Annotated in this window: 86 protein-coding genes, 2 tRNA genes, 4 rRNA genes and 1 pseudogene (2 of these 93 cut by a window edge); 48 read left to right on the top strand and 45 right to left on the bottom strand. The window is 61.4% G+C overall.

What is annotated here, in order from left to right:
• The 3 genes in view from KHO53_RS11255 to KHO53_RS11245 are tightly spaced (at most 42 nt apart) and all read right to left on the bottom strand, a layout consistent with a single transcriptional unit that may run on beyond the window.
• Positions 1-1,013, bottom strand: partial view of an HlyD family type I secretion periplasmic adaptor subunit gene (locus KHO53_RS11255; protein WP_174242313.1) — the 5' portion only. The gene continues 343 nt to the left of window position 1, outside the view; 1,013 of the gene's 1,356 nt are visible here — the first part of the coding sequence; its start codon is at positions 1,011-1,013; its stop codon lies off the left edge, out of view.
• A 7-nt stretch (positions 1,014-1,020) separates the two neighbouring features.
• Positions 1,021-3,177: a type I secretion system permease/ATPase gene (locus KHO53_RS11250; protein ID WP_010222063.1), complete on the bottom strand. Its 2,157-nt coding sequence runs from the start codon at positions 3,175-3,177 to the stop codon at positions 1,021-1,023.
• A 42-nt stretch (positions 3,178-3,219) separates the two neighbouring features.
• Complete coding sequence (locus tag KHO53_RS11245) at positions 3,220-4,557, bottom strand: TolC family outer membrane protein (protein ID WP_010222062.1); 1,338 nt, start codon at positions 4,555-4,557, stop codon at positions 3,220-3,222.
• A gap of 345 nt (positions 4,558-4,902) precedes the next feature.
• On the opposite strand from KHO53_RS11245, the gene KHO53_RS11240 reads away from it, so the two are divergent.
• Together KHO53_RS11240 and KHO53_RS11235 are read left to right on the top strand one after the other, a co-directional pair.
• Positions 4,903-19,638, top strand: a complete 14,736-nt coding sequence (locus tag KHO53_RS11240; RefSeq protein ID WP_213570300.1) for a retention module-containing protein — start codon at positions 4,903-4,905, stop codon at positions 19,636-19,638.
• Positions 19,639-19,795: 157 nt separating this feature from the next.
• Positions 19,796-20,140, top strand: coding sequence for a hypothetical protein (locus KHO53_RS11235; RefSeq protein WP_010220450.1), 345 nt, complete (start codon positions 19,796-19,798; stop codon positions 20,138-20,140).
• A 37-nt stretch (positions 20,141-20,177) separates the two neighbouring features.
• Here the strand turns inward: KHO53_RS11235 and lapD are convergent, their stop codons facing one another.
• Together lapD and lapG are read right to left on the bottom strand one after the other, a co-directional pair.
• Complete coding sequence (gene lapD, locus KHO53_RS11230) at positions 20,178-22,124, bottom strand: cyclic di-GMP receptor LapD (RefSeq protein ID WP_010220449.1); 1,947 nt, start codon at positions 22,122-22,124, stop codon at positions 20,178-20,180.
• Between the two features lie 10 nt (positions 22,125-22,134).
• On the bottom strand, positions 22,135-22,827 hold the full coding sequence (gene lapG, locus KHO53_RS11225; RefSeq protein ID WP_010220448.1) for a cysteine protease LapG: 693 nt from the start codon (positions 22,825-22,827) through the stop codon (positions 22,135-22,137).
• A gap of 303 nt (positions 22,828-23,130) precedes the next feature.
• Between lapG and KHO53_RS11220 the strand changes: the two genes are divergently transcribed.
• From KHO53_RS11220 to KHO53_RS11175, 10 genes are all read left to right on the top strand, one after another.
• Entirely contained in the window at positions 23,131-23,823 is a 693-nt protein-coding gene (locus tag KHO53_RS11220; RefSeq protein WP_010220447.1) for a GntR family transcriptional regulator, read from the top strand.
• Between the two features lie 77 nt (positions 23,824-23,900).
• Entirely contained in the window at positions 23,901-24,491 is a 591-nt protein-coding gene (locus KHO53_RS11215; protein ID WP_100783463.1) for a thioesterase domain-containing protein, read from the top strand.
• Positions 24,492-25,103: 612 nt separating this feature from the next.
• Positions 25,104-25,880: a DUF3050 domain-containing protein gene (locus KHO53_RS11210; protein WP_213570299.1), complete on the top strand. Its 777-nt coding sequence runs from the start codon at positions 25,104-25,106 to the stop codon at positions 25,878-25,880.
• Positions 25,877-26,818, top strand: coding sequence for a diiron oxygenase (locus KHO53_RS11205; RefSeq protein ID WP_010220442.1), 942 nt, complete (start codon positions 25,877-25,879; stop codon positions 26,816-26,818). The genes KHO53_RS11210 and KHO53_RS11205 overlap by 4 nt, the downstream gene beginning before the upstream one ends.
• 2 nt (positions 26,819-26,820) lie before the next feature.
• A complete protein-coding gene (locus KHO53_RS11200) occupies positions 26,821-30,267 on the top strand; it encodes a non-ribosomal peptide synthetase (protein WP_213570298.1) in 3,447 nt (1,148 codons plus the stop codon).
• Between the two features lie 30 nt (positions 30,268-30,297).
• The gene (locus KHO53_RS11195) at positions 30,298-30,765 is read left to right on the top strand and encodes an SRPBCC family protein (RefSeq protein WP_213570297.1); all 468 of its coding nucleotides are present in this window, start codon (positions 30,298-30,300) and stop codon (positions 30,763-30,765) included.
• A 126-nt stretch (positions 30,766-30,891) separates the two neighbouring features.
• On the top strand, positions 30,892-31,395 hold the full coding sequence (locus KHO53_RS11190) for a sigma-70 family RNA polymerase sigma factor (RefSeq protein ID WP_026001151.1): 504 nt from the start codon (positions 30,892-30,894) through the stop codon (positions 31,393-31,395).
• Between the two features lie 6 nt (positions 31,396-31,401).
• A complete protein-coding gene (locus KHO53_RS11185) occupies positions 31,402-32,367 on the top strand; it encodes a FecR domain-containing protein (protein ID WP_213570296.1) in 966 nt (321 codons plus the stop codon).
• Positions 32,368-32,455: 88 nt separating this feature from the next.
• Entirely contained in the window at positions 32,456-34,972 is a 2,517-nt protein-coding gene (locus tag KHO53_RS11180) for a TonB-dependent siderophore receptor (protein WP_445081633.1), read from the top strand.
• Positions 34,973-35,057: 85 nt separating this feature from the next.
• Positions 35,058-36,236, top strand: coding sequence for a PepSY-associated TM helix domain-containing protein (locus KHO53_RS11175; RefSeq protein WP_213570295.1), 1,179 nt, complete (start codon positions 35,058-35,060; stop codon positions 36,234-36,236).
• 123 nt (positions 36,237-36,359) lie between these two features.
• Here KHO53_RS11175 and rrf (KHO53_RS11170) read toward each other — a convergent pair.
• The 8 genes from rrf (KHO53_RS11170) to KHO53_RS11135 all read right to left on the bottom strand — a co-directional run bounded on the left by rrf (KHO53_RS11170) (position 36,360) and on the right by KHO53_RS11135 (position 44,755).
• Positions 36,360-36,475, bottom strand: a 5S ribosomal RNA gene (gene rrf / locus KHO53_RS11170).
• A gap of 110 nt (positions 36,476-36,585) precedes the next feature.
• Positions 36,586-36,701, bottom strand: a 5S ribosomal RNA gene (gene rrf / locus KHO53_RS11165).
• Positions 36,702-36,840: 139 nt separating this feature from the next.
• A 23S ribosomal RNA gene (locus tag KHO53_RS11160) occupies positions 36,841-39,730 on the bottom strand.
• Between the two features lie 214 nt (positions 39,731-39,944).
• Positions 39,945-40,020: transfer RNA gene (locus KHO53_RS11155), tRNA-Ala, on the bottom strand.
• A gap of 10 nt (positions 40,021-40,030) precedes the next feature.
• Positions 40,031-40,107: transfer RNA gene (locus KHO53_RS11150), tRNA-Ile, on the bottom strand.
• Positions 40,108-40,192: 85 nt separating this feature from the next.
• Positions 40,193-41,729, bottom strand: a 16S ribosomal RNA gene (locus KHO53_RS11145).
• The 16S, 23S and 5S rRNA genes sit together here with 2 tRNA genes alongside, the layout of an rRNA operon.
• A 610-nt stretch (positions 41,730-42,339) precedes the next feature.
• Positions 42,340-43,560, bottom strand: coding sequence for a CaiB/BaiF CoA transferase family protein (locus KHO53_RS11140; RefSeq protein ID WP_213570294.1), 1,221 nt, complete (start codon positions 43,558-43,560; stop codon positions 42,340-42,342).
• Between the two features lie 13 nt (positions 43,561-43,573).
• The gene (locus KHO53_RS11135; protein ID WP_010222582.1) at positions 43,574-44,755 is read right to left on the bottom strand and encodes an acyl-CoA dehydrogenase; all 1,182 of its coding nucleotides are present in this window, start codon (positions 44,753-44,755) and stop codon (positions 43,574-43,576) included.
• Between the two features lie 160 nt (positions 44,756-44,915).
• On the opposite strand from KHO53_RS11135, the gene KHO53_RS11130 reads away from it, so the two are divergent.
• From KHO53_RS11130 to KHO53_RS11085, 10 genes are all read left to right on the top strand, one after another.
• The gene (locus tag KHO53_RS11130; protein WP_010222583.1) at positions 44,916-45,842 is read left to right on the top strand and encodes a LysR family transcriptional regulator; all 927 of its coding nucleotides are present in this window, start codon (positions 44,916-44,918) and stop codon (positions 45,840-45,842) included.
• 406 nt (positions 45,843-46,248) lie between these two features.
• The gene (locus KHO53_RS11125) at positions 46,249-47,370 is read left to right on the top strand and encodes a Re/Si-specific NAD(P)(+) transhydrogenase subunit alpha (RefSeq protein ID WP_010222584.1); all 1,122 of its coding nucleotides are present in this window, start codon (positions 46,249-46,251) and stop codon (positions 47,368-47,370) included.
• Positions 47,371-47,381: 11 nt separating this feature from the next.
• Positions 47,382-47,714, top strand: coding sequence for an NAD(P) transhydrogenase subunit alpha part 2 (locus KHO53_RS11120; RefSeq protein ID WP_010222585.1), 333 nt, complete (start codon positions 47,382-47,384; stop codon positions 47,712-47,714).
• Positions 47,715-47,716: 2 nt separating this feature from the next.
• Positions 47,717-49,153 (top strand): NAD(P)(+) transhydrogenase (Re/Si-specific) subunit beta, encoded by a 1,437-nt coding sequence (locus KHO53_RS11115; protein WP_010222587.1) that lies wholly within the window; start codon positions 47,717-47,719, stop codon positions 49,151-49,153.
• Between the two features lie 178 nt (positions 49,154-49,331).
• Positions 49,332-50,825: a succinyl-CoA:acetate CoA-transferase ScpC gene (gene scpC, locus KHO53_RS11110; protein WP_010222588.1), complete on the top strand. Its 1,494-nt coding sequence runs from the start codon at positions 49,332-49,334 to the stop codon at positions 50,823-50,825.
• A 318-nt stretch (positions 50,826-51,143) separates the two neighbouring features.
• A complete protein-coding gene (locus tag KHO53_RS11105; protein ID WP_010222590.1) occupies positions 51,144-51,359 on the top strand; it encodes a DUF1127 domain-containing protein in 216 nt (71 codons plus the stop codon).
• 296 nt (positions 51,360-51,655) lie between these two features.
• Positions 51,656-51,973, top strand: coding sequence for a DUF2388 domain-containing protein (locus tag KHO53_RS11100; RefSeq protein WP_010222591.1), 318 nt, complete (start codon positions 51,656-51,658; stop codon positions 51,971-51,973).
• A 117-nt stretch (positions 51,974-52,090) separates the two neighbouring features.
• Complete coding sequence (locus KHO53_RS11095; protein WP_213570293.1) at positions 52,091-52,384, top strand: DUF2388 domain-containing protein; 294 nt, start codon at positions 52,091-52,093, stop codon at positions 52,382-52,384.
• A 27-nt stretch (positions 52,385-52,411) separates the two neighbouring features.
• The gene (locus KHO53_RS11090; protein WP_010222593.1) at positions 52,412-52,732 is read left to right on the top strand and encodes a DUF2388 domain-containing protein; all 321 of its coding nucleotides are present in this window, start codon (positions 52,412-52,414) and stop codon (positions 52,730-52,732) included.
• A complete protein-coding gene (locus tag KHO53_RS11085; protein WP_213570292.1) occupies positions 52,729-54,687 on the top strand; it encodes a DUF7844 domain-containing protein in 1,959 nt (652 codons plus the stop codon). The genes KHO53_RS11090 and KHO53_RS11085 overlap by 4 nt, the downstream gene beginning before the upstream one ends.
• Here the strand turns inward: KHO53_RS11085 and KHO53_RS11080 are convergent, their stop codons facing one another.
• Entirely contained in the window at positions 54,688-55,089 is a 402-nt protein-coding gene (locus tag KHO53_RS11080; RefSeq protein ID WP_010222595.1) for a GFA family protein, read from the bottom strand.
• Positions 55,090-55,392: 303 nt separating this feature from the next.
• Between KHO53_RS11080 and KHO53_RS11075 the strand changes: the two genes are divergently transcribed.
• The 9 genes from KHO53_RS11075 (at position 55,393) to KHO53_RS11035 (ending at position 65,505) form a co-directional block, all read left to right on the top strand.
• Positions 55,393-56,700: a CitMHS family transporter gene (locus tag KHO53_RS11075; RefSeq protein ID WP_010222596.1), complete on the top strand. Its 1,308-nt coding sequence runs from the start codon at positions 55,393-55,395 to the stop codon at positions 56,698-56,700.
• Positions 56,701-56,775: 75 nt separating this feature from the next.
• Positions 56,776-57,543 carry a TerC family protein gene (locus tag KHO53_RS11070; RefSeq protein WP_010222597.1) on the top strand — a complete coding sequence of 256 codons (768 nt, stop codon included), beginning with the start codon at positions 56,776-56,778 and terminating at the stop codon, positions 57,541-57,543.
• 215 nt (positions 57,544-57,758) lie between these two features.
• Positions 57,759-59,417: a Na/Pi cotransporter family protein gene (locus tag KHO53_RS11065; protein WP_010222598.1), complete on the top strand. Its 1,659-nt coding sequence runs from the start codon at positions 57,759-57,761 to the stop codon at positions 59,415-59,417.
• 37 nt (positions 59,418-59,454) lie between these two features.
• Positions 59,455-60,828 carry a M16 family metallopeptidase gene (locus KHO53_RS11060; protein ID WP_213570291.1) on the top strand — a complete coding sequence of 458 codons (1,374 nt, stop codon included), beginning with the start codon at positions 59,455-59,457 and terminating at the stop codon, positions 60,826-60,828.
• A 113-nt stretch (positions 60,829-60,941) separates the two neighbouring features.
• The gene (locus KHO53_RS11055; RefSeq protein WP_010222601.1) at positions 60,942-61,961 is read left to right on the top strand and encodes a DUF5924 family protein; all 1,020 of its coding nucleotides are present in this window, start codon (positions 60,942-60,944) and stop codon (positions 61,959-61,961) included.
• A 38-nt stretch (positions 61,962-61,999) separates the two neighbouring features.
• Complete coding sequence (locus tag KHO53_RS11050; RefSeq protein WP_026001286.1) at positions 62,000-63,145, top strand: ABC transporter permease; 1,146 nt, start codon at positions 62,000-62,002, stop codon at positions 63,143-63,145.
• A gap of 29 nt (positions 63,146-63,174) precedes the next feature.
• Positions 63,175-63,945, top strand: a complete 771-nt coding sequence (locus KHO53_RS11045; protein ID WP_374045291.1) for an ABC transporter ATP-binding protein — start codon at positions 63,175-63,177, stop codon at positions 63,943-63,945.
• Between the two features lies 1 nt (position 63,946).
• Positions 63,947-64,885 (top strand): MlaD family protein, encoded by a 939-nt coding sequence (locus KHO53_RS11040; protein ID WP_036995318.1) that lies wholly within the window; start codon positions 63,947-63,949, stop codon positions 64,883-64,885.
• On the top strand, positions 64,882-65,505 hold the full coding sequence (locus KHO53_RS11035; protein ID WP_010222606.1) for an ABC-type transport auxiliary lipoprotein family protein: 624 nt from the start codon (positions 64,882-64,884) through the stop codon (positions 65,503-65,505). The genes KHO53_RS11040 and KHO53_RS11035 overlap by 4 nt, the downstream gene beginning before the upstream one ends.
• On the opposite strand, the gene KHO53_RS11030 is transcribed toward KHO53_RS11035, so the two are convergent.
• From KHO53_RS11030 to KHO53_RS11015, 5 genes and pseudogenes are all read right to left on the bottom strand, one after another.
• Positions 65,487-66,716, bottom strand: coding sequence for a spore maturation protein (locus KHO53_RS11030; protein ID WP_036995316.1), 1,230 nt, complete (start codon positions 66,714-66,716; stop codon positions 65,487-65,489). The two genes, KHO53_RS11035 and KHO53_RS11030, sit on opposite strands and share 19 nt — an antisense overlap.
• A gap of 191 nt (positions 66,717-66,907) precedes the next feature.
• Positions 66,908-68,239, bottom strand: coding sequence for a glutamate/aspartate:proton symporter GltP (gltP, locus tag KHO53_RS11025; protein ID WP_036995315.1), 1,332 nt, complete (start codon positions 68,237-68,239; stop codon positions 66,908-66,910).
• Between the two features lie 746 nt (positions 68,240-68,985).
• Positions 68,986-69,108, bottom strand: a pseudogene (locus KHO53_RS25950) (inhibitor of vertebrate lysozyme family protein); the annotation flags it as partial.
• A 130-nt stretch (positions 69,109-69,238) separates the two neighbouring features.
• Positions 69,239-69,403 carry a DUF1328 domain-containing protein gene (locus KHO53_RS11020; RefSeq protein WP_010222609.1) on the bottom strand — a complete coding sequence of 55 codons (165 nt, stop codon included), beginning with the start codon at positions 69,401-69,403 and terminating at the stop codon, positions 69,239-69,241.
• 45 nt (positions 69,404-69,448) lie between these two features.
• Positions 69,449-69,733 (bottom strand): hypothetical protein, encoded by a 285-nt coding sequence (locus tag KHO53_RS11015; RefSeq protein WP_159387950.1) that lies wholly within the window; start codon positions 69,731-69,733, stop codon positions 69,449-69,451.
• A 441-nt stretch (positions 69,734-70,174) separates the two neighbouring features.
• Here KHO53_RS11015 and algB point away from each other — a divergent pair, with 441 nt between their 5' ends.
• Together algB and KHO53_RS11005 are read left to right on the top strand one after the other, a co-directional pair.
• A complete protein-coding gene (algB, locus tag KHO53_RS11010; RefSeq protein ID WP_036995312.1) occupies positions 70,175-71,521 on the top strand; it encodes a sigma-54-dependent response regulator transcription factor AlgB in 1,347 nt (448 codons plus the stop codon).
• An 8-nt stretch (positions 71,522-71,529) separates the two neighbouring features.
• Positions 71,530-73,305, top strand: coding sequence for a KinB sensor domain-containing domain (locus KHO53_RS11005; protein ID WP_085989517.1), 1,776 nt, complete (start codon positions 71,530-71,532; stop codon positions 73,303-73,305).
• Positions 73,306-73,317: 12 nt separating this feature from the next.
• Here the strand turns inward: KHO53_RS11005 and KHO53_RS11000 are convergent, their stop codons facing one another.
• The 7 genes from KHO53_RS11000 to KHO53_RS10970 form a co-directional block, all read right to left on the bottom strand.
• On the bottom strand, positions 73,318-74,937 hold the full coding sequence (locus tag KHO53_RS11000) for an EAL domain-containing protein (protein WP_010222613.1): 1,620 nt from the start codon (positions 74,935-74,937) through the stop codon (positions 73,318-73,320).
• A 75-nt stretch (positions 74,938-75,012) separates the two neighbouring features.
• The gene (locus KHO53_RS10995) at positions 75,013-75,789 is read right to left on the bottom strand and encodes an N-acetylmuramoyl-L-alanine amidase (protein WP_036995311.1); all 777 of its coding nucleotides are present in this window, start codon (positions 75,787-75,789) and stop codon (positions 75,013-75,015) included.
• 62 nt (positions 75,790-75,851) lie between these two features.
• On the bottom strand, positions 75,852-77,891 hold the full coding sequence (locus KHO53_RS10990) for a GGDEF domain-containing protein (RefSeq protein WP_213570290.1): 2,040 nt from the start codon (positions 77,889-77,891) through the stop codon (positions 75,852-75,854).
• A gap of 27 nt (positions 77,892-77,918) precedes the next feature.
• Positions 77,919-78,773, bottom strand: a complete 855-nt coding sequence (locus KHO53_RS10985; protein ID WP_010222616.1) for an endonuclease/exonuclease/phosphatase family protein — start codon at positions 78,771-78,773, stop codon at positions 77,919-77,921.
• Between the two features lie 12 nt (positions 78,774-78,785).
• Positions 78,786-79,415, bottom strand: a complete 630-nt coding sequence (gene dsbA, locus KHO53_RS10980) for a thiol:disulfide interchange protein DsbA (protein WP_010222617.1) — start codon at positions 79,413-79,415, stop codon at positions 78,786-78,788.
• A gap of 167 nt (positions 79,416-79,582) precedes the next feature.
• Positions 79,583-80,200 carry a c-type cytochrome gene (locus tag KHO53_RS10975; protein ID WP_010222618.1) on the bottom strand — a complete coding sequence of 206 codons (618 nt, stop codon included), beginning with the start codon at positions 80,198-80,200 and terminating at the stop codon, positions 79,583-79,585.
• A 33-nt stretch (positions 80,201-80,233) separates the two neighbouring features.
• The gene (locus tag KHO53_RS10970; RefSeq protein WP_010222619.1) at positions 80,234-80,536 is read right to left on the bottom strand and encodes a c-type cytochrome; all 303 of its coding nucleotides are present in this window, start codon (positions 80,534-80,536) and stop codon (positions 80,234-80,236) included.
• A gap of 193 nt (positions 80,537-80,729) precedes the next feature.
• On the opposite strand from KHO53_RS10970, the gene yihA reads away from it, so the two are divergent.
• Complete coding sequence (gene yihA / locus KHO53_RS10965) at positions 80,730-81,362, top strand: ribosome biogenesis GTP-binding protein YihA/YsxC (RefSeq protein WP_010222620.1); 633 nt, start codon at positions 80,730-80,732, stop codon at positions 81,360-81,362.
• Positions 81,363-81,663: 301 nt separating this feature from the next.
• Here the strand turns inward: yihA and polA are convergent, their stop codons facing one another.
• Entirely contained in the window at positions 81,664-84,426 is a 2,763-nt protein-coding gene (polA, locus tag KHO53_RS10960; protein WP_213570289.1) for a DNA polymerase I, read from the bottom strand.
• Between the two features lie 74 nt (positions 84,427-84,500).
• Between polA and KHO53_RS10955 the strand changes: the two genes are divergently transcribed.
• Complete coding sequence (locus KHO53_RS10955; RefSeq protein ID WP_010222622.1) at positions 84,501-84,788, top strand: DUF2782 domain-containing protein; 288 nt, start codon at positions 84,501-84,503, stop codon at positions 84,786-84,788.
• A 64-nt stretch (positions 84,789-84,852) separates the two neighbouring features.
• Positions 84,853-85,803: a homoserine kinase gene (locus tag KHO53_RS10950; protein WP_159387946.1), complete on the top strand. Its 951-nt coding sequence runs from the start codon at positions 84,853-84,855 to the stop codon at positions 85,801-85,803.
• Positions 85,804-85,866: 63 nt separating this feature from the next.
• Here the strand turns inward: KHO53_RS10950 and KHO53_RS10945 are convergent, their stop codons facing one another.
• Positions 85,867-86,784 (bottom strand): zinc ABC transporter substrate-binding protein, encoded by a 918-nt coding sequence (locus KHO53_RS10945; RefSeq protein WP_036995332.1) that lies wholly within the window; start codon positions 86,782-86,784, stop codon positions 85,867-85,869.
• Between the two features lie 66 nt (positions 86,785-86,850).
• Between KHO53_RS10945 and zur the strand changes: the two genes are divergently transcribed.
• The 4 genes from zur (at position 86,851) to KHO53_RS10925 (ending at position 89,734) form a co-directional block, all read left to right on the top strand.
• The gene (zur, locus tag KHO53_RS10940; RefSeq protein ID WP_010222627.1) at positions 86,851-87,333 is read left to right on the top strand and encodes a zinc uptake transcriptional repressor Zur; all 483 of its coding nucleotides are present in this window, start codon (positions 86,851-86,853) and stop codon (positions 87,331-87,333) included.
• Positions 87,333-88,112 (top strand): zinc ABC transporter ATP-binding protein ZnuC, encoded by a 780-nt coding sequence (gene znuC, locus KHO53_RS10935; protein ID WP_010222628.1) that lies wholly within the window; start codon positions 87,333-87,335, stop codon positions 88,110-88,112. Before zur ends, znuC begins: the two co-directional genes overlap by 1 nt.
• The gene (gene znuB, locus KHO53_RS10930; protein ID WP_010222629.1) at positions 88,105-88,887 is read left to right on the top strand and encodes a zinc ABC transporter permease subunit ZnuB; all 783 of its coding nucleotides are present in this window, start codon (positions 88,105-88,107) and stop codon (positions 88,885-88,887) included. Before znuC ends, znuB begins: the two co-directional genes overlap by 8 nt.
• Positions 88,888-89,020: 133 nt before the next feature.
• Complete coding sequence (locus KHO53_RS10925; protein WP_213570288.1) at positions 89,021-89,734, top strand: PA5502 family lipoprotein; 714 nt, start codon at positions 89,021-89,023, stop codon at positions 89,732-89,734.
• A gap of 36 nt (positions 89,735-89,770) precedes the next feature.
• Here the strand turns inward: KHO53_RS10925 and katE are convergent, their stop codons facing one another.
• A complete protein-coding gene (katE, locus tag KHO53_RS10920; protein WP_213570287.1) occupies positions 89,771-91,909 on the bottom strand; it encodes a catalase HPII in 2,139 nt (712 codons plus the stop codon).
• Positions 91,910-92,140: 231 nt separating this feature from the next.
• On the opposite strand from katE, the gene KHO53_RS10915 reads away from it, so the two are divergent.
• From KHO53_RS10915 to KHO53_RS10905, 3 genes are all read left to right on the top strand, one after another.
• Positions 92,141-93,148 (top strand): methionine ABC transporter ATP-binding protein, encoded by a 1,008-nt coding sequence (locus KHO53_RS10915; RefSeq protein ID WP_213570286.1) that lies wholly within the window; start codon positions 92,141-92,143, stop codon positions 93,146-93,148.
• Entirely contained in the window at positions 93,148-93,819 is a 672-nt protein-coding gene (locus KHO53_RS10910; RefSeq protein ID WP_010222633.1) for a methionine ABC transporter permease, read from the top strand. The genes KHO53_RS10915 and KHO53_RS10910 overlap by 1 nt, the downstream gene beginning before the upstream one ends.
• 62 nt (positions 93,820-93,881) lie before the next feature.
• Positions 93,882-94,652, top strand: a complete 771-nt coding sequence (locus KHO53_RS10905) for a MetQ/NlpA family ABC transporter substrate-binding protein (RefSeq protein ID WP_010222634.1) — start codon at positions 93,882-93,884, stop codon at positions 94,650-94,652.
• A gap of 76 nt (positions 94,653-94,728) precedes the next feature.
• On the opposite strand, the gene KHO53_RS10900 is transcribed toward KHO53_RS10905, so the two are convergent.
• From KHO53_RS10900 to KHO53_RS10880, 5 genes are read right to left on the bottom strand one after another with little or no spacing between them, the layout of a single operon-like run.
• Positions 94,729-95,361 (bottom strand): SCO family protein, encoded by a 633-nt coding sequence (locus KHO53_RS10900; protein WP_010222636.1) that lies wholly within the window; start codon positions 95,359-95,361, stop codon positions 94,729-94,731.
• Entirely contained in the window at positions 95,358-96,257 is a 900-nt protein-coding gene (gene cyoE / locus KHO53_RS10895; protein ID WP_010222637.1) for a heme o synthase, read from the bottom strand. The genes KHO53_RS10900 and cyoE overlap by 4 nt, the downstream gene beginning before the upstream one ends.
• A complete protein-coding gene (locus tag KHO53_RS10890; protein ID WP_213570285.1) occupies positions 96,242-97,324 on the bottom strand; it encodes a COX15/CtaA family protein in 1,083 nt (360 codons plus the stop codon). Before KHO53_RS10890 ends, cyoE begins: the two co-directional genes overlap by 16 nt.
• A gap of 9 nt (positions 97,325-97,333) precedes the next feature.
• The gene (locus KHO53_RS10885; protein ID WP_026001287.1) at positions 97,334-97,927 is read right to left on the bottom strand and encodes a PA_0111/PP_0108 family redox-active disulfide protein; all 594 of its coding nucleotides are present in this window, start codon (positions 97,925-97,927) and stop codon (positions 97,334-97,336) included.
• Positions 97,893-98,633 (bottom strand): SURF1 family protein, encoded by a 741-nt coding sequence (locus KHO53_RS10880; RefSeq protein ID WP_213570284.1) that lies wholly within the window; start codon positions 98,631-98,633, stop codon positions 97,893-97,895. The genes KHO53_RS10885 and KHO53_RS10880 overlap by 35 nt, the downstream gene beginning before the upstream one ends.
• A 63-nt stretch (positions 98,634-98,696) precedes the next feature.
• Here KHO53_RS10880 and KHO53_RS10875 point away from each other — a divergent pair, with 63 nt between their 5' ends.
• Complete coding sequence (locus KHO53_RS10875) at positions 98,697-98,900, top strand: twin transmembrane helix small protein (RefSeq protein ID WP_010222642.1); 204 nt, start codon at positions 98,697-98,699, stop codon at positions 98,898-98,900.
• Positions 98,901-98,906: 6 nt separating this feature from the next.
• On the opposite strand, the gene KHO53_RS10870 is transcribed toward KHO53_RS10875, so the two are convergent.
• From KHO53_RS10870 to coxB, 4 genes are read right to left on the bottom strand one after another with little or no spacing between them, the layout of a single operon-like run.
• Positions 98,907-99,794 carry a cytochrome c oxidase subunit 3 gene (locus KHO53_RS10870; RefSeq protein ID WP_010222644.1) on the bottom strand — a complete coding sequence of 296 codons (888 nt, stop codon included), beginning with the start codon at positions 99,792-99,794 and terminating at the stop codon, positions 98,907-98,909.
• A gap of 13 nt (positions 99,795-99,807) precedes the next feature.
• The gene (locus KHO53_RS10865; protein WP_010222645.1) at positions 99,808-100,377 is read right to left on the bottom strand and encodes a cytochrome c oxidase assembly protein; all 570 of its coding nucleotides are present in this window, start codon (positions 100,375-100,377) and stop codon (positions 99,808-99,810) included.
• Positions 100,378-100,402: 25 nt separating this feature from the next.
• Positions 100,403-101,992, bottom strand: coding sequence for a cytochrome c oxidase subunit I (ctaD, locus tag KHO53_RS10860; RefSeq protein ID WP_010222647.1), 1,590 nt, complete (start codon positions 101,990-101,992; stop codon positions 100,403-100,405).
• Positions 101,993-102,044: 52 nt separating this feature from the next.
• Positions 102,045-103,172 (bottom strand): cytochrome c oxidase subunit II, encoded by a 1,128-nt coding sequence (gene coxB, locus KHO53_RS10855; protein WP_213570283.1) that lies wholly within the window; start codon positions 103,170-103,172, stop codon positions 102,045-102,047.
• A 368-nt stretch (positions 103,173-103,540) separates the two neighbouring features.
• On the opposite strand from coxB, the gene KHO53_RS10850 reads away from it, so the two are divergent.
• Positions 103,541-104,188 (top strand): hypothetical protein, encoded by a 648-nt coding sequence (locus KHO53_RS10850; protein ID WP_010222650.1) that lies wholly within the window; start codon positions 103,541-103,543, stop codon positions 104,186-104,188.
• Positions 104,189-104,299: 111 nt separating this feature from the next.
• Here the strand turns inward: KHO53_RS10850 and KHO53_RS10845 are convergent, their stop codons facing one another.
• The 6 genes from KHO53_RS10845 to prlC all read right to left on the bottom strand — a co-directional run bounded on the left by KHO53_RS10845 (position 104,300) and on the right by prlC (position 112,564).
• The gene (locus tag KHO53_RS10845; RefSeq protein WP_213570282.1) at positions 104,300-105,865 is read right to left on the bottom strand and encodes a SulP family inorganic anion transporter; all 1,566 of its coding nucleotides are present in this window, start codon (positions 105,863-105,865) and stop codon (positions 104,300-104,302) included.
• A 155-nt stretch (positions 105,866-106,020) separates the two neighbouring features.
• Positions 106,021-106,740, bottom strand: a complete 720-nt coding sequence (locus KHO53_RS10840; protein WP_010222653.1) for a carbonic anhydrase — start codon at positions 106,738-106,740, stop codon at positions 106,021-106,023.
• Between the two features lie 246 nt (positions 106,741-106,986).
• A complete protein-coding gene (locus KHO53_RS10835) occupies positions 106,987-108,045 on the bottom strand; it encodes a PA0069 family radical SAM protein (RefSeq protein WP_010222654.1) in 1,059 nt (352 codons plus the stop codon).
• Positions 108,046-108,114: 69 nt separating this feature from the next.
• Positions 108,115-110,142, bottom strand: coding sequence for a M3 family metallopeptidase (locus tag KHO53_RS10830; RefSeq protein WP_010222655.1), 2,028 nt, complete (start codon positions 110,140-110,142; stop codon positions 108,115-108,117).
• 95 nt (positions 110,143-110,237) lie between these two features.
• Positions 110,238-110,516 carry a YheV family putative zinc ribbon protein gene (locus KHO53_RS10825; RefSeq protein ID WP_010222656.1) on the bottom strand — a complete coding sequence of 93 codons (279 nt, stop codon included), beginning with the start codon at positions 110,514-110,516 and terminating at the stop codon, positions 110,238-110,240.
• Entirely contained in the window at positions 110,513-112,564 is a 2,052-nt protein-coding gene (gene prlC / locus KHO53_RS10820; RefSeq protein ID WP_213570281.1) for an oligopeptidase A, read from the bottom strand. The genes KHO53_RS10825 and prlC overlap by 4 nt, the downstream gene beginning before the upstream one ends.
• Before the next feature lie 91 nt (positions 112,565-112,655).
• Here prlC and KHO53_RS10815 point away from each other — a divergent pair, with 91 nt between their 5' ends.
• Both KHO53_RS10815 and KHO53_RS10810 read left to right on the top strand, forming a co-directional pair.
• Positions 112,656-113,204, top strand: a complete 549-nt coding sequence (locus KHO53_RS10815; RefSeq protein WP_010222659.1) for a gamma carbonic anhydrase family protein — start codon at positions 112,656-112,658, stop codon at positions 113,202-113,204.
• A gap of 29 nt (positions 113,205-113,233) precedes the next feature.
• Positions 113,234-113,884 (top strand): HAD family hydrolase, encoded by a 651-nt coding sequence (locus KHO53_RS10810; protein WP_213570280.1) that lies wholly within the window; start codon positions 113,234-113,236, stop codon positions 113,882-113,884.
• On the opposite strand, the gene KHO53_RS10805 is transcribed toward KHO53_RS10810, so the two are convergent.
• Positions 113,872-115,008, bottom strand: coding sequence for an aminopeptidase (locus KHO53_RS10805; protein ID WP_232531905.1), 1,137 nt, complete (start codon positions 115,006-115,008; stop codon positions 113,872-113,874). The genes KHO53_RS10810 and KHO53_RS10805 overlap by 13 nt on opposite strands.
• Before the next feature lie 85 nt (positions 115,009-115,093).
• Between KHO53_RS10805 and KHO53_RS10800 the strand changes: the two genes are divergently transcribed.
• Positions 115,094-115,343: the 5' portion of a PA0061/PA0062 family lipoprotein gene (locus tag KHO53_RS10800; protein WP_010222662.1), read on the top strand. The gene runs 164 nt beyond the window's last position; the window shows 250 of its 414 coding nt (coding positions 1-250); its start codon is at positions 115,094-115,096; its stop codon lies off the right edge, out of view.

The raw sequence follows: 115,343 nt of genomic DNA, 5'->3' as shown, positions 1-115,343 counted from the left end.
GTGTCATCCAGCGGGACGATCTCGACCAGGTCGCTGCCCGGCTGGATCACCCCACCCACGGTGTTGACCAGCAGCTGCTTGACGATACCGCGCACCGGCGAGGTCACCAGGGTACGGTTGACCCGGTCGTCCAGGGCCTTGCCGGTGGCCTGGGCCTTGCTCAGGTCGGTGCGCGCCTCGTTGAGTTGGGTCAGGGCTTCGCTGCGAAACTTGCCGCGGGTCTCGTCGATCTTGCGCTCGACTTCCTTGATCGCCGATTCGGCGCGCGGAATCGCCAGCGAGGTGGCGTCCAGCTGGCCACGGTTCTCCACTTCGGCACGCTTGAGGCGCAGCACTTCCACCTGGGAGATCGCGCCCTGGGCCACCAGCGGCTCGGACATGCTGATCTCCTGGCGCAACAGCTGCAGGCTGTTGCGGTACTGGCCCTGCTTGGAGCTGAACTCGCGCAGTTCCTGCTGACGCTGCACCAGTTGCTCCTGCAGGCCGCCGATCTCGTCCTGCAACTGCTGGCGGCGGCTCTGGTAAAGGGATTCTTCGTTGGCGGCCTGGCTCGGCGCGGCCTTGCGGATTTCGGCGTCGATCTTCAGCGGCCGGTCTTCGACCTCGGCGCTCAGGCGTTCGACGCGCAGGGCCATGGCCAGGCGGTCCGCCTCGGTCTCACCGACGTTGGAAACAAAGCGGGTGTCGTCCAGGCGCAGCAACGGGTCGCCCACTTCGACGATCTCGCCTTCTTTGGCGTAGATCTGCGCGACAATGCCGCCTTCCAGGTTCTGGATTTTCTGCAGTTTGGACGACGGGATCGCCTTGCCTTCGCCACGGGTCACTTCGTCGATAATGGCGAAGTTGGCCCAGAGGCCCATGAACAGGAAGAAGCCAAGCACCCCCCAGATGGTCAGGCGCACGATGCGCGGGGCATCTTCGATCAGTGCCTTGTTGACCTCCGGCAACGGTTGCCCGCTGAGCGACTCGGAACCCTTGAAGTACTTGCGCAGGCTGTCCTTGATCTGGCCCATATCCAACTTAAGCAACACTGATCTGCCCCTTCTTCAGCGCATCCATGACGGCGGCTTTCGGGCCATCCGCGACTATCTGCCCGCGATCGACAACGATCAGGCGGTCGACCAGTGACAACAGCGAGGCCCGGTGAGTCACCAGGACCACGGTCTTGTTCTCGATGACCGCTTGCAGGCGTTGCTTGAGGCGTTCTTCACCGGTGTTGTCCATGGCGCTGGTCGGCTCGTCGAGCAGCAGGATCTGCGGGTTGAGCAGCAAGGCGCGGCCAAGGGCGACGTTCTGCCGCTGGCCACCGGACAGGTTCTGGCCACGCTCGCCGACCTGCAGCTCATAACCTTGCGGGTGCAGCCGGGCGAACTCATGCACCCCGGACAACTCGGCAGCCTGCAGGACCATTTCGTCCTCCACGTAGCGGGCACCGCTGACCAGGTTGTCACGCAGGGTACCGGCCAGCAGCTGGATATCCTGGGGCACGTAGCCGATGTTGTGGCGCAGTTCGCTGACGTCGATCTGGCGGATGTCCACGCCATCGACCAGCAAGGAGCCGGCATCGGCTTCGTAGAGACCGACGATCAACTTGGCCAGCGAGCTCTTGCCCGAGCCGCTGCGGCCGATGATGCCGATTTTCTCGCCGGGGCGGATCGCCACATTGACGCCCTTGAGCGCCAGGTTCTGCTGGTTCGGGTAGGTGAAATCGACGCCACGGAACTCGATGGCGCCCTGCAGCACCTGACGGCTCAGCGGGCGTTCTTCGAAGTTGCGCTCTTGCGGCAGCTCCATCATCTGGTCGGTGGAGACCATGGTGACCTTGGCTTGCTGGTAACGGGTCAGCAGGCCGGAAAGCTGGCCCAGCGGGCCGAGGGCGCGGCCACTGAGCATGTAGCAGGCGATCAGGCCGCCCATGCTCAGGTTGCCAGCCATGATCTGGTAGACGCCGGCGCAGATCAGCGCCACGCCTGCCAGTTGCTGGATCAGCAGGGTGATGTTCATTGCCAGGCCAGAGAGCACCTTGACCCGCAGCTCGAGGCGGCTGAGGGTGCCGATGGTCTGCTCCCACATGTACTGGCGTTCGCTTTCGGCGTTGTTGACCTTGACCGCATCGAGCCCGGCGAGGGTCTCGATCAGGCTCGACTGGCGCTCGGAGGCCAGCGCCATGGTCCGTTCAAGGGTCGCCACCAGCGGTTTCTGCAGGGCATAACCGATGCCCAGGGCCAGCGGGAAGGCGATGATTGGAATCCACACCAGGTGCCCGCCAATGATGGCGATCACCAGCAGGATCAACAGGGTGAACGGCAGGTCGATCAGGCTGGTCAGGGTCAACGAGGCGAGGAAGTCGCGCAGGCCCTGGAATTCATGGATGTTCTGGGCAAAGCTGCCGACCCTTGCCGGCCGGTATTTCATGGCCATGCCAACGATGCGCTCGAACAGCGTGGCGGAGATGATCAGGTCGGTCTTCTTCCCGGCCAGGTCCAGGCACAAGCTGCGCAGGCCCTTGAGGATCAGGTCGAAGATGTAGGCGCCGGAGATACCCAGGGCCAGGACCCAAAGGGTCGAGGTGGCCTGGTTGGGCACCACGCGGTCGTAGACGTTCATCACGAACAGCGGCGCGGCCAGGGCGATCAGGTTGATTACCAGGCTTGCGGCGATGGCGTCGATGTACAGCCAGCGGCTGCGCTTGAGGGTGTCACGGAACCAGGAGCGCGCCCGCGGGATCAGGTTGCCGTGATTGACGTCGAACTTGTGCTGCGGCTGGGCGAAGAACACCCGACCACTGTAGTCGCTCTGCAGGGCTTCGCGGCTGACATGCACCTCGCCGCCGTCGCTCTCGCTGAGCAACAGGCGCGCGGTGTCGTCGTTCTCCCACCCCAGCAACACCGTGCTGCGACCGTCCTTGAGCAGGAGCATGGCCGGCATGGCAATGCTCGGGATCTGCTCCAGCTTGCGTTGCAGCAAGCGGCCCTGCAGGCCGGCACGGGCTGCCGCACGTGGCAGCAGCTCCGGGCTCAGGCGCTGGGCCGGCAACGGCAGGCCGGTGGTCAGCATGGCCCGGCTGGCGGGCTTCTGGTGCAGCACGCAGAGAGACAGCAGGCTGTCCAGCAGCGGGTCGTCGTGCTGACTGCGGGGATCATGGCTGAGCTGGACTCGACTGACTTCTGATTCCACGCGGGCTCTCTTAACGGTTGCGGTTGGCTATGACAGTGAACCTCAGTTCATGCCTGGCAGGTTCACTTTCGGTTTAAGGTCGTTCTGCACCACGGTGGCCATCGGTGCGACAACACCCTGGCTCTTGAGCAGCTGACCAATGGTCGCTTTGATTCGGTACTGAGTAAACAGCTGGATGTTCTTCACTTCGGTCAGCCGACGCTGCGCGGTGAAGAGTTCGTTCTCGCTGTCGAGCAAGTCTAGCAAGGTACGTTCGCCCAGGCTGAACTGCTTCTGGTAGGCGGTGCGCACACTGTTGCTGTGATCGACGTATTGCTGGGCGATCGGCAACTGCGCATTGGCGTTATCCATAGCATTCCATGCCAGGCCTAGCTCCTCATTGAGCTGGCGCAAGGCATTGTTACGAATGTCCAGCGCCTGGTTGGTCAGGTACGACTTGGATTCCAGGTCGGCCTTGTTACTGCCGCCGGCGTACAAGTTGAAACTCATGCGCAGCATAGCCTGCCATTCGTTGTTGTGGCCGTTCATGCCATCCAGATCGTTATCGGCCGTCCGTCCGAGTTCTGCATCAAAACGCGGATAGAAAGTAGACTTTGCCGCTTCGTATTGTTTCTCCGCTGCTGCGATATCGGACTCCGCCGAGCGCAGGATCGGGCTGCTCTCGACCATCTGCTGACGGGCTTCGTCGAGGTTGGCTGGCAACAGGTCGACAAACGGCGCAGGGCTGCTTAACTCGTCCGGCAGTTGACCGACCACGCTCAGGTAGTTGGTCTTGGCATCGGCGAGGTTGGTCTGCTCGGTGATCAGGTTGTTGCGCGCCTGGGCCAGACGCGCTTCGGCCTGGTCAAGGTCAGCCAGGCGGCCGACGCCACGGGCGGTGCGCAGCTTGATCTGGTCGTAGATGCGTTCGTGGCTGCGCAGGTTGTCTTCTGCCAGGCGGACCATCTCGCGACGGGTCAGGACATCCAGGTAGACCTGGGCAACGGTCAGCGCGGTGCGCTCGGACGCCCCCAGCAGCGAGTAGGCACGGGAGTTGACGGTGGCTTGCTGGCGGCCGACTTCGCTCGAGGTGGCAAAACCGTCGAAGACCATCTGCCGCAGACGCACACTCGACTCACCGCGGTTGAGGGTTTCCCAGCGGTTGCCGGTGCTCGGGCTGTCGGTGCCTTCACGGCCATAACCGGCCAGCACATCGACACGCGGCAGGTAACCGCCCTTGGCGGCGCGCAGTTGGTAGTCGGCAGCAATTCGGCTGTTAACCCCGGCCTGAATTTCCGGGTGCACCTCGAGGGCTTTCTGCATGGCCTCTGGCAGGCTCTGTGCTTGAACGAAACTGGTGGCGAGGACGAAAGGAAGAGCAGTAAACAGTGACGCGCGCATTTAACTTTTTCCCAGGGACGTCTTGTCCCAAATCACAGCAGAAATCGTTGCTGCATTAGAAAATGGCAACCGGATTGACCTTATGTCGGAAACTTCCGAAGGAGTACTTGGTTCGTACGGTGGAAGAGTGGCAGCCGCTCAAATATCAATGTGACATTACAGAGCTGATTGTTTAGGATGGCAGCAGGAAGGTCAATACTTTGGCATAAACTTAATAGCCAACAGATATCGACAATTAATTGACGTCAAAAGCGTCGAACTCACTATTGAAACATTCCATCAGAAGCGGCAATTCAGCGCCTGCTGGCATGGAAGCCAAATTGAACGGGTAGTCCGGAGAGTCCAATGAGCAGTGTTGTTGCCATCGTCAAAAGCATTGTTGGCCAAGTAATCGCCGTATCCCCAGAAGGGATTCAACGTGTACTCATCGAAGGTGACCGCCTGTTCGCTGGCGAGCAGGTACTCACCGGCCTGGCCGGTGCCGTCACCCTGGAATTGGCCGATGGCCGCAGCCTGGACCTGGGCCGTGATACTCAGTGGAGTGCCGACACCCCGGACAGCAGCACTGACCTGGCGGCTGCCACCGCTCAGGCAGCGCCTTCGGTCGAAGAGCTGCAACAGGCCATCGCCGCCGGTGCTGACCCGACTACCGAACTTGAAGCCACCGCAGCCGGCCCGACTGCCGCAGGTAGCGGCGGCGCGGCCGGTGGTGGCCACAGCTTCGTCATGCTCGATGCCACCGCAGGCTCGGTCGACCCGACCATTGGCTTCCCGACCGGCCCTATCGGCTTTGCCACCGGCGCCGCCACCCAGGAGCTGGGCGGCCTGGACGATGCCAACAACCCGGCAACCACCACGCCTACCCGCGAGTCCGGCCTGACCCTGAGCGCCACGCCGTCGATCACCGAGGCCGGTGGCGTGATCATCTACACCGCCACCCTGGGCCAGCCACCGCTGACCGACCTGACCGTGACCCTGTCCAATGGCCAGGTCATCGTCATCAACGCCGGGCAGACCACCGGCAGCGTCAGCGTGACCATCCCGCCGAACGATACCGTGTACCTGGACAGCAGTGAGATCTCCACGACCATCACCGGCACCACCGGCGGCGCGGGCCTGATCGTCACCCCGGACACCACCCCGGCGGTGACCCAGATCACCGACACCATCGACACCACCACAGTCACCCTGACCGCCAACCCGAGTGTCACCGAAGGCGGCGTGATCACCTACACCGCTACCCTGACCAATCCGGCGCAGACGCCGGTGACCGTCACCCTGTCCAACGGCAGCACTATCACCATCGGCGCCGGCCAGAGCACCGGTACCGTTGACGTGCAGACGCCAGCGAACGACGTCTACAACAACGGCAGCAGCGTCAGCACCACCATCGCTGGCGCCACGGGCGGCAACTTCGAGAACCTGGTACCGAACCCGAACCCGGCGGTCACCACCATTACCGACTCGATCGATGACACCGGCCTGAGCCTGAACGCCACCGGTACCGTGGCCGAAGGCGGCTCGATCATCTACACCGCGACCCTGACCAACCCGGCCGGCACACCAGTGACCGTGACCCTGAGCAACGGCGCAGTGATCACCATTGCCGCAGGCCAGACCGAAGGCAGCGTCACCGTGCCTGCGCCAAGCGATGACGTGTATGTCGATGCCGGCAACGTCAGCGTGAGCATCGACAAAGTCGATGGCGGCAACTTCGAGAACCTGGTGGTCAGCAATCAGCCGGCAGTGACTGAAGTTACTGACACCATCGATACGTCGACCGTCACCCTGACGGCCAATAGCAGCGTTGCCGAAGGTGGTGTGGTGACCTACACCGCTTCGGTCACTGCGCCAGTCACCGGTTCTGCGCTGGTTATTACCCTGGCCAATGGTCAGCAGATCACTATTCCGGTCGGCCAGAGCACTGGCTCGGTCGAGTTCGTTGCGCCGAACAACGTGCACACCACCAACCCGGACCTGACCAACAGCATCACCGGCACTTCCGGCGGCAATTACGAGAAGCTGGACACTGCGGGTAACCCAGTGACCACCGTCACCGACGGTCCAGGTACCGATGACACTACCGGTCTGAAACTGACGGCCACTGGTTCGGTCGCAGAAGGCGGTTCGATTGTTTATACCGCAACGCTGACCAACCCGGCCGGTACCGAAATGAAAGTCACCCTGAGCAATGGTGAAGTGATCACCATCGCCGCGGGCCAAACCGAAGGCAGCATTACCGTCGCAGCGCCTGCCGATGACGTCTACATCGATGCCGGTGAAGTGAGCGTGACCGTCACTGGCACTACGGGCGGTGATTTCGAGAAAGTTGCAGTAGATGGCACTCCGGCCGTTACTCAAGTGACGGACACCATCGATACTTCGACTGTCACCTTGACTGCGAACAGCAGCGTTGCCGAAGGTGGCGTCGTCACCTACACCGCTTCGGTGACTGCGCCGGTTACCGGTTCTGCGTTGGTGATCAACCTGGCCAATGGTCAGCAGATCACTATTCCGGTCGGCCAGAGCACTGGCTCGGTTGAGTTCGTTGCGCCGAACAACGTGCACACCACCAATCCGGACCTGACCAACAGCATCACCGGCACCACCGGTGGTAACTACGAGAAGCTGGAAACTGCGGGTAACCCAGTGACCACCGTCACCGACGGTCCAGGTACTGACGACACTACCGGTCTGAAGTTGACCGCTACTGGTTCGGTCGCTGAAGGCGGCGACATCATCTACACCGCCACCCTGACCAATCCGGCTGGCACCGAGATGAAGGTGACCCTGAGCAACGGTGAAGTGATCACCATCGCTGCGGGTCAGACTGAAGGCAGCATCACTGTTCCGGCACCGGAAGACGATGTGTACATCGACGCCGGTGAAGTCAGCGTGACCATCGCTGGCACCACCGGTGGCGATTTCGAGAAAGTCGAAGTCGACCCGGCGGCTGCAGTGACTGAAGTCACCGATACCATCGACACTTCGACTGTCACCCTGACCGCTACTCCAAGCGTGACTGAGGGTGGTGTGGTTACCTACACCGCCTCGGTGACTGCTCCGGTTACCGGCTCGAACCTGGTCATTACTCTGGCCAACGGTCAGCAGATCACCATCCCAGTCGGTTCGAGCTCGGGCACCGTGGACTTCGTTGCACCGAACAACGTGCACACCACCAACCCGGACCTGACCAACAGCATCACCAGCACCACCGGTGGTAACTACGAGAAGCTGGATACCGCGGGCAACCCAGTGACTACCGTCACCGACGGCCCAGGTACCGATGACACCACCGGCCTGAAACTGACGGCTACCGGTTCGGTCGCTGAAGGCGGCGACATCATCTACACCGCCACCCTGACCAATCCGGCTGGCACCGAGATGAAGGTCACCCTGAGCAACGGTGAAGTCATCACCATCGCTGCAGGTCAGACTGAAGGCAGCATCACTGTTCCGGCTCCGGAAGACGATGTATACATCGATGCCGGCGAAATCAGTGTGACCATCGCTGGCACCACCGGTGGTGATTTCGAGAAAGTCGAAGTCGACCCGACTGCTGCCGTGACTGAAGTCACCGATACCATCGATACCTCGACTGTCACCCTGACCGCTACCCCAAGCGTGACCGAAGGCGGCGTCGTCACCTACACCGCTTCGGTTACTGCGCCAGTGACCGGTTCCGCGTTGGTGATCAACCTGGCCAACGGTCAGCAAATCACCATCCCAGTTGGTTCGAGCTCGGGTACCGTGGACTTCGTTGCACCCAACAACGTGCATACCACCAACCCGGACCTGACCAACAGCATCACCAGCACCACCGGTGGCAACTACGAGAAGCTGGATACCGCTGGTAACCCGGTGACCACCGTCACCGACGGTCCAGGTACCGATGACACTACCGGCCTCAAACTCACCGCTACCGGCTCCGTGGCCGAAGGCGGCGACATCATCTACACCGCTACGCTGACCAACCCAGCTGGCACCGAGATGAAAGTCACCCTGAGCAACGGTGAAGTCATCACCATCGCTGCAGGTCAGACCGAAGGCAGCATCACTGTTCCGGCTCCGGAAGACGATGTGTACATCGACGCGGGCGAAGTCAGCGTCACTGTCACCGGCACCACTGGTGGCGACTTCGAGAAGCTGGCTGTGGATAACACTCCAGCCGTTACCGAAGTGACTGACACCATCGACACTTCGACTGTCACCCTGACCGCTACCCCGAGCGTGACCGAAGGTGGCGTCGTCACCTACACCGCTTCGGTTACTGCGCCAGTGACCGGTTCCGCGTTGGTGATCAACCTGGCCAACGGCCAACAGATCACCATCCCTGTCGGTTCGAGCTCCGGCACTGTGGACTTCGTTGCACCCAACAACGTCCACACCACCAACCCGGACCTGACTAACAGCATCACCGGTACCACCGGTGGCAACTACGAGAAGCTGGATACCGCGGGCAACCCAGTGACCACCGTCACCGACGGCCCAGGTACCGACGACACCACCGGCCTGAAACTGACCGCCACTGGTTCGGTCGCCGAAGGCGGCGACATCATCTACACCGCCACCCTGACCAACCCAGCTGGCACCGAGATGAAGGTCACCCTGAGCAACGGTGAAGTCATCACCATCGCTGCGGGTCAGACCGAAGGCAGCATCACTGTTCCGGCTCCGGAAGACGATGTGTACATCGATGCGGGCGAAGTCAGCGTCACTGTCACCGGCACCACCGGTGGCGACTTCGAGAAGCTGGCTGTGGATAACACCCCAGCCGTCACCGAAGTGACTGACACCATCGACACCTCGACCGTCACCCTGACCGCTACTCCAAGCGTGACTGAGGGTGGTGTGGTTACCTACACCGCCTCGGTGACTGCGCCAGTAACCGGTTCTGCGCTCGTGGTGACTCTGGCTAACGGCCAACAGATCACTATCCCTGTAGGTTCCAGCTCGGGCACCGTGGACTTCGTTGCACCTAACAACGTACACACCACCAACCCGGACCTGACCAACAGCATCACCGGCACCACCGGTGGCAACTACGAGAAGCTGGACACTGCGGGTAACCCAGTGACCACCGTCACCGACGGCCCAGGTACCGACGACACTACCGGTCTGAAATTGACCGCTACCGGCTCCGTGGCCGAAGGCGGCGACATCATCTACACCGCCACCCTGACCAACCCAGCTGGCACCGAGATGAAAGTCACCCTGAGCAACGGTGAAGTCATCACCATCGCTGCAGGTCAGACCGAAGGCAGCATCACTGTTCCGGCTCCGGAAGACGATGTGTACATCGACGCGGGCGAAGTCAGCGTCACTGTCACCGGCACCACCGGTGGCGACTTCGAGAAGCTGGCTGTGGATAACACCCCAGCCGTCACCGAAGTGACTGACACCATCGACACCTCGACCGTCACCCTGACCGCTACTCCAAGCGTGACTGAGGGTGGTGTGGTTACCTACACCGCCTCGGTGACTGCGCCAGTAACCGGTTCTGCGCTCGTGGTGACTCTGGCTAACGGCCAACAGATCACTATCCCTGTAGGTTCCAGCTCGGGCACCGTGGACTTCGTTGCACCTAACAACGTACACACCACCAACCCGGACCTGACCAACAGCATCACCGGCACCACCGGTGGCAACTACGAGAAGCTGGACACTGCGGGTAACCCAGTGACCACCGTCACCGACGGCCCAGGTACCGACGACACTACCGGTCTGAAGCTGACGGCTACCGGTTCGGTCGCTGAAGGCGGCGACATCATCTACACCGCCACCCTGACCAATCCGGCTGGCACCGAAATGAAGGTCACCCTGAGCAACGGTGAAGTCATCACCATCGCTGCGGGTCAGACCGAAGGCAGCATCACTGTTCCGGCTCCGGAAGACGATGTGTACATCGACGCCGGTGAAGTCAGCGTCACGGTGACCGGCACCACTGGTGGCGACTTCGAGAAGCTGGCTGTGGATAACACCCCAGCCGTCACTGAAGTGACTGACACCATCGACACCAGCACCGTTACGCTGACCGCTACTCCAAGCGTGACCGAAGGCGGCGTCGTCACCTACACCGCTTCGGTGACTGCGCCAGTGACCGGTTCTGCGCTCGTGGTGACTCTGGCTAACGGCCAACAGATCACCATCCCTGTCGGTTCGAGCTCCGGCACTGTGGACTTCGTTGCGCCGAACAACGTCCACACCACCAACCCAGACCTGACCAACAGCATCACCGGTACCACCGGTGGTAACTACGAGAAGCTGGATACCGCGGGTAACCCAGTGACCACCGTCACCGACGGTCCAGGTACCGACGACACCACCGGCCTCAAACTCACCGCCACCGGCTCCGTGGCCGAAGGCGGCGACATCATCTACACCGCCACCCTGACCAATCCGGCTGGCACCGAGATGAAGGTGACCCTGAGCAACGGTGAAGTGATCACCATCGCTGCCGGTCAGACCGAAGGCAGCATCACTGTTCCGGCTCCGGAAGACGATGTGTACATCGATGCCGGCGAAGTCAGCGTCACGGTGACCGGAACTACCGGTGGCGACTTCGAGAAGCTGGCTGTGGATAACACCCCAGCCGTCACCGAAGTGACTGACACCATCGACACTTCGACCGTCACCCTGACTGCGACGCCAAGCGTGACCGAAGGTGGCGTGGTGACTTACACCGCCTCCGTCACCGCGCCGGTGACTGGTTCGGCGTTGGTGATCAACCTGGCCAACGGCCAACAGATCACCATCCCTGTCGGTTCGAGCTCCGGCACTGTGGACTTCGTTGCGCCGAACAACGTGCACACCACCAACCCAGACCTGACCAACAGCATCACCGGCACCACCGGTGGCAACTACGAGAAGCTGGATACCGCTGGCAACCCAGTGACCACCGTCACCGACGGTCCAGGTACCGACGACACTACCGGTCTGAAATTAACCGCTACTGGCTCTGTGGCCGAAGGCGGCGACATCATCTACACCGCCACCCTGACCAATCCGGCTGGCACCGAGATGAAGGTGACCCTGAGCAACGGTGAAGTCATCACCATCGCTGCGGGTCAGACCGAAGGCAGCATCACTGTTCCGGCTCCGGAAGACGATGTGTACATCGACGCCGGTGAAGTCAGCGTGACCATCGCTGGCACCACCGGTGGCGACTTCGAGAAAGTCGAAGTCGACCCGACTGCTGCCGTGACTGAAGTCACCGATACCATCGACACCTCGACTGTCACCCTGACCGCTACCCCGAGCGTGGCCGAAGGTGGCGTCGTCACCTACACCGCTTCGGTTACTGCGCCAGTGACCGGTTCTGCGCTCGTGGTGACTCTGGCTAACGGCCAACAGATCACCATCCCAGTCGGTTCGAGCTCCGGCACCGTGGACTTCGTTGCACCAAACAACGTCCACACCACCAACCCGGACCTGACCAACAGCATCACCGGTACCACCGGCGGCAACTACGAGAAGCTGGACACTGCGGGTAACCCAGTGACCACCGTCACCGACGGCCCAGGTACTGACGACACTACCGGTCTGAAGCTGACCGCCACTGGTTCGGTCGCCGAAGGCGGCGACATCATCTACACCGCCACCCTGACCAACCCAGCCGGCACCGAAATGAAGGTGACCCTGAGCAACGGTGAAGTGATCACCATCGCTGCGGGTCAGACCGAAGGCAGCATCACTGTTCCGGCTCCGGAAGACGATGTGTACATCGATGCTGGCGAAGTCAGCGTTACTGTCACTGGCACCACCGGTGGCGATTTCGAGAAAGTCGAAGTCGACCCGGCGGCTGCAGTGACTGAAGTCACCGATACCATCGACACTTCGACTGTCACCCTGACCGCGACGCCAAGCGTGACCGAAGGCGGCGTCGTCACCTACACCGCTTCGGTTACTGCGCCGGTGACTGGCTCTGCGCTGGTTATTTCTCTGGCCAACGGTCAGCAGATCACCATCCCGGTCGGTTCCAGCTCGGGCACCGTGGACTTCGTTGCACCGAACAACGTGCACACCACCAACCCGGACCTGACCAACAGCATCACCGGCACCACCGGCGGCAACTACGAGAAGCTGGATACCGCTGGCAACCCAGTGACTACCGTCACCGACGGCCCAGGTACCGACGACACTACCGGTCTGAAGCTGACGGCTACCGGTTCGGTCGCTGAAGGCGGCGACATCATCTACACCGCCACCCTGACCAACCCAGCTGGCACCGAGATGAAGGTGACCCTGAGCAACGGTGAAGTCATCACCATTGCTGCTGGTCAGACCGAAGGCAGCATCACTGTTCCGGCTCCGGAAGACGATGTGTACATCGATGCTGGCGAAGTCAGCGTCACTGTCACCGGCACCACCGGTGGCGACTTCGAGAAGCTGGCTGTGGATAACACGCCAGCCGTCACCGAAGTGACCGATACCATCGACACTTCGACTGTCACCCTGACCGCGACGCCAAGCGTGACTGAGGGTGGTGTGGTGACTTACACCGCTTCCGTCACCGCGCCGGTGACTGGTTCTGCGTTGGTGATCAACCTGGCCAACGGCCAACAGATCACCATCCCTGTCGGTTCGAGCTCCGGCACTGTGGACTTCGTTGCGCCGAACAACGTGCACACCACCAATCCGGACCTGACCAACAGCATCACCGGTACCACCGGTGGTAACTACGAGAAGCTGGATACCGCGGGCAACCCAGTGACCACCGTCACCGACGGCCCAGGTACCGATGACACCACCGGCCTGAAACTGACCGCTACCGGCTCCGTGGCCGAAGGCGGCGACATCATCTACACCGCCACCCTGACCAACCCAGCCGGCACCGAGATGAAGGTGACCCTGAGCAACGGTGAAGTCATCACCATTGCTGCCGGTCAGACTGAAGGCAGCATCACTGTTCCGGCTCCGGAAGACGATGTGTACATCGACGCGGGCGAAGTCAGCGTCACTGTCACCGGCACCACTGGTGGCGACTTCGAGAAGCTGGCTGTGGATAACACTCCAGCCGTTACCGAAGTGACTGACACCATCGACACTTCGACTGTCACCCTGACCGCTACTCCAAGCGTGACTGAGGGTGGTGTGGTGACTTACACCGCCTCGGTGACTGCTCCGGTTACCGGCTCGAACCTGGTCATTACTCTGGCCAACGGTCAGCAGATCACCATCCCCGTCGGTTCGAGCTCGGGCACCGTGGACTTCGTTGCACCGAACAATGTACACACCACCAATCCGGACCTGACCAACAGCATCACCAGCACCACCGGTGGTAACTACGAGAAGCTGGATACCGCGGGCAACCCAGTGACTACCGTCACCGACGGCCCAGGTACCGATGACACCACCGGCCTGAAACTGACGGCTACCGGTTCGGTCGCTGAAGGCGGCGACATCATCTACACCGCTACGCTGACCAACCCAGCTGGCACCGAGATGAAAGTCACCCTGAGCAACGGTGAAGTGATCACCATCGCTGCAGGTCAGACCGAAGGCAGCATCACTGTTCCGGCTCCGGAAGACGATGTGTACATCGACGCCGGTGAAGTCAGCGTGACCATCGCTGGCACCACCGGTGGCGACTTCGAGAAAGTCGAAGTCGACCCGACTGCTGCCGTGACTGAAGTCACCGATACCATCGATACCTCGACTGTCACCCTGACCGCTACCCCGAGCGTGGCCGAAGGTGGCGTCGTCACCTACACCGCTTCGGTTACTGCGCCAGTGACCGGTTCTGCGCTCGTGGTGACTCTGGCTAACGGCCAACAGATCACCATCCCAGTCGGTTCGAGCTCCGGCACCGTGGACTTCGTTGCACCGAACAACGTCCACACCACCAATCCGGATCTGACCAACAGCATCACCGGCACCACCGGTGGCAACTACGAGAAGCTGGACACTGCGGGTAACCCAGTGACCACCGTCACCGACGGCCCAGGTACCGACGACACTACCGGCCTGAAACTGACCGCCACTGGTTCGGTCGCCGAAGGCGGCGACATCATCTACACCGCCACCCTGACCAATCCGGCTGGCACCGAGATGAAGGTGACCCTGAGCAACGGTGAAGTCATCACCATCGCTGCGGGTCAGACCGAAGGCAGCATCACTGTTCCGGCTCCGGAAGACGATGTGTACATCGATGCTGGCGAAGTCAGCGTCACCGTGACCGGCACCACTGGTGGCGACTTCGAGAAGCTGGCTGTGGATAACACCCCAGCCGTCACCGAAGTGACTGACACCATCGACACCTCGACCGTCACCCTGACCGCTACTCCAAGCGTGACTGAGGGTGGTGTGGTGACTTACACCGCTTCCGTCACCGCGCCGGTGACTGGTTCCGCGTTGGTGATCAACCTGGCAAACGGTCAGCAAATCACCATCCCTGTAGGTTCCAGCTCCGGCACCGTGGACTTCGTTGCACCGAACAACGTGCACACCACCAACCCAGACCTGACCAACAGCATCACCGGCACCACCGGTGGCAACTACGAGAAGCTGGATACCGCTGGCAACCCAGTGACTACCGTCACCGACGGCCCAGGTACCGACGACACCACCGGCCTCAAGCTGACCGCGACTCCAACCGTCAATGAAGGCGGCTCGATCACTTACACCGCGACGCTGACCAATCCGGCCGGCACCGAGATGAAAGTGACCCTGAGCAACGGTGAAGTGATCACCATTGCCAAAGGCCAGACCGAAGGCAAGATCACCATCGATGCACCAAGCGACGACGTTTACATCGATGCTGGCCAGCTGAGCGTGACCGTCACTGGCACCACCGGCGGTGACTTCGAGAAGCTGGCTGTGGATAACACCCCAGCGATCACCGACGTCAAGGACACCATCGACACTTCGACGGTTACCCTGACCGCCAGCACCAACAGTGTTGTCGAAGGCGGCGTAGTGACTTACACCGCCAAGGTCTCCGCGCCGGTTACCGGTTCCGACCTGGTAATCAACCTGGCCAACGGTCAGCAAATCACCATCGTTGTCGGCCAGACCACTAGCACGGTAGATTACGTTGCACCGAACAACGTGCACACCACCAACCCGGACCTGACCAACAGCATCACCGGTACCAGCGGCGGCAACTACGAGAAACTGGTCAGCACCGGCAACACCACCGTCAGCGTCACCGACGGCCCGGGCACCAAGGACTCCACCAGCCTGACCCTGACCGCGACCCCGACCGTGGCCGAAGGCGGCTCGATCACTTACGTGGCCAAGCTGAGCAATCCGGCCGGTACCGAGATGAAGGTCACCCTGAGCAACGGTGAGACCATCACCATCGCTGCAGGCCAGACCGAAGGCAAGGTGACCATCGCCGCGCCTGGCGATGACGTGTACATCGATGCCGGTAACGTCAGCGCGAAAATCACTGGCAGCACCGGTGGTGACTTCGAAGAGCTGAAGATCGACGGTTCGTCTGCCGTGACCAGCGTCACCGATACCATCGACACCACCAACCTGACCCTGAGCGCTACGCCGTCGGTCGCTGAAGGTGGCAACATCACCTACACCGCCACCTTGAGCAACAAGGCGCAGACCCCGGTCACCGTGACCCTGAGCAACGGTGCCAGCATCATCATCGACGCTGGCAAGACCACCGGTACGGTCAGCGTGCCTGCGCCAGCGGACGACGTGTACATCGATGCCGGCAGCGTCAACGCGACCATTACCGGCGCCACCGGTGGCAACTTCGAAGACCTGGCAATCAGCAAACAGCCAGCCGTCACCCAGGTGACCGACACCATCGACACCACCACCGTCAGCATCAGCGGCACCACCTCGGTGACCGAAGGTGATTCGGCCAACTACACCCTGACCCTGACCAACAAGGCGCAAACCGATGTGGTCATCAAGCTGACCTACAGCGGTACCGCCACCAATGGTGCGGACTACACCGGTGTGGCCACCGTGGTAATCAAGGCGGGCAGCAACGTTGGCACCTTCAGCGTGCCGATCATCCGCGACGGCATTGCCGAGAGCGCCGAGAACTTCACCGTGAAGATCGACTCGGCCACCGGCGGCAACTTCGAGAACCTGGTGGTCAGCGGCAGCGCTGGCAGTGTCACCACCACCATCGTCAGCAACGAGGCACCTGTTGCCGCTGGCGGTGCCGTGACCGGTACCGAAGATACCGACCTGGTGCTGAGCTGGGCCAACTTCGGCATCACCGATGCCGATACCCCTGCGGCTAACCTGGGTCTGACCATCACCAAACTGCCCGCCGATGGCGTGCTGCAGTACAAGGATGGCAACGTCTGGAAAACCCTGACCGACGCTGACGCCGGCAAAGTCTTCAGCAAGGCCGACATCGACGCTGGCAAGCTGAAATTCGTGCCGGATCACAACGAGTCGGGCATCGATGCCAACGGCGGCACCGGCGTCGGCAACAAAGAAGCCGACTACGCGCAGATCAAGTTCAAGCCGACTGACGGCCAGGGCCTGGGCAACGAGGCCACCATCAAGGTCGATATCACCCCGGTGGCCGACAAGCCTGACCTGAACATTGGCAGCAACAACGTCAACTCGATCGGCCTGGTCAAGGAAACCTGGAACAGCCTCAGCGGCCTGGGCACCAATGGCAACGGCATCACCGGCGACGCGCTGAAGACCGTGTTCGACAACTCGGGCAAGGCCAACAGCAGCTCGCTGGTGACCAACGCCCAGTCCGACGCCAGCGTCGTTGGCGGTTCCGGCTCGAAGACCTCCGGCCTGATCTACCTGGAAGCGGGCAAGACCTACAGCTTCAGCGGTGTCGGCGATGACAGCCTGCTGATCACCATCGGCGGCAAGAACGTGGCCCAGGCCACCTGGGGCGCCGGCGGTGCGATCAACGGTTCGTTCAAGCCGACCATCAGCGGCTACTACACCCTGGACATCTACCACGCCAACCAGAGCGGCCCTGGCAGCTATGACGTCAACCTGTCGGTCAACGGCAGCACCCCGGTCGACCTGAGCAACGCCAATATCCCGATGTACCCGGGCGTGAACGAGCTGACCAACGCCGGCGTCACCGTCGGCGAGTTGCACGGCGCCAATGGCGAAGGCTACTACCAGGGCTACAAGCTCAACGAAGGCGCCGAGAACGGCACCGTCAAGCTGGTCGGTATCTCCACCAACCTCACCGACACCGATGGTTCGGAAACCCTCAGCGTCAAGCTGGGCGGCATTCCGGCAGGCTCGGTACTGAGCGATGGCGCCGGCCACACCGTCACCGTCGGCAAGGACGCAGTCGATGTCACCGGCTGGAACCTCAACGGCTTGAGCATCAAGCCGCCGGCCTATTACCAGGGTCAGTTCGACGTGACCGTCACCTCGACGGCCACCGAGAAGGCCAACGGCAGCACTGACTTCAGCCAGGGCACGATCAAGGTCACCGTTTACCCGGATACCTACGTCACCACCAACCTCACGGCGGAGAGCGACAACCATACCCTGGGCACCAGCAACGACATCGTCGTCGCCGATGTCAACGGCCTGCACGTGGTACCGGGACAGGACTACAACCTGGCGTTCATCGTCGATACCTCCGGCAGTATGAAAGCCGCCGGTGTGGACGCTGCGCAGAAGTCCCTGCAGTCGGTGTTCGATACCCTGGCCAACAGTGTGAAGGGTGCACAGTCGGGTACCGTGAACATCCTGCTGGTGGACTTCTCCAGCCAGGTCAACAAGTCGGTTTCGGTCAACCTGTCCGATGCGGGCTCGCTGCAAGCGCTGAAGGATGCGCTCAAGGCCATGTATTCCGAGGGCGGTACCAACTACGAGGACGCCTTCAAGACGACGGCAAACTGGTTCCAGAACCTCAAAAATGCCGGCAACACCGGTAGCAACCAGACGTTCTTCATTACCGATGGCCAGCCGACTTTCCACCAGGCCAACGAGCAAGGCAACCCGCAGCTGGCCAGCTCCGGCTGGACCCTGGACAGCTTCCTCCAGTCGATCAACTACAAGCCAGGCGATACGCTGAACCGCTACCAGCTGGACAGCAATAACCGGGTCAGTATCGATGCCGACGGTAACCTCAATGCCCAGTACAAGTACTACGGCAACTGGTACACCTCGACCTCCGGCACCATCCGCGCTCAGGGCGATGGCACCTACGAGCTGTCCAGCCGTTCCGGTTGGGGCAATGGCACCAGCAACGACACCTGGAACAACTCGCTGGACAGCTTCAAGATCCTCAGCGGCCTCTCCAGCGTCGAAGCCATCGGCCTGAACAGTGGCGTTAACGTCAACGATCTCAAGCCGTTCGACAGCGACAGTAAACCGCAGACCAACATCGACCCAAGCCAACTGGCCGAAGCGATCCTTGGTCATACCGAGGCCACCAAGCCGGGCAACGACACGGTCAGCGGCGGCGATGGCCACGACATCCTGTTCGGCGACCTGGTCAGCTTCGACTCGATCGCCGGCAACGGTGTCGAAGCCATACAGGCCTACGTGGCCGGCAAGCTGGGGGTCAACCTGGGTGACGTCGATGGCCGCGTGCTGCATCAGTACATCACCGAGCACGTCAGCGAGTTCGATGTGTCGCGCAGCAACGATGGCGCCGACATCCTCATCGGTGGCGACGGCAATGACATTCTCTTCGGCCAGGGTGGCAACGACTACCTCGATGGCGGCAAGGGTAATGACATCCTCCTTGGCGGTACCGGCAACGACACCCTGCTGGGCGGTGAAGGCAACGACATCCTGATCGGCGGCAAGGGCGACGACATCATGACCGGCGGTAGCGGGGCCGACACCTTCGTGTGGAAGGCCGGCGACACCGGCAAGGACGTGATCAAGGACTTCAAGGCTGCCGAAGGCGACCGTCTGGACCTGAGCGACCTGCTCCAGGGCGAGAAGGCCAGCACCATCGACAACTACCTGAAGATCACCACGGTCAACGGCGAGTCGACCCTGCAGGTCAGCTCCGAAGGCAAGCTCAATGCCTCCGGCGGCCTGGCCAATGCCGATGTGACGATCAAGCTGGAAGGGGTCAATTGGGCCAATACCACGATCAACTCGCTGGTTACCGGTGCCGACCCGACCATCAAGATCGACCACTCCAACAGCTAATCCACGGCCTGCGCCAGCCCCCCCGGGGCTGGCGCGGCGCTTCGGACTTTGCCTGCACCGTATTCACAGCGCATACTCGCTCGCCGGGCTACACGCCCGACCAGCTTGGCCTATGCTGCTGACTGCGGATACGGACTGACATTCAGAGGGATACCCCATGTTCTACGTGCAACGCGATGCACAGGGCCAACTGGTCCGGGTAGAGGCCGCACCCTACGCCGAATACACGGAAATCCTCCCGGCCGACCATGCCGAGATCCAGGAGTGGTTCGCCGACGATGTGGTCGAGAACAGCCTCAAACAACTCAAACAGAGTGACCTGGACATGATCCGGGTGCTCGAGGATTTGATCGAAGTGCTGACCACCAAAGGCGTGATCAGCATTACCGACCTGCCGCCCGGCGCGCAGGCCAAATTGCTCAGCCGCTCCAATGCTCGCCAGGTGCTGGGCGGGTTGACCAACCTGATCGATGACAGTGAAGAAAACGGCGGCCTGATCTGAGTGCTGCAGGCCCGTTGCCGGCCTGCAGCCGCTTGCCTCAACGCCAGGGTGCCGGCTCGCCGATCAGTCGTCCCTGAACCCCTTGAATGCCCATCTCGCGCAATACCTTGAGCTCACCCTCGGTTTCGACCCGCTCGGCAATCAGCGGCAAGTCGATGCTGTGCGCTGCGCGCTGGATCGCTTCGATGAACAGGCGCTTGTGCCGTTCATGGTCGATGGCGCGGATGTAGCTGCCGTCGATTTTCAGGTAAGCCAGGCCCAGGTGCGCCAGGTTGCCGATCATGCTGAAACGCCCGCCAAAACGCTGCAGGCTGAGGCTAAAGCCCAAGGCCCGCAGACGGCGGGTGAGCTGTTCGAGCACCGCTTGTTCAGGCAGTTGCTCTTCGCCGATCTCAAGGGTCAGGCGCGGGCCCAGCACAGCGTTCTGGCCAAGCAGCTCATAGACTCGCTGTAACGCCTTGGGGTCGGCCAGGGTCGCCGCCGACACGTTCAGGGCCAGCGCTTCATTGTGGTTGTGCATATGCTTGAGCACCTGTTCAAGCATCAGCACATCGAGCCGCGCCGACCAGCCAAAACGCTCCAGCCACGGCAGGAAGCGCCCGGCGGCAACGGCCTGGCCCTGGGCATCGAGCACCCGCGAGATCACTTTGTAATGCAGCACACGCTCCGGCGCATCGCAGGCCACCACCGGCTGGAAGAACAACTGGAAGCGACCCTGCTGCAACGCCTCATCAAGCAGCGTGTGCCAGGCATGGTGAGTATCGCCGGCTTGCGGCGCGGTGCCCTGCTCCAGGCACACCCAGCCCGGCTCCAGCTGGCTCTCGGCGCGGGCCAGGGCTTCGTCGGCCAGCTTGAGCAAGGCCTGCGGGTCATCGCCCGGACTGTAAGGGGCCATGCCGATGCAAGCGACCGGGGTCACATCGCTGGCGCCGGTGTCGGCCAGGCTCTGCAAGGTCACTTCCAGGGCCTGGGCCAACTGGGTCGCCTCTTCATGCACCAACCCCGGCGCCAGCACGGCGAACTCGCCGCCGCGGCTGCGGGTGATCAGGTTGTTGGTTTCCGGGTAGTTGGCGCAGGTACGTTGCAACTGCTGGCCGACTGCTTGCAGCAACTGGTCGGTGCGCTGACCACCCAGACGCTGGTTGAGCCCGGCCAGGTCCTTGACCCGCAGCAACAGCAGGTAACCCGGGCGCGCTTCTTCGAGGTTGCTGACCAAGGCGTTGAGCTGCATTTCGAAATAGCGGCGGTTGGCAAGGCCGGTGAGGCTGTCCTGGTACGACTCGACCCGCAGCTTCTCGCTGCGTTCGGCCTGCTCCTGGAACAGCGCCTTGAGCTTCTCGACCATCTGGTTCATGGCCTGTACTACCCGGCGCAACTCCGGGGTGCGTGGCAGGTCTGGCAGGCTGAGGAACTCACGCCGGGCAATGGCGTGGGACTGCGCCACCATGTAATCCAGCGGCTTGAGCTGGCGACGCAGCAACAATGCACCAAGCACCGCACTCAACGCGCCGCACAGCAGCAGCCAGCCGAGGCTGCCCAGTGCACTCTGCCAGAGCTTGGCCAGGGCGAACATCGGATGGCTGACCACCTCGACCCGTGCCGCCTGTTGCCAGCCGCGGCTGACGATGGCATCGCCACCGGCCGCCTCCAGGCCGATCAGGCGGATGAACCAGGCCGGCACACCATTGGCATCAGGCTCGGCATGGCGTTCCACCAGCAGGGCGTTGGAGCCCGTGTCGATGACCTTGATGCTCGAATAGTAACCACTGTCGAAGATCGAGCTGACCATCAGCTCGACCATTGCCGGGTCATCAATATTCGGTGTCAGCGACAACGCCAGGGCCGTAGCGGCATCCTGGGCGTGAGAGCGCAACTGGTTGACGTACTGGCTGCGCGAACTCTCCAGGCTGACCATGAAGCTGCCGCTGAAGGCGACCACCAGGAACAGGCAGATGGCAAGCAGCAATTGTTTGAACAGTGACATCTGTGCTCCTTCAGTAAGCCGGCTCGGCGGGGAAGCCTTCGGCCTGCATCTTCTTCAATAGATCCTGCCAACGCGACAAACGTTTGGTGTCGCCGACTTTCTTGTTGCCACCCGCCCCGGTCAGCCACAGGCCCTCACCGTTGAACGAATACACCGGCAACAGGTCCGGCCGCTGGCTGGCGGGCTTGATCGCATCGATCAGGCTGTCGAGCACCAGCGGCATGGCCTCCGGGCTTGAATAATAGGTCAGGACCATGTGCGCACGGTTCTGGCGCAGGGCCTTGACGTAGGTAATGCGCAGTTTTTCGGCAGGAACCCCGAGCCGGCGCAGGCTGAAATACTTGGCGATAGCGTAGTCTTCACAGTCACCAGCGCCCTTGATCAACGATTGCACCGGCGTTGCCCAGTAGTCCACCTCACGCCACAGGTCGATGTCTTCGACATAGCGCAACTGCTGGTTGAAGAACTGGTTGACCACCTTCAGGCGCTCAGCTTCGCTGCCTTGCTTCTGGGTTGCCAACAGGTTCTGCCAGGCATCGATGCGGCCCTGACCAGGCCCCAATGGCCCGTACAACGACTGAGCGCGGCGGCTGATCTGGGAAAAGTCCCAGTCCGCCTGCAGGCCGCCCAGCAACAGGCAGCCGAGCACCACGGCCAGGCCAAGCCGGCGCAGGGTCAATTGAACAGCCCAACGTATCGCCAATGCGAATAATCCGCGCAGACTTGTGAGAAAACACCGATGGTGCGGCCTCACCCCGAAAAAAACAATGGCACCATACAATCACCCTGCCATCAACCTGTTGATCATGAGCAACCCCTTGTCAGGCGCGGGCTACAACCCTGCTTCCCTTGAGCAAAAACTTCCTTCACGATAGCAAGCATGGCGCCGGTGAGCGTGGTTTCGCATTGTTGATGCGCGGCCTCATCGATGCGGTTTGACAAGTAAATCTCTCCTAACTAGGGTTATTGGATCCAATGACCCCCTTCGACTTCAGGCAAAGACAGCGTGGGCGGAAAAACCAAACTCCTGAGCGAAATCCTGGGTGGCGAGCAAGTTCCGCCACACTTGGCTCGTACTGTGATCGAAGAACGGCTGCGCAGTGCCATCCTTGATGGTCGCCTGGAGCCCGGTCTGGCCTTGCGCCAACAGGAACTGGCCACTTTGTTTGGCGTCAGCCGCATGCCCGTGCGCGAAGCCCTGCGCCAGCTGGAGGCACAATCGCTGCTGCAGGTGGTGGCGCACAAGGGTGCGGTGGTCGCGCCGCTGATCGGCGAGGATGCCGTAGATACCTATGCCTTGCGGGTCATTCTGGAATCCGAAGCGTTGCGTCAGTCGATTCCGTTGCTCGATGCCGACGACATTGCCCTGGCGCGCAGCTATATCGCCCAACTGGAAAACGAAACCCGGCATGCCGAAATCGGGCGCCTGAACCGCTTGTTCCACATGAGCCTGTATAGCAAGGCGAGCAATCAGAAACTCTTGCGACTGATTGAAAACGAACTCAATGAAGAAGAACGCTTTCTGCGTTTCCACTTATCCTCGATGGGCCTGGGCAAGTTGACCCAGGACGATCACATCGGGTTGGTGGACGCCGCTAATGACAAGTCGGTTGAAGAAGCCGTCAGGATTCTCGAACGCCACCTGAACAACGGGGCGAAAACGATCAAGGCCTACCTGAGCCGACAATCGACAGAGTAAAACCACGGCCACTGCCGGCGACCCCGGCCAATGGCCGCAATTGCGCTCGGGGCATACCTTGAGCGAAAGGACAGGCCGTGCACGCCCCTACTCTTCAGCGCAGAACCGTACCAGGCTCTGCCCAGCCGCCCCAGGTTCGCCTGATCTGCCTTGCCTGCAGCGAGGACCACCTGAGCCAATACCGTGCCTGGGCAGCGGAGCTTAACGAACATATCGAACTGGTGACCGTCAACGTCCTGGCCTACGGCGATCTGACAACCTCGCTGCCCCTGCAAAACAAGTGCGCCCTGGTCGCATCATTGATCGAACGCTTACAGGTCTACCTGCGCACCCCCCATGCCCTGTTCGGCCAGGGGCCGGGCGCCCAGCTCGCCTTTGCCCTGGCCAATCACGCCGCGCAACTGCACCCAGGGCAGACGCGTCATCTGTTTGTCTCCACATGCGACAGCCCCCATGCGACGACGGCCGGTGAATCGGCAGCAGCGCTCAACGTGCCCGTCACTGCGCTGTATCCGTCAGGTTATCTGGCGCGGATGCTGGGCTGGCATGATTTCAGCAGCCGCGAAATCGAGCTGATCGAACTACCTGAAGAGCAAGGCAACGACCCTATGCTCAATCAGCGCCTGCTCCAGATCATCAACACCCATCTGGGCCTGCTAAGCCTGTAAACCCAGGCGCACGGCCATCCGGCGAGGGGCTCTGGCCCCTGAATTCTCTCCTCCTGTTGCAGCCAGCCATGGCGGCCCCTGCATTTTCGGCACACTCTTACCCGCGCAGCGACCGCTGATCGCCGTCAGGCGGGCCAGGTCGCGTGCCTATTGCACACCTGCAGAAGGAGCCTGGCGCCGGGCAAGGACCGATATCGATCAGCTGCCCCCAAGAGTCAACCTCGTCCGAATTACATTATTTAGTGCTCCGAGTGAGGCATTCACTCACGCAGTTTTATTCTGACACTTAGTTGCCGGAAGGAGCACTTACATAAAAATAAAACTTTAACCAAAAGTTTTAATTACTTGCTTCACACCCGAAAACCATCAACTAAAAATATAATTAACAAAATGATTGCCGAACACTTAAAAGTTGTTCTAACTTTTTATCGGCACGGGCCAACCTGAGCAAAAACACCCGTAAGCCTGTGAACAGGATGCTTACAGCATCGATACGCCTGCCATCGCGCTTTTATCGAGTGATTCAGTCGAGGCCCCTGCTCGGCCCTCGAAAACTTCGACACTGGCGCTAAGGCAAATGAACCGAACGTCAGCCACTGACAAGGAAACGCCATGAGCACTTTGACTTCGCACCTTATCGCCCGCAAAGCCGAACTTGCCGCGCATCCCATCTTTGCCGAAATAGATTCATTACCGGTATTGCAACGGTTCATGGAAACCCATGTATTTGCAGTCTGGGATTTCATGTCGCTGACCAAACGCCTGCAACAGGAGCTGACCTGTATCCAGTTGCCCTGGTTACCGCCGCTTGATCCGAACGCCGCGCGTCTGATCAACGAGATCGTCCTCGGTGAGGAGTCCGACGATCGCGTGGGCCAGGGGCACTACAGCCATTTCGAGCTGTACCTGGACGCCATGCGTGAAGTCGGCGCCAGCACCTCGGCGATCGAACGCTTCATCAACCTGCAACGAGAAGGCGTCGGCTATGCCAGCGCCCTGCAACGCGCCGGTGCCAGCGAGGCGGCCCGGCAGTTTGTCTGCCACACCCTGGAGACCGCCCTGGGCGCGCCTGCCCATAGCGTCGCTGCGGCCTTCCTGCATGGGCGTGAGAGTGTGATTCCATGCATGTTCCAGCGCATCCTGGATGACTGGGGCATCACCGGCGAACAGGCGCCGACGCTGCGCTACTACCTGCAACGGCACATCGAAGTCGACGCCGAAGATCACGGCCCGGCCGCCGAGGCTCTGCTCGCCCGGCTGGTGAAAGGCGACCCGGGGCAGGAGCGCCAGGCCCTGGAAGCTGCCATTGCCGCCGTCGACAGCCGCATTGCCCTGTGGAACCACCTGCGCCTGTCGATGCGCGAGCCCGTCGCGGAGGTCAGCGCATGAATGCCCTCGACTACCACTCCTGCGCCGAGGCCTGGGAGAGCCGCGCGACCATCCGCACCCGGCCGCGACGCCAGGTCGAGGACGATCAGCGGCTGATTTACCCGCTCAGCCGCCAGCCGCTGGTGCTCAGTGAGACCTTTATGCGCGAGTGCCCGCAGCAGCGCGATTTCGCCCTGACCCAGAGCCTGTACAAGTTCATCAACGACGTGGTGATTTTCGAGACCGAGATCGTCGACCGCACGGCGCGGCGGATCGCCAAGGACCGCTTCGCCATTCGCTTTCCGTTCGCCTGTCGCTATGACGCCATGACCGTGGTGGTGGATGAGGACTACCACGCCCTGGTGGCCATGGACTTCATGCAACAAACCATCGCCCTGACCGGGGTTGAACCGATGGCCCTGCCCGAGGAAATCGAGCTGAGCCGGGCGATCCCGGCAGCCCTGGCGCTGGCGCCGGCACACCTGCGCGACGCCCTTGAGCTGATCTGCGTGGGCATCGCCGAGAACACCCTGACCGACGATGTCGCCGCCTTTGCCCGGGATGACACGGTCAAGCCATCGGTGCAGGGCTTGATGGCCGATCACCTGCTCGACGAAGGCCGCCATTCGAGCTTCTGGGCACGGCTGGTGCGCATCTACTGGCACAGCGCCCCCGATGCGGACCGGCACTGCATCGCTGAAATCCTGCCGGTGTTTCTCGCGCAGTACCTGACCAACGACATCCAGAAGCGCTTCGACTTTGCCCTGATCGCCCAGTTGCCGATCAACGAGACCGCGCGAGCGGCGCTGCGCCAGGAAGTGACGTCCATGGCCTACCCGATCGATCACCAGCATCCGCTGCTGGGCAACATCCTGCGCCTGTTCCGCGCCAGTTCCATGCTCGACTCGCCCTGTGTGCAAGACGCTCTGGCGCACTACCTGCCCAAGCCAAGGAGATAACCATGAGACGCCTGGAAATCCTGCTGATCGGCGCAAGCCCGGCGCTGCAGCTGCTGCATCGGGAACTGTACGAGCACGGTCACGCGCTGCACCTGGCCGACAGCGCCGAAGCCTTGCTGGCACGCCCCTGGCGCCAGCCACAGTTGCTGATCGATGACGGCAGCCTGGCGCTGCGAGCCTGTGACTGGCAGGCGTTGGGCGACTGTGCCCTGCTGAGCTTGCGTCTGGGGGTCTATGTGCAAACCCCTGACGCCCTGCCCACACTCGAGCTGCTGTGCTGGACCGGCAGCGCCACCGCGCAACGCCTGATCGAGCGCCAGCGTCTGGCGCCCGAACGTTCAGGTAACGGTCAGCACTTGCGCTTGCACGCCATCGACAGCCTGCGGGACATGCTCGCGCTGCTCGTCAGCCGCTTCTCGCGAAACCCTGAATACTTGCAGCAGGCCGCCGCCATCAGCCCTGGGCAACAGGATCAGGAACAGGGCCTCGACTGGCTGGAGCAGATGGCCTGTTTCCACCGTTTCAACCAGACCGGTAACCCCACATTACTCGCCGCGGCCGACGTCCCGCTGATCGAGCGCCTGGAGCACAGCCTGTGCCTTCATGCCGACAAAACGGCACTGAACCTCAACGGCCAGCGCATCAACTACGCACAGTTGCATGCCCAGGCGGCAGCTATCCAGCAACGTATGGGTGTTTCATCGACCAGCACCGAACCACCCGTGATCGGCGTTTGCCTGGGCAAGTGCGCCGCGCTCTACGCCAGCGTGCTCGCGGTATTCGGTTGTGGAGCGGTGTACTTGCCGCTGGACCCGGCGCAACCGGCCGAGCGCCTGCGCTACATTCTGGAGAATGCCGGCGCCAGCCTGCTGCTACATGACGGTCAGCTGCCAATGGATGACCTGTCACTGCCGACCCTGGACCTGCGCCAGCTGCCCACACCGCCGGCGCAGCCGCTGCCATCACTGTTGCGCCAGCGACCCGCGCCGGACGCCCCCTGCGTGGCGATCTACACCTCGGGCACCACCGGCCAGCCCAAGGGCGTGCTGCTCAGCCAGCGCAACCTCAGCCACTTCCAGGCCTGGTACAGCGCCCATGTGCAGCTGGATCAGCACAGCCGCGCACTGCAGTTCTCGACCATCGGCTTCGATGCCTCGTTGCTGGATATCCTGCCCACCTGGGTTTGCGGCGGCGAGCTGGTGGTACCCACTGAAGATCAACGCCGCGACCCGGCGCGCCTGCTGGCTCTGCTCCACGCCCAGCAGGTGACCCACGCCTTCCTGCCGCCGGCGCTGCTGAGCATCCTGCCACGCGACCAGCCGCTTGGGCTGAGCCACCTGATTACCGGCGGCGATGTCTGTGAGCCGGAGGTGATCGCACGCCTGGCCGGGCAGTGCCAGCTGCACAACATCTACGGCCCGACCGAAACCACCGTGCTGGCGACGACCCGGGTATTCCAGGCTGACGACAACAACCGCAACCTCGGCCGCCCGATCGCCAACACCCAGGTGTTGATCCTCGACGACGAGCTGCAGCCGGTCGCCGAAGACAGCCCCGGTGAGTTGTACATAGCAGGCCCGGGCGTTGGCCTGGGCTATCTGAACAATCCGGCCCTGAGCGATGAGCGCTTCCTCAACCTGCCGCGTGCCGATGGCAGCACGATCCGCGTGTACCGCAGCGGCGATATCGGCAAATGGACAGCCGACGGCATCGAGCTCTGTGGCCGCCGCGACAACCAGGTGAAGATCCGCGGCTTTCGCGTCGAACCAGAGGAGATCGAGCACTGCCTGCGCAGCAGCGGGCTGTTCCACCAGGTGGCGGTGGTCATCGATGGCCAGCGGCGGATCCTGGCGTTCTGCGCGCAAGCCACTGGCGACAATGGCGAAGCCGCCCTGCGCCGGCATGCCGAGCAACGACTGCCCGACTACATGCGCCCAGGCGTCTATCAGCAACTGGCACAGATGCCCTACACCGCCAACGGCAAGATCGATCGCCAGGCGCTGCTGGCGATGCCTCCGGCCCTGGCGCCGCGCGACCAGCACTTGGGTCCGGTTACGCCTGTCGAGACGCAGCTGGTTGAGGTGTGGAGCGAACTGCTGGAACTGCCCGAGGAGGACATCTCCACCGACGCCAGCTTCTTTAGCCTCGGCGGCCACTCGATCCTGCTATCGCGTTTGTTGCTGGCGGTTCGCGAGCAGTTCGCTTGCGCCATTGCGATCAATCAGTTTATCGAGATGCCTACCGTGCAGCGCCTGGCAATGCTGGTCAGCGGCGAGCATTCGCAGGCTCACGGCCTCGATCCGCAGGCCGAACGCGATGCCTGTCGCGAACTGCATCTGAACGTGCTGCCAATGGCGCAATTGGGCGATGTGCACAAGGTAGTCGTCACCGGCGCCAACAGTTTTCTTGGCGTGCACCTGATCGAAGCGCTGCTTGCATGGGGCGCCAGCGAAGTAGCCTGCCTGGTGCGCTCCAGCGCCAGTCAGTCAGCGCCGCAACGTTTCGCCGCAGCGCTGGTGGACAACGGCTTGCACGGCCTTGATATGAGCCGGGTGAAAGTCTTCGCCGCCGACCTGCGCCAGCCGCGACTGGGCCTGAGTGACAGCGACTACGACTATCTGGACAGCGAGTACGGTGCGCTGCTGCACAACGCAGCGCAGGTCAACCATGTGCTGGATTACCGCACCCTGGCCGCCGACAACGTCGAGCCACTGTTCGAGTGCCTGCGCTTGTGCGAAGGCCGGCGCAAGAAAGTCTTCAATTTCATCTCGACCCTGTCGGCCTGCAGCGCCATCGACACCAATGGCCAAGTGCTGGAGCGGGACCCGGCGGCGACACCGCCGCTCTACCTGCGTAATGGCTACAACCTGAGCAAATGGGTGGGCGAGCGCATCCTCCAGCGTGCCCGCGCCCAAGGGGTGTGGGTCAACCTGTTTCGCCCCGGCAACATCACCTTCGACAGCCGTAACGGCATCTGCCAACCCCAGCGCAACCGGCTGATGCTGATGCTCAAGGGCTCGTTGCAACTCGGTCAGGTGCCGGCCCTGGAGCTCAACTTCGACCTGATGCCGGTGGATTTTCTCGCCCGCTTCATCGCCTTCCACAGCAGCCGTTACCAGCCCGAGCAGGCGGTATTCAACCTGCACAACCCCGAGCCACTGAGCTGGAGCGACTACGTCTCGGTGTTCCGTGAAAGCGGCACGCCATTCGAGCTGGTCAGCATCGAGCAGTGGCAACGGCAGTTGCAGCGAGTCGATCGCGACAACGCGCTGTTCGATGTTCTGGGTTTCTACCTGGATGGCTTCGAGGAAGACATCGGCGACATCTCGCGGATCGAGCATGGCAATGCCCGCGCCGGTGTCGAGCGCATGGGCGCGCGCTACCCGCAGAAAACCCCGCAGTTGCTGCAACGCGGCTGCCAGTACCTGCACGACATTGCCTTCATCTGACCGCCTTCAACCCACGCAGGAGATCCACCCATGCAAACCCTTCAACCCGACACCCTGATCCACAACCCTGCTGGCTGCCGAGTGGTGGCCAGTGTCGAGATCGCCAGCGATGCCGCCAGTGTCTGGAACATCGTCGGCAATTTCGCCGGCTTCCCGGTGTTCATCCCGGCCCTGGCGCACATCGAGATGACCGGCAACGGCGTGCGTTCGGTGCGCAAGAAGCTGTTCAAGGACGACAACGTGGTCATCGAACAGCTCAATACCCGTGACGAGCAGGCCATGAGTATGACCTGGAGCCTGATCTACACCAGCCTGAACATCGGCAACCTGTGGGCGGCGATGCAGGTCGAGGCGCTGGGCGAGCGCCAGGCGCGAGCGACCTGGACCATTCAGGCCGAGCCGTGGCAAGGCGGCAGCGAGGCGCTGCCAGGCTTTCAGACGTTTTTGCAGGGGTTTGCCGATGAGGCGATGAACAATGTGAGGAATTTGTTGAGTTAAGCCTGATCGCGGGGCAAGCCCGCTCCTACAAGAACGAGCTTGCCCTGATCAACAGTTGCAAAATAGTCCAAGGATGCCAACAATGAGACTAATTATCATTTATGACCCCTTCAGCAGCGCACCTTCATGCCCTCTCGAGAGTCCGTGCACACGCTTTACAGCCACCACCACGGCTGGCTGAACACTTGGCTGCGCAGCAAGCTGGGCAATGCCGCCGATGCCGCGGATCTGGCCCAGGACACTTTCGTGCGCCTGCTGCAGCGGCGCGAACAGCTGGAGCTGAACGCCCCCCGGGCGTTCCTGCGGACCATCGCCCGCGGCCTGGTGATCGACCATTGGCGGCGTGAAGAGCTGCACCGCGCCTACCTCGAAGCCTTGGCGCACTTGCCCGAGGGCGAAGTGCCTTCGCTGGAAACCCGCGAACTGCTGCTGGAGCTGCTCGAGCGCATCGCGCAGATGCTTGACGGCCTCAAGCCGAAAGTGCGCCGCGCCTTTTTGCTGGCGCAGTGCGAAGGCCTGAGCCACAAGGACATTGCCGAGCAGATGGGCGTGTCCTTGCGCTCGGTAGAGCGCTATGTGGCCGATGCCCTGTATCACTGCTACCTGCTGCGCTACGAGAGCGAGGCATAAGCCGGCATGACACCCCTCAACCCCGGCCCGCGGGTGGTCAAGCAGGCTATCCACTGGATGCTCAAGCTGCGTGAGAACGGCCACAACGCTCATCTGCAGCAACAATGCGAACGGTGGCGTACAGCCCATCAGGACCATGAGTCGGCCTGGCAGCGGGTGCAATCCCTGCATCAGGAGCTCAACCTGCGCGCCATCCCAGGTGCCAGCGTGGCCTTGCAGACCCTGGAGAACAGCAGCCAGCGCCTGCAGCGGCGCCAGGCCCTGAAACTGCTCAGCGGCGTGCTGGTGCTCGGCTCGGCAGCCTGGCTGGGCAAGGACCTGGACATTATCAGCCCGCTGACCGCAGATTTTGCCAGCGCCACCGGTCAGCGGCGCAGCTTGCGCCTGCCGGATGGCTCGTTGCTGCAACTGAACACCAACAGCGCCGCCGACCTCGCCTTCGAGGCCGATCAGCGCCTGATTCGCCTCAAGCGTGGCGAGTTGATGCTGACCTGCGCCAAGGATTCGACCGCCCCGGGTCGTCCGTTGCTGGTACGCACCCGCGAAGCCTTGCTGCAAGGCTTCGACGGCCGCTTCGTGGTGCGCCAGGACAGCGACTGCACCCGCATCAGCGTCAGCCAGGGCAGCGTCGCCATCCACTCGCCAGGCCCTCTGCAATGGGTTCACGCCGGCCAGAGTTATCGCCTCGATGCCCGGGGCGCAACCCTCCTGCACAATCAGGACATGGATACCGGCGCCTGGGCCGAAGGGCTGATCGTCACCCGCGACATGCGCCTGGGCGATTTCCTCGCCGAAGTCGGGCGCTATCGCCACGGTTATCTGAGCTGCGCCGATGACATTGCCGACTTGCGCCTGTCCGGGGTGTTCCGCCTGGAGGACACCGACAAACTGCTGCAACTGCTGCCGCAGACGCTGCCGGTGAAGGTCAGCTATCGCACGCGCTGGTGGGTACGCCTGGAACGGCTGGCCTGAATTGATTTTTTTGGCGGGTTTTACCCACGAGTCCGGCTAGGACAGTAAGCGACTCCTTCTGCCCTTACCGACTCAACGGATGCTCTCCATGCGTAATGCTTCGCCCCTGTTGCGGCTCAACAAGAAGAATGATTTTCAACCTGTCTTAGATTCTGCTCCAGGCAGCGTGCTGGGCAAGGCCATCCGTGCCACGCTGCTTGGCACCGCCCTGGGTATGACTGCGCTACCGGCCGTGGCGCTGGGCGCGCAAGCGAGCAGTGTCAGCCAGCAGTACAACATCCCCGCCGGCTCCCTGGATGACGTGCTCAACCAGTTCGCCCGCCAGGCCCGGATCACCTTGTCGAGCACCCCGCAATTGACCCAGGGCCTGCAGTCGCCAGGGCTGCAAGGCAGTTACGCCACCGACCAGGCGCTGCGCCAGTTGCTCAACGGCTCAGGCCTGGAAGCCGTCAGCCAGGATGGCGGCAGCTATGTGCTGCGGGCGCAGCCACAGGACGCAGCGCTGTCGTTGCCAAGCACCGAAGTACGCGAGTTCGCCCTGGGTAACGCCCTGGGCAGCATGGAAGGCTACAACGCCACCCACAGCCAGGTCGCGACCAAGACCAGTGCGCCGATCCTGGAAACCTCGCAGTCGGTGTCGGTGGTGACCCGTCAGCAAATGGACGACCAGGGCTCGCAGACCGTGGCCCAGGCCATGCGCTACACCCCGGGCGTGCTGACCAACCCCTACGGCGCGACCCATCGCTACGACTACGTGGCCATGCGCGGCTTCAACGACGGCTCTGTGGATAACATCTACCTGGACGGTCTGAAGTCCATGGGTGACAGTGGCACCTACAGCACCATGCAGGTCGATCCGTACTTCCTCGAGCGGGTGGATATCCTCAAGGGGCCGTCTTCGGTGCTCTATGGCCGCAGCTCGCCCGGCGGCCTGGTCGCCCTGACCAGCAAGAAGCCGCTTTACGAGGCCTATCATCAAGTCCAGGCCACCGTCGGCACCCAGGGCCAGCGTGGCGTCGGTTTCGACTTCAGCGGCCCGCTGGATGACGACCAGCGCATCGCCTATCGCCTGGTGGGCCTGGCCGATCAGTCCGACACCCAGTTCGACCACAACGAAGAAAAGCGCTTCGCCCTGGCGCCAACCGTCAGCATCAACTTCAGCGAAGATACTTCGCTGACCCTGCAGGCCTACCTGCAGCATGACCCCGACGGCGGTTATCACGGCGGCGTGCCGGCCGATGGTGCGCTGCACCAGCGCAATGGCCAGCGCATCTCCGATCACTTCTTCGAAGGCGAGCCGGGCATCGACCGCTACGAGCGTGACCAGCAGTCGTTCGGCTACCAGTTCGAGCATCGCTTCAACGACGTGTTCAGCGCGCGGCAGAACTTCCGCTACCTGGATTCGACGGTGAAGATGGACCAGGTGTATGCCTGGGGCTGGACCACGCCGACCAGCAATGAGCTGAACCGCTACTACACCGGCGGCGATGAAAAACTGCATTCGTACATCATCGACAACATGCTCCAGGCCGAATACTTCACCGGCAGCGCCAAGCACACCACACTGCTGGGCTTGGACTACCAGCGACGCAAGACCGTGGTCGACTGGCGCAGTGGCGCCCTGGCACCGATCAATGCCTTCGACCCACAGTACGGCAACTCGCAAATCACCTACTTCGCCCCCACCAGCTACCTGCGTCGCCTGCAACAGACCGGCGTGTACCTGCAGGATCTGATTGAGCTCGACCAGTGGCGTTTCTCGCTGGGCCTGCGCCAGGACTGGGTGAAGACGTCGGATGAGAACCGCATTGCCGAAGCCAGCCGCCCGCTGGGCACCAAAATCAGTGACGAGCGCACCAAGCTGACCGGTCGCGCCGGCGTGCTGTACCTGTTCGAGAACGGCATTGCGCCGTACATCAGCTATTCCGAGTCGTTCAACCCCAACTCCTACGCCGACCAGTCGGGTAACCCGCTGGCGCCGACCGAGGGTACTCAGTGGGAGGCCGGTATCAAGTACCAACCGCCGGGCACCGACAACCTGTTCACCGCCTCGCTGTTCCGCATCGAGCAGGAGAACCTTGCCTCCAAGTTGCCGCAGGAAGAGTTCTACCGCCCTGTAGGCCAGGTCCGCTCCCAAGGCCTGGAGCTGGAGGCGCACCTGCAAGTCACCGACAACCTGAAAGTCCTCGGCAGCTATACCTTCACCGATATCGAGTACTCCAAGTCGATGCCGAGCACGCTGTTTGGCAGCGACCTCGACAACAAGGGCAACTCGCCGACCCAGGCACCGCGGCACATGGCCTCGCTGTGGGCTGACTACAACGTCCGCCAGGGCGCCCTCGACGGCCTGCGCCTGGGCGGTGGTGTGCGCTATGTCGGCTACAGCTGGGTGGATGCCGAGAACACCATGAAGGTGCCCTCCTACACCCTGTTCGATGCTTCGGTTGGTTACGACCTGGGCAAGGTCGGGCTCAAGGGGCTGGATGTGCGGCTCAATGCCAACAACCTCACCAATGAAAGCTACATCGCCTCCTGTGCCAGCCTGAGTTACTGCTACATGGGCGAAGAACGCAATGTCAGTGCCACGGTCAGCTACCAGTTCTGACCTCACCTGTATGAACGCCAAAGCCAGCACCTGATTCCAGGCGCTGGCTTTGTTGCATCTGGCGACTTACTCCGGACCTTTACTCATGCGTCAGCTCTACGTACTGCTACACCGCTTCCTCGGCCTGATCACCGCATTGTTTCTAGCCCTGGCCGGCCTCACCGGCAGCGTCCTGGCCTTTCATCACGAACTGGACGAATGGCTCAACCCTTCCTTCTACGAAGCCCCCGCCGTGGGTGAACGGCAGCAACCGGGGGTGCTTGTGGATAAGTTGCAGGCCGAGCACCCGCGGCTGCAGGTCTGGTACATGGAGTACCCGAACGAGCCTGGGCATGCAGCGCTGCTGGCGATGGTGCCACGCAACGATCCTGCCAGCGGCGAACCCTATGCCGAGAAGAACACCGTGTTCTATCTCGACCCGGTCAGCGGCCTGACGCTGGGCCAGCGCTATTGGGGTGAATGCTGTTTCTCCCGGGAGAACTTCATGCCGTTCATGCTCGAGTTGCACTACAGCCTGACCCTGCCCGGTAACTGGGGGATCCTGCTGATGGGGGTGGTGGCGATCATGTGGGTGATCGACTGCCTTATCGCCGTGCTGCTGACTTTGCCTCGTGGGCGGCCGTTCTGGGGCAAGTGGTCGAAAGCCTGGAAGATCAAGGGCGGTCATGCCTATCGGCTGAACATGGATATCCACAGGGCAGGCGGTTTGTGGTTGTGGCTACTGCTGCTACCGGTTGCGCTCAGCAGCGTGGCGATGAACCTGCCGGCCCAGGTGTTCAAACCGGCGGTGTCACTGTTTTCACCGGTCGAGCCAAGCGTCTACGAAGCCCGTGGCGGCTTACCCAAGGAACAACTGGGGGTGACCCAGCTCAGCTATCAACAGGCCTACCAGCGGGCGCAGCAGGGAGGCCAGCGGCTGGGGCTAACGGCACCGATCGGTGAGCTGTACTACAGCTTCGAGTACAACTTCTATGGTGCAGGGTTTGGCCAGCACGATACCGATGCCCAGGGTAAGTCCTGGTTGTTCTTCCACGGCACTGACGGGCATTTGCTGGGCAAGGAGATTGCCGGGCAAGGCACCCTGGGGGAACGCTTTTACCGCTTGCAGCTACCCATACACGGCGGGCGCATCATCGGTATGACCGGCCAGGTGTTGATTGCAGTGTTGGGGGTGATGATTGCAGTGCTGTCGCTGACCGGGGTGTATATCTGGTGGCGCAAGTTGCAGGCGCGGCGCAGTGGCAAGGTGCGAAGAGCTGGGTAAGTCAGCGGCTGTTCTGGGGCTGCTATGCAGCCCATCGCTGGCAAGGCCAGCTCCCACAAAGGGTGACAGATCCCAGAAAGACAAAACCCCTGTCTGCAGGGCAGACAGGGGTTTCGGAATGAATCTTGACGATGACCTACTCTCACATGGGGAAACCCCACACTACCATCGGCGATGCATCGTTTCACTGCTGAGTTCGGGATGGGATCAGGTGGTTCCAATGCTCTATGGTCGTCAAGAAATTCTGTGTGCCGGTCCGTCTGTTGCGACGTGCCAGCGAATTCTTGATGCTTCTACTCTAAAGACAAAACCCCTACCTGCGTATGCAGATAGGGGTTTCGGAATTTAATCTTGACGATGACCTACTCTCACATGGGGAAACCCCACACTACCATCGGCGATGCATCGTTTCACTGCTGAGTTCGGGATGGGATCAGGTGGTTCCAATGCTCTATGGTCGTCAAGAAATTCTGTTGCCAGAAGGTCTTGTTTAAGACACTCCAGCGAATCGGGTATGTGATGTTTTGTGAGTTACAAATTCTCGGCTTTGCAGTCTTCACAACACCGCAATCTGGTCATTCGACGCAAATTGCTTGGGTGTTATATGGTCAAGCCTCACGGGCAATTAGTATTGGTTAGCTCAACGCCTCACAGCGCTTACACACCCAACCTATCAACGTCGTAGTCTTCGACGGCCCTTCAGGGAGCTCAAGGCTCCAGTGAGATCTCATCTTGAGGCAAGTTTCCCGCTTAGATGCTTTCAGCGGTTATCTCTTCCGAACATAGCTACCCGGCAATGCCACTGGCGTGACAACCGGAACACCAGAGGTTCGTCCACTCCGGTCCTCTCGTACTAGGAGCAGCCCCTCTCAAATCTCAAACGTCCACGGCAGATAGGGACCGAACTGTCTCACGACGTTCTAAACCCAGCTCGCGTACCACTTTAAATGGCGAACAGCCATACCCTTGGGACCGGCTTCAGCCCCAGGATGTGATGAGCCGACATCGAGGTGCCAAACACCGCCGTCGATATGAACTCTTGGGCGGTATCAGCCTGTTATCCCCGGAGTACCTTTTATCCGTTGAGCGATGGCCCTTCCATACAGAACCACCGGATCACTAAGACCTACTTTCGTACCTGCTCGACGTGTCTGTCTCGCAGTCAAGCGCGCTTTTGCCTTTATACTCTACGACCGATTTCCGACCGGTCTGAGCGCACCTTCGTACTCCTCCGTTACTCTTTAGGAGGAGACCGCCCCAGTCAAACTACCCACCATACACTGTCCTCGATCCGGATAACGGACCTGAGTTAGAACCTCAAAGTTGCCAGGGTGGTATTTCAAGGATGGCTCCACGCGAACTGGCGTCCACGCTTCAAAGCCTCCCACCTATCCTACACAAGCAAATTCAAAGTCCAGTGCAAAGCTATAGTAAAGGTTCACGGGGTCTTTCCGTCTAGCCGCGGATACACTGCATCTTCACAGCGATTTCAATTTCACTGAGTCTCGGGTGGAGACAGCGCCGCCATCGTTACGCCATTCGTGCAGGTCGGAACTTACCCGACAAGGAATTTCGCTACCTTAGGACCGTTATAGTTACGGCCGCCGTTTACCGGGGCTTCGATCAAGAGCTTCGCGTTAGCTAACCCCATCAATTAACCTTCCGGCACCGGGCAGGCGTCACACCCTATACGTCCACTTTCGTGTTTGCAGAGTGCTGTGTTTTTAATAAACAGTCGCAGCGGCCTGGTATCTTCGACCGGCATGGGCTTACGGAGCAAGTCCTTCACCCTCACCGGCGCACCTTCTCCCGAAGTTACGGTGCCATTTTGCCTAGTTCCTTCACCCGAGTTCTCTCAAGCGCCTTGGTATTCTCTACCCAACCACCTGTGTCGGTTTGGGGTACGGTTCCTAGTTATCTGAAGCTTAGAAGCTTTTCTTGGAAGCATGGCATCAACCACTTCGTCGCCTAAAGGCAACTCGTCATCAGCTCTCGGCCTTAAGATCCCGGATTTACCTAAGATCTCAGCCTACCACCTTAAACTTGGACAACCAACGCCAAGCTGGCCTAGCCTTCTCCGTCCCTCCATCGCAATAACTAGAAGTACAGGAATATTAACCTGTTTTCCATCGACTACGCTTTTCAGCCTCGCCTTAGGGACCGACTAACCCTGCGTCGATTAACGTTGCGCAGGAAACCTTGGTCTTTCGGCGTGGGAGTTTTTCACTCCCATTGTCGTTACTCATGTCAGCATTCGCACTTCTGATACCTCCAGCAAGCTTCTCAACTCACCTTCACAGGCTTACAGAACGCTCCTCTACCGCATCACCTAAGTGATACCCGTAGCTTCGGTGTATGGTTTGAGCCCCGTTACATCTTCCGCGCAGGCCGACTCGACTAGTGAGCTATTACGCTTTCTTTAAAGGGTGGCTGCTTCTAAGCCAACCTCCTAGCTGTCTAAGCCTTCCCACATCGTTTCCCACTTAACCATAACTTTGGGACCTTAGCTGACGGTCTGGGTTGTTTCCCTTTTCACGACGGACGTTAGCACCCGCCGTGTGTCTCCCATGCTCGGCACTTGTAGGTATTCGGAGTTTGCATCGGTTTGGTAAGTCGGGATGACCCCCTAGCCGAAACAGTGCTCTACCCCCTACAGTGATACATGAGGCGCTACCTAAATAGCTTTCGAGGAGAACCAGCTATCTCCGAGCTTGATTAGCCTTTCACTCCGATCCACAGGTCATCCGCTAACTTTTCAACGGTAGTCGGTTCGGTCCTCCAGTCAGTGTTACCTAACCTTCAACCTGCCCATGGATAGATCGCCCGGTTTCGGGTCTATACCCAGCGACTAAACGCCCTATTAAGACTCGCTTTCGCTACGCCTCCCCTATTCGGTTAAGCTCGCCACTGAATATAAGTCGCTGACCCATTATACAAAAGGTACGCAGTCACCTAACAAGTAGGCTCCCACTGCTTGTACGCATACGGTTTCAGGTTCTATTTCACTCCCCTCTCCGGGGTTCTTTTCGCCTTTCCCTCACGGTACTGGTTCACTATCGGTCAGTCAGTAGTATTTAGCCTTGGAGGATGGTCCCCCCATATTCAGACAAAGTTTCTCGTGCTCCGTCCTACTCGATTTCATGACTAAGAGATTTTCGCGTACAGGGCTATCACCCACTATGGCCGCACTTTCCAGAGCGTTCCGCTAATCTCAAAGCCACTTAAGGGCTAGTCCCCGTTCGCTCGCCACTACTAAGGGAATCTCGGTTGATTTCTTTTCCTCAGGGTACTTAGATGTTTCAGTTCCCCTGGTTCGCCTCTTGCACCTATGTATTCAGTACAAGATACTCAGCTTATGCTGAGTGGGTTCCCCCATTCAGAGATCTCCGGATCAAAGTCTGTTTGCCGACTCCCCGAAGCTTATCGCAGGCTACCACGTCTTTCATCGCCTCTGACTGCCAAGGCATCCACCGTATGCGCTTCTTCACTTGACCATATAACCCCAAGCAATCTGGTTATACTGTGAAGACAACATTCGCCGAAAATTTGTAATCACTCACAAATTTTACCTTAGCCTGAACACACACCAGTGAAAGTGCTGTCCAGTCTATCTTTCTATCACATACCCAAATTTTTAAAGAACGATTCTGAAAAAGTTCAGAAATCAATATTCGATGCGAATATTCATTTCTAAGCTTTGACGTAAGGTGGTGGAGCCAAGCGGGATCGAACCGCTGACCTCCTGCGTGCAAGGCAGGCGCTCTCCCAGCTGAGCTATGGCCCCAACAAGAAACTGGTGGGTCTGGGCAGATTCGAACTGCCGACCTCACCCTTATCAGGGGTGCGCTCTAACCAACTGAGCTACAGACCCAGTTAAGAGCTGTTACCGATATCGTCTTCTTCAATGAATCAAGCAATTCGTGTGGGAGCTTATAAGACAGCTGATGTCTGTCGATTAAGGAGGTGATCCAGCCGCAGGTTCCCCTACGGCTACCTTGTTACGACTTCACCCCAGTCATGAATCACACCGTGGTAACCGTCCTCCCGAAGGTTAGACTAGCTACTTCTGGTGCAACCCACTCCCATGGTGTGACGGGCGGTGTGTACAAGGCCCGGGAACGTATTCACCGCGACATTCTGATTCGCGATTACTAGCGATTCCGACTTCACGCAGTCGAGTTGCAGACTGCGATCCGGACTACGATCGGTTTTGTGAGATTAGCTCCACCTCGCGGCTTGGCAACCCTCTGTACCGACCATTGTAGCACGTGTGTAGCCCAGGCCGTAAGGGCCATGATGACTTGACGTCATCCCCACCTTCCTCCGGTTTGTCACCGGCAGTCTCCTTAGAGTGCCCACCATAACGTGCTGGTAACTAAGGACAAGGGTTGCGCTCGTTACGGGACTTAACCCAACATCTCACGACACGAGCTGACGACAGCCATGCAGCACCTGTGTCAGAGTTCCCGAAGGCACCAATCCATCTCTGGAAAGTTCTCTGCATGTCAAGGCCTGGTAAGGTTCTTCGCGTTGCTTCGAATTAAACCACATGCTCCACCGCTTGTGCGGGCCCCCGTCAATTCATTTGAGTTTTAACCTTGCGGCCGTACTCCCCAGGCGGTCAACTTAATGCGTTAGCTGCGCCACTAAAATCTCAAGGATTCCAACGGCTAGTTGACATCGTTTACGGCGTGGACTACCAGGGTATCTAATCCTGTTTGCTCCCCACGCTTTCGCACCTCAGTGTCAGTATGAGCCCAGGTGGTCGCCTTCGCCACTGGTGTTCCTTCCTATATCTACGCATTTCACCGCTACACAGGAAATTCCACCACCCTCTGCCCTACTCTAGCTCGCCAGTTTTGGATGCAGTTCCCAGGTTGAGCCCGGGGATTTCACATCCAACTTAACGAACCACCTACGCGCGCTTTACGCCCAGTAATTCCGATTAACGCTTGCACCCTCTGTATTACCGCGGCTGCTGGCACAGAGTTAGCCGGTGCTTATTCTGTCGGTAACGTCAAAATACTCACGTATTAGGTAAGTACCCTTCCTCCCAACTTAAAGTGCTTTACAATCCGAAGACCTTCTTCACACACGCGGCATGGCTGGATCAGGCTTTCGCCCATTGTCCAATATTCCCCACTGCTGCCTCCCGTAGGAGTCTGGACCGTGTCTCAGTTCCAGTGTGACTGATCATCCTCTCAGACCAGTTACGGATCGTCGCCTTGGTGAGCCATTACCTCACCAACTAGCTAATCCGACCTAGGCTCATCTGATAGCGCAAGGCCCGAAGGTCCCCTGCTTTCTCCCGTAGGACGTATGCGGTATTAGCGTTCCTTTCGAAACGTTGTCCCCCACTACCAGGCAGATTCCTAGGTATTACTCACCCGTCCGCCGCTGAATCGAAGAGCAAGCTCTTCTCATCCGCTCGACTTGCATGTGTTAGGCCTGCCGCCAGCGTTCAATCTGAGCCATGATCAAACTCTTCAGTTCAATACTGCTTGGGTTTTGAGAAAACCCTAAACTTGGCTCAGCAATCTCAAATGACTTACCTTCAAATCTTTCGATTTTCGTGTAGCCACTTGTGATGCTGATAATCTTTTTGACTATCAGCCTGAGCTCACAAGCACCCACACGAATTGCTTGATTCAGTTGTTAAAGAGCGGTTGGTTAAGATCTTTTCGTCTCAACCGAGGCGCGAATTCTACGCTTTCCTCAGAGCCTGTCAAGCGTTTATTTTGAAGTTTTTCAGAATTTCTCTTTCAACTTCAACCACTTGACTCGCCGCGATCTCTCGTCAGCGGGAGGCGAATTCTACAGCGTTTCAAACCGCTGTCAACTGCCTTTTTCACCGCTGTCGATCTTTCGATCGAAGCCCTTCCGGATGACCCTGGAACCGCTAACTCTTTGAAACTCAAGGAGTTTTCAGTTCCGACTGCGCCGGAAGTGGGGCGAATTATAGACAGATCCGCAGGGGCGTCAAGGACTTATTTCAACTTTGTTTCAGAAGGGGCGTTTTGGCTATAAGTAGCAAGCTTCAAGCTGCAAGTAAAAGCAGAGGCACCGCGCTCAACTTGTAGCTTGCAGCTTATAGCTTGAAGCTTTAGACCACCTTGGCCTCCCGCAGACGCTCGATCTCCGATGCCGCCAGGCCCAGCACTTCGCCGAGGATCTGCTCGGTATGCTCCCCCAGCAACGGCGGTGCATGCCGGTACTCCACCGGCGTCTCGGACAATCGAATCGGGCTGGCCACCTGCGGCACCTGCCCGGCAAGCGGGTGCGGCATCTCGATCGCCAGGCCCCGCGCCTTGACCTGAGGGTCGGCAAACATCTGCGCCAGGTCATTGATAGGCCCGCACGGCACACCCGCCTGCTCCAGTTGCGCGACCCACTCAGCGGTGGTCTTGAACACCGTGGCCTGGCGGATCAGTGGAATCAGCTCGGCACGATTGGCAACCCGCTGCTTATTAGTAGCAAAGCGTGGATCGTCCGCCCACTGCGGCTGGCCAGCAACCTCGGCGAACTTGCGGAACTGCCCGTCGTTGCCCACGGTGAGGATGAAATCGCCGTCAGCAGTAGGGAAGTCCTGGTAAGGCACGATGTTGGGATGGGCATTCCCCAGACGCCGAGGCGGCGTGCCGGTGGTGAGGTAGTTCATGGCCTGGTTGGCCAGGCAGGCAACCTGCACGTCCAGCAGCGCCATATCGACATGCTGGCCGCCACCATCGCGGTCACGATGGGCGAGGGCGGCCAGGATCGCCACGGTCGAGTACAGCCCGGTGAGGATGTCGGTCAATGCGACACCGACCTTTACCGGACCGGCACCTTCTTCACCCTCTGGCCGCCCGGTCAGGCTCATCAAGCCACCCAGGCCCTGGATCATGAAGTCGTAGCCGGCACGCTTGGCGTAGGGCCCGGTCTGGCCGAAGCCGGTGACCGAGCAATACACCAGGCGCGGGTTGATCGCCTTCAGGCTCTCGTAATCCAGCCCATAGGCAGCCAGCCCACCCACCTTGAAGTTCTCGATCAGCACATCCGACTTGGCTGCCAGCTCGCGCACCAGGCGCTGGCCCTCGGGCTGGGTGAAGTCGATGGTCAGCGAGCGCTTGTTGCGGTTGGCCGCCAGATAGTAGGCCGCCTCGCTGGTGTTCTCGCCGCAGGCATCCTTAAGGAAGGGCGGCCCCCAGGCGCGCGTGTCATCGCCGTTGCCCGGGCGCTCGACCTTGATCACTTCGGCGCCCAGGTCAGCAAGTATCTGCCCGGACCAGGGCCCGGCCAGCACTCGCGACAGATCCAGCACCCGCAGATGAGATAGCGCACCCATGGCTGGCTCCTTATTAATAGAAGGACTGGATGCCGGTCTGCGCGCGACCGAGGATCAGCGCGTGCACGTCGTGGGTGCCCTCATAGGTGTTGACCACCTCGAGGTTGACCAGGTGACGGGCCACACCGAACTCGTCGGAGATACCGTTGCCGCCCAGCATGTCGCGGGCCATCCGGGCGATGTCCAGGGCCTTGCCGCAGGAGTTGCGTTTCATGATCGAGGTGATTTCGACCGCAGCGGTGCCCTCATCCTTCATCCGGCCCAGGCGCAGGCAGCCTTGCAGGGCCAGGGTGATTTCGGTCTGCATGTCGGCCAGCTTCTTCTGGATCAGCTGGTTGGCTGCCAGCGGGCGACCGAACTGCTTGCGGTCCAGGGTGTATTGGCGCGCGGTGTGCCAGCAGGCCTCGGCGGCGCCCAGGGCACCCCAGGAAATGCCATAGCGCGCGGAGTTCAGACAGGTGAACGGACCTTTCAGGCCGCGCACATCCGGGAAGATGTTCTCTTCGGGCACGAACACGTTGTCCATGACGATTTCGCCGGTGATCGAAGCGCGCAGGCCGACCTTGCCGTGAATCGCCGGGGCACTCAGGCCCTGCCAGCCCTTTTCCAGGACGAAGCCGCGGATGTCGCCAGCATCATCCTTGGCCCAGACCACGAACACGTCGGCAATCGGGCTGTTGGTGATCCACATCTTGCTGCCGCTCAGGCGATAGCCGCCGTCGACCTTCTTGGCGCGGGTGATCATCGAGCCCGGATCGGAGCCGTGGTCGGGTTCGGTCAGGCCGAAGCAGCCGATCCACTCGCCGCTGGCGAGCTTGGGCAGATACTTCTGCTTCTGCGCCTCGGTACCGAATTCGTTGATCGGCACCATGACCAGGGAGGACTGCACGCTCATCATTGAGCGGTAGCCGGAATCGATACGCTCCACTTCCCGGGCAATCAGGCCGTAGCACACGTAGTTCAGGCCGCTGCCGCCGTATTGCTCGGGGATGGTTGCGCCAAGCAGGCCGACTTCGCCCATCTCGCGGAAGATCGCAGGGTCGGTCTGCTCGTGACGGAACGCTTCCAGCACGCGCGGGGCCAGCTTGTCCTGGGCGAACTGATAAGCGCTGTCACGCACCATGCGCTCTTCTTCAGTGAGCTGTTGGTCGAGCAACAGCGGGTCGATCCAGTTGAAGCTTGCTTTACCGGCCATGAGCGAATCCTCGAGAAATGGGACCAGAGTTGTTGTGCATTGATCCTAGGCCCGTTCAGGCGACGAGACAAACGAGGATTGCGCATGCTCTTGTGATAATTTCTCACTTCGTAATGGTCACAAAGGCCATCTTTACGCCTTATTAGTGAGGTTGATGTACATGCGGCGCAAGATCCCCAGTACCGCGGCCCTGGTCTGCTTCGAGGCAGCCGCCCGCCACGAGAGCTTTACCAAGGCTTCCCAGGAGCTATCCCTGACCCAGGGCGCCGTATGTCGGCAAATCGCCGGGCTGGAGGAGTTTCTTAATGTCGAACTGTTTCGCCGCTCCCGCCGCGGGGTGAAGCTCACCGAAGCCGGGCTTTCCTATAGCCGCCGGGTCGCCACCCAGCTCGATGCGGTGGAGCGCGACACCTTGTCGGTGATGGGCCAGCAGGGCGCCAACGTCATCGAGCTGGCAGTGGTACCAACCTTCGGCACCCAATGGCTGCTACCGCGGCTGAAGGACTTCCAGCAGCGCCACCCCGAGGTCACGGTCAACCTGACCAACCGCACCCGGCCGTTCCTGTTTGCCGATACCAGCTTTGACGCGGCGATCTACTTCGGTGACGCCGACTGGCCGGGCACCGAGTCCCATCGGCTGATGGGCGAAAATCCGGTGCCGGTGTGCAGCCCGGCGCTGCTGGCTGACAACCAGCAACTCACACCCGAGCAGATCGCCCAACTGCCACTGCTGCAGCAGACCACCCGGCCCTACGCCTGGCGCCAGTGGTTCAACAGCCTGGAAATGAGCGTCGCCCGCGACATGACCGGCCCGCGCTATGAGCTATTCTCGATGTTGGCACAGGCTGCCATGCACGAGATGGGCGTGGCGCTGATTCCACCCTTCCTGATCCAGCGCGAACTGGCAGAGGGGCGCCTGGTAGTGGCCAGTCCGCACGCGCTGTCGAGCATCAAGGCTTACTACCTGATGATCCCCGAGCGCAAGGTGGAATCCGCTTCGCTGCGGGCCTTCCGCGACTGGTTGGTAGGGGAGGCGAGCCGCTACGCTGCAGCCCATAAGGATGACAGTTATAACCTGACCCCGTAGTCAATTAAATTGAAACCCTACAGATATAAGGAAATGTCGCATTTTCACCAACTGTTTCAGACAGCCCCGCGAAAGCCCTTAACCCTTCTGTTTATGCGGCTTTCACAGCATAAATCGCGCTTTGCGCCAGGCATTCAGCAAATTCGGCGGAAAATTTTCAATTTTTACCGTAATCTCCCTGAAGCCCGCGTTTGGCGGGCTCCAGGCCTGTTCTTGCGACATTCGGTCACAGGGTGACTTGTAGTTTGATTGCCGTCACCCTTCAAAACTGGTTGAAGCGATTCAGGAATCACCTGCAAAATGCCGCGCCCCGCCTGAATTCGGCGGGATCGTGCTGATCGGCCGCCCCAACGCACCATCCGCAGTGCGCTGGTTTACCAACAAAAGATCACGCAGGAGAAATGACGTGCACATTGGTGTTCCTCTCGAAACGCAGACGGGCGAAACACGGGTTGCTGCAACCCCGGAAACCATCAAGAAACTGATTGGCCAGGGGCATCAGGTCACCGTCCAGAGCGGCGCCGGCATCAACGCCAGCGTTCCGGACAGTGCCTATGAAGCAGCAGGCGCCACTATTGGCAGCGCTGCCGATGCGTTTGGAGCTCAGCTGGTTCTGAAAGTTGTAGCCCCTGACGATAGCGAACTGGCCCAGATCAAGAGCGGCACCGTCCTGGTGGGCATGCTCAATCCATTCAATAACGAAACCATCGCCAAGATGGCCGAGCGCGGCATTACCGCCTTTGCCCTTGAAGCCGCGCCGCGCACCTCGCGGGCACAAAGCCTCGATGTGTTGTCGTCGCAAGCCAACATTGCCGGTTACAAGGCCGTGTTGCTGGCCGCTCACCACTATCCGCGCTTCATGCCGATGCTGATGACGGCCGCCGGGACCGTCAAGGCTGCCCGCGTGCTGATCCTCGGTGCCGGTGTCGCGGGGCTGCAGGCCATCGCCACGGCCAAGCGCCTGGGTGCGGTGATCGAAGCGTCGGACGTGCGTCCGGCGGTGAAGGAGCAGATCGAATCGCTGGGCGCCAAGTTCATCGATGTCCCTTACGAGACCGATGAAGAGCGCGAGTGCGCCGAAGGTGTCGGCGGCTATGCGCGGCCCATGCCGGCCAGCTGGATGCAGCGCCAGGCCCTGGCGGTGCACGAGCGCGCCAAACAGGCCGATATCGTCATTACCACCGCACTGATCCCCGGCCGCAAGGCACCGACCTTGCTCAGCGCCGAAACCGTGGCGCAGATGAAACCTGGCTCGGTGGTCATTGACCTGGCCGCGGCCCAAGGTGGCAACTGCCCGCTGACCGTCGCTGACCAGGTGGTGGTGGAGCAGGGCGTGACCATCGTCGGTCCGACCAACCTGCCAGCCCAGGTCGGCGCTGATGCCTCGGCCCTGTATGCACGCAACCTGCTCGACTTCATGAAGCTGCTGTTCGACAAGGACGGCGCGCTGACGATCAACCTCGAAGACGACATCGTCGCCGCGTGCCTGATGTGCCGCGACGGCCAGGTCATCCGCAAGAACGGATAAGGAGCCAGACAATGGAAGACATGCTGATCTCTCACAACGTCTATAACCTGATCATCTTCGTGCTGGCGATCTATGTCGGTTACCACGTGGTCTGGAACGTCACCCCGGCGCTGCACACACCGCTGATGGCGGTCACCAACGCCATCTCCGCCATCGTCATCGTCGGCGCCATGCTGGCCGCCGCGCTGACCGTCACGCCGCTGGGCAAGACCATGGGCACCCTCGCGGTGGCCCTGGCAGCGGTCAACGTATTCGGTGGTTTCCTCGTCACCCGGCGCATGCTGGAGATGTTCAAGAAGAAAGCCCCAGGCAAGGGCGCAGCGAAGCAAGAGGGGCAGAAGTAAACATGAGCATGAACCTGGTAACACTTCTCTACCTTGTCGCCTCGGTGTGCTTCATCCAGGCGCTCAAGGGCCTGTCGCACCCGACCACGTCACGGCGCGGCAATCTGTTCGGCATGCTCGGCATGGCCCTGGCGATCATCACCACCATCGGCCTCATCTATAAGCTGGGCGCAGAGCTGGCTACCGATGGCATCGGCTACGTGATCGTCGGCCTGCTGGTCGGCGGTACCGCCGGCTCGATCATGGCCAAGCGCGTTGAAATGACCAAGATGCCCGAGCTGGTTGCCTTCATGCACAGCATGATCGGTCTGGCGGCAGTGTTCATCGCCGTTGCCGCGGTGGTCGAGCCACAATCGCTGGGCATCGTTGCCAGCATCAGCGACCCGATCCCTAGTGGTAACCGCCTGGAGCTGTTCCTCGGCGCCGCCATTGGTGCGATCACCTTCTCGGGTTCGGTCATTGCCTTCGGCAAGCTGTCGGGCAAGTACAAGTTTCGCCTGTTCCAGGGCGCACCGGTACAGTTCAGCGGCCAGCACAAGCTGAACCTGATCCTCGGCCTTGCCACCATCGGCCTGGGCCTGATGTTTACCTTCACCGGCAGCTACAGCGCCTTTGCCCTGATGCTGATCCTGGCGTTCGTCATGGGCGTGCTGATCATCATCCCGATTGGCGGCGCCGACATGCCGGTGGTGGTGTCGATGCTCAACAGCTACTCGGGCTGGGCTGCGGCGGGTATCGGCTTCTCGCTGAACAACTCAATGCTGATCATCGCCGGCTCCCTGGTCGGTTCGTCCGGTGCGATCCTCTCGTACATCATGTGCAAGGCGATGAACCGCTCGTTCTTCAATGTGATCCTCGGCGGTTTCGGCGGCGCGGCAGAAGCGGCCGGCCCGGCTGGCGCCAAGGAAGCCCGTCCGGTGAAATCCGGTTCGGCCGATGACGCGACCTTCCTGCTCAGCAACGCCGACACCGTGATCATCGTTCCTGGCTACGGCCTGGCAGTAGCGCGCGCCCAGCACGCACTGAAAGAGCTGACCGAGAAACTGACCCACAACGGCGTGACCGTGAAGTACGCGATCCACCCGGTAGCGGGGCGCATGCCCGGGCACATGAACGTACTGCTGGCCGAAGCCGAAGTGCCGTACGACCAGGTGTTCGAGATGGACGACATCAACTCCGAGTTCGGCCAGGCCGACGTGGTCCTGGTGCTGGGCGCCAACGATGTGGTCAACCCGGCGGCGAAGAACGATCCGAAATCGCCGATTGCCGGCATGCCGATCCTCGAAGCCTTCAAGGCCAAGACCATCATCGTCAACAAGCGCTCGATGGCCAGCGGCTATGCCGGCCTGGATAACGAACTGTTCTACCTGGACAAGACCATGATGGTCTTCGGCGACGCCAAGAAGGTCATCGAAGACATGGTCAAAGCGGTCGAATAAGCCGTTCAATCCGCTGTGACAAATAGCCCCAGTGCGGTACCGGCTGGGGCTTTTTCATGCCCGGCCAGCCGACAGAAGGCTCTATTTCAGGGCTTCGCATTCGACCTTGGTCGCGGGACGAAGCCAGGCGAAAACACTAGACTGCGCATCTAGCTTTAGTAGCCCGAGATAACAATCCATGTACCGTGATCGTATCCGCTTGTCCTCCCTGCACAGCAAGGTAATGAGTGCGGCTGATGCCGCTGGCCTGATCGAGGACGGCATGACCGTCGGCATGAGCGGTTTTACCCGTGCCGGTGAAGCCAAGGCCGTGCCCCATGCACTGGCCGAACGCGCCAAGCAGTCGCCCCTGAAAATCAGCCTGATGACCGGCGCAAGCCTGGGCAACGACCTCGACAAACAGCTGACCGAGGCCGGTGTACTGGCCCGTCGCATGCCGTTCCAGGTCGACAGCACCCTGCGCAAGGCCATCAACGACGGCAAGGTCATGTTCATCGACCAACACCTGTCGGAAACCGTCGAGCAGCTGCGCAACCAGCAGCTCAAGCTGCCGGACATCGCGGTCATCGAAGCGGTCGCCATCACCGAGCAAGGCCACATCGTGCCGACCACCTCGGTGGGCAACTCGGCCAGCTTCGCGATTTTCGCCAAACAGGTGATCGTCGAGATCAACCTGGCGCACAACGCCAACCTGGAAGGTCTGCACGACATCTATATCCCGACCTACCGCCCGACCCGTACGCCGATCCCGCTGGTAAAAGTCGATGACCGCATCGGCAGCACCGCGATCCCGATCGACCCGGCCAAGATTGTCGGTATCGTCATCACCGAGCAGTCGGACTCGCCGTCCACCGTGCTGCCGCCAGACGACGAAACCCAGGGCATCGCCAACCACCTGATCAACTTCCTCAAGCAGGAAGTGGACGCCGGGCGCATGACCAACAAGCTCGGCCCGCTGCAGGCCGGCATCGGCAGCATTGCCAACGCGGTAATGTGCGGCCTGATCGATTCCCCATTCGAAGACCTGACCATGTACTCCGAAGTACTGCAGGACTCGACCTTCGACCTGATCGACGCCGGCAAGCTGAGCTTCGCCTCGGGCAGCTCGATCACCCTGTCGACCCGTCGTAACGCCGACGTCTTCGGCAACCTGGAGCGCTACAAGGACAAGCTGGTCCTGCGCCCGCAGGAAATCTCCAACCACCCTGAAGTGGTCCGCCGCCTGGGCATCATCGGTATCAACACTGCCCTTGAGTTCGACCTGTACGGCAACGTCAACTCCACTCACGTCTGCGGCACGCGGATGATGAACGGCATCGGTGGCTCGGGTGACTTCGCCCGCAACGCGCACCTGGCGATCTTCGTCACCAAGTCGATTGCCAAGGGCGGGGCGATTTCCAGCGTGGTGCCAATGGTCAGCCACGTCGACCACACCGAGCACGATGTCGACATCCTCGTCACCGAGCAGGGCCTGGCTGACCTGCGCGGCCTGGCGCCACGCGAACGTGCCCGGGTGATCATCGACAACTGCGTGCACCCGGATTACCGCGACGCGCTGAACGACTATTTCACCCGCGCCTGCGAACGCGGCGGCCACACGCCGCACATTCTGCGCGAAGCCCTGGCCTGGCACGAAAACCTGGAAGAAACCGGGCGCATGCTCGCCAGCTGACCTGCACAGTGACCCGCCGGTTGTGTGCAATGCCAACCGGCCGGGCAACTGATTTATTTATCCAGGCAAAAACTGTTCTACTGTACCGGTGATTTCACCGCCTTTTTCCGCTTCGTCATCCCTCTCTTGATCAAGAATGCACCATTTCAGTGCCTACCAGTACAGTTTCGCCTATTCTGAGTGCAACAGTCGCTTAAAACAGTTAACTGGCCCATCACAATGTAGGTGAACTGTATCTACTGTTATGGACGACAGAGGAGGATCATTGGCATCAGTTAAATCACTACCTAATGCCGCCACAAGCGGAAGGATGACATCATGGAACGTACCCTCAGTTCCGATCTGGTTTTCGAAAACACCGCCGAACAATCCAAGGCCTCGCTGCCACTGCGCCTGCTGGCCAACCTGATGCTGTGGCAACGCCGCATTGCCAGCCGCCACCAACTGGCTCGCCTGGATTCGCGTCTGCTGGCTGACGCCGGTATCAGCGAAGCACAACGCTACGAAGAGCTGAGCAAGCCGTTCTGGCGTTAATGCAGGGCTCGCCGGCCAAGGCCGGCACCTCGAATTCCCCAAAACCCGTCGCAGGTGACTGCTGACGGGTTTTGTCGTTTAAAGGCCCGGGCTAGAGCGGCTGACGCCACGACATGTACAGTTTTACATTTAAAAAATACGACCAGTACAGTTGATAAATCTTGCGATGACGTGGTCCAACCCTCAGGTTCCTATCGCGTGATACCCTTAGCGTACCCAGCTTGGTAAAAAGTAGCGCAACAAGCTGAGTGTGCGTCTGACATAAGAACCACCAAAGCCTATCCAGGAGATCGACCATGTTCCATTCACGCTTGTTTGGCGCCGCGCTGCTGCTGGCCCTGGCTTCCACTGCCAACGCCACCAGCTTTGTCGTCACCACCGATACCGTCGTTCGTGGTGTCGCCGCCTCCACTGATGCCACCTCCGACGTGTCGTCCTCCTTCCGTGACGACAAAATTGTCCAGGCCGCTCGTGACGACGCGGCCAGCTTCGTTGCCAGCCACGGTGATATCCGCGGTGCGAAACTGGAAAGCGCTTTCGCCCATATTCGCCAGCAGACCCCAACGCTGCAGGCCAGCGACGCGCAACTGGCACAGGCCATCCTGGCGCTCTGAAGTCGCTCGCTTCCGGCAGCATGTAACACCATGCAACCAAGCCGGGCCCTCTGCGCTGGTCCTCACCGGCGCATTGGGATAGCCTTTGGCGCTTGATTCAGCTGCCGTTCGAGACCCATGCGTTATCTGTCATTGCTGTTGCTCGTGTCCTGTTGGTGTGGTGCCGCCCTGGCGCTGGACCTGACCACCAACAACCTTGTCGTCAGTGGTTACGTCACCAGCAAAGTGACCTCAGTGCCCTTCGATCGCAAACTGCTGCTGGCCGCCCATGACGATGCTGCGGCCTTTGTGGCCAGCAATGGCCAGTGGCGGGGCGCTCGCCTTGAGGCGGTATTGAACCGGCTGCGTCAGGCCAACCCACAACTTCATGCCAGCGACCTTGAACTGGCGCAGGCAATTCTCGTCCAATGATTACTTCTGTTCTCCCGGAGATGCTCCATGCGTAACCCGCTGATTGCCGCCACCCTTGGCCTTCTGTTGCTGGCCGATGTAGCCCAGGCACAAACCCTGGTGGCCACCAGCAACATTATCGTTCGCGCCTTTGGCCGCTCGATCGACTTCACCTCCGACACCACCACTTCGATTCGCGATTCCAAAGTCGTGCGCGAAGCCCGTGACGATGCCGCCAGCTATGTCGCCAGCCGTGGCGAGATCCGTGGCGCGCAGCTAGAAGCGGCCTTCGACACCCTGCGCCAGCGTGTTCCAGAAGCACGCCAGGCCAGCGACCAGGTCCTGGCTGAAGCCATTCTCGCCCTGTGAAACCGCTACGTGCCTGGCTGCTGGGCTGCTTGCTGACACTGTTCGGCAGCCCGGCACTGGCCGACCTGCAGCTGGTGCTGCAGGCCGATGGCCTGAGCCCGCAACAACAACGGGCCAGCCAGGCATTGCTGGATGAAGCCCTGCAGGCACTGCCGCCGAGCTTCAAGACCCGCCTTGACCGACGCATCCAGGTCAGCTGGAGCAGCCGCATGCCAGAGGACGCCTATGGCCAGGCGTCGCTGGTCTCCACCCTGGAGCTCAACAGCCGCCTGCTGCCAGGCCTCACCGATGGCAGCGCCGCCACGCAAAAAACCAGCCGCCCCCATGGCAGCGTACGCCAGGAACTGCTGGCCACCGTCCTGCATGAACTGACCCACATTTATGACCGCGCCCGCCTATGGCAGGGTGCGCAGCGCCGGCTGATCACCCAGTGCAGCCGGCAGCAGAACAGTCAGGGCAAAGTCGGTCTGCCCGAGCAGTGCCGTGGCCAGACCGAACGCCGCTTCACCCTCAGCGACGACCCGCGCCTGCTCGACCTGGCCGGCTGGCAGCAGTATGTAGGCCGTCGCGGCGAGCGTGAGCAGCACAACCGCCAGGTGGCGCGCAGCCCCGACAGCTATGAACTGAGCAGCCCCAAGGAATTCATTGCGGTCAACATGGAGTACTTCCTGCTTGACCCCAGTTTTGCCTGCCGGCGCCCGGCCCTGCAGGCTTACCTGAAGGGGCATTTCGACTGGGCGCCCGAGCATCCGCCATGCCCGAGCGCATTGCCATTTCTCAACGCTGGCAATGACTTTGCCAAATCGCCGCTGGGCGAGATCGACCCCGAGCGGGTCTACGCCGTGGATTACCTGCTGGCCGAAGCCAACCAGAACTGGGTCAGCCGCTGGGGCCACAGCATGTTGCGCCTGGTGATCTGCGCCCCGGGGCGCCCGCGCGGGCCGGACTGCCGCCTGGACCTGGACCAGCACCTGGTGCTGTCGTACCGGGCCTTCGTCAATGACGTGCAGCTGTCGAGCTGGGACGGTTTGACCGGCGCCTATCCGTCGCGGCTGTTCGTCTTGCCACTGGCACAGGTGATCGACGAGTACACCAAGACCGAACTGCGCAGCCTCGCCTCGATCCCGCTCAGGCTCAACCGCGACGAACTGGAAAGCCTGGTGCGCCAGGCCGCCGAGATGCACTGGAGCTACGACGGCAACTACTACTTCCTGTCCAACAACTGTGCGGTCGAAACCCTCAAGCTATTGCGCAGCGGTACCGCCAACCCACGCCTGAACGATCTGGACAGCATCGTCCCCAATGGCTTGCTCGAAGTGCTCGAAGGCCGTGGCCTGGCGGATGTCAGCGTACTCGACGACCCGCGCGAGGCCTTGCGCCTGGGTTACCGCTTCGACTCCTATCGGGACCGTTACCAGGCGATGTTCCTGGTGTTGAAGAAGCAACTGCCGATCCAGCAGGACAATGTGGAAGCCTGGCTGGAGCAGTCCGCCGAGCAACGCCAGCAGTGGTTTGCCCAGGCTGATCTGCGCACCAGCGCGGCGTTGCTGCTCCTGGAGCAAGCCAGCCTGCGCCGGCAACTGTTGCTGGCCCAGGACGAGGTGAAACAACGCTATCTCACCGGGCGTGAGCTCAACGACGCCAGCGTCGGCAAGGCTAACAACACCCTGCAGCAGATCCTCGCCAACAGCGGTTTTCTCAGCCGCCCGGCAGAACTGCTGGGCAGCAGCGGTTACGGCCTGCCCCAGGCCAGCGAGCGCGAAAAGCTGCTGAGTGCAACCAGCCAGCGGCAAAAACAGCTGCAAACCCTCAGCGCCGACCTCGACAAGGAGGTCCGAGCCTTGCTCGGCCCGGCCCGTGCGGCTGAAATCAAGGCGGTCGAGGCCAACATCAAGCAGGTGGGCGAACACTTGCGTGCGCTGCACAAGGCCGGCGGCGGCCTGCAACTGCCCTGATCACAGGGTTTCGCCGTGCTCCGCAGGCAACTGTTCATCCAGATGCAGCCAGGGCAGGCGGCTGTCGATCCAGATGTGCCGGTTCGGCGGCGCCAGTTCGGGCTGGTCGAGCGTGGTGACCGTGACATCGATGCTCTGTGGGCTCAGATCAGTGGTCAGCGCCACATGGGCACCACAACGGCTACAGAAATAGCGCACGCAACTGGCCGACGAGTCGTAGCGTTGCGGCGTGCCACTCAACCATTGGAAATCATCGCAATCCACCGTCAACCAGGTGATCAGTAAACCACCAGTGACCCGACGGCAAACCGAACAATGGCAGTGGGCAACATCCGTCAATGGACCTTGAATCCGGTAGCGCAGGGCGCCGCAATGGCAGCCGCCTTCGTACGAATCACGCATCGCTCCCTCCTGATACCTACTGGCCGATAGCCAACAATGCACCTCTCGTCGGCTTTGGGCCAGCGAAAGCTGGCTGAAAGCTTCCCGCCTTAGGATTGCCCCACTACCGGCACAAGACCGGTCAGCCAGGGCCCGGTGTGTTGCATGCGGCGCCCGGCCCAATTAACAACAACAATGGTGACACTGATGCTTTCCTACGCCCGCCTCCCAGCAGCAATCCCTCCGCTACCCCACGCGCCGCGCCCCGTGCGCTGATCCGCCCGAATCGTTCTTCCTTCGACGCGCTACGCCTGGAGTACTCCCATGCTGACCTTCCTCGGCTTTGCCATGGTCATCACCTTCATGTACCTGATCATGACCAAGCGCCTGTCGGCCTTGATCGCGCTGATCCTGATACCGATCCTGTTCGCCCTGTTCGGTGGTTTTTCCGCCAAGATCGGCCCGATGATGCTCGAAGGCATCAGCAAACTGGCGCCGACTGGGGTCATGCTGATGTTTGCGATCCTGTATTTCGCCCTGATGATCGACTCCGGCCTGTTTGACCCTGCCGTGCGCAAGATCCTCAAGCTGGTCAAGGGTGATCCGCTGAAAGTCTCGGTCGGCACCGCAGTACTGGCCCTGGTGGTGTCAATGGATGGCGATGGCGCCACCACTTACATGATCTGCGTGGCAGCCATGCTGCCGCTGTACAGCCGCCTGGGCATGAGCCCACGGATCATGGCCGGCCTGATCATCCTCGCCGGCGGCATCATGAACATGACCCCCTGGGGCGGCCCGACCGCTCGCGCCGCCAGCGCCCTGCATGTCGACCCGTCAGCGATCTTCGTACCGATGATTCCAGCCATGCTCGCCGGTGTCGTCGCCCTCCTGGCAATTGCCTATGCGTACGGCAAGCGTGAACGTGCGCGCCTGGGTGAACTGCACCTGCCGGGTGATGAAATCGATCACAGCGAAATCAGCGTTTCGCAGTTCCCGGACGCCCGCCGCCCTAAACTGCTGTGGTTCAACGGCGCCCTGACCGCGCTGCTGATGGTCTCGCTGATCATGGGCCTGCTGCCGTTGCCGGTGCTGTTCATGATCGCCTTCAGTATCGCCATGATCGTCAACTACCCGTGCCTGCAGCAGCAGAAAGACCGCATCGCCGCCCATGCCGGTAGCGTACTGGCAGTGACAGGGCTGATTTTCGCGGCGGGCATCTTCACCGGCATCCTCTCCGGCACCGGCATGGTCGATGCCATGTCCAAAAGCCTGTTGGCGGTCATCCCGGATGCGCTGGGCCCTTACCTGGCGGTCATTACCGCGATCGTGAGCATGCCGTTCACCTTCTTCATGTCCAACGACGCCTTCTACTACGGGGTCTTGCCGGTGCTCTCGGAAGCAGCCAGCCATTACGGCATCTCGCCGGTGGAAATGGCTCGCGCGTCGATCGTCGGCCAGCCCGTGCATCTGCTCAGCCCGCTGGTACCCTCTACGTACCTGTTGGTGGCCCTGGCCGGCATCGAGTTCGGCGATCATCAGCGCTTCACCTTGAAGTGGGCAGTGTTGATCTGCCTGTGCATAATGCTCGCCGCGCTGCTCATGGGAATTTTCCCCCTGTTCAGTAGCCTATAAAACAACAGAATCACCTAACCGTAGCCGCGCCCCATTGCCTGGGGCGCTCTGCTTACATCGTTCGAAGGAATACACATGGAATGGCTGACCAGCCCAGAGATCTGGGTTGCCTTTTTTACTCTGACGGCGCTTGAGATCGTTCTCGGTATCGACAACATCATCATGATCTCGATCCTGGTCAGCCGCATGCCCAAGCACATGCAACAGCGCACCCGGATCTTCGGCCTGGCACTGGCCATGGTCACCCGGATCCTGCTGCTGCTGTCGATCACCTGGGTAATGCGCCTGACCGCCGATCTGTTCGTAGTGTTCGACCAGGGCATTTCCGGGCGCGACCTGATCCTGTTCTTCGGCGGCCTGTTCCTCTTGTGGAAAAGCTCTCAGGAGATCTACCACGGCCTGGAAGGTGAAGACGAAACCAGCGACGAGCCAGGCGGCGCCGGCGGCAAGTTCTTCTACACCATCATCCAGATCGCGATCATCGACATCGTCTTCTCCCTCGACTCGGTGATCACTGCCGTGGGCATGGTTTCCCACGTACCGGTGATGATCGCCGCGATTATCGTCGCCGTGCTGGTGATGATGCTGTGCGCCGGCGCCATCAGTAACTTCATCGACAAGCACCCGTCGCTGAAGATGCTCGCCCTGTCGTTCCTGATCGTGGTCGGTACCGTGCTGATTGCCGAATCCTTCGACGTACACGTACCGAAAGGCTACGTCTACTTCGCCATGGCGTTCTCGCTGGCAGTCGAAGCGATCAACATCAAGATGCGCACGGCCATGGCCAAGAAGAAGCAACAGAGCGATCCGGTGAAACTTCGCAAGGACATTCCGGGTCAGTAATCCCGGTGCTGTTGAAAAGGGCCCTGCGGGGCCCTTTTTTCATTAAGCGCCATGACAGTTTTGTTTCAAAGGCTGCCGTGGCTATGCGATGCTGGCGCCACGGCCGTTGGCCGACTACAGCTTAAGTGAGCACTGGGAAAAACCGCCTGGTAGCAGGACAGGCTCACAGCATTATCCATTTGCCCCGCTGGGGCGCATTACAGGGGGCCTTTTCAATGCTGACCCTGCTCAATCTGCTTTCCGCCGTGGCGTTGCTGATCTGGGGCACGCACATCGTGCGTACCGGTATCTTGCGGGTGTATGGCTCAAACCTGCGTCGGGTACTGAGCCAGAACATGTCCAAGCGGCCGCTGGCGTTTGTCGCCGGTATCCTGGTGACGGCAATGGTGCAAAGCAGCAACGCCACGGCGATGCTGGTGACCTCGTTCGTTGGCCAGAGCCTGATGGGCCTGACCCCGGCGCTGGCGATCATGCTCGGCGCCGATGTCGGTACGGCACTGATGGCGCGGGTGCTGACGTTTGATCTGTCGTGGCTGTCGCCGCTGCTGATATTTCTCGGGGTGATTTTCTTCCTTTCCCGCAAGCAGACCCGCGCCGGCCAACTGGGCCGCGTCGGTATCGGCCTGGGCCTGATCATCCTCGCCCTGCAGTTGATCGTCGAAGCGGCAGCGCCGATCACCCATGCCCAAGGCGTGAAAGTGCTGTTCGCCTCACTGACCGGCGATATCCTCCTCGATGCCCTGGTCGGCGCCTTGTTTGCGCTGATTTCCTACTCAAGCCTTGCCGCCGTGCTGCTCACCGCAACCCTGGCCGGCGCCGAGCTGATCAGCCTGCCGGTGGCCATCGGCCTGGTGATCGGCGCCAACATCGGCAGCGGCCTGCTGGCCTTTCTCAGCACCAGCATGCAAAACGCCGCCGGCCGCCAAGTGGCGCTGGGCAGTTTGCTGTACAAGCTGATCGGCCTGGTGCTGATCATCCCAGTGCTGCATCCGCTGGTGGCATGGATGGACAGCCTGAGCCTCAGCCCACAAGAGCTGGTGATCGGCTTTCACCTGCTCTACAACACCCTGCGCTGCCTGATCTTGTTGCCCACGGTTGCCCCGATGGGGCGCCTGTGCGGCTGGCTGCTGCCCGAGCGCGAAGAAGCCAACGGCCGAGCCCGCCCACGGCACCTGGATGCCACCGCACTGACCACGCCCAGCCTGGCCCTGGCCAACGCGGTGCGCGAAACCCTGCGCATGGGCGACCTGGTCGACAGCATGCTCGATGCCATGCTCAATGTGCTGCGCGGTACCCAGACCGCCATGACCCAGCAAATGCGCGGCCTCAACGAAGACGTCGAGGCCCTGTACAACGCCATCAAACTGTACCTGGCGCAGATGCCGCGCGAAGACCTCAGCGAGCAGGACAGCCGGCGCTGGGCCGAAATTATCGAGCTTGCAATCAACCTCAAGCTGGCCAGCGACCTGATCGAGCGCATGCTGCGCAAGGTTCAGCAGCAGAAGACCTCCCAGCGCCGGGAGTTTTCCGACGTTGGCCTGGAAGAACTCACCGGTCTGCACAGCCAGTTGCTGGCCAATCTGCGCCTGGGCCTTTCAGTGTTTCTCAGCGCCGACCCGGAAAGCGCCCGCCAGCTGCTGCGGGAAAAACGCCGCTTCCGCGCCCAGGAACGGCGCCTGGCCCACGCCCATGTCAGCCGACTGCAACGTAAAGTGGTGCAAAGTATCGAGACCAGCTCGTTGCACCTGGAACTGATCGCCGACATGAAACGATTGAACTCCTTGTTCTGCAGCAGTGCCTATGTCGTATTGGGCGGTTCCGATACCGGCGGCCTACTGCTCGACAGTGTGCCGGACGACGCCCATTCACCCTGATCGCTTGACCCCAAGAACTCCCGCAAGGAAGCTCGCCATGCGTTGCCTGATATTCATTTGCCTGCTGCTGGGCTGCGTGCCCGGCTTTGCCCTCGACCGCTCCCAGGTCGAAGGCTACCTGCTGCCCAACGGCCTGCAGGTAGTACTCAAGTCAGGTTATGAACGCAACCATGTGTCGATCCGCCTGGTGGTGGGTGTCGGCTTCGATGACTTCCCGTGCGAGCGCCAGGAGTTGCCCCACCTGCTCGAACACTTGCTGTTCAGTGGTATCGACGACCGCGGCGAGGGCGGCCTGGAAGAGCGCATGCAGGCACTGGGCGGGGAGTGGAACGCCTACACCAGCAGCGCCGATACCACCTTCGTCATCGAAGCGCCGGCGCGCAACCAGCGCAAGGTGCTCGACCTGCTGCTAGCCATGATCAACGACACCCGGATCGATGAAAAAGCCCTGGAACTGTCCAAGCGCATCGTCGAACGCGAAGACGGTGGCCATTACTCCCACCTGCAACGCTGGCTCGACCGCCAGGACCTCGGCCACCGCGCCAGCGACCAGTTGGCGGTGGAACTGGGGCTCAAGTGCGCCGAGCGCTCCTCCATCGAGGACATGACCCTGGAGGAGGTCAACGACCTGCGCCAGCACTGGTACGCCGCCAACAACATGACCCTGATCGTCGTTGGCGGCCTCGACCGCCTGCTACCGGCCTACCTGGAGCGCACCTATGGCGAGCTGCCCGCGGTCGAGCCAGGTGAGCGGCGGGTGCTTGACGGCGTTACCCACGAAGCCGAACCCCGCCGAGAACTGACCCGCGGCTGGCTGGGCGACAGCGCACGCTTGCACTGGCTGTTCCTGGAGCCGGTGCTGGACCATGACCATGGTCAGACCTACGACCTGCTGCAGCGCTATCTGGACTGGGCGCTATATGACGAGTTGCGGCTCAGGCACGGCTTTTCCTATGGCCCGTCCAGCCAGCGCGAAAGCTTTGGTGACACCGGGTTGATGGCGCTCAATGCCGACCTGGACCGTGCCGATGTCGATGCCGCCGAGCAGGCCCTGGCCGCCATGCTTGAGCGCTTGCGCAAGGATGGCCTGGACCCGGTCACCTTCCAGCGCATCAAGCAGGCTGCCATCGACCGCGAAGCCTGGGCCACGCAGGGCAATAGCGCCTTGGCTGATTATTACTGGGGGGCCCTGAACGGCTACAGCGACGGGCGCTTTACTGATCCGGGGCGGGCGTTGCGCAGGATCAGCCTCGACGATGCCAACCGGGCCCTGAAGCAGTTGCTGGCCGAACCTGGCTATGTGCGGATCGAGAAGCCGCTGCTCAGTTATGACGAGCTGTATGGATGGGTGGCGCTGGCGGTGGCGGTGTTGTTGGCCGGGGTGCTGATCTGGGGGCGGCGCCGCCGCTAGAACCGATCAGCAAGGCTTTGCCCTAGATGGGGGGGCGCCCGCAGTAACAGCACAAGGCCAGCTCAAACCAGAGTATCCTGTGCCAGTTTTTACCTGACCTTGCGAACACCTTCATGCCTCTCTACCTCCAGCGCCTGATCGAGCTGATCAAGCGCTACCCCGGGGTCATCGCCCTCGGCGGTTTCATCTCCGGTGTCGGCAGCTTCATCCTGGTCGATCGCCAGGAAAGCCTGGCCAGCTGGATTGCCATCGTCATGCTCATCAGCTGGATCTGGCTGATGATGGAGAACACCTTCACCAAGGTCTTTGCCAAGGTCTTCAAGCGCGAAATTCCCCAACCGCTGCTGCGCTACGCGACGCAGATGATCCACCAGGAAAGCCTGTTCTTCGTCTTGCCGTTCTTCTTCGTGACCACCACCTGGAACAGCGGCCAACTGGTGTTTACCGGCATCCTGGCCGCCGCCGGGCTGATCTCGATTATCGACCCGCTGTACTACAAGTGGCTGGCCCCACGGCGCTGGCTGTACCTGGCGCTGCACACCCTGACCCTGTTCGCCGCGCTGCTCACCGCGCTGCCGATCATCCTGCACCTGACCACCTCGCAAAGCTTCAAGCTGGCCCTGGGCATCGCCATGTTGCTGTCGTTCCCGAGCCTGGCCAGCAGCTTCCCGATCAGCCACTGGCGCCGAGGCCTGATGCTGGTGGTAATGACCCTGGCGGTCGGCGCCGGCGGCTGGATGCTGCGTTCCTGGGTACCGCCGGCAACGCTGTGGATGGCCGAAGTGGCGGTCAGCACCCAAGTCGAGAACCGCACCCCGGGCAACAGCCTTAAGCAGATCAACGCCAGTGAAATACGCGCTGGCCTCTACGCGTTTACCGCCATCAATGCCCCTCGCGGGCTGAACGAGCGGATCTATCATGTCTGGCAGTTCGAGGGCAAAGAGGTCGACCGCATCGCCCTGGATATCCACGGCGGGCGCAAGGAAGGCTACCGCGCCTGGACCCACAAGCAGAACTTCCCCGGCAACCCGGTGGGGCGCTGGCAGGTGCGGGTGCTGACCGAAGACGGCCAGGTCATCGGTGTGCTGCGCTTTCGGGTGGTTGACGATGGTCAAGCGCCCGCAGCCGAGTAACGCTATGCTCTGAGGCTGCGAACCGTTGGTCGGACAGCATGGAGCCTATGACTACACACGCTAGCGCCACCCTGGATACTGCAAGCAGCCCGCCACGGCTGCACATCGCCGGTGACTGGACCCTGGCCAACTACGCCAGCCTCAAGCGCAGCAGCGACAGCCTGGTGGGCCAGTACGATTCGTCCACCGAAGTCGACCTCGACCAGCTCGGCAAACTGGACACCGCCGGAGCGGCGTTGCTGGTCGAGCTGCTCGGCGCCGAGCGCCTGGCGCGGCTGACCGAAACCGCCACGCACCTGCCCGCCGCCAGCCAGGCATTGCTCAAGACCGTGTATTGCTCGGTGCAGGACTTCTGCATCCCGGAAAAACAGACCGAACGCTCGGTGCTGATTCAACTGCTCAGCCGTATCGGCCGTGCGGTCGACACCCTGTGGCAAGACACCCAGCAGATCCTCGGCTTCATCGGCCTGATCCTGCAAACCCTGTTCCTGCGCCTGTTCCAGCCTAAGCGCTGGCGGGTTACCTCGGTGGTCGCGCATATCGAACAGACCGGCCTGGACGCTGCGCCCATCGTCGCTTTGCTGACCTTCCTGGTCGGTGCGGTGGTGGCCTTTCTCGGCGCCACGGTACTGGCCAGCTTTGGTGCCAGCATCTTTACCGTCGACCTGGTGGCATTCTCGTTCCTGCGGGAGTTCGGCGTGCTGCTGACCGCGATTCTGATGGCCGGACGCACCGCCAGTGCCTTTACCGCGCAAATCGGCTCGATGAAAGCCAATGAAGAGATCGATGCCATCCGCACCCTGGGCCTCGATCCGGTGGAACTGCTGGTGGTGCCACGGGTGCTGGCGCTGCTGATCGCGCTACCGTTGCTGACCTTTGTCGCCATGCTCTGCGGCATTATCGGCGGGGCGGTGGTCTGCGCGCTGTCGCTGGGTATCTCGCCGGCGATGTTCCTGTCGCTGCTGCAAAGCGATATTGGTGTGCAGCACTTTCTGGTCGGGCTGGTCAAAGCACCGTTCTTTGCGTTCTTGATCGCCGCCATCGGTTGCCTGGAAGGCTTCAAGGTCAGCGGCAGCGCCGAATCGGTCGGCGCCCACACCACCTCCAGCGTGGTGCAGTCGATCTTCGTGGTGATCGTTCTGGATGCCGTGGCGGCGCTGTTCTTCATGGAGATGGGCTGGTGAACGAAGCCAACAGCAACGCCCGCAAGGCGGTGATCGAAGCCCGTGGCATCTGCAACCGCTTCGGCACCCAGAGCGTGCACGAGCAACTCGACCTGGACCTGTACCGCGGCGAGATCCTCGCCGTGGTAGGCGGCTCGGGCAGCGGCAAGTCGGTGTTGCTGCGCAGCATCGTCGGCCTGCGCCGGCCCAATGAAGGCCAGGTGCAGGTGTTCGGCCAGGACCTGAGCAGCGCCAGCGACGAGCAGCGTTCGCGGGTCGAGCGGCGGTTCGGCGTGCTGTTCCAGAAGGGCGCATTGTTCTCCTCGCTGACCGTCACCGAGAACGTCGCCTTGCCGCTGATCGAGCACGCGGGCCTTAGCCGCGCCGATGCCGAGCACCTGGCCGGGGTCAAGCTGGCCCTGGCCGGATTGCCGATTTCCGCAGCAGATAAATACCCCTCATCGCTGTCCGGCGGGATGATCAAGCGCGCGGCATTGGCCCGGGCGCTGGCCCTGGACCCGGACATCCTGTTTCTCGACGAACCCACTGCCGGCCTCGATCCGATTGGCGCGGCGGCCTTCGACCAGCTCATCCTGACCCTGCGCGACGCCCTGGGCCTGAGCGTGTTCCTGATTACCCACGACCTGGACACCCTCTACACCATCACCGACCGCGTCGCCGTGCTGTCGCAAAAGAAGGTGCTGGTGGCCGGGCCCATTGCCCAGGTCGAAGACACCGACGACGCCTGGATTCACGACTACTTTCATGGCCCGCGTGGCCGCGCGGCGTACCAGGCCGCTACAGCGCCCAAGGAGCTCTGAGATGGAAACCCGTGCACATCATGTCCTGATCGGCCTGGTCACCGTGCTGGTGGTGGCGGGCGCCATGCTGTTCGGCCTGTGGCTGACCAAATCCAGCGTCGACAGCACCTTCAAGGACTACGAAGTGGTATTCAACGAAGCCGTTTCCGGGTTGTCCCGGGGCAGTTCGGTGCAGTACAGCGGCATCAAGGTCGGCGACGTCACCAGCCTGCGCCTTGACCCCAATGATCCGCGCCGGGTACTGGCCCAGGTGCGCCTGAGCGCCGATACCCCCATCAAGGAGGACACTCAGGCCAAACTGACCCTCACCGGCATCACCGGCACCTCGTTCATCCAGCTCAGCGGTGGTACGCCGCAAAGCCCGGAGCTCAAGGGCAAGGATGGCAAGCTGCCCGTGATCATCGCCTCGCCGTCGCCGATTGCCCGCTTGCTGGATGACGGCAGCGACCTGATGACCAACATCAACGCCCTGGTGCACAACGCCAACGCATTGTTCTCCCAGGACAACGTCGCCCGCCTGAGCAACACCCTGAACAACCTCGAACAGACCACCGGGGCTTTCAACGACCAGCGGGGCGACATTCGCGAGGCCATCCAGCAACTGGCCCAGGTCGGCAAGCAGGCCGGGGCCATGCTCGAGCAGACCAGCGAACTGATGCGCAACGCCAACGGCCTGCTCAGCAACCAGGGCAAGCAGATGTTCGGCAGCGCAGAGCAAGCCATGCAGTCGCTGGCGCAAAGCACCGCGACCATCAACAGCCTGCTCAATGACAACCGCGAAGCCATCGACGGCGGTGCCCAGGGTTTCAATCAACTGGCGCCGGCAATCCGCGAGCTGCGCGATACCCTGACTTCGCTCAAGGCCATCTCTCAACGCCTGGAAGCCAACCCCAGCGGCTACCTGCTGGGCCGTGACAAAAACAAGGAGTTCGAGCCATGATCCGTACCTGCCGCTACCTTGCCCTGGCCACCGCGCTGAGCCTGAGCAGTGCCTGCTCGATCCTGCCCCAGGCCGAGCCTGCCGACGTCTACCGTCTGCCTTCGGCGCAAAGCACCCGGACTGTGACGCAAAGCGCGCTGTGGTCGCTGCGGGTGAACAAGCCGATCGCCAGCGAAGCCTTGAACAGCCCACGTATCGCCGTAGTGCCGCAAGGCAACCAGATCAGCAGCTACAAGGGCGCACGCTGGAGCGACCCGGCGCCAACCCTGCTGCGCAACCGCATGCTCGATGCCTTCCAGCGGGATGGCCGGGTACAGCGCCTCAGTGCCGACGACAGCAACCTGCAAAGCGACTATGAAATTGCTGGCGAGCTGCAGGCGTTCCAGAGCGAGTACAGCACCGACGGCCTGGTCGTGGTGGTCCGCTATGACGCCCGCCTGGTGCAGGGCCGCAGCCAGCGCATCCTCGCCAGCCGGCGCTTTGAGGTACGCCAGCCGCTAAGCGACAAACAGGTTTCAGCGGTGGTCAACGGCTTTGGCACGGCCAGTGACCAGTTGATGAAACAACTGGTCGATTGGACGGTGAGCCAGGCTAGCCAGCTTCAGGCGAAGAACCAGTAGCAGACGAAGATTGCCGAGACCACCCCGGCCAGCTCCGCCAACAGGGCGCAGCCCACCGCATGGCGGGCGCGCTGGATACCGACGGCGCCGAAGTACACCGCCAGCACGTAGAAGGTGGTTTCGGTACTGCCCTGGATGGTTGCCGCCACCAGGGCCGGGAAACTGTCCACGCCGTGGGTCTGCATGGTTTCAATCAGCATCGCCCGCGCTGCGCTGCCGGAGAACGGTTTGACCAGCGCCGTCGGCAGGCCTTCGACGAAGCGGGTATCCCAGCCCAGCCACTCGACCGCATGGCGGATGCCATCCAGGGCCAGCTCCAGGGCCCCTGAGGCGCGTAGCACGCCGACCGCGCAAAGCATGGCAACCAGATAGGGCAACAGGCTCTTGGCGACGTCAAAGCCCTCCTTGGCGCCTTCTACGAAGGTTTCATAGACCTTCACCCGCTTCAGCGCGCCGATCACCAGGAAGACGATGATCAGGCCGAACAGGGTCAGGTTGCCGAGAATCGACGACAGGCCCGCCAGCGCAGTGGCCGACAGGGTGCCGAGAAACGCCATGAAACCGCCCAACAGCAAAGCGCCGGGAATCAGGTAAGCCAGCACCACCGGGTCCCACAGGCGCAGGCGCTGCATCACAGCCACCGACAGCAGGCCGACCAGGGTCGAGCCACTGGTGGCGAGCAGGATCGGCAGGAACACCAGGGTTGGGTCCATCGCTCCTTGCTGGGCGCGGTACATGAAAATGGTCACCGGCAGCAGGGTCAGCGACGAGGCATTGAGCACCAGGAAGAGGATTTGCGCGTTGCTGGCGGTAGTCGAGCTGGGGTTGAGCTCCTGTAGCGCACGCATGGCCTTGAGGCCGATAGGCGTGGCGGCATTGTCCAGGCCCAGGCCATTGGCGGCGAAGTTGAGGGTGATCAGGCCCAGGGCCGGGTGGCCGGGCGGGACTTCCGGCATCAGGCGGGCGAACAACGGGCCGAGGACCTTGGCCAGCCATTCGACCACGCCGGCCTTTTCGGCGATCTTGAGAAAACCGAGCCACAAGGTCAGGGTGCCGAACAGCAGGACCATGACCTCGACCGAGAGCTTGGCCATGGCAAAGATGCTCTCAACCATTGCCGCGAAGATCCCGGCGTTACCGCCCACCAGCCATTGCACCAGCGCCGAGACGGCAGCGACAATGAAAAATCCAAGCCAAAGGCCGTTGAGCATCCGTTGTTCCCCCCAAAGATGGCGCAAATGATAGCGGGCCGGGTTGGCTTCGCGCCATAAACCTTGATGTTTGTAACGCCCTCATCGCGGGTTAAGCCCGCTCCCGCACTGTAGGAGCGGGCTTGACCTGCGATTGGGCCAACAAAAAAGCCCCGACCAGGTCGGGGCTTTTCGTGCAGCCAGGTTGGCGCTTACTTGCTGGCAGGCTTGCCAGCCGGTACGGCTTCCTTGCTGCGCCAGTGCGGCAGCGAGTTCCAGTAGCGCTGACCCTTGGCGTCGTCGTACATGCCTTCCCAACGCGCGATAACCAGGACCGCCAGGGCGTTGCCGATCACGTTCAGGGCGGTACGGGCCATGTCCATGATACGGTCGACACCGGCGATGAAGGCCAGGCCTTCCAGCGGGATGCCAACGCTGCCCAGGGTGGCCAGCAAGACCACGAAGGACACGCCCGGGACACCCGCGATGCCTTTGGAGGTGACCATCAGGGTCAGCACCAGCAGCAGCTGCTGGCTCAGCGACAGGTCGATACCGTACAGCTGGGCGATGAAAATTGCCGCGATGCTCTGGTACAGGGTCGAACCGTCAAGGTTGAACGAGTAGCCGGTCGGTACCACGAAGCTGCAGATGGCTTTCGGCGCACCGTAGGCTTCCATCTTCTCGATCACGCGCGGCAGCACGGTCTCGGAGCTGGCGGTGGAGTAGGCCAGGACCAGTTCGTCCTTGAAGATACGCATCAGCTTGATCACCGAGAAGCCGAACAGGCGGGCAACCAGGCCGAGGACCATGAAGGCGAAGAAGGCGATGGCGAAGTACACCAGCAGCACCAGCTTGGCCAGCGGCAGCAGCGAGGCGAAGCCGAAGTTGGCGACGGTCACGGCGATCAGCGCGAACACACCGATTGGCGCGTAGTTCATGATCATGTGAGTGACCTTGAACATGGCTTCGGAGACGCCCTGGAAAGTTTTCACCAGCGGGTCGCGGATCTCTGCCTGCAGGCTCGACAGGCCAAGGCCGAACAGCACCGAGAAGAAAATGATCGGCAGCATCTCACCGCGCATCAGCGCTGCAAAGATGTTCGACGGGATCAGGTTGAGGATGGTCTCGATGAACGCATGCTCATGCTGGACTTCGGCCGCCGTAGCCTGGTACTTGGAGATATCGACGGTACCCAGGGTGCTCATGTCGATGCCGGCGCCCGGGTGGAACAGGTTGGCCAGCACCAGACCGACGACGATGGCGATAGTGGTCACCACCTCGAAATAGATAATGGTCTTGAGGCCGATACTGCCGAGTTTTTTCGCGTCGCCAACCCCGGCGATCCCCACGATCAGCGACGAAATCACGATCGGGATGACGATCATCTTGATCAGGCGAATGAAGATGTCACCCGCAGGTTGCAAGACGTTGCTGATCCACCATGCCTTTTCTGCACTGAAATGGTTCAGTAAAGCGCCGATTGCAATCCCCAGTACCAGACCGATGAGGATCTGCCAGGCGAGGCTTAGCTTTGCCTTCTTCATGTCGTTACCTTTTCTTCAGGTGGAAACGGCCACCAGACGGATAACCGCGACCCAGAGCCATTGCCAGCGATCCGCATCGTTTTTGTTATCTGCCGATGACATCGTAAAAGGTCACCGCAAGCGAGCGTAATAACGCTCAGGCCAGCGAAAAAAGGCGCAACTATTCCGACGTGGGGGGGCTCCGTCTAATGCCGTAAACGACTACCCCATGCCGAATCGGCATGAGGTTTATCGGCCAAAACGTACGTCACAATGGGTCATTCGTCGGCCGTTCGGAATTCCGACGATGGCCAAAGCGCCATAATCCGGCCGATATAGAGGTATCCACCTGCGGGTCAAACGCCCTTGTTCGACAATCCGAATGCGTGAAATTGCTGCGACTTTGGTAGGGCGCAGGGGTGAAAAAATATCGATGTACGGTCGGGCAAAAATATGCGTCGACAGCTTCGGTAGGAAAAACGAATTTGTTGCGAGGGAAAGGCGCTTGCCTCAAAGAGTGCTACGGAAGTCCGGTCGGACACCTCTGCCTGAAGGCAGTTGTCCGACCCGCAACTTCCGTTACCGCTTCACCTGACCCGGCCCTCATCGGAGGTACTCCCTGTACCCCTAGGCCCCTCCGATCCTGAAACAATCAGAGCAGCCCGGCCCCCTGGTCATACACCTGCCTTCCTCGGGCGGTGCAGCATAGAAGCCTGAAATGGAAAAAGGTTCAGCCTCTATATATGTACCAAGGTGTGAGCAGCGCCTCAGTACCTGTTCGGATCACGCTTGAGTTGCTCCTTGAGCAGGGCTTGCCTGCCTTCGTCCCAACTGAAGGCAACGATCAGGCGTTGGTTCAGGCACTTCTGCCCGGACTCGCACAACGGCCCGCCCCGTGGAACTGTCCCTTGGCAGCGGACGCCAAGAATCTGGTTGGCCCGAACCTGGCCGCCATTGCCGCTGCGCTGCCACCCATCATCAGGACGGCAACCAGGGCTCTGCCTAGCGTTGTGCTCATACTCAGCCCCTACCGCGGCGACCAAAGAAGAAGGACACCACGAACAGCACCAGGAAGATAATGAACAGAATCTTCGCGATGCCAGTAGCGGCGCCGGCGATACCACCGAAGCCCAGCACGGCAGCGACAATGGCGATAATCAGGAAGGTAATGGCCCAACTCAACATGGTGATTCTCCTTGCTGTTTTTCGAAGAAGTCCTTGGGCGTTCGCTCAGAACACCCAGCGATCTCGTGGGGCAGCGGTGTCAACAACGGCTGCAGTGGTCGCTGGCGAAGACAGTGCGACCCGGGCCTGCAGCGGCGCAACCGAGCGTTGCGCCTGAACCTGCGCCACCATTGCCGCCTGGGCAGCGAGCTGCTCGGCACTGCGCGCGGTTTCCCAGCTGTTATAGAGCTGCCCGGCAATCAGGGTCAGCAGCAACGCCAGGCTGAAGAACAGGCTCTGGCGCAGTTGAAGCGAAGAAACCTGCATTAGGGTGGCGGGGTAGCGGTTCATGCCGTGCTCCTCCTGCTGCGTTTATTGCTGACTTTGATGTAGTCATTGCAGCCTGCATGCCAGCCCTTAAAACGATTTTTTATCTTTAAAAATCAGATAGTTAAATAAAATTATCGATATCAACCGAAACGTATCCTGCACGATCGGGCTCAAGCGTTCGTGCGTTTTGCATGATCAGCCCTGCACCTTGTCGTTGATTCAGGCGTCACTGTGCGGCGGATTGGTAACCAGAGCGCCTTGGCTTCGGCGCTGCAGCCCAACGGCAGCAGCAGGACGCCCGCCACAGCGCCTTCCCAGCAAGCAATCGGTGATTTTTCAGTGGGTTAGATAACTGCTGGGCGAGGCACTACCATGCAGGTAACGGAATGAATCAGAATGAACCATGCAACTTGCCCGATTTTTCCGACACTAACCTAGATCATTCTTAAAGGAGCGTAGGAAATGGAGCCAGCTCAGGAGCATCAAGGCCGTATTCTGCTGGTCGACGATGAGTCCGCCATCCTGCGAACCTTCCGTTACTGTCTTGAAGATGAAGGCTACAGCGTTGCCACTGCCAACAGTGCGGCGCAGGCCGAAACCCTGCTGCAACGGCAAGTCTTCGATCTGTGTTTCCTCGACCTGCGCCTGGGCGAAGACAATGGTCTGGATGTACTGGCGCAAATGCGTATTCAAGCGCCATGGATGCGCGTGGTGATCGTCACTGCGCATTCGGCGGTCGACACTGCCGTTGACGCAATCCGGGCCGGCGCCGCCGATTACCTGGTCAAGCCCTGCAGCCCGGACCAGCTGCGTCTGGCCACCGCCAAGCAACTGGAGGTACGCCAGCTGTCGGCGCGTCTTGAAGCACTGGAAGGTGAAGTACGCAAACCCAAGGACGGCCTCGACTCGCACAGCCCGGCCATGATGGTGGTGCTGGAAACCGCCCGCCAGGTTGCCAGCACCGACGCCAACATCCTCATTCTCGGTGAATCCGGTACCGGTAAAGGCGAGCTGGCCCGCGCCATTCACGGCTGGAGCAAGCGCGCACGCAAGGCCTGCGTCACCATCAACTGCCCGTCGCTGACCACCGAGCTGATGGAAAGCGAGTTGTTCGGCCACAGCCGCGGCGCCTTTACCGGCGCCAGCGAAAGCACCCTGGGCCGGGTCAACCAGGCCGACGGCGGTACCTTGTTCCTCGACGAAATCGGCGATTTCCCGCTGCCCCTGCAACCCAAACTGCTGCGTTTTATCCAGGACAAGGAATACGAACGCGTCGGCGATCCAGTCACCCGCCGCGCCGATGTGCGAATCCTGGCCGCAACCAACCTCAACCTCGAGGATATGGTCCGCGAAGGACGCTTCCGTGAAGACCTGCTGTACCGTCTGAATGTCATCACCCTGCACCTGCCACCGCTTCGCGAACGCAGCGAAGACATCCTCACCCTGGCCGATCGCTTCCTCGCCCGCTTCGTCAAGGAGTACTCGCGCCCGGCACGGGCGTTCAGCGACGACGCCCGCGCCGCGCTGCTCAACTACCGCTGGCCAGGCAATATTCGTGAACTGCGCAACGTGGTCGAACGAGCCAGCATCATCTGTGCCCAGGAGCGCGTCGAGATCAGCCACCTGGGCATGGCCGAACAGCCGGCCAGCAACGCCCCGCGCATTGGCGCGGCGCTGAGCCTGGATGAACTGGAACGTGCCCATATCGGCGCGGTGCTGGCCACCAGCGAAACCCTCGACCAGGCCGCCAAGACCCTGGGTATTGATGCCTCGACCCTGTACCGCAAGCGCAAGCAGTACAACTTATGAAACTGGCGATGAAACTGCGCACGCGGCTTTTCCTCAGCATTTCGGCGCTGATCACCGTTGCGCTGTTAGGCGTGCTGCTGGGCCTGGCCAGCGTGCTGCAGATGGCCAACGCGCAACAGGCGCTGGTGCGGGAGAACGCGCTGACCCTCGACCTGGGCCTGAAACTGCGGCAAAACCTGGGCGAACAACTGTCCCTGCTGCTTGACGATACCCTGGACAAACCGGCTCTCGAAGCGTTGCAACACCAGTTCCAGCAATTGCTGGAGGAGGGCGTCAACCATGACGATGACAGCCCTGGCGATCAGGGCTTTGCCAAGGCCAGCATCGATTATCAAGCGTTCCTGCAGGCCTATCGCAGTAGCAGTTCACCGTCGCAAAGCCTTGGCGCAGGCCAGCCGCTGGGGCAGGCCTTCAATCTGTTGCGGGCCGACCTGGTCGAATCGCACCGACGTGCGTTGCAGCACATTAGCGAAAGCGAACAGCAAGCCCATGACCGCGCCCTGTTGATTGGTGGCTTGTTGGGCCTGGTGGGCCTGGCAGTATTGATTCTCGGTTTTGTCACCGCGCATGGCATCGCCCGCCGGGTCGGCCAGCCGATCGAAGCGCTGGCCAAGGCTGCCGACCAGATTGGCCAGGGTAACTTCGACGTCACCTTGCCGGTGTCCCACGCCTTGGAATTGAACCAGCTGACCCGCCGCTTTGGCCTGATGGCCGAAGCCCTGCGCAAACATCAAGCGACCAACATCGACGAAGTGTTGGCCGGCCAACAGCGCCTGCAAGCGGTGCTCGACAGCATTGACGACGGCTTGCTGATCATCGATCGCCAAGGCCATCTGGAGCACCTTAACCCGGTCGCCCAGCGCCAGTTGGGCTGGGAAGACGCCCGTCTGGGCACCGGCCTTGGCGATGCCCTGCAACGCCCCGAGCTGGACGAGCAACTGCGTCTGGTACTGCGCGGCGGCACCCTGGACCGGGTGCCTGACGACCTCAGCCTGGAAATAGATGAAGAAGCCCGGCTGCTCTCCTACAGCCTGACACCGGTATACCACCCACAAGGGCAAATCCTCGGCGCGGTGATGGTGCTGCACGATGTCACCGAACAACGGGCGTTCGAACGGGTGCGCAGCGAGTTCGTGCTGCGCGCCTCCCATGAACTGCGCACGCCCGTGACCGGCATGCATATGGCCTTCGGCCTGCTGCGTGAACGCCTGAGCGTTGCCCCCGGTTCGCGGGAAGCTGACCTGTGCGAAACCATCAGTGAAGAAATGCAGCGCCTGAACCAGCTGATCAATGACCTGCTGAACTTCTCCCGTTACCAGAGTGGCCTGCAAAAGCTTGAACTGGCCCCCTGTGCGATCGACGAGCTCCTCAATCGTGCGTGTCAGCGCTTCGCGGCCGTAGCAAATGACAAACAGATCGAGCTACAGGTCGAGCTCACCACCCCCTTGCCGCATATCCAGGTTGATCCCGCACAACTGGACCGGGTACTGGACAACCTGCTCGACAATGCTGTGCGCCATACGTCGACTGGCGGCCGCATCCGCTTGCACGCACGTCGCCACGCCGAGCGGGTGATCATCAGCATCGAAGACAACGGTGAAGGCATTGCCTATGGCCAGCAGGGCAGGATCTTCGAACCTTTCGTCCAGGTCGGACGCAAAAAGGGCGGGGCCGGCCTTGGGCTGGCGCTGTGCAAGGAAATCATCCAGTTGCATGGCGGACGCATGGGCGTGTATTCACGGCCCGGTCAGGGCACGCAGTTCTATATGGCCTTGCCGGTCTGAAGCAACCGCGGCTCAAGCCTCATCGTCGATGCGACGTGGCCCGAGGCGGCGGCCACGGGTGATCAGCTCGATGAACTGCCGGGCATTGAGCGGATGGGCAAACAGCCACCCCTGGCCGTAATTGACCCCTTCACTGTTAAGCAACAGCGCCTGGTCTTCATACTCGATGCCCTCGGCAATGACCCGCAACTGCAGAGCGTGGGCCATGCGGATGATGTGCGGTGCCACCCCACTGCTGGCCGCGTCATGGCCCAGGGCGTCGATAAAGGCCTTGTCGATTTTCAGACAATCGACCGGCAGGGTTTGCAGGTAAGCCAGGCTGCAATAGCCGGTGCCGAAATCATCGATCAACACCTGATGGCCTACAGCGCGCAAAGCTTGCAGGTTATCGCGGGCCACCACCACATCGATCAGCCCGCGCTCGGTGACCTCAAAGGCTATCTGGCTGGCCGCCACATGATGCAGGGCCAGCAAGCGCGCCGCCACCCGGCCGATTCTCGGCACCATGACATCGCACGCGGCAAGGTTCACCGAGATGTACAGCTGGCGATTGGCGCGCAGCAGTTGGCCCAGTTGCTCCAGCACCCGCTGCAGGACGAAATCGGTGATCTGGCGGATCTGCCCGGTGTTCTCCGCCAGCGGGATGAACAGGTCCGGGCTGGTCAGCGTGCCATCCGAACGACGCCAGCGCACCAGGGCTTCGGCACCGACACAGCGGCGGCTGGTGAGCTCGAAAATTGGCTGGTAGAGCACCTGCAGCTCACCACGACGCAGCGCCCCCTGAAGCTCCACACTCATCGAGCTACGCTGTCGAATCAGTTGTAACACCAACCAGCCAATGCACCAGGCCAATACCAGACTGCCCGGGAACAGCAGCCAGAGAATCCCGCTCATCTTCAGCGGCATGCTGGCCCGTGGCGCGATCAGCACCAGTTGATAATCCGGTGACTTGGTCGGCATGCGGTAAATCAGCCGATCAGGCAGCTCCAGCAGCGAACCACTGGAGGTGGGCGGCCAATCGGCAGACGGCGGCCAGACCTGCGGCGGGCCAAGTACCGGTATCGCTCGCGTGCCGTTGTCGAGCACCACCAACAGGCTGCCTTCCGGCGGCAGGTCAACCACGTCGGTTATGTGCCCGCGGGAAGTGGCCACCAGGAACTTGCCACGGCCAAGCATCAGCGCCGCCAGGTTGTCATCGGGTTCGGTGGTTGTGTTGAGCCAGTAGCTGTAGGTCGGCCCCTGGATATCGGCAGGACGCAGTGGATTGATGGTGCGCTCGCCAACACGATTGGAGCAGGCGACATTGCCATCGACGTAAGCGGCCTCATAGACGAAACGATATCGGAAGGCGACCTGCTGCAAGGCCGCCAGCATGCGGGCATCGCAACCTCGCAACGGTTGCAACTGCAGCTGGTCGACGCCTTCGCGCAGCTGGCCGAAGATCTGCTCCAGGCGCGCGAGAAAGCGCTCGCCCTTGGCGTTCATCTGCTCGATTTCGCTTTGCTGCAGCTGATGCATGGTCACGCCCACACTGGCCATGAGCAGCAGGATCGCGCTGGCCGTAGCCGCGAGTGTGGCCAGTAACCAGGGACGATAGAGCAGGTGGCGCAACACGGAGAGGGCAGCAGACATCAAGAATTATCCAGTTGAATACCAAGAGGTATAGCAACTGCCAATCAAGTCAGCCTGCCCGTTGGGCAGTGGGTGTCAACGACGGCCGTTGAGCACCTGCAACATGGCGGCCGTCTGGGCATCCGGCACGCCATCGAATCGCTGCGGGCGAAAGCGCATCTGAAAGGCCGCCAGCACATGTTTGGTGCTGACATCGTACTCGCCAGTCTGCTCGATGGCATAGCCAAAGCGCTTCAACTGCTGCTGGTACCAGGTGATGCTCGGCGGGTTGATGCTGAAGTATGCCTGCTGCTGAGCCACAGCTTGTGCGTTCGGCCAGACCCCAAGACCTGCATCCGCCAGGCGCTTCCAGGGGAACATCGGGCCGGGGTCGAGTTTGCGCAGCGGCGCGATATCACTGTGGCCGATGATGTAGCGGGGCTTGATGTTGTTGCGCTTGACGATGTCCTTGAGCAGGACGATCAGCGCCTGCACCTGCGCCTCGGTATACGGGTGCCAGACCCGGCCGGTTGGCGTATCGGTAAAGCCCGGGTTGACGATCTCGATGCCGATGGAGGTGGAGTTGAGCCAGGTGCGGCCATCCCACTGACTGTCGCCGGCATGCCAGGCGCGGCGGCTCTCGTCGACCAGTTGATAGACGGTCGCCGGTGAGTCGCCGATCAGGTAATGGCTGCTGACCTCGCCATGGGTAAGCAAATTCAGCGAACGCTCGAGCGAAGCGTTGGTGTAGTGCAGGACGACGAACTGGATACGTTCATCCTGGTTGACCGAAGTATGGCTGCGATCGATTCGCAAGCCGGTGGCGCAACCTGCCAGCGTCAGCAGCAGGAGGGCAGTGAAAAACGCTTTCATGGAGAGGGCACTGTGGTGAGAAATTGCAAAGCGTAAGCTTAACGTATCCTCGCTATTGCCACTCAGCCCTGTTCAACACGATTTCGACCAAGATGTTTCGCCCGGTACAGCGCCTCGTCCGCGCGCTTGAGCACCACCTCGCTACGCTCACCGCTGCGAAATGCACTGATGCCAATGGACAGGGTAATGGTCACCCGCTCGCCCTTGAAGTGGAAAGGGCAGGCCTCGATGGCCGCGCGCAGGGTTTCCGCCAACTGGCAGCCAGCAGGCATGGCCGTCTGCGGGATCAGCAGAACAAACTCCTCACCACCGAAGCGGGCGATGAAATCACGACTGCGCAGGCGTTTGCGCAGTACGCTGGCGACTATCTTCAGCACTTTATCGCCTGCCAGGTGGCCGTAACTGTCATTGATACGCTTGAAGTGGTCGAGATCGAGAATCGCCATCAATAGATGGCCGCCGTTCTCCTGCCATTCCAGCACTTCCTGATCGACCCGCTCTGACCAGGCCGCACGGTTGGGCAAGCCGGTGAGGGGGTCGATGAGGGCTTTCTGGCGCTGCTCCTCAAGGTGCTCGCGGTAGCCCAGGGCTTCCTGCTCCATGCTTGCCACCCGCTCGGCCAAGCCTTGCAGGCGGTTGGCCATGTCCTGTTCGCGCTGGTCACGCTGCTGCTGGTGCTCGTCCATGGTGCCGAGCAAGCCTTCAAGGCGGTTTTCCAGAATGTGCTTGAGACTGCCCAGGTCGGCAGCGCCCTGCACACTGCTTTGCAAACCGTCGACCTGCTCACGCAACTGGCTGTCGAGGTCGCGCGCCGCCGAGGTGTTGTCGGCATGGCCTTCGCTGGCTTCGTGCAGGTGGCTCTGGAACGACTCCAGACGCTCATTGAGTTGCTGCAGGTAGACTTCGAACTCGTGCTGGCCGCTGTCGTTGATTGCCAGCATCAGCACGGCCAGGTCATCCAGCACCGGCAGCAGTTCATACCAGTTCAGGCCGTGCTCCAGGCGTTCGCGCATGGACTGCGCCTGGGCCTTGTGGCGTTCGGGCAGGGTCAGGTCGTCGAGCAAGCCGAGCAGGGTATCTTCAATATGGTCGGCGACTGAGCTGTAGGTGGGCTCGGTGCCATCGGGCAGGGCGTAGTGGGCGTGCTCATCGTCCAGAGGCCCGGCTTCAACAGGCTCGGCTTCTGGCCGGTCGGCCTGCGGCTCGTCGGGGCTGTGTTCGAGTAACGCCAGGACATCCTGCTCAGAGTCCAGAGCATCGGGCTCGACCGGCGCTGCTGGCTCGGCTGCAGTTGCAGGCGCTGTTGGCAGCTCTGCAACCGGCTCAGGCTCAGGCTCAGGTGCAGGTGCAAGCTGCGGTGCTTCGATAACGTCAGCCTCGACCCTTGCAGGCTCGATCGTCTCGGGCCCAATCGCTCGAGCCGTCGGCAAGGGCTGAAGCTCATCGACGTCGGCGAGTTCATGCGCGGCCGTCTCGACAACAGCGTGCAGCATGGGCGCAGGCTGCTCTCTGGCCTCAGCTACAACCGCTGCTGTCCCTGTGAGCGCCGGCTGCATGGCTTCTGCTTCTGCTTCTGCTTCCCGACCACCGAACAGACGCTGCAACAAACCAGGCCGCTGCGCCTCTTCAGGCCGCTCCATTGCCGACAGCGCCTGGCCCTGCAGTCCGCTCAACTCGCCCAGCAGCAGGGGCATTTCCCGGGAATGGCTGGCGCGGGCCTCGACCTGCTTGGCAAATTTTTTCAGCGGACGGCTGACTTCGCTGGGCAACGGCAGGGTCTGCAACTGGCTGACCAACGCGTTGAGGGCGGTGGTGACCTGGACGACACGGGTTGCCCGGCGCTGCTCGGAATCGAGCACGGCCTTTTCCAGGCGTGGAATCAGACCGGCAAGTGCGGCGTCCATGTTGTCGGTGCGGATCACCTCGCGCATTTCCTTCATGCACAAGTCCACCGCCCGGTCGCTGCCTTCAGCGGCCAGGGTGCTGCGCACAAGACCACGGCGCAACAGGTCGAGACGAGCCTCCCAACGGCGCTCCAGCTTCTCTTGCTGTTCGATACTCTTGAGGTATTTTTCTTTCCAGCGCTGGGCTTCGTCGGTCATGCCTGGGTCCGCAGAGGGTAATGGCAATTAGCTCAAAGCGGGCAGCGTATCCACAGCAAGGGCATCAGGCAAACGAATCTCAACCGCGACCGGAAGATGATCGGAAATAGGCTGGGCCAGAACCTCGACCCGCTCCAGGGTCAGGCTCGGGCTGAGCAGAATATGATCAAGGCAGCGCTGCGGTCGCCAACTGGGGAAGGTGGCTTGAACCTGGGGTGCAATCAGGCCCAGATCGCGTAGCGGCGAATGTTCGAGCAGGTCGCGGGCATGGGTGTTCATGTCCCCCATCAGCACCTGGTGGCGATAGCCGCCAATCAGTTCGCGAATGTAGGCAAGCTGCCGGGCGCGGGTCTTGGAACCCAATGCCAGGTGCATCATCACCACGACCAGTGCGTCTTCACCTTCGCCGAAGCGCACCAGGATCGCCCCGCGGCCAGCCGGGCCGGGCAACGGGTGATCTTCGAGCAGGTGCGGCTTCAGGCGGCTGAGCACGCCATTACTGTGCTGGGCCAGGCGCCCGAGGTTGCGGTTGAGCTGCTGATACCAGTAAGGGAAGGCGCCAAGCTGAGCCAGATGCTCGACCTGGTTGATGTAGCCCGAACGCAAGCTGCCGCCATCGGCCTCCTGCAGGGCGACCAGGTCGAAGTCGGCGAGCAGGTCGCCGATCCTCTGCAGGTTGCCGGCCCGTCCGGTGTGCGGCAGCAGGTGCTGCCAGCCACGGGTCAGGTAATGGCGGTAACGCTCGGTGCTGATGCCAACCTGGATATTGAAACTGAGCAGCCGCAGCCGGCCGTCATCTGGCAGGCTGTTGGCCTGCAGGTGATGTTCGTTGACCTGCGGATCATGCAGGCCAACGCCACGCTCGGTTCTCCAGCGGCGCATGGCTGGCGCCGCTTACTTAGCGGCGCGCTCCTTGGCGATCAGGTAGTCAGCAACGTTCAACACCCCTTGCGGCCCCTTGGCGGTGCCAAGGTCGAAGCGGTACTTGCCGTTGACGACCATGCTCGGTACGCCGGTGATCTCGTACTTCTTGGCCAGTTCGCGCGCCTGGTTGACCTGGCCCTTGATGGCGAAGGAGTTGAAGGTGGAGAGGAACTTGTCCTTGTCGACGCCTTGGGTCGCAAGGAAGTCGGCCATTTCTTCCGGCTTGGTCAGGCGCTTGCGCTGAACCTGAATGGCTTCGAACACTGCAGCATGAACCTTGTGCTCAACACCCATGGCCTCGAGCGTCAGGAACATCTGGCCGTGGGCATCCCAAGGGCCGCCGAACATGGCCGGTACGCGCTTAAAGTTGACGTCCTTCGGCAGTTTTTCGACCCATGGATTGACCACCGGCTCGAAGCTATAGCAGTGCGGGCAGCCGTACCAGAACAGCTCGACCACTTCGATCTTGCCAGGTACCGACACCGGAACCGGGTTGCTCAGCTCGGTATACTGGTCAGAGGCTACCGGTTCGGCGGCCTGGGCCGTCATGCCGAAGAGGCTGGCAGTGACCAGCGCGGCGCCGAGAATCAGATTACGCATGCTTTACTCCTGAGCAGTCTATTGAATCGCCTTGACGCGACCGGTCATAGGACAGGTCGAGGCAGGCCCGAGTTCGTTAGTGTAACGGCAGCGGGCACAAAAAAGGGCAGCCGAAGCCACCCTTTTCATCTTTGCGCCGCAGTATTAACCCAGCGTTAAAGCGCGGATCAATGCAGACCCTGGATGTAGCTGGACAGCGCTTCGATGTCCTTGTTGCTCAACTTGGCAGCGATGGTGCGCATGGTGGTGGCGTCGCCATCGTTGGTACGGTTGCCTTCGCGGAAGTCGGTCAGCTGTTTGGCCACGTAGGTGGAGTGCTGGCCACCCAGGTGCGGGAAGCCGGCCAGGGCAATGCCAGCGCCATTAGGCGAGTGGCAACCGGTGCAGGCCGGCAGGCCTTTTTCGACGTCACCGCCGTTGAACAGCGCGCGGCCACGTTCGACCAGCTTCGGATCAGCGGCGCCGACGCTGCCTTTCTGACTGGAGAAGTAGGTGGCGATATCCGCCAGGTCCTGGTCGCTGAAAGCGGCCAGCATGCCGGTCATCTCCAGCACGGTGCGCTTGCCCGACTTGATGTCGTGCAATTGTTTTTCCAGGTACTTCTCACCCTGGCCTGCAAGTTTCGGGAAGTTCGGCGCCAGGCTATTGCCGTCCGGATTGTGACAAGCGCCACATACAGCAGTTTTGGCCTGACCAGCAGCGGCATCCCCTTTGATAGGCTCTGCGGCATTGGCTGCACCGGTGATGCCCAAGGTCAACAGCAGACTCACGAGTAGTTTGTTCATCAGCTAATCCAACTACGGCTAAGGGTGAAAGAGTTATGTATCGGGACTCCGGCTCATCCACTGGATGACTGCCTGGTAGTCCTCGGCACTGCAGTCCATGCACAATCCACGCATTGGCATAGCCTTGAAACCCTGGGTGACATGCACCACCAGCATCTCCATACCCTTCGCCAGTCTTGGCTCCCAAGCCGCACGATCACCCGCTTTCGGTGCCTGTGGCAGCTGCCCGGCATGACAAGCCGCACACGTGCGGTTGTACAACGCCTCGGGATCCTGTGTAGCCTGAGCGCTGAATAACGGTATCAAGACACCGACAACAAGCAGCCATTTCGTCATGCGAACGACCTTTCAGGGTTGGGGGCTGCACTGCGTTCTAATGCGCAAGCTTGAATCCGATGCCCCCGTGCACATCCTCCTACGCTGGGATAATGCGCACACAAAATCTGGGGCATTATATACTCCCGTTACTGAAACGGAAACGACACCGCTTGCCGAGCCCGTCTCTGGCAACGCCCATACCGGATATCCCATGCAAGTCAAAAACCCCATCCTCGGCCTCTGCCAACAGGCCAAATTCGCCATCAGTGCTGCCAAGGTCGACCAGTGTCCGCCCGATCAGGGCTATGAAGTAGCCTTTGCCGGCCGCTCCAACGCTGGCAAGTCCAGCGCCCTGAACACCCTGACCCACGCCAGCCTGGCGCGGACCTCGAAAACCCCGGGGCGCACCCAGCTGTTGAACTTCTTCAGTCTGGACGATGAACGGCGTTTGGTCGACTTGCCAGGCTACGGTTATGCCAAGGTACCCATCCCGCTCAAGCAGCACTGGCAGCGCCACCTGGAGGCCTACCTGGGCAGCCGCGAGGCCTTGAAGGGCTTGATCCTGATGATGGACGTGCGCCATCCGATGACCGACTTCGACATGATGATGCTCGACTGGTCGCGCGCCTCGGGCATGCCGATGCACATCCTGCTGACCAAGGCCGACAAGCTGACCTTCGGCGCAGCCAAGAACACCTTGCTCAAAGTGCAGGCGGAAATTCGCAAAGGGTGGGGCGACAGCGTCTCGATCCAACTGTTCTCGGCACCCAAGCGCCAGGGCCTGGAAGAGGCCTACGGGGTGCTCGCACGCTGGATGGAACTGCCGGACAAGCCTGCGGAATAAGGGCCGCCCGGTAAACGCCGGGCAAAAAAAACCCCGGACTTCGTATGGGGAGGGGGAAGTTCGGGGTTCAAGTTCCGGACCGCTAGGGCGGGGTCCAGAGATCTGCCAACACTTAACACAACATAGGAGCATCGAAGGGCTTCACCAGCCATTCAGATACTCTGAGTCGCCGTTCACCGGTTTAGTTCCGGGCGTTTAAAAACTATTTGCGATAGATGGGAAATTTCCGGCAATAGCAGCATCAGGCCGCCAAAAAGCCGCGACGATATGCCGCAGCTTTTCCCCGAATTTCAGCGCATTTTTAGTGCGCTTCGTCCCAATTTGCCCCCACTCCGACCTCAACCAGCAGCGGAACATCCAACTGGGCAGCGCCGCTCATGTGTGGACGAATTTGCTCACGCACCTGCTCGACCAGGTCTTCGCGCACCTCCAGCACCAGTTCGTCGTGTACCTGGAGGATCACCCGGGCATCCAGGCCCGAAGCAGTCAGCCAGTTGTCCACAGCGACCATGGCGCGCTTGATGATATCGGCGGCAGTGCCCTGCATCGGCGCGTTGATTGCAGTGCGCTCGGCGCCTTTGCGCAGGGCCGGGTTCTTGGCGTTGATCTCCGGCAGGTACAAGCGCCGGCCAAACAGGGTCTCGACATAGCCTTGCTCGGCAGCCTGGGCGCGGGTGCGTTCCATGTAGGCCAGTACGCCTGGGTAGCGGGCGAAGTAACGATCGATGTAGGCCTGGGACTGTTTGCGGTCGACGCCGATCTGCTTGGCCAGGCCAAAGGCGCTCATGCCGTAGATCAGGCCGAAGTTGATGGCCTTGGCGCTACGCCGCTGGTCGGTAGTGACCTGTTCCAGCTCAACGCCGAACACTTCGGCAGCGGTGGCGCGGTGCACGTCCAGGTCGTTGCGAAAGGCGTGCAGCAGGCCTTCGTCCTGGGCCAGGTGGGCCATGATCCGCAGCTCGATCTGCGAATAGTCCGCCGCCAGCAGTTTGTAGCCCGGTGCGGCGACAAAGGCCTGACGGATGCGCCGGCCTTCGGCGGTGCGGATCGGAATGTTCTGCAGGTTCGGGTCGCTGGACGACAGGCGTCCGGTCGCCGCCACCGCCTGATGGTAGGAGGTGTGGATCCGCCCGGTGCGCGGGTTGATCTGTTCCGGCAGGCGATCGGTGTAGGTGCTCTTGAGCTTGCTCAGGGAGCGGTACTGCATCAGCACCTTGGGCAACGGGAAGTCCATGTCGGCCAGTTCCGCCAGCACCGCTTCGGCGGTGGAAGCCTGGCCCTTGGCGGTCTTGTTGAGCACAGGCATGCCCAGCTTGTCGTAGAGGATCACGCCCAACTGCTTGGGCGAACCGAGGTTGAACTCCTCACCGGCGATCTCGAACGCCTGGCGCTCCAGCTCGAGCATCTTCTCGCCCAGCTCCACGCTCTGCACGCCCAGCAGTTTGGCATCGACCAGCGCGCCCTGGCGCTCGATCTTGGCCAGCACCGGCACCAGCGGCATTTCGATGTCGCTGAGCACCGCTTGCAGGCTCGGAATCAGCGCAAGCTTCTGCTGCAGGGTCTGGTGCAGGCGCAGGGTGACGTCGGCGTCTTCGGCGGCATAAGGGCCGGCCTGCTCCAGGGTGATCTGGTCGAAGGTCAGCTGCTTGGCACCTTTGCCGGCGATGTCGGTAAAGCCGATGGTGGTGTGGTTCAGGTACTTGAGCGCCAGGCTGTCCATGTCATGACGGGTGGCAGTGGAGTCGAGCACGTAGGACTCGAGCATGGTGTCGTAGGCCACGCCCTGCATCTGGATGCCGTTGGCAAAGTCCCCACCGATGGCGCAGTTGGCCAGGATGTTCATGTCATACTTGGCGTTCTGCGCCACCTTGACCTTGGCCGGGTCTTCCAGCAACGGCTTGAGCGCCAGCAACACGCTGTCGCGATCGAGCTGCTCGGGCACCCCCATGTAGGAATGGGTCAGCGGCACGTAAGCGCCTTCATGGGCCTGAACGGCGAACGACACACCCACCAGTTGCGCCTGCTGGGCATCGAGGCCAGTGGTTTCGGTGTCGAACGCGAACAGCGGTGCCTGGCGCAGCTTCTCCAGCCAGGCATCGAATCGGGCCTGGTCGAGGATGGTTTCGTACTGGGCCTCGACCACTTCCTGCGGCGCTTGGACCGCGACGTCCTGGCCAGCGCGCTTGGCATCGCGCTGAACTTCGTCGATCCAGCTCTTGAATTCCATTTCGGTGTACAGCGCCAGCAGCGCGTCACGGTCCGGCTCGCCGCAGACCAGCGCATCGACTTCAACGTCCAGCGGCACGTCGATCTTGATGGTTGCCAGCTCATAGGACAGGAACGCCGCGTCACGGTGCTCTTCAAGCTTCGCCGGCAGGGTCTTGGCGCCGCGAATGGCCAGCGCCGGAACCTTGTCGAGGTTCTGGTACAGGTCGCTCAGGCCTCCGCCGATTCCGGTCAGCAGGCCCACCGCAGTCTTTTCGCCCACCCCCGGCACGCCCGGGATGTTGTCGACCTTGTCGCCCATCAGGGCAAGGAAATCGATGATGTGTTCAGGACCGACGCCGAATTTCTCGTGTACGCCAGCCACGTCGAGCACGCTACCGGTCATGGTGTTGACCAGCGTAATGTGGCCGTCGACCAACTGCGCCATGTCCTTGTCGCCCGTGGAGATGATCACCGGACGCCCGGCGGCGGCGCTGCTGCGGGCCAGCGTGCCGATAACGTCGTCGGCTTCCACGCCTTCGACACACAGCAGCGGGTAGCCCAGGGCACGCACGCTGGCGTGCAGCGGCTCGATCTGCACCCGCAGGTCGTCGGGCATGCTCGGCCGGTTGGCCTTGTACTCGGCGAACATTTCGTCGCGAAAGGTGCCGCCCTTGGCGTCGAAGACCACCGCGAACAGGCTGTCCGGATACTGCTTGCGCAGGCTCTTGAGCATGTTCAGCACGCCCTTGACCGCGCCGGTCGGCAGGCCCTTGGAGGTAGTCAGTGGTGGCAGCGCGTGAAAGGCGCGGTACAGGTACGAGGAACCGTCCACCAGGACGAGGGGAGCTTGGCTCATGAGCAGAATCAACCTTTTCGACGGGCCCGGCGCTAGAATGTCCGGAACATTGACGACAAAGGGACAAGGTTATCATGCGTACACTAAATCGCCTGTTGCTGCTCAGCCTGTTGGCAGTCACTCCGGTCGTCACAATGGCAGCGGATGACGCGCCGTCGGCTGATCCGGATGTAACCATTCGCACGGAAGGCGACAAAACCATCCAGGAATACCGGCAAAATGGCTTCCTGTATGCAATCAAGGTGACCCCGAAAAACGGCAAACCTTACTTCCTGGTACGCGCTGATGGCTCGGAGGGCAATTTCATACGCTCCGACCAACCGGACATGCTGATCCCGTCGTGGAAAATCTTCGAGTGGTAGGCCGTACCCTTTACATCAACCTGGCACTTCCCTGCTGAAGTGCCCGTATGGGCAATTTTTGATCATGTCAGTCTTCACCCCCCTGACCCGGCCTGAGCTGGAAACCTTTCTGGCACCGTACGGCCTGGGCCGCCTGCGGGACTTCCAGGGCATTGCCGCCGGTACCGAGAACAGCAACTTCTTTGTCAGCCTGGAACAGGGGGAGTACGTGCTGACGCTGGTCGAACGCGGGCCGATCCAGGACCTGCCGTTCTTCATCGAGCTCCTCGATGTGCTGCATGAGGCCGACCTGCCGGTGCCCTACGCCTTGCGTGGCAACGACGGCGTGGCCCTGCGCGAGCTGGCCGGCAAGCCTGCGCTGCTGCAGCCACGGCTGCCGGGCAAGCACATCAAGACCGCCAACAACCAGCACTGCGTGCAAGTGGGTGAGCTGCTCGGGCACCTGCACCTGGCCACCCGCGACAGAGTGCTGGAGCGCAAGACCGACCGCGGCCTGGACTGGATGCTGGAAACCGGTGCCGAGCTGATGCCGCGCCTGAATGCCGAACAACGCCAGTTGCTGCAGGCGTGCCTGGACGAAATCGTCGAGCACAAGGCGCAGATCATGGCCCTGCCACGGGCCAACCTGCACGCGGACCTGTTCCGCGACAATGTGCTGTTCGAAGGCACCCACCTGACCGGCCTGATCGACTTCTACAACGCCTGCTCGGGGCCGATGCTCTACGACCTGGCGATCACCCTGAACGACTGGTGCTGCGATGACGCCGGGATCATCGACGGCCCGCGGGCACGGGCGCTGCTGGGGGCTTATGCGGCGCTGCGGCCGTTCACTTCGGCCGAGGCCAACCTGTGGCCGGTGATGTTGCGCATTGCCTGCGTGCGCTTCTGGCTGTCGCGCTTGATTGCTGCCGAGTCGTTTGCCGGGATGGACGTGCTGATTCACGATCCGGCGGACTTCGAAGTGCGCCTGGCGGCGCGGCAGCAGGTGGAGATTGCATTGCCGTTTGCGATTTGAAGCATCGCGGGGCAAGCCCGCTCCTACAATAGGTTGGAGCGGGTTTACCCCGCGATCAGGGCGTCACAACTTCTCCAGACACCCCGCCAGATCATTGCCCAGCGTCTCCAGCAACTGCTCATACCCCCGGGCACTGGCCGGCGCCGTCCCGCCCAATGCATCCAGCTCCGCCAGCGTCACCGGCAGCCCCGCCGTCAGCGTCTCGGCCAAGCGCGGGCGCAATGGCGGCTCGCTGAACACACAGGTCTTGCCCACCTCCTGCAGACGCTTGCGCATCGCCGCCACGTGCTGGGCACCCGGCTGTACTTCCGCTGCCACGCTGAACACGCCGGTGTGCTTCAGGCCATAGGCCGACTCGAAGTAGTCAAACGCTTCATGGAAGACGAAGAACGGCTTGCCGCTGATGCCTGCCATACGCTTTTTCAGACGCGCATCCAACGCATCCATACGCTCGCCAAAGGTCTTGAGGTTGCTCTGGTAACGTGCGGCATTGGCCGGGTCGGCAGCGCTCAGGTCAGCCGCCATCTTCGCCGCAATCACCCGGGCGTTGACCGACGACAGCCACAGATGGGCATCGAGGCTGCCCGGGCGGTGATCGTGATCATGATCGTCGCCATCTTCGTCGTGGGAGTGGCTATCTTCGCCAAAGTGGCGCAGATGCAGACCCGCCAGGCCCTGCACGGCGACGCTTGGCTTGCTGCGGGTCTTGAGCACCCGCGGCAGGAAGCCTTCCATGTCCGGGCCGATCCAGTACAACAGCTCGACGTCGCCCACGCGCCGTACGTCGGAAGGGCGCAGGGCGTAATGGTGCGGCGAAGCGCCTGGCGGCAGCAGCACTTCAGGCGTGCCGACACCGTCCTGGACCGCCGCAGCAATCTGCTGCAGGGGCTTGATACTGGTCAGCACACGCACTTCGGCCTGTGCCTGAGCCATCACCAGGGTGGCGGTAAAAGCGACAAAAAGGGCAAAAATTCGGGACACGATGACCACTCACAGGGGCTGAAACAGGTAACATAATAACGTCTCCAACCAGAACCGTCGCCGCTCATGCCTAAAACCCCGTTGGCCAACCGCCCCCACGACCACTCCCATTGCGTGCACAGCGCCCTGGCCGAGGCCGATGCGCTGTGCGCACGCCAGGGTGTGCGCCTGACCGCCTTGCGCCGGCGTGTGCTGGAACTGGTATGGCAGAGCCACAAGCCACTGGGTGCCTACGACATCCTCGCCGTGCTGAGCGAGCAGGATGGCCGCCGGGCGGCGCCGCCCACCGTCTACCGGGCGCTGGACTTCCTTCTGGAAAACAGCCTGGTGCACCGCATTGCCTCACTCAACGCCTTTATCGGCTGCAGCCACCCCGAACACGCGCATCAGGGCCAGTTTCTGATCTGCCGCGAATGCCACGTGGCCATCGAGCTTGAGCAGAGCAGCATCAGCGACGCCATTGTCGCCAGCGCCAAAGACGTCGGTTTCAGCGTCGAAGCACAGACGGTCGAAGTGGTCGGCCTGTGCAGTAACTGCCGGAGCGCCTGATGAGCAATGCGCTGATTCGCCTCGAACAGGTGGGCGTGAGCTTCGCCGGGCAAGCGGTGCTCGACAGCATCGACCTGGCCGTGGAGCCCGGGCAGATCGTCACCCTGATCGGCCCCAATGGGGCTGGCAAAACCACCCTGGTGCGCGCCGTCCTGGGCCTGCTCAAGCCGCATACCGGCACGGTCTGGCGCAAACCGCGGTTGCGCGTCGGCTACATGCCGCAAAAGCTCCAGGTCGATGCCACCTTGCCGCTCTCGGTGCTGCGCTTTTTGCGCCTGGTGCCCGGTGTTGATCGCGCGGCGGCCTTGTCGGCGCTCAAGGAAGTCGGCGCCGAACACGTCATCGACAGCCCTATCCAGGGTATTTCCGGTGGCGAAATGCAGCGCGTACTGCTGGCCCGTGCCTTGTTGCGCGAGCCCGAGCTGCTGGTGCTCGATGAGCCGGTGCAGGGCGTCGACGTTGCGGGCCAGTCCGAGCTGTACAGCCTGATCACCCGCCTGCGCGACCGCCACGGCTGCGGCGTGCTGATGGTTTCCCACGACCTGCACCTGGTCATGAGCACCACCGATCAGGTGGTGTGCCTCAACCGCCACGTCTGCTGTTCCGGCCACCCGGAGCAGGTCAGCGGCGATCCGGCCTTTGTCGAACTGTTCGGCAGCAACGCGCCGAGCCTGGCGATCTACCACCACCATCACGACCACGCCCACGACCTGCACGGTTCGGTGGTCGCCCCGGCCAAAGGCGGCCACGTTCATGGAGATCACTGCAAGCATGGCTGATTTTCTGCTTTACGCCCTGCTCGCAGGTCTGGCGCTGGCATTGGTTGCAGGCCCTCTGGGGTCCTTTGTGGTCTGGCGGCGCATGGCCTATTTCGGCGATACCCTGTCCCATGCCGCGCTGCTCGGTGTTGCTCTGGGTTTCGTGCTGGATGTCAGCCCGGCCTTGGCGGTCACCGTCGGCTGCCTATTGCTGGCGATCCTGCTGGTGACCCTCCAGCAGCGTCAGCCACTGGCCTCCGACACCCTGCTGGGCATTCTTGCGCCCAGCACGCTTTCACTCGGCCTGGTTGTACTGAGCTTCATGCACGATGTGCGCATCGACCTGATGGCGTATCTGTTCGGCGACCTGCTGGCGATCAGCCCGGGGGATCTGGCCTGGATTCTCGGCGGCAGCACTGCGGTGCTGCTGTTGCTGGTGGTGCTGTGGCGCCCGCTGCTGGCGGTCACCGTGCATGAAGAGCTGGCCATGGTCGAGGGCTTGCCTGTCGTTGCGCTGCGCCTGGCGCTGATGCTGCTGATTGCCGTGGTGATTGCCGTGGCGATGAAAATCGTCGGCGTGCTGCTGATCACTTCGCTGCTGATCATTCCCGCCGCTGCGGCGCAACGTCACGCCCGCTCGCCGGAACAGATGGCCCTGGGCGCCAGCCTGCTGGGGGTTACCGCAGTATGCGGCGGCCTGGCGCTGTCGTGGTTCAAGGACACCCCGGCCGGGCCGTCCATCGTGGTCTGCGCCGCAGTGCTATTCTTGCTGAGCCTGGCACTGCCCCGGCGCTGAAGGCGTGGGGTGCAGCCTCGGCGGTTGCACCCTGCGACATTTAAAAAGCGCGCAGGGTCCTGAAGAATTATTTTCGAGTCTGCGGACTGGGTGTAGACTTGCTCGCTTTTTGCGCAAATAGAGAGTCGCAGGAATGAAGCCGTTCGCCTCCCGTTATCTGCTCCTTGCCGCGTTTTCGCTGATCCTCGCCGCGTGCTCCAGCACCCCGGCCGACAACGCCGCCGTGCCTGCCCAGCCTGATGCCTGGCAGCAGCTGGAGCACAGCATCGCCAGCAGCGAGCTGGCCACTGCCGAAGATCAGCTCGCCACCCTGCAGAGCCAGGCGCCGAATGACAGCCGGATCGAGCAGTACCAGCGTCAGCTGGCCGAAGCCTACCTGCAACGCAGCCAGATCGTCCTGCAAAAGGGCGATGTGAATGCGGCAGCCACCGCATTGGCCCGCGCCCGTGCGCTGATGCCCAAGGCGCCGGCGCTGACGGGCGGCGTCAACGGTGCGATCGCCCAGGCGCGCAAGGCCGAGCTCGACAAAGCCGAGGCCGCCCTGAAAGCCGCCGAAGCCCGCCCGGCCGCCAAGCTGATCGACCCCACTGCGCCAAGCACCGTGGTTGCGTTGAAAACCACCAATATTCGCGAAATGCGCAAGCAACTCGATGACATCGCCAGCGATGTGGTCAATTACCAGTGCGAGGTGGTGTTCCAGGTTCCGCGCAAGCAGGACGCCCCCTGGCTGCAAACCCTGCTGGGCAAACGGGTGAAGAAACTCGACGGTGAATTTGCCCTGCAGCAACGCCACGAGATTCACCGCAACCAGCCTGCCCAGGCGGTGCTGATCCCACGCCGCCCATGACAAACAGGGTGCCCTGATGGGCACCCTGTTTGTGCATCACGCCGGAATGGCTTTCGCTGCGGCCTCACGCTCCCACACCCGATGCTTGCTGATTGCCGTGATGAAGGCCTTGTAGGCTTTGTCATCATTGCCCAGCAGCAAACCGCTGTCGGCCTTGAGCCCCAGCTTGTCGAGCACGGCTTGCGCTTCGCTGGCCAAGCGAATCGGCTTGAGGTGCTTGTAGGCTTCAAGCAGAAAGTGCAGCGCCACACCGTCACCGGCCAGGGCCTGAAGCGAAGCCTTGCCGCCCGGCACCCAGGCCGCATCGAAGATCACCGACGGCATGCCTTCCATTGAGGCATCCACCGCCAGCGCCTTGCCCTGGGCGGTTTTTACCGGCGCCGAGCTCGGGCCAAGGATCTTGATCTGCGCGCTCTCGGCTTCCAGCGCCTTGACCAGGCTATCGACACTGACACCATCCACGCCATCAGCCACCAGCACCGCCACCTTGCGGCCCTTGATGCCTTCGCCGAGCAAGTTCATCTGGCTCAGTGCCGGGGATTGTTTAAGGCTTGGCTGAGGCACATCCACCGTGCCTTTCTTCGGTGCCGGCAGGCCAAGGTTGGCGGCCACCCGCGCCGCCAGCGTGAGGTCGATATTGGCGAGGATCTCGTTGACTTCACGGGCGCGGATGAACTCCCGTTCAACTTTGCCCAGCTCGAAGCTGTAGGCACTGATGATGTGCTCCTGCTCGGTCGGGCTCATGCTCTGGAAGAACAACCGCGCCTGGGAGAAGTGGTCGGCAAATGATGGGCTGCGCTGGCGCACCTTGTGCGCTTCGATGCGCTCCGGATACGACTCGAAACCACCCTCGCTGGCTGCTGGCGCAGTCTCCTTGGGCCAGCCGCCGTCGATCGAGTTGGGCTCGTAGGAGGCGCGGCCCTTGTCCAGCGTGGTGCGGTGCTGCGCATCGCGCTGGCCGTTGTGGTTAGGGGCCAGCGGACGGTTGATCGGAATCTCGTGAAAGTTCGGCCCGCCTAGCCGGCTGATTTGGGTATCGGTATAGGAAAACAACCGGCCCTGCAGCAGCGGGTCGTTGGAGAAGTCGATGCCGGGGACGATATGCCCAGGGCAGAAGGCAACCTGTTCGGTTTCGGCAAAGAAATTGTCCGGGTTGCGGTTGAGCACCATCTTGCCCAGCGGCGTCACCGGCACCAGCTCTTCGGGGATGATCTTGGTCGGGTCGAGCAGGTCGAAGTCGAACTTGTGCTCGTCCTCTTCAGCGACGATCTGCACGCCGAACTCCCATTCCGGGTAATTGCCAGTTTCAATCGCTTCCCATAGATCACGGCGGTGGTAATCGGTGTCTTTGCCCGCCAGCTTCTGCGCTTCGTCCCAAAGCAGCGAACACACGCCGGCTTTGGGTTTCCAGTGGAATTTGACGAAGCTCGATTTGCCTTGGGCATTGATCAGGCGAAACGTATGCACGCCGAAGCCCTGCATGGTCCGCAGGCTTTTTGGAATGGCACGATCGGACATTGCCCAGATCACCATGTGCGCCGACTCCGGCACCAGTGAGACGAAGTCCCAGAAGGTGTCGTGGGCCGAGCCGCCGGTGGGCATTTCGTTGTGTGGCTCAGGTTTTACTGCATGGACGAAGTCGGGAAACTTGATCGCATCTTGGATGAAAAACACTGGCATGTTATTGCCGACCAGGTCGAAGTTGCCTTCTTCGGTAAAGAACTTCACGGCAAAACCGCGCACATCGCGCACGGTATCACCCGAGCCACGCGGGCCCTGAACGGTGGAAAAGCGCACGAACACCGGGGTGATTTTCTCCGGGTCCTGGAGAAAACCGGCCTTGGTCAACGCGGCATGTGATTCATAGGCCTGGAAATAGCCATGGGCCCCGGTACCGCGGGCATGGACGATGCGCTCGGGGATACGCTCATGGTCAAAATGCGTGATCTTTTCACGCATGATGAAGTCTTCCAGCAGCGACGGGCCTCGGTCACCGGCTTTCAGGGTGTTCTGGTTGTCGGCAACCTTGACCCCCTGGTTGGTGCGCAGCGCCTGGCCAGTGGCGTCACTGCGAAAGGTTTCCAGGCTTTGCAGCTTGGCGTTGGTATTGGCGCGGTCCGGGGTCTGGGTACCGGCGAGTTGGCTTTCCTTGGGCGGGTTCTTCTTGCTGGGCATCAGTGTGCTCTCCTCACTCAATCAGTCCTACGGTTCGACCCCACGGCGGGCCCTATTCAGTAGTGACTGATGGCCCCTGCAGGCGTTCCTTCGGATTGACCACTGATCGCGTTATTCCAGTAGCATTGGTCAATTGCGAAATAAATGCTAAGAACCTCTATACGAACAGGCTAAAATGCGCGCCCGGCTAACCGCTGCCCCCATTCCCATGCGCCCCACAAGGTTCGCTACGTGATCGAGTTTCAAAATGTCCATAAAACCTACCGCGTTTCCGGTAGGGATATCCCCGCACTGCACCCGACCAACCTGAGCGTCGAAGACGGCCAGGTGTTCGGGCTGATCGGCCATTCCGGTGCCGGTAAAAGTACCCTGCTGCGCCTGATCAACCGCCTGGAAGCGCCGAGCGGCGGCAAGATCATTGTCGACGGCGAAGACGTCACCGCGTTCAACGCCAATGATCTTCGGGGTTTCCGCCAGCAAGTCGGGATGATCTTCCAGCACTTCAACCTGCTGGCCTCCAAGACCGTCGCCGACAACGTGGCCCTGCCACTGACCCTCGCGGGCGAGCTGTCGCGCAAGGAAATCGACGCCCGCGTCAACGAACTGCTGGCCCGCGTCGGCCTGTCCGATCACGCGAAAAAATACCCGGCACAGCTCTCCGGCGGCCAGAAGCAGCGCGTCGGCATCGCCCGCGCCCTGGCCACCAAACCGAAGATCCTGCTGTGCGACGAAGCCACTAGCGCCCTCGACCCGCAGACCACCGCCTCGGTGTTGCAGCTGCTGGCCGAGATCAACCGCGAGCTGAAGCTGACCATCGTGCTGATCACCCATGAAATGGACGTAATCCGCCGGGTCTGTGACCGCGTAGCGGTGATGGACGCCGGTCAGATCGTCGAGCAAGGCCCGGTGGCCGATGTGTTCCTGCACCCGCAGCACCCGACCACCAAGCGCTTCGTCCAGGAAGACGAGCAGATCGACGAAAACGAACAGCGCGACGACTTCGCCCACGTGCCAGGCCGCATTGTGCGTCTGACCTTCCAGGGCGATTCGACCTACGCACCGCTCCTGGGCACCGTCGCCCGGGAAACCGGTGTGGACTACAGTATCCTGGCTGGACGCATCGACCGCATCAAGGACACCCCGTATGGGCAACTGACCCTGGCCGTCACTGGCGGCGACATGGAAGCGGCGTTCGCCCGCTTCACTGCGGCTGATGTTCATATGGAGGTACTGCGTTGATGGACGCCTTGAGTTTCTTTGCCAACGTCGACTGGGCCGAAATCTGGCTGGCTACTATCGACACCATGATCATGCTGTTCGGCTCGCTGTTCTTCACCGTGCTGCTCGGCCTGCCGCTGGGCGTGCTGTTGTTCCTTTGCGGCCCGCGCCAGCTGTTCGAACAGAAGGGCGTGTACGCGCTGCTGTCGCTGGTGGTGAACATTCTGCGCTCGCTGCCGTTCATCATCCTGCTGATCGTGATGATCCCGTTTACCGTGCTGATCACCGGCACCTCGCTGGGCGTCGCCGGGGCCATCCCGCCACTGGTGGTCGGTGCCACGCCATTCTTCGCGCGCCTGGTGGAAACCGCGCTGCGTGAAGTCGACCGCGGCATCATCGAAGCCACCCAATCGATGGGCGCCACTACCCGCCAGATCATCATCAACGCTTTGCTGCCCGAGGCTCGTCCGGGCATCTTCGCAGCCATTACCGTCACCGCCATTACCCTCGTGTCGTACACCGCGATGGCCGGTGTGGTGGGCGCTGGCGGCCTCGGTGACCTGGCGATCCGCTTCGGTTATCAACGCTTCCAGACCGACGTGATGGTAGTCACCGTGGTCCTGCTGCTGGTACTGGTTCAAGTCCTGCAGAGCGTGGGCGACAAACTGGTTGTGCATTTTTCCCGTAAGTAACCCCATGGGTCGGCGCTGCCGACGCACCGGGGGCCGGATCGGCCCTCACAAGGAGTGATTTGATGAAAAAACTGCTTGCTGTTGTCGCCGCCGTTGCGGCCTTCTCCGCCCAGGCCGAGACCCTGACCGTCGCCGCCACCCCGGTACCGCACGCCGAGATCCTCGAGTTCGTCAAACCGGCCCTGGCCAAAGAAGGCGTGGACCTGAAGGTGAAGGTGTTCACCGACTATATCCAGCCGAACGTGCAAGTGGCCGAGAAGCGCCTGGATGCCAATTTCTTCCAGCACCAGCCGTACCTGGATGAGTTCAACAAGGCCAAGGGCACCCAACTGGTGAGCGTTGCCGGTGTGCATCTGGAGCCGCTGGGCGCCTACTCGAGCAAGTACAAGAAGCTTGACGAGCTGCCATCGACGGCCACCGTGGTCATCCCCAACGACGCCACCAACGGCGGGCGCGCCTTGCTGCTGCTGGACAAGGCCGGTGTGATCAAGCTCAAGGACAACAAGAACATCCTCTCGACCGTCAAAGACATCGCCGAGAACAGCAAGAACCTGAAATTCCGTGAACTGGAAGCCGCGACCATCCCGCGCGTGCTGACCCAGGTCGACCTGGCGCTGATCAACACCAACTACGCGCTGGAAGCCAAGCTCAACCCCGAGTCAGATGCTCTGGTCATCGAAGGCAGCGATTCGCCTTACGTGAACATCCTGGTGACCCGCGCAGACAACAAGGACGCGGACGCTGTGAAGAAGCTGGTTGCAGCGCTGCACACCCCGCAAGTGAAGAAGTTCATCGAAGAGAAGTACAAGGGCGCGGTCAAGCCGGCGTTCTGATAAGCCGCATCGCCCTCATCGCTGGCAAGCCAGCTCCCACAGGACCTTGTGGGAGCTGGCTTGCCAGCGATGCTTTTCAGTCGCGTTTAACCAATCCCGGCAATTGAGCAACCAGCTTCTGGTTGTTGAACGGCGCCCGGATAAACCCGCGCTGCTTGCCATCCGGCCCCAGCAGCGCCAGGTTTCCGCTGTGATCGACCGTGTAGTTCGGCTTGCTGGTATCGGCCGGAATAAACGGAATGCTCACCGCATTGGCCAGCTTCTGGATGTTCTCCAGCGAGCCGGTGACCCCGCGAAAATCCTTGTCGAAATAGCCCAGGTACTGCTTCAGCTGTGCCGGGGTATCGCGGTTCGGGTCGACACTGACCAACACCACCTGCAACCGCTCAACCGCCTCTTTGGGCAGCTCGCTTTTCACCTGGCGCAGCTGGGCGAGGGTGGTCGGGCAAATGTCCGGGCAGAAGGTGTAGCCGAAAAACAGCAGCGACCACTTGCCCTTGAGCTGGTCCATTACCACTGGCTGCCCCTGCTCGTCGGTCATCTCCACGGCAGGCACGGTGCGGCTCTGTGGCAGCAGGATGATGCCGGCATCGATCAGCTCGGTCGGGTTGCCTTCGCTGCGGCCGTTGAGCACCTTGTTGACGGTAAGCCCGAGGATCACGGCGACCAGGGCAACGAGAATAAAGACGGTTTTCTGGGTTCGAGTCATAGGTTCAACAGTAGGTAGTGGTCAACAAGCAGCGCGATGAACAGCAGCAACAGGTACCAGATAGAGTACTTGAAGGTCTTGATCGCCGCGTGCGGCCGACTGCCACGGTACAACACCCAGGCCCACTGCAGGAAGCGCCCGCCCAGGGCTAGGGCGCAGGCCAGGTATAACGGGCCGCTCATGTGGATGGCGTAGGGCAGCAGGCTGACCGCCAGCAACACCAGGGTGTACAGCAGGATATGCACCTTGGTGTAGTGTTCGCCGTGGGTCACCGGCAGCATGGGAATATCAGCCTTGGCGTACTCCTCCTTGCGGTGAATGGCCAGGGCCCAGAAGTGCGGCGGCGTCCAGGCGAAGATGATCAGCACCAGCAGCAATGGCTCGGCGCTGATATGCCCGCTGATCGCCACCCAGCCCAGCAGTGGCGGCGCAGCACCCGCCAGGCCGCCGATAACGATGTTCTGCGGCGTGGCGCGCTTGAGAAAGCCGGTGTAGATCACCGCGTAGCCGAGCAGCGAGGCCAGGGTCAGCCAGGCGGTCAGGGCGTTGGTGAATACCAGCAGCAGGGCCATGCCCAGTGTCGCTAACAACAGGGCAAAGGTCAGGGCTGCCGCCGGCGTCACCCGGCCTTCGGCAATCGGGCGCTTGTGCGTACGCGCCATCAGCGCGTCGATGCGCCGGTCCACCACATGGTTGACCACCGCAGCGCCACCGGCGCAACACGCGATGCCAAGGTTGCCGAACAGCAGGATGGTCCACGGCACTCCGGCACGGGTGGCGAGAAACATGCCGACCAGCGAAGTGATCAGCATCAGCACCACCACCTTGGGCTTGGTCAGCTCAAGGTAATCGCGCCAGCCTGCTTGCAGCCTGCGCTCGCTCAGAAGCGTCGCCATGAATTATCTCCCAGATAATGAACGACTCCGCCGCTAGCCAGCGGGGTCAGGCGCCAGCCCTGGCTGACCCGACGGACTTTGGCCTGGGCAACCAGGCGAATGCGGTAATTGACCAGCACCATGCTCAGCAACAGCAAGGCGCCACCGGCGTTGTGGGCCACGGCCACGGCCAGCGGCAGGTGGAACAGCACGTTGCTGATCCCCAAGCTCACCTGCACTGCCAGCACCAGCAGTACCAACCCGGCCAGCCTGCGCAAACCATGGCGATGCAGCTTCCAGCTCAGGGTCAGCATGACCGCGGTCACCAGCAAGGCACCCAGGCGGTGGCTCATATGAATCGCCGTGCGTGCATCGCTGTCGAGCTGGCCGCCGAGGTAATTGGGACCGATGTGCTGGGTCAGGTGAAAGCCGTTGGCAAAGTCCGCCTGCGGCCACCACTGGCCATGGCAGGTCGGCAGGTCGATACAGGCGACTGCCGCGTAGTTGGCGCTGACCCAGCCACCCAGGGCGATCTGGCCGATCACCACCAGCAACCCCAGCGCCGCCACCCGGCGTACGCTCAACGGCAGCTTGGGCAAGGGCGCAAGGACTCGAGACAGGCGCAGGCTGAGCAGGAACAACAGGCTCAAGGTGGCAAAGCCGCCCAATAGATGTGCCGTGACCACCTGCGGCCAAAGCTTGAGGGTCACCGTCCACATGCCGAAGGCCGCCTGGGCGAGTACCACGCCGAGCAACAGCAGAGGCAGGCGATAAGGCTGGCCATCGCGTCCATGACGGCGCCAGGCCTGCAAGGCCAGCAGGCTGATCACCAGGGCCAGGGTGCCGGCAAAGTAGCGATGGACCATCTCGTTGCGGCCCTTGTGCGCCTCTACCGGAGTGTCGGGAAAGTGCCGCTCGGCATGGGCCAGCTGTGCTTCGGTCTTGGGCACGCTGATGAAGCCATAGCAGCCCGGCCAGTCCGGGCAGCCCAGGCCGGCGTGGGTCAGGCGGGTATAGGCACCGAGCAGGACGACAACCAGTGCCAGCAAGGTGGCGAAGACGGCGAGGCGAAATCCAGGTCTGGCCATGGCGATGTCCTACCCGATGTTGGACAGCTTGAGCAAGTGGCGCAGGTCGTTGAGCAAGTCCTTGCCCTTGACCCTGGCGTCATAGCGCAGCACCAGATTGCCGTGTGGGTCGATGATCCACAGCTGGGCATCCTGTTTGCCCTGGCTGACTGTTCCGTAGCGCGACACGTCCAGGGGGTAGCGTTGCAATTGCGGGTATTCGCGATCCAGCTTGGCCTGGTAGTCACTGGCCAATGGCTGGGCGGCGGCCAGGGCATGACTGGCGCGGCTGGCATCACGGCCCAGGCCGATCTGGATCTGCCGGGCCAGGTACACCAGTTGCTGGCAGTCCAGCCCACAGTCCTTGGGCGTACTCACCAGCAATTGCCAGCGCCCTTCCTCAGCGCTCACCCCAAGGTCAGCGCGGGTCTGGCCGTTGCCGATCATTTCACCGTGGTAACTACGGCTGTCGGGTACCCAGAATTTGAGTTTGTACATGCTGGTGGCAAGGATCATCGGGCCGAGAACCACCAGCAGGATCAGCAGCAGTTGCAGACGCCCGCGCGCACGACTGCGCGGCGCCTTGCCTTCAGACATGTTGAGTGGACTTGTGACGGCTCCCATGCTGTTTCTCCTTGTTGTTATGCCAGCCGAAGTAGAGGTAGAGCAGCACCAGCGCCAACGCCAGGGCAAACCACTGCACGGCGTAACCCAGGTGTTTTTCCGGGCCCAGGGCGACCACCGGCCAATCCCGTCGATAACTGGCCGGGCCGGCTTCCAGGCGCAACTCATGGGCAAAACCTTCGCGGCCCAGTTGCGGCCACAGCGTGCTGGCGTCGCTGGCGGTGATCAGCCGCGGCCAGTTGCCCCCCTGCGGGTCGGCATGCAATTGAAAGGTCGCGCCCGCAGCAACGTACACCGAAGCGTCCAGGCTCAAGGGGTGCTCAGGCGTGCTGAACTGCACCGCAATGCGCCGGTCCGGCCAGGGCAGCCAGCCACGATTGATCAACAGCCACAGGCCGCTGGCCTGGTCGAGAAAGGGTTGCAGCAGCTCGACGCCGACCTGACCGTCGCGCATGCGGTTATCCAGCAGCAGGCTGTGTTGACTATCGAATTGGCCATATAGATGCACACGGCGAAAGGCCGGATCTGCACTCTGCAGCAACTGCGCACTGCCGACCGCATCGCTGGCACTGCGCTCGGCGTAGACCTGCAGCAGCTGGCGTTTCTGCTCGGCCCGCCCGAGCTGCCAGCAGCCGAGCGCAATCAACCCCGGCAGCAGCAAAAACACCACCAGGGTCGGCACGATGCCGGGGCGAAAGCGCTTCACCGGGCCCTCGAAAGGTCAATCGCTATACTTGTACTCATCACTGCATCCCCCCGGAGTTTCGCCATGCTCAAAGCCGCGATTGTCCTGATGCTGTTGGCGACCATCGCCAGCCTGTTCAGTGGCCTGTTCTTTCTGGTCAAGGACGACGGACAGTCGACTCGCCTGCTTAAGGCCCTCACTGTTCGGGTCACCCTGGCCGCCTTGACCCTGGCCCTGGTGACCTGGGGGTTCTACAGCGGCCAGTTGGTGTCCCACGCGCCGTTCTGAACCCGGCTACAGCACGTAAACGAAGATAAACAGCCCCACCCAGACCACGTCGACAAAGTGCCAGTACCAGCTGGCGGCCTCGAAGCCGAAGTGTTTGTCGGCGTTGAAGTGCCCACGCATGATCCGCACCAGCATCACGAACAGAATCAGGGTGCCCATGGTCACGTGGGCACCGTGGAACCCCGTGAGCATGAAGAAGGTTGCGCCGTAGATACCCGAACCCAGGGTCAGCCCCAGCTCGGTATAGGCCTCGTGGTACTCGTAGGCCTGCAGTACCAGGAAGCCCAGGCCAAGGAGAATGGTCAATGCCAGCCAGGCCTTTAGCGGCCCGCGGTGATTCTTGCGCAAGGCATGGTGGGCGATGGTTACCGTGACACTGGAGCTGACCAGCAAAATGGTGTTGATCAACGGCAGGTGCCAGGGGTCGATGATCTCCTTGGGCGGCGGAAACAGCTTCGGGTCCGGGGTCTGGAGCAGCGGCCAGGCGAACTCGAAGTTCGGCCAGAGCATGTGCGCCACGCCCTTGGCGCCATCACCACCGAGCCACGGCCCGGCCAGGTTGCGCACATAGAACAGCGCGCCGAAAAAGGCGATGAAGAACATCACCTCGGAGAAAATGAACCACGACATGCCCCAGCGAAACGTGCGGTCCAGTTGTGGGCTGTAGAGCCCGGCACGGCTTTCCCTGACCACCGTGCCAAACCAGCCGAACAGCATGTAGGCCAGGCACAGCGTGCCAAAGAAGAAAATCCACGGCCCGTGGGACTCCGGCCGCCCGGCCTTGAGGTCGTTGAACCAGGTGCCCAGGCCGAACACCGTGATGAACATGCCGACCGTGGCAATGATCGGCCACTTGCTTTGCGCCGGAACGTAATAGTGCTCATGGGAAGCCATCGTGGTGTTCTCCTTATCGGGCGCCCTGTGCAACCGGGTCCGCCAGGTGTGCAACCGGCGGGTGGCGAGCGGTGATATCGAACAGCGTGTAAGCCAGCGTCAGGTGTTTCACATCCTTGGGCAGGTCGCGGTCGACGATGAAGCGCACCGGCATTTCAATGCGCTCACCCGGCTGCAGCACCTGCTGGGTAAAGCAGAAGCATTCGGTCTTGTGGAAGTACGCCGCCGCCTCGGCCGGGGTGATGCTGGGAATGGCCTGGGCGCTCATGGGTTTGTCGGTCGGGTTGCGGGCGATGAACACCATCTGGTTGACCGCCCCCGGATTGACGTCGATCTGGTCGGCGGTGGAGTAGAACTCCCAGACCATGTCGCTGGCGTTGGTCGACATGAACTGCACCTTCACCGTGCGGTTCATGTCACTGACCTGGGTGCCTTGATACTGCCCGCCGGTCTTGCCATTGATGCCGAAGGCTTTGCACATCACATCGTAGATCGGCACCAGGGCAAAACCGAAGGCGAACATCACCACGGTCAGCAGCATCAGCCGCCACACCAGGCGCTTGAGCGAGGTCCCTTCACTCATGGTTGCATCCTCGGGCCTGAGCCGTTCATTTCACTTCCGGTGGGGTCTGGAAGGTGTGATAGGGCGCCGGAGACGGCACCGACCACTCCAGCCCTTCGGCACCCTCCCAGGGTTTGGCCGGCGCCGGTACACCGCCGCGAATGCACTTGATGACGATGAACAGGAAGAAAATCTGCGTGGCGCCGAAGGTAAAGGCGCCGATCGACGAGACCATGTTGAAGTCGGCGAACTGCAGGTTGTAGTCCGGAATCCTCCGTGGCATGCCGGCCAGGCCAACGAAATGCATGGGGAAGAAGGCCATGTTCATGCCCACGAACGACAACCAGAAGTGCAGCTTGCCCAGGGTTTCGTCATACATGTGCCCGGTCCATTTCGGCAGCCAGTAATAGGCCGAGGCAAAGATGCCGAAGATTGCCCCGGGCACCAGTACATAGTGGAAATGGGCCACCACAAAGTAGGTGTCGTGGTACTGGAAATCCGCCGGGGCGATGGCCAGCATCAGCCCGGAAAAACCGCCGATGGTAAAGAGGATGACGAAGGCGATGGCGAACAGCATCGGCGTCTCGAAGGTCAACGAGCCTTCCCACATGGTGCTGACCCAGTTGAACACCTTCACCCCGGTGGGCACCGCGATCAGCATGGTGGCGTACATGAAGAACAGTTCGCCAACCACCGGAATGCCGACCACGAACATGTGGTGGGCCCAGACGATAAACGACAGGAAGGCGATCGCCCCGGTGGCGTAGACCATCGAGGTGTAACCGAACAGCGGCTTGCGCGAGAACGCCGGGATGATCGAACTGACCGCGCCGAAGGCCGGCAGGATCATGATGTACACCTCGGGGTGGCCGAAGAACCAGAACACATGCTGGAACAACACCGGGTCACCACCGCCGGCGGCGCTGAAGAAGCTGGTGCCGAAGTGGATGTCCATCAGCATCATGGTCACCACGCCCGCCAGCACCGGCATCACCGCAATCAGCAGGAAGGCGGTGATCAGCCAGGTCCAGACGAACAGCGGCATTTTCATCAGGGTCATGCCCGGGGCACGCAGGTTGAGGATGGTGGCGATGACGTTGATCGCGCCCATGATCGAGCTGATGCCCATCAGGTGGATGGCGAAGATGAAGAAGGTCACGCTTTCCGGCGCGTAGGTAGTCGATAGCGGCGCATAGAAGGTCCAGCCGAAGTTCGGTCCGCCGCCGGGCATGAACAGGGTCGAGACCAGCAGCAGGAAAGCCGCCGGCAGCAGCCAGAAGCTGAAGTTGTTCATCCGCGGCAGGGCCATGTCCGGCGCGCCGATCATCAGCGGGATCATCCAGTTGGCCAGGCCGACGAAGGCTGGCATCACCGCACCGAAGACCATCACCAGGCCGTGCATGGTGGTCATCTGGTTGAAGAACTCCGGCTGGACGATCTGCAGCCCGGGCTGGAACAGCTCGGCGCGGATGACCATGGCGAACGAGCCGCCAAGCAGGAACATCGTGAAACTGAACCACAGGTACAGGGTGCCGATGTCTTTGTGGTTGGTGGTCAGCACCCAGCGCATCAGGCCCTTGGCCGGTCCGTGGGCGTGCTCATGACCTTGGCTGTGGTCGTCGATCACTGCGCTCATGTCCTGTCTCCTGCAGTCCGGTGGCTGGGGCGCGGATACGCATCAACCCGGCTCATTTGCTTTCTGCCTGTTTGATCGCCAGCACGTCTTTTGGCGTGACCATGTCGCCCTTGTTGTTGCCCCAGGCGTTGCGTTCGTAGGTCACCACGGCGGCGATATCGACTTCCGAAAGCTGCTTGCCGAAGGCGGCCATGGCCGTGCCCGGCTTGCCGTGGAAGACGATGCTCAGGTGAGCTTCCTTCGGCCCGGTGGCGATCTTCGAGCCCTTGAGCGCCGGGAACATCGGCGGCAGGCCCTGGCCTTCGGCCTGGTGACAGGCCACGCAGGTGGTGTGATAGACCTTGTCGCCGCGCTCGATCAGCTCTTGCAGGGTCCATTCCTTGCTGGTCAGCTCTTTGAGCTTGGCCGCGTCGGCCTTGCGCTCGCCAAGCCAGGTGTCGTAGTCAGCCTTGGACTTGACCTCAACCACCACCGGCATGAACCCATGGTCCTTGCCGCACAGCTCGGTGCATTGGCCGCGGTAGATGCCGGGCTTCTCGACCCGGGTCCAGGCTTCGTTGACGAAGCCGGGGATGGCATCGCGCTTGACCGCAAAGGCCGGCACCCACCAGGAATGGATAACGTCGGCGGCGGTTACCAGAAAGCGCACCTTGGCGCCCACCGGCAGCACCAGTGGCTGGTCGACTTCGAGCAGGTAGTGCTCGTCCTTGAGTGACTTGTTGTGGATCTGATCGGCGGGGGTGGCCAGGTTGCTGAAGAACTCGACGTCCTGCCCCAGGTATTTGTAATGCCACTTCCACTGGTAGCCGGTGACCTGGATGTCGACGTCCGACTCGCTGGCATCGTAGATATCGATCAGGGTCTTGGTCGCCGGAATGGCCATGGCCACCAGGATCAGGAACGGCACCACCGTCCACATGATCTCGACCCAGGTGTGCTCGTGAAAGTGCGCGGGCTGCTGGCCGGTAGAACGACGGTGGATGATCATCGACCAGAACATTGCGCCAAAGACCACCAGGCCGATGATCACGCAGATCCAGAAGATGGTCATGTGCAGGTCGAACACTGCGTTGCTGACTTCAGTCGCCCCTGGCGCCATGTTCACGGTCCAGGCGGCGTGCGCCTGACCGAATACCGACCACAACAGGAGGCCCATCCAGACATGTGGATGTCGCATCATTGCGGGTTCCCCTTATCGTTCTTGTTATCCCGGAGGCGTGGACCTACGGCTAAGGGTACGGTGGCCAAGACTGCGAACTTCGACGACCGAGCCCCTGCGAACTGCAGTCGGGCCTCATCAGCGAATCACTTTCAAACCGGAGTATAGACAGCGACCCCGGCCTGGCAATGCGCGCGGGGAAATCATCAACAGAAGTTGAACGTTTGCGCGCAAAGCCACGGATTACCTGGCCTGGAGCACAATGATGGCACTTCGATATAATCGCCGAATATTAATTTATTAATGGTTATGCCAAATGCGTCTTAGCCATTTTCAGAACCGAGCTACCTTATGTCTTCCGTTTGTCACGCCTTTACCCTGGAGTTGTCATGAACATCGCCGCTTTGCGCGAGCAGATCACCCGTGCCCGTCAACATGAGACCGAAACCGGCCAACTGAAACAGCAACTCGAAAAACAGCTGCCACACCTGCACCCTTCGATCCATCTGCCAGAGGCCGATGCCCAAGGCGCTCTGGCCCGTTTCGTCGGCGCCTATATCGACCAGGTTCCAGAACTGCTGGAAGCGGCCAATGACGTTGCCCGCGAAGCCGGCATCGAGTCGCAGATCAAACCGGTGCTGAAAATCGCCGAGCAGTACTTCCTGCAACCGCCCGCCATCACCACTACCCACCTGGGCCTGGGCTGCCTGCTGGACGAGGCCTACCTGGCCCACCGCCTGGTGGAAGAAGTTAACGATTTGTACATCAAGCACTTCAATCAACCGCTGATCCCGCTGGACACTACCGTGGCCAACCTGATCGCCCACCAGTTGATCGGCGAGGCATTCGCCAACCAGCTGGATGAAGTGGTGCACCACTCGGTGGATGAGATGCTCAATGACCAGAGCTTTGCCCTGGAGTCGGTCGAGCAGTATCGCGACAAGCTCAGCAGCCCGGATACCGGTGCCGCCTGGAAGCGCTGGCCATGCCTGTCGCGGCAGTTGGGTGTGGGCCTGGAGCTGGATCAATCCGCTTGAGGCTGATGCGCCAGCAACGCCGGCAAAGCCGGCTCCCACCGGTTCAGTGCAGAGCCTGAGCGAGGTATGGGAGCTGGCATTGCCAGCGATGGCAACACCGCTCAATCCAGATCAGGCCCCCAACCCCGCCGTCGTCCGTACTCGCCCCTCGACCCGGCGCTTGAGCCGCCGCTGTTCGATCAGCAGGCGCGAACCCTTGCCGGCATTGGCACGCCCCCAGTCTTCGAGCAGTTCCAGGCAGGAGTGGTCGATGTAGCTGAGGTTGGCCAGCGGCACATGCAGGGTGGTCGCGGGTGGAATGCCTTCAAGCACCTGGGCCAGCGCGGGCACCTTGAGAAAGGTCGCCGCGCCGCTCAAACGCAGTTCCAGATGGCCCGGTTGGTCCAGGCTGGCCACGCTGATCTTCAGGCGTGCGGCCTTGAGCGCCAGCTTCAGTAGCGTCAGGGCAAAACCGAGCAACACGCCGGTGAGCAGGTCGGTGAAGATGATCGCCAACGCCGTCGCCGCATACGTGAACATCGGCATGCGTCCATATCGGCCCAGCCCGCGAAAGGCCTTGAAGTCCACCAGCTTGACCCCGGTATACACCAGCACACCTGCCAGGCTCGCTACCGGAATCTGCTGCAGCACGCTGCTCAACACCACCACGAAGGCCAGTAACCAGACGCCATGCAGGATTGCCGACAAGCGAGTCTGCGCACCGGCCTGGACATTGGCCGAACTGCGCACGATCACCCCGGTCATCGGTAGCGCACCGAGCACACCGCAAAGCATGTTGCCCAACCCCTGAGCCGACAATTCACGGTCAAAATCCGAACGCTGGCCGTTATGCATGCGATCGACCGCAGCGGCAGAGAGCAGGGTTTCGGCGCTGGCGATAAAGGCCAGGGCGAAGGCGGCGACCAACAGGTTCGGGTCGGCGAGGTTGAGCAGGTCAGCCGGGCGCAGCCAGTCGATGGCTTCGCTGAGATTCGCCGGCACTTCGACCCGGTTCACCGGCAGCGTCAGCCAGATGCTGATCACGGTCATCAAGGCCACGCCAAGCAAGGCCCCCGGAACGAAACGCAGCGACTGCGGGCGCAAGCGTTCCCAACCCCACATGATGGCGATGGTGCCCAGCCCAAGCGCACCGGCCTGCCAGCCATTGCCCGGGCGCTCCAGTGGCAGCGCCTGGCCCAGGGTTGCCGGAAAGCCCAACAGGTTGGCCAGGCCCGAGGGCTGCGGGGCGCTGTCGAACATCACATGCACCTGGGACAAAACAATCAGCACGCCGATGCCCGCGAGCATGCCGTATACCACCGCCGGCGCCGTTACCCGGAACCAGCAGCCCAGGCGCAAACGCCCGGCGAGCAGTTGCAACAGGCCGGCCAACAGCAGGATCGGGCCAAGCATCGCCACACCATGCTGGCGCACCAACTCGAACACCAGCACCGCCAGGCCGGCCGCCGGGCCGCTGACCTGCAACGGCGAGCCGGCCAGCCAGCCAACCACGATACCGCCGACAATCCCAGTGATCAGGCCTTTGGCCGGCGGCATGCCCGAGGCAATGGCAATACCCATGCACAAGGGCAAGGCAACCAGAAACACCACCACTGAGGCCAGCAACTCACGCGGCAATGCCGCTTTTACTTGTGTCGTGTTCACCGTGTCACTCCTTCTCTCACGTTTGATGGCCATTCCAATGGCCGCTGGTACACCCCCTGACACGCGCGCAGGCGCGCACCGCCAGCACAGTGCCGGCAAGGCCGTCAGGGAAATTCAAGGCAGCCGATGACCAAGGCCGCACCCGTCAGGTGCAGCCGTCAATCAGCGTTTTGGGGTGTCAGGGACGCTTAGTAGCGTCCTCTCGGGGTTGCGCAGGGGATCGGCTGGCCTTCGGCAAGCGGCAGGAAGCTGTCGCTTGCCGCGTCGTAGGCTTCGACCTGGCTGGTTTCGATGTCGTAGATCCAGCCGTGGATAAACAACTGGCCAGCCGCCAGGCGCGAGGCCACCGACGGATGGGTGCGCAGGTGGTGCAGCTGGGCGATGACGTTTTCCTTGGTCAGCACCTGCATGGTTTCATGCTCGCTGCCACAGGAGCAGTTGTCTTCGACCACCGTGCGGGCAACTTCGGCATGGCGCAGCCAGGCCTTGACCGTCGGCATCTTCTCCAGGCTCTGCGGGTTGAGCACCGCGCGCATGGCACCGCAATCGGAGTGTCCACAGACAATGATGTGGTGCACGCCCAGGGCCAGCACGGCGTATTCGATGGCGGTGGACACACCGCCGTTCATCTGCCCGTAAGGTGGCACGACGTTACCGACGTTGCGGGTGACGAACAGGTCGCCAGGGGAGCTCTGGGTGATCAGCTCGGGCACGATGCGCGAGTCGGCACAGGTGATGAACATCGCACGGGGCGTTTGTGCGGTGGCGAGTTTCTTGAACAGCTCCTGCTGCTCGGGAAAAACGTCATGATGGAACCGCAGAAAGCCGTCGACGATATGCTTCAGGGCAGCATCGGCGCTCTCGGCTGGGGCTTCCGGGACGGCCTTGGATGGGTCCTTGACGGGCATGATTCATCCTCTTTGACGGTTTTAGGTTAAGTCCATTTTACCGGGTTGATGATTCAAACGGCGTATGACAGTTGGATGAAATACGCGCGCCAACAATCACATCCGTTGTTGGCTGAATTCCTACGCTACTCGGCGAAACTTAACTCAAACTGAATTGCGAGGCTCTAGTACGGGCGTTCCAGAGATTCAAAGAGTTGTCCGGATAATATCAAAAAAACATTAATGGCCAATACCCATTATTGAAAATCAGAGCAGTGACATCTGCCCGCCAGGAGGGCAAAACGCACTGCAATCAAGCGCGTAGCCTTCGCGCCGGTTCAGCCCCAGGCGGCGGATCGCCTTGCTGAAGCGTTGCGCCAGCAACTCGGCAAATACCCCTTCACCGCGCATGCGCGCACCAAAGCGGCTGTCGTACAACTCACCGCCGCGGCTCTGGCGGATCAGGCTGAGCACATGATTGGCCCGTTGCGGATAATGGTCCTGCAGCCACTGCTCGAACAGCGGCGCCACCTCCAGCGGCAGACGCAGCATCATGTAGGCAGCGCTCAGTGCCCCATTGGCTTTGGCGGCCTCGAGCAGGTGCTCCAGTTCACTGTCATTGATCATCGGGATCATTGGCGAACACAACACGCCCACCGGAACACCGGCCTCAGTCAGCACCCGGATCGCCCGCAGCCGTGCCTTGGGCGCTGCCGCCCGCGGCTCGAGGGTGCGCTTGAGTTCGTCGTCCAGGGTGGTCAGGCTGATCATCACCTGCACCAGACGCTGCCGGGCCAGTTCGGCGAGCAGGTCCAGGTCACGCAAAATCAGTGAGCCCTTGGTGACGATGGTGACCGGGTGGCGATAACGCAGCAGCACCTCCAGCAGGCGCCGGGTCAGCTGTTGCTCGCGTTCGATGGGTTGATAGGGGTCAGTGTTGGACCCCAGGTTGATCGGCGCGCAGATATAGCCAGGCTTGCTCAATTGCTGTTCGAGCACAGCAGCGGCGTTGGTCTTGGCGATCAGCTTGGTTTCGAAGTCCAGCCCGGGCGACAGGTCCCAGTAGGCGTGACTGGGCCGGGCATAGCAGTAGATGCAACCATGCTCGCAGCCGCGATAGGGATTGATCGAACGGTCGAAGGGCAGGTCGGGCGAGTTGTTGCGGGTGATGATGCTCTTGGCGGTTTCGCTGCGCACTTCGGTGCCCTGGGTCAGGGGCACTTCCTGGTACCAGCCGTCGTCCTCGGCCACCGAACGGTTGGGGGCGAAGCGGTTGTGGGGGTTGCTGGCGGTGCCACGACCGCGCAGGGGAGCTGGAGCAACCATGGTGCACCTATACTGTTTTTTTATACAGTACACCACTCAAAAACGTTGATCCAGCACCGTTGGGCAGGCTCAGCCGGCGATCAGGCCGTACCAGCGCAAGAATGGCAGCGCGCTGGAAGGGCGCTTGAGGAAGGCCTCGACGCCGGTCTGAATGGGACGCGCAACGCCAGGCGCAAACACCTCATCCTGCAGCTCGCGACCGGTTTGCCGATTGAGCAGACCTTCCTGTTCAAATCGACTGAACAGATCGAAGGCATAGACGTTCGCCCAGAGATAGCCGAAGTAGCCCGCGTCATAGCCGTCAACCAGGTAATCGAAGGCATGCAATGGGCGCTCAAAGTCAGCCAGCGGCCAGGCCCCCGCCTCAATGAAGCTGTCTTCAACCTTTTTCTGGACACTACGACCATCTTCCGGATTGCCATGCAAATCTAGATCGAACAATGACTTGGCCAGTTCGACCGCCAGCTTCGGACGCTCCTGCGCCTGCAGTTGATCCAGGAAAGTCTGCATCGCTTGGACCGTCAGCGGTTCGCCAGTCTGGTAGTGAGCGGATATACCCGCCAGATACTGCGCCGACCAGCACCAGCGCTCCAGCAATTGGCTGGCAATCTCGACACCACCAGGGCCCAGATTCAGTATATTACCCAGGTGATAGTTCGAAGTGCGGACCATGAGGTGGTGTAGGCAATGACCGAACTCGTGAAACAGCTTGCGCAGGTCCAGATGAGTCAGCAGCGGCGGCACATCACCCTGGCCGGCGGCAACATTGGTAAACAATGCTGCGGCACTCTTGTGATACTTGCCTTCGGCGTCGATGTGCCGATTCCAGACGTAATAAGTCCAGGCCCCTTCAGGCGACTTGCCGTCCCTGCCGATTGCGTCGATGTACAGATATCCCAGTAAAGCGTGATCTTGCACTACTTCAAACACACGAACATCGGGATCCCAGGTAGAAACTGCCTGTGCCTCAGTCAGCACCAAACCAAAGAGCTTGTGGGCCAGGTCTACCAATGCCTTTAAAACCGTATCCAGAGAGAAGCAGGCCCGCACATCGTCCTCTGACAATCGCAACGGTGTGTGGTCTTTCTGCTTGCGCATGAAGGCAACATCCCAAGGCTGAATGGGAGCCAGCCCTTGTTGCTGCGCCGCACTTTGCAGACGCTGCCTTTCCCGCTCCAGCCCCGGTCGAGCCTGGCGGACCAGGTCTTTAAGGAAAGCCAAAACCTGTTCCGCAGATGCGCCCCCTTTGAGCTGCAGGTTGTACTGGGGAAAGGTGTCAAAGCCGAGTAAACGTGCCTTTTTCTGCTTGGCTTGCGCCAACGCCTGAAACACACCGGCATTATCGAGGGCAGGGTCAGGATTGGCGCCACGGGTCAGATATGCCCGATAGACTTTCTCACGCAGATCCCGGTCCTGCGCATGTTCGATAATTGCCAGGTAGAGTGGCTCTTCGAGGGTAACTAGCCACCCGTTCAGCTTCCTGCTTTTTGCCGACGCCGCCATTGCGGCCTTGTCCAGTTCGGAAACTCCCTGCAGTCGCTGCTCATCCATGAGGTGCAAGCTCCAGTCATTGCTGGAGCGGGAAATGTTTTCGGAAAACGTCTTCTGCAACGCGCTGATCTGCCGTTCGAGCATCTGCAAGATTTCACGGCCCTCAAGGTTCAAGTGTACCCCTGATAGGCGAAACGATGTGATCGTTCGTTGCAACGCCGCTTTGCTTTGCCAATCAAGGTTCAGACCATAAGGGCTGCCGGCGAGACGCTCGTACAAACTCAGCAGTTCTACGTTTTGCAGCTTTTCCACGAAGTAGGCTTGTGCCAGATCCCAGCATTGATAGGCAACTTTCTGCCACTCACCTGGGCGATTGATCAGGGGCGCGATGTTGTACAAGGTGTTGTTCAGGCGGGCGTCCAGTGCATCAACCGCCAGCACCAGATCATCCCAGGTGGGAAGTGCACGTTGGTGCGCAATGATGATACTCAGCGCAGCACGGTTATCGGCGATCACCTGCTCGATTGCAGGTTGCAGATGTTCGATACGCACTGCAGCGTAATCGATCGGTTCGTCATGACGCAGTAAGGGGTTAACGGTACTCATAACAAATTCCAGAGAGCGGGGTTGGGCCCGCTACTCTGGATTGCAGCTAACGCTCGCTGGTGCCAACTAAATAGCACCCAAGGCACCACACGCCCTTACTCAGCCGGTTTCTTCAGCTTCGGATTAGGGAAGAACTGCACCGTCTGCACCGTGGTCGCGGCAGGTTTCACCTCGACCCTGTTGACCCGGGTACCCAACTCCTTGGGCACCGACAGCCCCTGTTCGTTAAGGGTGTCGGAAAACCCGCAGGCCACGCACTCACGGTGCGGAACGCTGTCTTCGCTCCACATCATCAGTTTGTCCGGCTCGCTGCACGCCGGGCAGACCGCCCCGGCGATAAAGCGTTTTTTCGTTATCACAGGCCCATCACTCATGCCGCCACTTCCTCACTCAAGCCGCTATGGCGCAAGAGTGCATCGATTGATGGCTCGCGGCCACGGAAGTCGACGAACAGCAGCATCGGCTCCTGGGAACCACCACGGGCCAGGATCGCTTCGCGGAACGCGCGACCGGTGTCGGCATTGAGCACGCCTTCTTCTTCAAAGCGCGAGAAGGCGTCGGCCGACAGTACTTCAGCCCACTTGTAGCTGTAGTAACCGGCTGCATAACCACCGGCGAAGATATGCGCAAAGCTGTTGGGGAAGCGGTTGTACGCCGGTGGGCGCATGACCGAGACCTCGTCGCGGATGCCTTCGAGCACTTGCAGTACACCGCGGCCGTCGCCGTGGCTGGCGTGCAGTTCGAAGTCGAACAGCGAGAATTCCAGCTGGCGGACCATCATCAGCCCGGACTGGAAGTTCTTCGCCGCCAGCATCTTCTCGAGCAAATCCTGGGGCAGGGCTGCGCCAGTTTCGTAGTGAGCGGAAATCAGCGCCAGGCCTTCAGGCTCCCAGCACCAGTTTTCCATGAACTGGCTCGGCAGCTCGACCGCATCCCAGGCCACACCGTTGATACCGGAAACACCGGCATGCTCGATACGGGTCAGCAGGTGATGCAGGCCATGGCCGAACTCGTGGAACAGGGTGGTGACTTCGTCATGGGTCAGCAACGCCGGCTTGCCAGGGGCGGCCGGGGTGAAGTTGCACACAAGGTTGGCCACCGGGCTCTGCAATTGGCCGTCAGCAGTCAGGCGACGGTCGCGGGCGCCGTCCATCCAGGCACCGCCGCGCTTGTTGGCACGGGCATAGAGGTCGAAGAAGAAGCGCCCGACGTGCTGGCCGTGCTCCTTGATTTCGAACAGGCGTACGTCCGGATGCCAGCTATCGAAGCCCTTGAGCTCGGCAATCTCGATGCCGTACAGGCGCTGGACGATGGTGAACAGGCCGGTCAGCACCTTGTCGATCGGGAAGTAGGCGCGCAGGGTTTCCTGGGAAACGCTGTAGCGCTGTTCACGGAGTTTTTCCCCGTAGAAACCGCTGTCCCAGCTTTGCAAGTCCGGGCACCCCTGCTCGGCGGCATAGGCCTTGAGCTGGGCCAGGTCCTGTGTGGCAAACGGCTTGCTGCGCTTGGCCAGGTCACGCAGGAAGCTCAGCACCTGATCGCTGGACTCGGCCATCTTGGTCGCCAGGCTCAGCTCGGCGAAGTTCTGGTAGCCCAATAGCTGAGCCAGTTCCTGACGCAGGTCGAGGATCTCGCCCATCACCGGACCGTTGTCGAACTGGCCGGCGTTAGGGCCCTGATCAGAGGCGCGGGTGCAGTAGGCGGCGTAGATTTCTTCGCGCAAGGCGCGGTCTTCAGCGTAGGTCATCACCGCGTAGTAGCTGGGGAATTCCAGGCTGATCAGCCAGCCATCGAGGCCCTTGGCCTGGGCGGCGGCAGCCATCTGTGCCTTGGCCGAGTCCGTCAGGCCGGCCAGTGCCGCTTCGTCGGTGACGTGCTTGGTCCAGGCCTGGGTGGCGTCCAGCAGCTGGTTGGAGAAGCGGCTGCCCAGTTCGCTGAGCTTGCTCTGAACTTCGGCATAACGTTGTTGCTTATCGGCCGGCAGGTCGATACCCGACAGGCGGAAGTCACGCAGGGCGTGTTCGAGAATTGTCTTTTGCGCCACATCGAAGCCGGCGGCTTCGGGGCTGGCGATCAACGCTTCATAGGCCTGGAACAGCTCGCGGTTCTGGCCCATTTCGGTGGCGTAGGCGCTCAACGCCGGCAGGCAGGCCTCGTAGGCTTCACGCAGTTCGGCGCTGTTGCACACGGCATTGAGGTGGCTGACCGGACTCCAGGCGGCGCCCAGGCGGTCGTTGAGTTCGTCCATGGCCAGGATCAGGCCGGCCCAGCTTGGGTGCTTGCCCTGGGCCTGGAGGATGTCGGCAATGGCATTACGGTTGTCGGCCAGGATCTGTTCAATCGCCGGCTGCACATGCTCGGCACGGATCGCCGAGAAGGGCGGCAAGTCATAAGACTGCAGAAGCGGGTTGTTCGCACTCACGGTTAAACACCTTGGCAGAAGAAACACTTCCCCATCTTAATTACAATCGACGCCGACCGCAGCCCTATCCATACCAAAGAGAATTCCTATCATGGCCATCCGTAGCTTCCAGCATCACACTCCCAGGCTTGGCGAGCGTGCCTTTGTCGACCGCAGTGCCGTGGTGCTGGGCGATGTCGAGATCGGCGCCGACAGCTCGGTGTGGCCATTGACGGTGATCCGCGGCGATATGCAGCGCATCCGCATCGGCGCGCGCACCAGTGTCCAGGACGGCAGCGTGCTACACATCACCCATGCCGGGCCGTTCAACCCGGATGGTTTCCCGCTGCTGATCGGCGATGAAGTAACCATTGGTCACAAAGTCATGCTCCATGGCTGCACCCTGGGCAACCGCATCCTGGTCGGCATGGGCAGCACCATCATGGATGGTGCAATCGTCGAAGACGAAGTGATCATCGGCGCCGGCAGCCTGGTGCCTCCGGGCAAGCGCCTGGAAGGCGGTTTTCTCTATGTCGGCAGCCCGGTCAAGCAGGCCCGCGCCCTGACCGAGAAGGAGCGCGCGTTCTTCCCCTACAGCGCCGGCAACTACGTCAAACTCAAGGATCAGCACCTGGCCGAAGGCTACCACCTGCCCGAGTGAACCTGCCCACAGCCCTATTCGAGACTGCCATGCACCAGCAAAACATCCTCTTCGACCTCGACGGTACTCTGACCGATCCGCGATTGGGCATCACCCGCTCGATCCAGTACGCACTGGCCAAGCTCGGCATCGACGAGCCGGACCTGACGCGCCTGGAACACTTCATCGGCCCGCCGCTGCTGCAGGCATTCATGCAGTTCTATGCTTTCGATGAAGCCAAGGCCTGGGACGCGGTGAATTTCTACCGGGAGCGCTTCAAGGTCACCGGCCTGTACGAAAACCAGGTGTTCGACGGCGTCAGCGAACTGCTCGAATCCCTGCAAGGGCAGGGGCGCACCTTGTACATTGCCACCTCCAAACCCTGGGAGTTTGCCCGCGAGATCGCCCACCATTTCGATTTCGCCAAGCACTTCAAGGTGATCTACGGCAGCGAGCTGGACGGCACCCGCACCAACAAGGTCGAACTGATCCGCCACCTGCTGGCCGAGGAAGCCCTGGACCCGGCGCAAACCCTGATGATCGGCGATCGCAAGCACGACCTGATCGGGGCGCACAGCAACGGCCTGGAAGCGGTAGCGGTCGGCTATGGCTTTGGCAGCCATGAAGAGCTGACGGCGCAACAGCCGGCTTATCACTTTACGACCGTGAACCAGTTGCACCAGGCGTTTCAGCGCAGCTGAGAAACCGATCGCGGGTCAAGTCGAGTCGCCGCGCCGCCGCTCCTGTAGGTGCGGGCTTGACCCGCGATGCTTTTCAGCGCCTGCTGGCGTTGTTCGATTGGCAGCCGCCCCAAGGCTTCTACCCGTTGGTAGAACACCTGCCAATCGCCACCCACCTCGACAAACAGCTGTGCAAACGCCGGTACCCACTGGTCATACAGGCCAAAGGGCAGCAATTTGGCATTGTTCATCGGGGCATTGATCCAGGCGTCATAACGCCCGCGCCCGCCCCATTGGCTATCGCGCAAGGTTCGATACTCACCGCGCAGGCGTTCGAACTCAGCCTGCTTGCCTGCGCGCTTGGCGGCTTCGGTCAGCGGCGCCGCATACAAGGCCTTGAGCCGCTCGCGGCTGGCCAGTACCAGCCCGATGAACTGGTCGCGCTGCCGGCTGCCATCCTCGGCCAGCACCGGCAGCCCCCGCGCCGCGCGCCACTGGCGGGTGCCTTCCTGTTCGACGAAGGTGGCGAAAGACTCATTGAACGCGGTGTCGTCCCGCACATAGAGCCGTTGGTGGGCCAACTCATGGAAGATCACCGTGGCCAGGCGTTCATCGCCCCAGCCGAGCATGGAGCTGAGGATCGGATCGTCGAACCAACCCAGGGTGGAGTAGGCCTCAACACCGCCGACATAGACATCCAGCCCTTGCTGCTTCTGTAATGCCGCTGCCCCGCGCGCCGCGCCCTGCTTGTAATAACCGCGATAGGCGACGCAACCGGCGATCGGGAAGCAATGGGTTTGCGCCTCCAGTGAAAACTCCGGCGTGGCAAATACGTTCCAAACCACGAAGGGCCTGCCAATGTCGGCATACACCCGGTAACTGCGGTTGTCCGGCAGCTTCAGCTGGGCGCTGGCGAAGGCCCGGGCCTGCTCGGCCTTGAGCAGGTGCTGACGCAGTTTGCTGTCGGTGGCCGGATTGGCAACCAGGTCGGCAACCGGCTGGCGCGCCTGCAACAGCTGCCACTGACCGCTGGCCAGTTGCCCGTAGTAACTGACACTGGCACAACCGTTCAGCAGCCCGAAGGCCAGCAAGGGAACCAAGAAGCGCAAAATGTGGTCGAGTGCCCCATGACTTGAGCGCAACAAAAGAAATAGTCGAAGCATTCGCGTCCCGTCATTCGCTCAAGTACCCATCAGCTTCAAGACTATCCTGCCCGGCTGGAGTTTTACCATGCGTACACTGCTTGTCATCAGCGGTATTGTGCTTCTGTCCGGCTGCGCCGGCCTGCCTGCCCCCGACCCCAACCAGGCCTGGATCGACCTCGCATCAGGCCAGGACGACACCCTGCATGCCGTGGAAGTGGACGAGCGCGCCTGGGCCGACAAACGCTATTTCGAAGTACCGCCAGGCAGTCATGAGCTGACCGTGCGCTACCTGTTCCCGGTCAATCCAAGCAATATCGGCCCGGTCGACGAGCCGC

Origin of the sequence: Pseudomonas sp. RC2C2 (genome assembly GCF_018390435.1) — a bacterium.
Lineage (GTDB): Bacteria > Pseudomonadota > Gammaproteobacteria > Pseudomonadales > Pseudomonadaceae > Aquipseudomonas > Aquipseudomonas donghuensis.
The sequence above is the reverse complement of the archived record's forward strand: the minus strand, read 5'-3'. Positions and strand labels throughout refer to the sequence as shown.

Excerpts from the sequence above, each read along its gene's own strand:
- KHO53_RS11245 (WP_010222062.1), bottom strand. The coding sequence starts at position 4,557 with ATGCGCGCGTCACTGTTTACTGCTCTTCCTTTCGTCCTCGCCACCAGT.
- KHO53_RS11240 (WP_213570300.1), top strand. The coding sequence starts at position 4,903 with ATGAGCAGTGTTGTTGCCATCGTCAAAAGCATTGTTGGCCAAGTAATC.
- KHO53_RS11235 (WP_010220450.1), top strand. The coding sequence starts at position 19,796 with ATGTTCTACGTGCAACGCGATGCACAGGGCCAACTGGTCCGGGTAGAG.
- lapD (WP_010220449.1), bottom strand. The coding sequence starts at position 22,124 with ATGTCACTGTTCAAACAATTGCTGCTTGCCATCTGCCTGTTCCTGGTG.
- KHO53_RS11210 (WP_213570299.1), top strand. The coding sequence starts at position 25,104 with ATGAGCACTTTGACTTCGCACCTTATCGCCCGCAAAGCCGAACTTGCC.
- KHO53_RS11205 (WP_010220442.1), top strand. The coding sequence starts at position 25,877 with ATGAATGCCCTCGACTACCACTCCTGCGCCGAGGCCTGGGAGAGCCGC.
- KHO53_RS11200 (WP_213570298.1), top strand. The coding sequence starts at position 26,821 with ATGAGACGCCTGGAAATCCTGCTGATCGGCGCAAGCCCGGCGCTGCAG.
- KHO53_RS11195 (WP_213570297.1), top strand. The coding sequence starts at position 30,298 with ATGCAAACCCTTCAACCCGACACCCTGATCCACAACCCTGCTGGCTGC.
- KHO53_RS11190 (WP_026001151.1), top strand. The coding sequence starts at position 30,892 with ATGCCCTCTCGAGAGTCCGTGCACACGCTTTACAGCCACCACCACGGC.
- KHO53_RS11185 (WP_213570296.1), top strand. The coding sequence starts at position 31,402 with ATGACACCCCTCAACCCCGGCCCGCGGGTGGTCAAGCAGGCTATCCAC.
- KHO53_RS11180 (WP_445081633.1), top strand. The coding sequence starts at position 32,456 with ATGCGTAATGCTTCGCCCCTGTTGCGGCTCAACAAGAAGAATGATTTT.
- KHO53_RS11175 (WP_213570295.1), top strand. The coding sequence starts at position 35,058 with ATGCGTCAGCTCTACGTACTGCTACACCGCTTCCTCGGCCTGATCACC.
- KHO53_RS11140 (WP_213570294.1), bottom strand. The coding sequence starts at position 43,560 with ATGGGTGCGCTATCTCATCTGCGGGTGCTGGATCTGTCGCGAGTGCTG.
- KHO53_RS11135 (WP_010222582.1), bottom strand. The coding sequence starts at position 44,755 with ATGGCCGGTAAAGCAAGCTTCAACTGGATCGACCCGCTGTTGCTCGAC.
- KHO53_RS11130 (WP_010222583.1), top strand. The coding sequence starts at position 44,916 with ATGCGGCGCAAGATCCCCAGTACCGCGGCCCTGGTCTGCTTCGAGGCA.
- KHO53_RS11120 (WP_010222585.1), top strand. The coding sequence starts at position 47,382 with ATGGAAGACATGCTGATCTCTCACAACGTCTATAACCTGATCATCTTC.
- KHO53_RS11115 (WP_010222587.1), top strand. The coding sequence starts at position 47,717 with ATGAGCATGAACCTGGTAACACTTCTCTACCTTGTCGCCTCGGTGTGC.
- scpC (WP_010222588.1), top strand. The coding sequence starts at position 49,332 with ATGTACCGTGATCGTATCCGCTTGTCCTCCCTGCACAGCAAGGTAATG.
- KHO53_RS11105 (WP_010222590.1), top strand. The coding sequence starts at position 51,144 with ATGGAACGTACCCTCAGTTCCGATCTGGTTTTCGAAAACACCGCCGAA.
- KHO53_RS11100 (WP_010222591.1), top strand. The coding sequence starts at position 51,656 with ATGTTCCATTCACGCTTGTTTGGCGCCGCGCTGCTGCTGGCCCTGGCT.
- KHO53_RS11095 (WP_213570293.1), top strand. The coding sequence starts at position 52,091 with ATGCGTTATCTGTCATTGCTGTTGCTCGTGTCCTGTTGGTGTGGTGCC.
- KHO53_RS11090 (WP_010222593.1), top strand. The coding sequence starts at position 52,412 with ATGCGTAACCCGCTGATTGCCGCCACCCTTGGCCTTCTGTTGCTGGCC.
- KHO53_RS11080 (WP_010222595.1), bottom strand. The coding sequence starts at position 55,089 with ATGCGTGATTCGTACGAAGGCGGCTGCCATTGCGGCGCCCTGCGCTAC.
- KHO53_RS11075 (WP_010222596.1), top strand. The coding sequence starts at position 55,393 with ATGCTGACCTTCCTCGGCTTTGCCATGGTCATCACCTTCATGTACCTG.
- KHO53_RS11070 (WP_010222597.1), top strand. The coding sequence starts at position 56,776 with ATGGAATGGCTGACCAGCCCAGAGATCTGGGTTGCCTTTTTTACTCTG.
- KHO53_RS11065 (WP_010222598.1), top strand. The coding sequence starts at position 57,759 with ATGCTGACCCTGCTCAATCTGCTTTCCGCCGTGGCGTTGCTGATCTGG.
- KHO53_RS11060 (WP_213570291.1), top strand. The coding sequence starts at position 59,455 with ATGCGTTGCCTGATATTCATTTGCCTGCTGCTGGGCTGCGTGCCCGGC.
- KHO53_RS11055 (WP_010222601.1), top strand. The coding sequence starts at position 60,942 with ATGCCTCTCTACCTCCAGCGCCTGATCGAGCTGATCAAGCGCTACCCC.
- KHO53_RS11050 (WP_026001286.1), top strand. The coding sequence starts at position 62,000 with ATGGAGCCTATGACTACACACGCTAGCGCCACCCTGGATACTGCAAGC.
- KHO53_RS11040 (WP_036995318.1), top strand. The coding sequence starts at position 63,947 with ATGGAAACCCGTGCACATCATGTCCTGATCGGCCTGGTCACCGTGCTG.
- KHO53_RS11035 (WP_010222606.1), top strand. The coding sequence starts at position 64,882 with ATGATCCGTACCTGCCGCTACCTTGCCCTGGCCACCGCGCTGAGCCTG.
- KHO53_RS11030 (WP_036995316.1), bottom strand. The coding sequence starts at position 66,716 with ATGCTCAACGGCCTTTGGCTTGGATTTTTCATTGTCGCTGCCGTCTCG.
- gltP (WP_036995315.1), bottom strand. The coding sequence starts at position 68,239 with ATGAAGAAGGCAAAGCTAAGCCTCGCCTGGCAGATCCTCATCGGTCTG.
- KHO53_RS11020 (WP_010222609.1), bottom strand. The coding sequence starts at position 69,403 with ATGTTGAGTTGGGCCATTACCTTCCTGATTATCGCCATTGTCGCTGCC.
- KHO53_RS11015 (WP_159387950.1), bottom strand. The coding sequence starts at position 69,733 with ATGAACCGCTACCCCGCCACCCTAATGCAGGTTTCTTCGCTTCAACTG.
- algB (WP_036995312.1), top strand. The coding sequence starts at position 70,175 with ATGGAGCCAGCTCAGGAGCATCAAGGCCGTATTCTGCTGGTCGACGAT.
- KHO53_RS11005 (WP_085989517.1), top strand. The coding sequence starts at position 71,530 with ATGAAACTGCGCACGCGGCTTTTCCTCAGCATTTCGGCGCTGATCACC.
- KHO53_RS11000 (WP_010222613.1), bottom strand. The coding sequence starts at position 74,937 with ATGTCTGCTGCCCTCTCCGTGTTGCGCCACCTGCTCTATCGTCCCTGG.
- KHO53_RS10995 (WP_036995311.1), bottom strand. The coding sequence starts at position 75,789 with ATGAAAGCGTTTTTCACTGCCCTCCTGCTGCTGACGCTGGCAGGTTGC.
- KHO53_RS10990 (WP_213570290.1), bottom strand. The coding sequence starts at position 77,891 with ATGACCGACGAAGCCCAGCGCTGGAAAGAAAAATACCTCAAGAGTATC.
- KHO53_RS10985 (WP_010222616.1), bottom strand. The coding sequence starts at position 78,773 with ATGCGCCGCTGGAGAACCGAGCGTGGCGTTGGCCTGCATGATCCGCAG.
- dsbA (WP_010222617.1), bottom strand. The coding sequence starts at position 79,415 with ATGCGTAATCTGATTCTCGGCGCCGCGCTGGTCACTGCCAGCCTCTTC.
- KHO53_RS10975 (WP_010222618.1), bottom strand. The coding sequence starts at position 80,200 with ATGAACAAACTACTCGTGAGTCTGCTGTTGACCTTGGGCATCACCGGT.
- KHO53_RS10970 (WP_010222619.1), bottom strand. The coding sequence starts at position 80,536 with ATGACGAAATGGCTGCTTGTTGTCGGTGTCTTGATACCGTTATTCAGC.
- yihA (WP_010222620.1), top strand. The coding sequence starts at position 80,730 with ATGCAAGTCAAAAACCCCATCCTCGGCCTCTGCCAACAGGCCAAATTC.
- polA (WP_213570289.1), bottom strand. The coding sequence starts at position 84,426 with ATGAGCCAAGCTCCCCTCGTCCTGGTGGACGGTTCCTCGTACCTGTAC.
- KHO53_RS10955 (WP_010222622.1), top strand. The coding sequence starts at position 84,501 with ATGCGTACACTAAATCGCCTGTTGCTGCTCAGCCTGTTGGCAGTCACT.
- KHO53_RS10950 (WP_159387946.1), top strand. The coding sequence starts at position 84,853 with ATGTCAGTCTTCACCCCCCTGACCCGGCCTGAGCTGGAAACCTTTCTG.
- zur (WP_010222627.1), top strand. The coding sequence starts at position 86,851 with ATGCCTAAAACCCCGTTGGCCAACCGCCCCCACGACCACTCCCATTGC.
- znuC (WP_010222628.1), top strand. The coding sequence starts at position 87,333 with ATGAGCAATGCGCTGATTCGCCTCGAACAGGTGGGCGTGAGCTTCGCC.
- znuB (WP_010222629.1), top strand. The coding sequence starts at position 88,105 with ATGGCTGATTTTCTGCTTTACGCCCTGCTCGCAGGTCTGGCGCTGGCA.
- KHO53_RS10925 (WP_213570288.1), top strand. The coding sequence starts at position 89,021 with ATGAAGCCGTTCGCCTCCCGTTATCTGCTCCTTGCCGCGTTTTCGCTG.
- katE (WP_213570287.1), bottom strand. The coding sequence starts at position 91,909 with ATGCCCAGCAAGAAGAACCCGCCCAAGGAAAGCCAACTCGCCGGTACC.
- KHO53_RS10910 (WP_010222633.1), top strand. The coding sequence starts at position 93,148 with ATGGACGCCTTGAGTTTCTTTGCCAACGTCGACTGGGCCGAAATCTGG.
- KHO53_RS10905 (WP_010222634.1), top strand. The coding sequence starts at position 93,882 with ATGAAAAAACTGCTTGCTGTTGTCGCCGCCGTTGCGGCCTTCTCCGCC.
- KHO53_RS10900 (WP_010222636.1), bottom strand. The coding sequence starts at position 95,361 with ATGACTCGAACCCAGAAAACCGTCTTTATTCTCGTTGCCCTGGTCGCC.
- cyoE (WP_010222637.1), bottom strand. The coding sequence starts at position 96,257 with ATGGCGACGCTTCTGAGCGAGCGCAGGCTGCAAGCAGGCTGGCGCGAT.
- KHO53_RS10890 (WP_213570285.1), bottom strand. The coding sequence starts at position 97,324 with ATGGCCAGACCTGGATTTCGCCTCGCCGTCTTCGCCACCTTGCTGGCA.
- KHO53_RS10885 (WP_026001287.1), bottom strand. The coding sequence starts at position 97,927 with ATGGGAGCCGTCACAAGTCCACTCAACATGTCTGAAGGCAAGGCGCCG.
- KHO53_RS10875 (WP_010222642.1), top strand. The coding sequence starts at position 98,697 with ATGCTCAAAGCCGCGATTGTCCTGATGCTGTTGGCGACCATCGCCAGC.
- KHO53_RS10870 (WP_010222644.1), bottom strand. The coding sequence starts at position 99,794 with ATGGCTTCCCATGAGCACTATTACGTTCCGGCGCAAAGCAAGTGGCCG.
- KHO53_RS10865 (WP_010222645.1), bottom strand. The coding sequence starts at position 100,377 with ATGAGTGAAGGGACCTCGCTCAAGCGCCTGGTGTGGCGGCTGATGCTG.
- ctaD (WP_010222647.1), bottom strand. The coding sequence starts at position 101,992 with ATGAGCGCAGTGATCGACGACCACAGCCAAGGTCATGAGCACGCCCAC.
- coxB (WP_213570283.1), bottom strand. The coding sequence starts at position 103,172 with ATGATGCGACATCCACATGTCTGGATGGGCCTCCTGTTGTGGTCGGTA.
- KHO53_RS10850 (WP_010222650.1), top strand. The coding sequence starts at position 103,541 with ATGAACATCGCCGCTTTGCGCGAGCAGATCACCCGTGCCCGTCAACAT.
- KHO53_RS10845 (WP_213570282.1), bottom strand. The coding sequence starts at position 105,865 with ATGGCCATCAAACGTGAGAGAAGGAGTGACACGGTGAACACGACACAA.
- KHO53_RS10840 (WP_010222653.1), bottom strand. The coding sequence starts at position 106,740 with ATGCCCGTCAAGGACCCATCCAAGGCCGTCCCGGAAGCCCCAGCCGAG.
- KHO53_RS10835 (WP_010222654.1), bottom strand. The coding sequence starts at position 108,045 with ATGGTTGCTCCAGCTCCCCTGCGCGGTCGTGGCACCGCCAGCAACCCC.
- KHO53_RS10830 (WP_010222655.1), bottom strand. The coding sequence starts at position 110,142 with ATGAGTACCGTTAACCCCTTACTGCGTCATGACGAACCGATCGATTAC.
- KHO53_RS10825 (WP_010222656.1), bottom strand. The coding sequence starts at position 110,516 with ATGAGTGATGGGCCTGTGATAACGAAAAAACGCTTTATCGCCGGGGCG.
- KHO53_RS10815 (WP_010222659.1), top strand. The coding sequence starts at position 112,656 with ATGGCCATCCGTAGCTTCCAGCATCACACTCCCAGGCTTGGCGAGCGT.
- KHO53_RS10810 (WP_213570280.1), top strand. The coding sequence starts at position 113,234 with ATGCACCAGCAAAACATCCTCTTCGACCTCGACGGTACTCTGACCGAT.